The following is a 115,343-nucleotide window of genomic DNA, read 5'->3' as shown; positions in this document are numbered from 1 at the left end:
CCGCACGTGGTGACCACCGGGCGCTCGACGTCGACGCCGTTTTCCGCGAACACCGCGCGCAGGGCCTCCGGATCCTTGAGGCGACCGTCCGTCTGCAGAGCCGAGTAGTGCACGTTGCGCGCGCCGGCCATATGGCCGGGGCGCACGCCCGGCCGTGGCTCGGCCTCCTCGCCGCGAAAGCGCGGGCCGGACCGGGCATCGACCACCTGCGCCAAACCGGTCTCGAGGGCGCGGGCGATGTCGCCCGCATCCGCCACCGCACCATGATCGAGACGGGCGGTGAAATGGCGCTTGGCGCGGGGGCGGCCTTCGCCGTCTTCCACCGGGCCACCGGTCGCCACCCAGGCGGGAAAGCCGCCCTCCAGGATCGCCACGTCGCGCACCCCGAAAGTCATCAGCATCCAGCGCACGCGGGGAGCGGAAAACAGGCCCATGCCGTCATAGACCACGATGTGCATGCCGTCGCCGATGCCCAAAGCCCGCATCCGCGAGGCGAAGACCTCGGGGCGCGGCAGCATGTGAGGCAGGGTGGAGCCTTCGTCGCTCATCGCGTCGATATCGAAGCGGACAGCACCGGGGATGTGGCCGGCGGCATACTCGGCGGCTGCATCGCGCCCCTGCGCGGGCAGATACCAAGAGGCGTCGAGCACGACGAGGTCGGGCGCGTCGAGGCGGGCCTTGAGCCAATCCGTGCTGACGAAGGGCGTCGTCGCCATGGGTTCTTTTTCCGTTCGACGTGAGGGGATACGCCACTCAATCACATCCGGGCCGCCGTTGCACGATGGCTCCGGCCCGTCACGACCGCAGCGCGGTTTCAGACCTCGAAAGGGCGGCCGACGACGTCCGGCGTCCCATGGGTCCGCGCGCGGCGTCTTTACGGGTGCCGGTCGTGGCCGGCTTGGCCTATGTCTATGGCGGAACGCCCCCGATGGAGCCGCCGCAGCCTTGAGCCCGCGTGAAACCTTTCACATCGAAATCCTCGGTCCCGAGGAATCGCTTGGCCCGGATGCCGTACGCCAGCGCGTCTCCGTGCGGACCAGCGGCGTCGAGGCGGCCCGCGAGCGGGCGCTCACGCTGTTCGCCCGCGCCCGTGCCCCACAACGCTCGGGGGAACCGGCGGAACTCGTCCGAGTGATCGACGGGGCGGGCACGGAGGTGTTTCGCTGGAGCCGCTTCGACGGGCCGGGCTGAACCCATGCGCACGCTTCTCGCCTTCGGGGTGCTGTTGCTGTTCGCCGCGACATTCGTCCGCAGCTACACGGTGCCCCCCGCGCCGGATCGGCGCGGCAGCACCGTCGTGTCGCTCGCCTATCCGAACCGCCCGTTCTTCGGCAGCCCACGTGGGGCGTGCCTCACGACACCGGTGGACGAGCCGGCGATCGGCTGCCTCGTCGGCTCGGTCGCCCGCGCCCGGGAGGACGGGATTCCGCTTCTGCATCTCGCGTTCTGCGCCACCTGCTACGGCCTATCGCAACGCATCGCCGCCTTCGGTCAGGACGAATCCACGGTGCAGGTCAAGCTCGATCAGATCAGCCGGTTCGGCTGGTAGTCCGGCCAGCCGACCCTCAGGAATCCGCCTCGGCGGTCTTGCGACGAGCATGGACCCAGGCGCGCACCCAGGTCACGATGTCGGCACGCAAGCGCTCGAGCCGCGCGGCCAAAGCGAACAAACGGTCACCGCCCCGCGTCTCCACAAGGATGTGCGCGAGCGCGCGTCGCTCGGTCCAGAAGGTCTCGGGCAGGGCGAAGTTCGGCGGCGCGCAGGAATCGGCTCTGGTGACGGCGCCATCCGCGATCAGGCTCTGGGTCAGTCGGTAGAACAACTGGGTGCCGGGGGAGTGGCGGGCGACCGATTCGTCGAAGGCGATCTTCAGGGTCCAGATCTCGTCGCGGGTGACGAAGCTCACCACCGAGGCCAGGGTCCGCTCGTTGCGACGCAGCCGGTCGATCCGAACGCAGCCGCGCGCGCCGAGGGAAGCGACAGCGCCGCGCATCAGGGCGGCCTGAGACGGCGCTGCGGCGATGGCGGTGCCGCGCCGGCCCTTCCATCCCTGGGCCTCGACGGCGAGATGGTCGTCGAGGGCGGCCGCGAGTTCGCCCGGGTCGCGGACGGTCTCGAAGGTGACGGGACCGTCCGCCTCCAGGCGCTCGGCGCTTTGACGGAACTTGCGGCGCCGTCGGGCGGAGAGGTGATCGAGATAGGCCGCGCGCTCAGACTGCGCCTTTCCCCTCAGATCGAGAAACGCCCGCTCGTGCGCCCAGAACCGGGCCTGGCGCAGGCGGTGGCGCCCCAGCCAATCCGAAAGCAGGTCGGCGAACGCTCCTCGCGTGGGCGCGAAGGTCAGCATCACGCGCTTTCCCACCAGCAGGCGAACGCCGAAGAACAGGGCATCGAGGGCGCGTGACGCCTCCGCCGCATCGAGAAGCGGCGCACCGAAGACGCCGAAATCGTGCATCCAGCCCATGACAAGCGTCAGCGGAATGCCCCAGCGCAGGCGGGTTCGGCGAATGGGCCAAGCTGCGAGCAGGCGCAGGCCCGGCTCTTCCGGCGCCCGATCGCCCACGAGGGCGACCTGCACCCCGGCTCCGAACGCCCCCGCCGCGGACAAGGCAAAGTCGGGATGGTAAAAGAGGTTGTCGACGAGGGCGCGGTCGCTCAGCCTCCGCCAAGGCTCGATCCAGGGGGCGTGCGGGTCCAGCGGTCGGAGAGCGACGACGAGCCCATCGGGGGTCACGACGCTGGTACGGCGCATCCGCGACTTGAACCAATTCATCACGCGGCTCGGTTCAGTCGCCGGGCAGTGAGGTCGGCGATCCCGAGGATGTTGAAACGCCACGCTGTCGCCATTGCGGCGATCCCCAACAGGGTGATTTCCAAGGCGATCCCGGCCGGTGCGCGGCCCATCGCTGTCAGATCGACGGCGCCGATGACGGCCCGACAGGCGAGGGCGGATGCCGCGATGACGGCGATGTCGCGCCACGGCACCGGCATTCGGATCGGCCCGCGTGTGCCGAGCACGAAAACGAGGCAGGCGGCGCCCTGGCCCAGGGCCACGGCCACGGCCGCCCCCTCGACGCCGTAGCGCGGGATCAGCAGCGCCGACAATCCGCCGATGACCGTAAGCAACGTGACGGATGCGACGGCGTCGAGGCGGCTCGAATCCGCGAAGTAGATGACCTGTCCGAAATAATAGGATCGGAACATCAGCAGGATGCTGCCCGCGACCAGCAGGGGCGCGACCCGCAGCGCGGCATCGCGATAATCCGGCCCGAGCAGGGCCGCTACGAGAAGATCGTCGAAGGCGAGGAAGAACACCGCCCCGAAGGCCGCGATCAGAGTGAGCAGGCGCGCGGCATCCTCCAGCACAGGGCGCGCCGCCGCCATGCCGCCGTCCCGCGCATCGCGCTTGGCGATGGAGACGAGGGCGAGGGCGATACTGTCACCGAACACGACGAAGCTCTGGCGCAGGAAATCGGCGAAGGCGCCGTAGGCCCCGAGTTCGCGCACGCCGACGCTCGATCCGATGATCAGCCGGTCGATGGTCTGAGCGAGCGCCGCGACCCCGAAGGACAGCACCAGAGGCCAACCATAGGTGAGGAGGCGCCGGGCCTCATGCAGGTTGCCGCGCGCGCGCAACAGCGTGGCGATCGACAGGACGGCCGGCACCGCCGCGATCACGTTGGCACCGGCAGTGGCGAGGAGAAGGTCGACGGCATCGCCCGACAGCAGCAGGGCGGCGCTGCCCAGGACCAGGACCAGCACCGCGCGCAGAACGATGGACAACGCGACCGCGCCCACCTCGAGCCGGGTTCTGGCGATCTCCGCCGACCCCTCGAACACCATCATCCCGCACGCCGCTGCGACGATGGCGATGGCGGACCGTGCTTCCACAAAGCCGAGCAGGGTCGCTCCGGCCGCGACCAGACTGGCGAGCCCGATCATCGCACCGAGCAGGCGGACCACCGTACCGACCTGGGCCGCCGCGCGCGTCTCGTCATAGAGCGCGAAGAACGAGAATTTCGGCCATTGGCAGGTCGCCCCGTAGAGTACCAGCGCCCAGGACAGGACGAGCAGATACAGCCCATACACTTCGGTCGGCGCGAGGCGCGTGAAGACAGCGAGCGAGGCCATATTCAGGGCGGCGGCGAGGCCACGCGAGCCGACATAGGTGAGGGTATGGCGCGCGATCATCCGGAATTCGGGTCCACCGGGCCGCCCGGTCTGTGGGAAGTCTTAACACGCAACCCTTGCCGAGGCGTCAATACGCGGGTCGGCGCCTGATCCGCCTCGCCGTCTTCGGACGTCGAAGGTGCAAAAGCGACGACCGCCGGATGGTCCGACGATACGATCCCTCGGCATTGACTTCGCAGACGCGAAGCCGCATATCGCACTTGCAGCGTCAGCGGCCGTCATGGTTCCGCTTGAGAGGGCTGCGTGACGGATCGACGGGTCGCCCAGCGCGAATTCCGACCGACCTGAGCCCCTCTCTTCAACGTGCATGCACCCGGACTGCCCCGGCACGCGGGCGGCTCCAGCTCAACGGACCGATTCTGATCATCGATCGCGGTCGCCGTCTCTCGACGGCCGTCGCCACGGTCCCGCTGCCTGAAAGTTACCCTTTTGACCCAGTTTACCGATTTCGGCCTCGCACAGCCCGTGCTGCGCGCGTTGGAGGAGGCCGGCTACAAGACGCCGACCCCGATCCAGGCCCAGGCCCTCCGCCCCGCCATGGAAGGCCGCGACCTCTGCGGCATCGCCCAGACCGGCACCGGCAAGACCGCCGCCTTCGCGCTGCCGATCCTGCACCGGCTCGCGCAGAACCCGCGCAAGGCGATCCGTCGTGGCTGCCGCGTGCTCGTACTCTCGCCCACGCGCGAGCTCGCCAACCAGATCGCCGAGAGCTTCTCGGATTATGGCCGGCATCTCTCGTTCACCAACACCGTGGTGTTCGGTGGCGTCACCATCTCCCGCCAGGAGAAGGCGCTCGCCAACGGCGTCGACATCCTCGTCGCCACGCCGGGCCGCCTGATGGATCTCATCGAGCGCCGCTCGCTGACCCTCGAGGCCGTCGAGATCCTCGTCCTCGACGAGGCCGACCAGATGCTCGACCTCGGCTTCATCCACGCCCTGAAGCGCATCGTGAAGATGCTGCCCAAGGAGCGCCAGAGCCTGTTCTTTTCGGCCACGATGCCGAAGAACATCGCCGGCCTCGCCGACCAGTATCTGCGCGACCCGGTTCAGGTCGCCGTCACGCCGGTGGCCACCACCGCCGAGCGCGTCACGCAGGAGGTCATCTTCGCCCATACCGGCGCGAAGCAGGCATTGCTGGGCCATATCCTGCGCGATCCCAAGATCGAGCGCGTTCTCGTCTTCACCCGTACCAAGCATGGCGCCGACCGCGTCGTTCGCGGTCTGGAGAAGGTCGGCGTTCCGGCCTCGGCCATCCACGGCAACAAGTCCCAGCCCCAGCGTGAGCGGGCCCTCGCCGCCTTCAAGGATGGCTCCTGCCGGGTGCTCGTGGCCACCGACATCGCCGCACGCGGCATCGATGTCGAAGCGGTGAGCCACGTGATCAACTACGATCTGCCGAACGTGCCGGAGAGCTACGTCCACCGCATCGGCCGTACCGCACGCGCCGGGGCGAACGGGCTCGCGATCTCGTTCTGCAACGACGAAGAGAAGGCCTACCTGCGGGACATCGAGCGCACCACGCGCCAGAAGATCCCCGTCGCCCCCTTCCCGGAGGGCTTCACGCCTCCGTCGCGCCAGGAGGCGATGGACGCCGCCCAGGCCGAGGAGCGTCGTCCCGCTCCGCAGGGTCAGCGTCCCGGCCAGCGCCAGGGTCAGCGCCCCGGCGGTTCTCGTCCCGGTGGTGGCCGTCCCGGCCAGGGCCGCGGCGGAGACGGTGGCCGTGGTGGCCAGGGCGCGCCCGCGCGCTCGGCCCGGCCCGAGGGCGCCGGTCGGTCGCAGGAAGCCCGTGGCGATCGTCGCCAGGGCGCTCCGCAGGAGACCCGCTCGGAGCCGCGCAGCGACAATCGCCAGCGCACCCCGCGTCCGCAGGGCGCGGGTCCCGGCGAAGGCCGTGCCATCGGCTGGCTCGATCGCTCGCCGCGCTCCTGATCGCTGCATACCGTTCTGACATTCGCGCCGTCCCGGTTCTCCGGGGCGGCGTTTTCATGTCGCGTCACCCCCATTGCCGCACCGATCGGACGCTCCATCTCAAGAGCGACACGAGGCGCAGCCAGTGAGGTTTCCATGCGGTTCGAACTCTACAGGGATTCCGCCGGAGAGTGGCGTTGGCGTCTGCGGGTGGCGAACGGCAACGTCGTGGCCGATTCCGCCGAAGGCTACGCCCGGCGCGCCGATTGCGAGCACGGGATCGCATTGGTCAAGGAAAGCGCCGCGGCCTCGATCGTCGACATGACCACCAAGATCGCCTGACCGGCATACCCGCCGGGAATGGTTGGTTGACCGTATTCGCAGACGCGCGAATGGCAAAAGCAACGCTTTGCCTGTTCACGCGTTGCATGCGACCGGATTGAAATCCGGGCCACTTCGTATCGTGGCGTCACTCGACATATCCCAGGGAGTTGTGAACGTGCTGAGGAAACTCGTGCTGGCCGCGCTGCTGGCTCTCGGCTTTGCCGCGGCGGCACCCCAGGGCGCATCGGCCGCCCCGATCGGTCCTGCCCTCGCCCTTCAGAGCGAGGCAGCCCCCGCCGTCGCCCAGACGGTGCAGTATTACGGTTACCGTCGCCGGTTCTATGGCCCGCGCCGCTTCTATGGTCCGCGCCCGTTCTATGGCCGTCGCTACTATGCCCCGCGTCGTTTCTATGGCCCACGGCGGTTCTATGGTCCGCGCCGGTTCTACGGCCCGCGCCGCTTCTACTGATAGCGCTCGGTCCCGCGGGTAGCGGGATCGCTCGCCATCGATCAGCCCGGCGCGCGTGATTCGCCGCCGGGCTTTTTGCGTCTTGCACCAAAATGCCTGTTCGGGTGTGGGTACCGGCAGAATGATGCTGTATGGTTCTTTTCGTGAGACGGTCGACATCAGATCGCGCCGCTCCGGAGGAACGCCCATGACCGAGATCGCCGCGCGCGAGACCCAGACCCACGACCTCTGGCAATCGATCCCCCTCGAACTCGCCGTCTCGGTCGCTGCCGTCATCGTGGCCGGATGCCTGAAATTCATGGGTATGATGCCCTGATCAGGCTCCCCCAAACGTGGCTTATCCGGCGCGGGTCACGATCGAGCATGGCGCCCAGTCGCGTATCCGTTCCGCCGCTGGTAATTCCTTGTTTTTGCTTCGCCGCTTCCTGAAGGTTGCATTCGCCTTCCGGAGTGATGGCACTGGTGGGTGAGCCGAAGGCGACGAGGGGACGAAATGGCGGAGACGGAAGAGGGCGGCGGTCCGCGCGGGGACCTTACGGTCCGAACCAGCGCGATGCCGGCGGACACCAATGCCAACGGCGACATCTTTGGCGGCTGGGTGATGTCGCAGATGGACCAGGCGGGTGGCATCGCGGGGGTCGACCGCACGCAGGGCCGCGTTGTGACGGTGGCGGTGGACGCGATGACCTTCATCCGTCCCGTGCGGGTCGGTGACGTCCTGTGCGTCTACACCCGCATCGGAAAGATCGGCCGAACATCGATGAAGATCGAGGTGGAAGCCTGGGCGCGCCGCTTCCGTACGCAGACGCGCGAAAAGGTCACCGAAGCGACGTTCACCTTCGTCGCCATCGACGACGAGGGCCGGCCCCGGCCGATCGAACCCGCGTAGACTGTCAGGCGTTCGGTGCCGCCACGCGTTGGCGCAGCCCGGTGATCACCGCCTTGAGAATGTCCGAACCGGCCTCCTCGCTGCCCATCGAATGCCCCATGGAGCGAATGGAATCGATGCGCTCGTGGATGAAGGACAGCTTGGCGATCACCGCCGGCGTCAGCTTGAACGGGTACAGGGCCGGCTGCCCCATGCTGCGGCTGAGCGAATTGACCGCGTAGGTCAGCGGCAGCCACGCCTCCACGAGCCGACTGAAATCGGAAATCCGATAGGGATCGTAGTCGATCACCACGGGTTCGCTCGCCCCGTGCCGCAGGCGTGGACGCACGTGCATTTCAAAGGTGCTGGCGGTCTCGACGGTATCGACGATGTGGAGGTACTGCGCCCAGGTCTCGGCGAAATCCTCCCAGGGATGGCTGCTGGCATAGGCGCTGACGTAGGAGTCCTCCCAATCCGCCGGCGCGCCATGGGCGTAATGGCGCTGCAGCGCGCCGCTGTAATTCGCGCGCTCGTCGCCGAAAAGCGACCGGAACGTCCACAGGCTCTGGTCGTAGCGCACCAGAACGTTCCAGAAATAATGTCCGATCTCGTGGCGGAAATGGCCGAGAAGAGTGCGGTAATATTCTCCGAAGAGCATCCGCCGCCGCTCGCGCTCGACATCATCGGCTTCGGCGATGTTGAGGGTAATCAACCCGTTCCGGTGTCCGGTGAGAACCGGCGGTCCGACCCGGTAGCTTTCGGCTGGATCGACGAGGAAGTCGAAGGCGAGGCCGGCGATCGGATTCTCGTCGCGCGTCATCAGCGGCAGGTTGAGGCGCAGGAGCGAGTAGAACAGCCGATGCTTGGCCGCCTCGATCTGGCGCCAGCGGGTGAGGTTCCAGGCGATGGTCAGATCGGGCACGACCCGGTTGTGCCGGCAGGTCGTACAGTAGCGATCGGATGACGCATCCGGCACCAGCCAGTTGCACGCTCCGTATTGGGCATTGGCGCAAAAACGGTACTTGCGCGCCGGGTCGGCATAGGCATGCCAAATTGTGCCCGAGGGCTCGAGCGCCGACATCTCGTGCACGTCGGAGACGTAGCCGAGCTTTCGCCCGCAGCTTTCGCAATCGGTGCTCTCGAAGCTGATCGGCTGATCGCAAGCCTGGCACTGGAAGATCTTCATTGAGTCGGCTCGGTACCCATCCCTGTCCTACACACTCCGTTCCGATCTCCGCGCGCCCCCACTCTTCCCTTGCTCCGCTCCCGGATCTGCAACGCGGACGGCTCCGCCCGGCCGCGGTCCCACGGCAAGCCAACCAAAGCCGGGCAGTGAGGGAAGTTCCAACTCCATACTGGAGAGCGCCCCGGTCCATCATTTTCCGACACGCAATGATGCACGAAACTTGCGTACAAGTCCGGCCCGGCGCAGCTTTCGGCGAAACGCTGGCAGGGATGGCCGCTCACGCCATCCGGCCCGCGATCCACCGGTGCGTGCCAGAAACGACCCATCGCACACGGGTGACCGTTGGCGTATGGAACTGATGACCTTCTTCCGAGGCACCGCAAGGCGGTGCCTCGTTTCTCCGCAGCCGGCGCGAATACGTCCTCGCCCGCCCGGCTCCATGTCCTGGTACTGCGGGAGTCCCCGTGTCGATCAAAGCCGCCCTGCATCACGTCACCCACTACACCTACGACCGGCCGATTGCGCTGGGTCCACAGGTTATCCGCCTGCGGCCCGCACCGCATGCGCGCACGGCCGTGCCGGCCTATTCGCTGAAGGTTCTGCCCGAGAACCACTTCATCAACTGGCAGCAGGACCCCAACGGCAACTGGCTCGCGCGCATCATCTTCCCTGAGAAGACGACCGAGCTGAAGATCGAGGTCGACCTGACCGCCGACATGTCGGTGATCAACCCATTCGACTTCTTCGTGGAGGAGTACGCACAGACCCGCGGCTTCACCTATGCGGACGACCTGACCGCAGAACTGAAGCCCTATCTCGTCCTCGACGACGCCATGGCGCCCGAGGTGGACGCGTTCCTCGAGCACCTGCCGGCCGAGCCGAACACGGTACTATTCCTGGTGGCGTTGAACGCGCAGGTGGCGCAGGAGATCACCTACGGCGTCCGCATGGAGCCGGGCGTGCAGACCGCCGCCGAAACCTTGACGCTGAAGAGCGGTTCGTGCCGCGACTCGGCATGGCTGATGGTGCAGATCCTGCGCCGCATCGGCCTCGCGGCGCGCTTCGTCTCGGGCTACCTGATTCAGCTCGTCCCCGACACCACCGCGGTGGATGGCCCGGTTGGAACCGCCACCGATTTCACCGATCTGCACGCATGGGCGGAGGTCTTCCTGCCCGGCGCGGGATGGATCGGGCTCGATGCCACCTCCGGCCTGCTGTGCGGCGAGGGCCACATCCCGCTGGCCGCGACCCCGCACTACAATTCCGCATCCCCCATCTCAGGGCTCGCCGAGCCGGCGGAAGTGGAGTTCGGCTTCGAGATGACGGTGACGCGCGTGGCCGAGGCCCCACGCATCACTAAGCCGTTCTCGGAAGAGATCTGGGCGGCCATGGACGCGCTGGGCGATCGCATCGACGCCGACCTCGCCGAGCAGGACGTGCGGCTGACCATGGGCGGCGAGCCGACCTTCGTCTCCATCGACGATTTCGAATCGGCGGAATGGAACGCCGCCGCGGTCGGACCGACGAAGCGCGGTCTGGCCGACAAGCTGATCCGTCGCCTGCGCACCCGCTTCGCACCCGGCGGCATGCTGCATTACGGCCAGGGCAAGTGGTATCCGGGCGAGAGCCTGCCGCGCTGGGCCTTCGCCCTGTACTGGCGCCGGGACGGCAAGCCGATCTGGAAGAACGCAGAGCTCATCGCCGCCGAGGACGGCCCGCGCGATGCGGATTCGACCAAGGCCAAGGCGCTGATCGACGCGGTCGCCAAGCGCCTCGGCCTCGGACCCTACGTTTTCCCCGCCTTCGAGGACCCGGTCTACTGGGCTGAGAAGCGCGACGAGCTGCCGGTCAACGTCACGACCTCCGAGCCGCATTTCCCCAACCCAGAGGCCAATGCGCGGATGGCCCGCGTCTTCGAGCGCGGCCTCGGCGAGGCCGCCGGCTATGCGCTGCCGCTCGCGAGCCTGCCCATCGGCAAGGCGAGTCCCAGCGACAAGGATGAGGCGGCAGAGCGCCTCTGGATCTCCGAAGGCTGGGAGTTCCGCCGCGATCACGCCTTCCTCACACCGGGCGACTCGCCGGTGGGCTACCGTCTGCCGCTCTCGTCGCTGCCCTATGTGGCGCCGGAGAACTACCCCTATTACCAGCCGCAGGATCCGCTGGAGGCGCGCGGTGCTCTGCCCGAGGGTCATTCCGGTCCCGAGACCATCAATGGCTCGGGTGTCACGGGCGTCGCCGTCCGCACCGCTTTCGCGGTGGAGCCGCGCGACGGCCTGCTTCACGTCTTCATGCCGCCGCTCGAGCGCGTGGACGAGTATCTCGAGCTGCTCGGCTATCTCGAGGAGGCCGCCGCCGAACTCAAGCAGCCGCTGCATATCGAAGGCTACGAGCCGCCGTTCGACCCGCGCATGAACGTCATCAAGGTCACTCCCGATCCCGGCGTGATCGAGGTCAACGTCCACCCGGCTCCGACCTGGCGCGACGCGGTGACGATCACCACCGACCTGTACGAGGATGCCCGCCAGATCCGCCTCGGTGCGCAGAAGTTCATGACCGATGGACGCCACACCGGCACCGGCGGCGGCAACCACGTGGTGCTGGGCGGCGCGACGCCGGCCGATTCCCCGTTCCTCCGACGGCCCGATCTGCTCAAGAGCCTCGTACTCTACTGGCAGCGCCACCCGGCGATGTCGTACCTGTTCTCGGGTCTGTATATCGGCCCCACGAGCCAGGCCCCGCGCATGGACGAGGCGCGTCATGACGGGCTCTACGAGCTCGAAATCGCCATGGCGCAGGTTCCCAAGCCCGACGAGCCCAATATTCCGCGCTGGCTGGTGGATCGCATCTTCCGCAACATCCTCGTGGATGTGACGGGCAACACCCATCGCTCCGAGATCTGCATCGACAAGCTGTACTCGCCGGACGGGCCGACGGGACGCCTCGGGCTGCTCGAGTTCCGCTCCTTCGAGATGCCGCCGGACCCGCGCATGAGCCTGGCCCAGCAGCTCCTGCTGCGCGCCATCGTCGCCTGGCTGTGGCGCGAGCCGCAAACCGGTGGCTGTGTCCGCTGGGGCACGGGCCTGCACGATCGTTTCATGCTGCCGCACTTCCTGTGGGCCGACTTCGTCGGCGTGCTGGAGGATCTGCGGGCAGCCGGCTACGACTTCGATCCTGCGGCCTTCGTCGCGCAGCGCGAGTTCCGCTTCCCGGTCTTCGGGACGGTGGAGCATGGCGGCGTGAAGCTTGAGCTGCGCCAAGCCCTGGAGCCCTGGCACGTGCTGGGCGAGGAGGGCGCCATCGGAGGCACCGTGCGTTACGTCGACAGCTCCGTGGAGCGGCTTCAGGTGAAGGTCGAGGGCTTTGTCCCCGGCCGGCACGTGATCAGCTGCAACGGACGCCGATTGCCGATGACCAGCACCGGCGTATCCGGAGAGGCCGTTGCGGGCCTGCGGTTCAAGGCGTGGCAGCCGGCATCGTCGATGCACCCGACGATCCCGGCCCACGCACCGTTGACCATCGATATCCTCGATGCCTGGAGTGGCCGATCGCTCGGCGGGTGTCGCTATCACGTCAGCCATCCGGGGGGGCGCAACTACGAGACCTTCCCGGTCAACACCTACGAAGCGGAGGGGCGCCGCCTCGCCCGCTTCCAGGCCCACGGCCACACCCCCGGCAAGGTCGCGATGCCGGTAGAAGAGACGAGCCGCGAGTTCCCGATGACCCTCGACCTGCGGACACCGTCGCCCCAATGACCGACCTGGCCGTGGCGGAGGTCTCCGGGCGAGCGGAACGGCTGGCACGCTGGACCTCCGGCTACCGGCCGCAACCGGGCGTACCCGACGAGTTCATGGACTCCGCCGGTCGCCCCAAGGGCGGGTGGCCACGTCTGCTCGACCGTCTGGGCGCCCTGAGCGAGACGCAGATCGCGGCTCGGTTCACTTCGGCCGAGCGCCACATCCGCGATACCGGCATCTCGTACCGGATCTACGGCGACAGGCGCGAGCATGCCTGGCCGCTCGGCTCGCTTCCCCTCGTCGTCGAGCACGCCGATTGGCAGGCGCTCGGCGCCGGCATCATCCAGCGTGCCTCGCTGATGGAAGCGATCCTCGCCGACGTGTATGGCGCCGGCCGTCTCGTTGAGGAGGGACTGCTGCCGGCGGCCGTCGTTGCGGGAAGTCCCGAATTCATGCGCCCGATGGTGCATGTGGCGCCCCCCGGCGGCCGCTTCCTCAAGTTCTATGCGGCCGATATCACCCGCGGCCGCGACGGACGCTGGCGCGTGCTCGCCGACCGGACACAATCCCCCTCCGGCCCCGGCTACGCGCTGGAGAACCGGATGGTGTTGACCCGCGCCTTCCCGGACATCCACACCGACCTGCACGTCGAGCGCCTCGCCACGTTCTTCCAGGCGTTTCGCGATGGCCTCGCGGTGGGCGCGCAGCGCAGCGACCCGCGCATCTGCCTGCTGACCTCCGGCCCGTTCAGCTCGACCTATGTCGAGCAGGCAGCACTTGCCCGCTATCTCGGCCTGCTGCTGGTCGAAGGCGACGACCTCGTGATGCAGGACGGAGCCCTGCATATCCGCACAGTCTCGGGCCTGAAGCGGGCCGACGTGCTGTGGCGGCGCATCGATTCCGACTACGTCGACCCGCTCGAACTCAACCCGGCCTCGCGCCTGGGCGTGCCCGGCCTCGTCGAAGCCCTGCGCAACGGCAGCCTCGTGGTCGGCAATATGCCGGGATCGGGCTTTCTCGAATCGGGGGCATTGGCCGCCTACCTGCCCGGCATCGCGCAAAAGCTGCTCGGCACCGAACTGGCGCTCACCGGCCCCCGCACCTGGTGGTGCGGCGATCCGGACTCGCTCGCCTATGTCCGCGACAACCTCGACGGCCTGACGTTGCGGCCCGTAGCGACCCCACCCAAAGGCGCGGCGCGCGACGCGATCATGGGTCCGCATGCGCTGGGAGCGGAGCGCGACCGCGTGGTTGCGGCCCTGCGCGACCGTCCGTTCGACTACGTTGCACAGGAGGCCGCACCGCTTTCGACCATGCCGGCCTGGGAGCGCACGCCCGGAGGTCTGCGCCTGACGCCGCGTCCCTTCGTCCTGCGGGTGTTCGCGGCTGCCACGGCGGATGGCGGATGGCGTGTGATGCCCGGCGGGTTCTGCCGCATTTCCGAGCGGCCCGACGTGGAGCCCATCGAGATGCGGGCGGGCATCAAGTCGGCCGACGTCTGGGTCCTGTCGGATACGCCGGTGGAAGCGGTCTCGCTGATGCAGCAGGGCGCGCCGCGGGTCCGCCGCATCGCCGGCCACTTGCCGTCACGGGCCGCCGACAACCTGTTCTGGTTCGGGCGCTACGTCGAGCGCGCAGAGGCGGTGATCCGCCTCGTGGTGGCCCATCTCGGCAGCGTCGGCGGCGCGGTGATCGCCGACATGGCGGGCGATGCCAAGGCGCCGACGGCCCTGCGCATCCGCGCCCTCCTCGACGAGTGGGGAGCGATCGCCGCCCCCGACATGCCCACGGCGGAACTGGCGCAGGAGGCACTCAGCGGACGCGAGGCCTACGGTTCCGCCCTGTCGCACAGCCTGTCGGCGCGGGCCAACGCCGCCTCCCTGCGCGAACGCCTCTCGGGAGAGGCGTGGCGCACATTGGCCGATCTGCGCGACGTCCTCGACCTCGACCCGAAGCGGGACTTGGCAGAAGCTCAGCTCTTGGCATTGGCCGAGCGGGCGCTCGGGCACATCGCCGCCCTGTCGGGACTGGCGCAGGAGAACATGAACCGGACGGCGGGATGGCACTTCGTCGATCTCGGCCGGCGTATCGAGCGGGCGATCAACACCTGTGCCTGCGCCACGCAATTCGCCGGGGACACCGCCACCGCGGAGGATCTCGGGGTGATGCTGTCGCTGTGCGATTCCCACGTCTCCTTCGGCGCGCGCTACATGCAGGGCGTGGCCCTCGAACCGGTGCGCGACATGGTGCTGCTCGATCCGTTCAACCCACGATCGGTGGCATTTCAGGTCGAAGCGATCGAGCGCCACCTCGCCGACCTGCCGGCCCTGCGGGTCGACGGCCTGCCCGAACCGCACCGGCGGATCGCCGCCAAGCTGGGGGCGGAGTTCGCCACCGGGGAGGCGAGTGATTTCGACGGGGCCGCACTCGCCCGCCTGGAGAACGCCTTCGAGGGCCTCGCCGACGCCATCGCCACCCGCTATTTCCCCAATGGGCCACACGCGATGCGCCCGGAAAAGCTCATGGGGCTTGCGTGATCTATACGCTGCGCCACCTCACCACCTACCGCTACGCCCGGCCCGTCCGTTTCGCCCGCTGCGCCCTGCGGCTGCGCCCCAGCGATGGGGAAGGCCAGACGGTGCTCGACAGCAGCCTGACGATCACGCCGGCCCCGCGGACCCGCGTGGTGCGGCGTGACTATTTCGGACTCGACGTGGTGGCGGTCACCATCGACGCGCCGCACACCGAACTGCGCGTCGAATCGCTGTCTCGGGTGATGGTGGAGCGGCCGCCGCTCCCCGCGCCGGAATCGGGGATGCCGTGGGATCAGGTGCGCGACACGAGCCTGGCCGCCCGCTCGCTAGCCCACGACGCGCCGGTCCACTACCTGTTTCCGAGCGCCCGCGTCGCCCTGGCGCCGACGATCACCGACTATGCCCGCGCGAGCTTCCCGCCCGGACGCAGTGCCTATGGTGGCGCCTTCGATCTGATGCGGCGGATCCGGGCCGACTTCAAATTCGACTCCAAGGCCACCGACGTCCGTACGCCGCTCGCCGAAGCCTTCGTCCTGCGCGCCGGCGTGTGTCAGGATTTCGCCCACATCATGATCGCGGGCCTGCGCGGTCTCGGAGTGCCGGCGGCCTATGTCAGCGGCTACCTGCGCACCATCCCGCCAGCCGGGCGCCCGCGCCTGCGCGGCGCCGATGCGAGCCATGCCTGGGTCTCGGTGTGGTGCGGGGACGCCTGGTTCGGTTTCGACCCGACCAACGGGATCGGGATGTGCGACGACCATATCGTGGTGGCGCGCGGGCGCGACTATACCGACGTCTCGCCCATCGACGGCATCGTCTCGTCCTCCGGCCCGCAGAAGCTCAAGGTCGAGGTCGACGTGATCCCAGACGGCGAGGCGATGCCGGAGCATGCGACGGTGGCCGAATCCGAGACCACCTGACACCGGTTCACGCCACCGACCTCTCCTCGACCACGATGGTCTGGACGATGCCGTCCGGCTCGTAGAGCCAGCGCGCCAGGGCGCCCGCAAGGCCAGCCCCGAGCATCGGCGCGAGCCAGAACAGCCACAGCTGCCCGATATATTCGCCCCCGGCGAATAGGGCAGGGCCAGTGCTGCGCGCGGGGTTGACCGATGTGTTGGTCACCGGGATCGAGACGAGATGGATCAGGACCAGGGCGAACCCGATGGGAATGCCGGCAAAGCCGCTTGCCGCGCCTTTCGAGGTTGTGCCGATGATGATGAACAGGAAAAAGAACGTCGCCAGGAACTCCATCATCAGGCACGCACCGAGACTGTACTTGCCCGGGCTGAGGTCGCCATATCCGTTCGAGGCGAAGCCCGCCGGAACCCAACCGGCTTTGCCGGACGCGATGGTGTAGAGCACCGCCGCCCCGACGATCGCGCCGGTCACCTGGGCGAGCACATAAGGCAGGACATGCCGGTCGGCACAGCGCCCCGCCGTCCACAATCCGAACGTCACTGCGGGATTGAAGTGGCCGCCTGAGATATGCCCGACGGCGTAGGCCATGGTCAGGACGGTGAGGCCGAAGGCGAAGGCGACCCCGAGAAATCCGATCCCGAGTTCGGGGAAGGCCGCCGAGATCACGGCGGCTCCACATCCCCCGAAGGTCAGCCAGAAGGTTCCGAAGAATTCGGCCGAGGCCCGACGCATGGTGTCATTGGACATAGGCGACATCCTGTTCAGAGACAGTCGTCCGCACCGAATCTTCAGGCACAAGCGATGTGACGACAGGACATCGCTTGTGACACGAATACAATGTTCGATTTCCGGTAAAATCGCAACAATTGCTTATATCTCAGTTTTTAATAGTTTTTGCGCGCGGTTTCTAGAATTCCTCCAATCCTCACCGATTGTGGTGGGCGTGCTAGCGAGACCGGTGATGCGGGTTGCGGACTCGGCGTTCGGGGAGCGCAGCCGCCTGCCCATCCGATGGACTTTCGAGGGCGAGATGGCTTAAGCGCGGCTCCACGCGCGGACATCAGATGGAGAGCGGGTCTTGGCCGAGACACAGACGATGGAACGGCACGCCGCCGTGAGCGCCGCGATCCTCGCCTTCATCGCCGCGCGCAATCCGGGGATGGATCGCGATGCGGTGACGGGTGCGACGTCGCTCGTCACCAGCGATGCCCTCGATTCCATCGGCGTGCTCGACCTGATGATGGACCTCGGCGAACGCTTCGGGTTCGAGATCGAGGAGGATGCCTTCGACCTCGCGCATTTCGAGAGCGTCGATGCGCTCGCCCGTTACGTCGACGGCAAGCGGCATCAGGCCTGAAGCCCTTACCGATGCGCCAACCCACGCTGCTGCACCATCTGCTCGACGGGGCGGCCTGCACGGCCGACCGCACGGCGCTCGTGGCCGGCAGCGACAGCCTGACCTATGGCGCCTTGCGCGAGGGCGTCGACACCCTGGCCGCGCGCCTGGTTCGGGCCGGGATCGAGCCGGGTGATCGGGTCGCGATCCTGCAGCCGAAATCGCTCGCCGAATGCGTCGCGATCTTCGCGATCGGCCGGGCAGGGGCGGTGTTCGTGCCGATCCACCCAAGCCTGCGCCCGCGTCAGGTGCAGCACATCGTCGAGGATTGCGGCGCGCGTGCGCTGGTGACGAACGCGAGCCTGCTCGCCCAACTCGGCGCGGCGATCGCCTTCCTCAGCCCGGCAGCGATTACGGATAGCGATGCGGGCCTCGACCCGCTCATCGTCCGGCTCGATCCCACAACGACATCGGCCGCACCACAAGACCTCGCCGCGATCCTCTACACCTCCGGCTCCACCGGCCTGCCCAAGGGCGTGATGCTCAGCCATGCCAACCTGATCGCCGGCATCCGCATCGTACGGAGCTATCTCGGGATCACGCCCGACGAGCGCATCCTGTCGGTGCTGCCCTTCGCCTTCGATTACGGGCTGAATCAGCTCCTCACCAGCGTGGAGCAGGGGGCTTGCCTCGTCCTCCTCGAATTCCGGTTCGGCGACGAGGTCGTGCGGGCCATCGAGGAGCAGGGGATCACCGGGCTTGCCGGTGTCCCGACCCTATGGACCCTGCTCACCCGCGCCGCGCCGCGCCTCGCGAGGGCCGACCTCTCACGCCTGCGCTACGTCACCAATTCGGGCGGCGCCGTCCCGCTCGAGACGCTGGCGCGCCTGCGCAAGGCACTTCCGGCCACCGAGATCGTCCTGATGTACGGGCTCACGGAGGCGTTCCGCTCGACGTGGCTGCCACCGCACGAGATCGCAGCGCGACCGGGCTCCATCGGCCGCGCCATCCCCGAGACCGAGATCTTCGCGGTGACCGAGGACGGCCGACGCACGCGGCCCGGCGAGCCCGGCATCCTGATGCATCGCGGACCCACGGTCTCGCTCGGCTACTGGAACCGGCCCGAGGACACCGCCCGGGTGCTGGTGCCCGATCCCCGCGACCCGCACGCCCCGCCGGTCTGCCGCTCCGGCGATATCGTGGTGGAGGACGAGGCAGGCTACTTCAGCTTCGTCGGCCGGGCCGACGCGATGATCAAGACGGCGGGGTTTCGCGTGAGCCCGACCGAGGTGGAGGAGGCGCTGATGGAGACCGGCGCCTTCCGCACCGTCGCCATCATCGGCCTGCCGGATGCGAGCGTCGGGCAGCGCATCCATGCGGTGGCCGTGCTGGCCGAGGACGGAGTACCGCCGGACGCCGCGTTGCAGGCGGTCCGCGACCTGCTGCCCCCGCACATGGTGCCTCGGGCCGTCGAGGCCGTGGCGGCGCTGCCGCTGACGCCCAACGGCAAGGTCGATTACAAGCGCCTCGTCGCGGAGCGCACCATCGATGCCTGAGCCGGACGACCTCGCCAAAGCCCTCGTCGCCGAGCAGTTTTCCCGGAGTGACGGCGTGCTCCACGTGGGCGGTCTCGACGTGCGGACCCTGTCCGACACCCACGGCACGCCGCTCTTCCTCTACGATGCCGACCTGATGCGTCGGGCCTACCGCACCCTGGCGCAAGCGGTCTCGGGCTTTGCGGAGGTCGTCTACTCGGTCAAGGCCAATCCCGACCCGGCGATCATCCGGATCTTCGCGCAGGAAGGGGCGGGGGCCGAAATCGCCTCCGGCGCCGAGTTCGCGGCCGCATGCGCGGCTGGGGTGTCGCCGGATCGGATCCTGTTCGCCGGGCCGGGCAAAAGCGATGCCGACATCGCGCGGGTGGTCGCGGCCGGGATCGGCGAAATCCACTTGGAAAATGCCGAGGAGACGGCGCGTGTTGCTTTGGCCGCCGGACACCAGGGCCGGACGCAACGGGTGGCGATCCGGATCAATCCGGGACCGGACGCGCAGGGCGGCGCCATGCGGATGGGTGGCAAGCCGTCGCCGTTCGGCTTCGACGAGGAGGACCTCGACGCCGTCGTCGATGCGGTGGAGGCCGAGCCGCACCTGCACCTCTCGGGAATCCATCTGTTCGCCGGGACGCAGGGACTGATCGCCGGCACGCTTCTGGCGCAATGGGCCTACGGCTTGCGGCTCGCCGCCCGCGTCGCCGCGCGGATCGGGCGCCGCCTCGATACTGTCGACCTCGGCGGCGGCCTCGGCATCCCGTATTTTTCGGGCGATACCGCCCTCGACCTCGCCGCCCTGCACGCCGGGATTCCGGTGCTGAAGGAGTTGGTGGCCGGAAACCCAAACCTCGCGGGCGCCCGCATCGTCTTGGAGCCCGGACGCTATCTCGCCGGCCCCGCCGGCCTCTACGTGGCGCGGGTCCGGGCTGTGAAGCGCTCGCGCGGCACTCGCTTCGTCATCACCGATGGCGGCATGCATCATCATCTCGCCGCCTCGGGCAATCTCGGCCAGATCGTCAAGCGCGACTATCCGCTGGTCGCGGTGGTCGATCGTCCCGAGACACCGCGCAGTCCCTGCGCCGTGGTCGGCCCACTCTGCACGCCCCTCGATATGCTGGCCCGCGCCGCCACGCTGCCGGATCTCGCGCCGGGCGACCTCGTGGCGGTGCTGCAATCGGGCGCGTACGGGCTCACAGCGAGCCCGACGGGCTTCCTCGGCCATCCGCGTCCGGCAGAAATTCTGGTGGATGGTGGCGTGGCGACGGCGATCGGTCGGCGGGACGCTTAAGCCAGCGTTTCCGAGTAATGCCGCCCTGGCTTCGACACGGCTCTACGAATTCGTTTCCGTGAAACGCCGGAACGCCTCCAGGGTCTCGGCACTCACGTGATGCTCGATCCCTTCCGCATCGCGGCGGGCGGTCTCGGCACTGACGCCGAGGGCGCACAGGAACAGCTCGACGATTCGATGACGCTCCCGGCTCTGCACGGCGAGCGCCTGGCCGGTCTCAGTGAGAAACACCCCGCGATAGGGCCGCTGCTGCACCAGGCCGTCCTCGGCCAGACGCTTGAGCATCTTGGCCACCGTCGGCTGGGCGACGCCGAGTCGGGCGGCGATATCCACCTGACGCGCCTCGCCGCCATCGCCGATGAGATCTGCGATCAGTTCGACGTAATCCTCCACGAGTTCGAGTCGCCGCGCCTCGCGCGCCTGTCGGAAGCTTTCGACATGGACGTCGGCATCGACGAGCGACGCTTCTGGCACGGATCGCGACGTTTCCCGCATGAGGCCGGCTGTCTCCCGATCGCCGAACGCGCCGGATCGGGCGCCCGCGTTCCCGCTGTGTAGCCAAGCCCGCGCCCCGATGGGAGCCCCCGACACGCCCGATCGACGATTCGCGCAAAATCTATGCGCGCAGATGCGCCACGAAATCCTGTGCGAATCCGGGCAGGGCGTCCAGGGACCGGACGCAGATGGTGAGGTCGCGCGCCGCCCAGGGATCGCGCAGCGGCACGATCGCGATGGCCATGGAGCGGGCGACCCGGCGGGCGGTGGTCTCGGGGACGATGCCGAGGCCGACGCCGCATTCCACCAGCCGGCAGACCGCATCGAAGCTGCGCAGTTGCACCCTCAGGCGCATGGGGGGACGCCCGGTACGGGCCGCCTTGTCGGCGAGGAAGCGGGTCAATGCGCTGGTGCGATCGAGGCCGACGAGGTCGTGATCGAGAACCTCGGCGAAGGCCACGCCGTCGCGTCCGGCAAAGGCATGCCGGTCGGAGACCACCACCACGAAGCGATCCTGCCGGAACGGGTAGGTTTCCAGCGTGCCGGTATCGACGGTGCCGGCGACGATACCGAGATCGGCCGCCCCGTCCGCCACCAGTCCGACGATCTCGTCGGAGGTCCGCTCCTCGATATCGACGCTAACGCCGGCCTGATGAGCCAGGAAGGCGCTGAGCACCTCGGGCAGGAATTCGGTCAGGGCGTTGGTGTTCGACAGCACCCGGATCTGGCCCACCGTCCCGCCGGAGAACGGGGCCAGATCCTCCTGCATCCGGTCGATGCGGTCGAGCAGGCCGCGGGCATGGGCGAGCAGGGTGCGGCCCGCCGGGGTCGCGGTGACGCCCTGGCGCCCGCGGATGAGGAGGGCGGCCCCCAGCGTCTCCTCCATGGCGCGGATGCGGACGGAGGCCGCCGCCAGCGCGAGGTTGGCCCGTGCCGCCCCATGGGTGATCGAGCCCGCCTCGACCACGTGGCGGAACAATCCGAGATCGACGAGGTCGAAGCGCATCATCAACGAGACCTACCCGGCCTGAGCCGTGTGGCAAGGCGCAAAGGCCTGGATAAGATTTCCTTAACCCTGCGGCGCGATGGTGCCGCCATGGTCATCCGTCGCCGCGTCCGTTCCGTCCTGATGCCGCTCGGCCTCTACGCCGTGTCGGGCCTCGTCGTCGGCTATTTCGTGCATCAGGCCGAGAGCGGAAACCGCGGCCTCGAAGCCAAGCGCGCGCTCAAGATCCAGGCCTACGGGCTCAACCAGGAGCTCACCGCCGCCAAGGCGGACCGTGCCACCTGGGAGCACCGCGTGGCCCTGCTGCGCAGCGACCAGATCGATCGCGACCTGCTCGAGGAACGCGCCCGCGTCGTTCTCGGCCGGGTGCACGCCAACGACGTGGTCATCATCACCCCCTGAAGGCAGTCCCTGCACGGCCGCAGCACCGACGCTTTACGCACCGATTTCAATCTCCGACGCGCCCTCGTCATCACTGACAACTCGGGCGATCTGTCGACGGGGCGGCCTCGCTTTCCCAAAATGCGTGCCTTAGAAACGGTGGCAGAAGAGACGTTCCGGGAGAGCGCCGATGGATGCCGCCAACGAAGCGGGTCAGGCTAAAGCTGATCAGATCAAGTCCGATCACGCTGACGTCGATCCGACGATTCCCGCGACCGGCAGCGCAGTGGCCCACGAGCCCGCGCCGAAATTCACCCGCGAGGAAGAGCTCCACGCCTACCACGAGATGCTGCTGATCCGCCGCTTCGAGGAGAAGGCGGGGCAGCTCTACGGCATGGGGCTGATCGGTGGCTTCTGCCATCTCTACATCGGCCAGGAAGCCGTCGTCATCGGGATGCAGATGGCGTCCATCGAGGGCGATCAGGTCATCACCGGATATCGCGACCACGGCCACATGCTCGCCTGCGGCATGGACCCGAAGGGCGTGATGGCCGAGCTCACCGGACGTCGCGGCGGCTACAGCCGCGGCAAGGGTGGCTCGATGCACATGTTCAGCCGCGAGAAGCAGTTCTTCGGCGGCCACGGTATCGTCGGTGCACAGGTTTCGCTCGGCACCGGCCTCGGCTTTGCCGATGCCTACAAGAAGAACGGCCACGTCAGCCTGACCTATATGGGCGACGGCGCTGCCAATCAGGGCCAGGTCTACGAGAGCTTCAACATGGCGCAGCTGTGGAAGCTGCCGGTGGTCTACGTCATCGAGAACAACCGCTACGCCATGGGCACGTCCGTGGCCCGCGCCTCGGCGCAGACCGATTTCTCCCGTCGCGGCATCTCCTTCGGTATTCCCGGCGAGCAGGTGGACGGGATGGACGTGCGCACGGTGCGCGAGGCCGCGTCCCGCGCCATCGAACATGCCCGCTCCGGCGAAGGCCCCTACATCCTCGAGATGCAGACCTACCGCTATCGTGGCCACTCGATGTCCGATCCGGCGAAATACCGGACCAAGGACGAAGTCTCGAAGATGCGCGACGAGCACGACCCGATCGAGATGGTGCGCAAGCGCCTGATCGAGGAGCACGGCGTGCCCGAGGCCGACCTGAAGGCCACCGATGCGAAGGTCCGCGAGGCGGTGAGCGACGCGGCCGAATTCGCCACCCACGATCCCGAGCCGGATCCCGCCGAGCTCTGGACCGACATCCTTCTGGAGGCGCGCGGCTGAGCCGCGTTCTCGACCGCGTCGTGGCGTTGGATGGACCCGGCTGACGGGACGATAACGCGCCGACGCTCAAGACAGGCAGCCGATTCCGTTCTCACGGAAACGGCTCCAGGGCCGCCCGCTTCATCCTCGATCGACGACGAGTACCTCATGGCGACCGACATCCTGATGCCCGCCCTCTCTCCGACCATGGAAGAGGGGAAGCTCGCCAAATGGCTCAAGAAAGAGGGCGACCCGGTGAAATCCGGCGACGTCCTCGCCGAGATCGAGACCGACAAGGCGACGATGGAGGTCGAGGCCATCGACGAGGGCGTACTCGCCAAAATCCTCATCGCCGAGGGCACCGAGGGGGTGAAGGTCAACACCCCGATCGCGATCATCGCGGCGGACGGCGAAGACGTCGCCGCGGCGGCGGCAGGTGGTGGCAAGAAGGCCGACGGCGCCGATTCCGTTGGCCAGCCCGCCCCGACCCCGACGATGCAGGCGGAAGGGCATGCCTCGGCGCCGGCCGCGACCGCCAAGACCGGCGACGACAAGGCCAATGCGCCGGCGAGCCCGGCGGTGATCACCAACAAGACGCCGGCCCCGGTGATGGCCGAGTTCCCGGAAGGGACCGAGATGGTCACCACCACCGTGCGCGAGGCGCTTCGCGACGCCATGGCCGAGGAGATGCGCCGCGAGGACTCCGTCTTCGTGATCGGCGAGGAGGTCGCCGAATACCAGGGCGCCTACAAGATCACCCAAGGTCTGCTGCAGGAATTCGGTGCGCGCCGCGTGGTCGATACACCGATCACAGAGCACGGTTTTGCAGGTATCGCAGTGGGTGCCGCCTATACCGGCCTGCGCCCCATCGTCGAGTTCATGACCTTCAACTTCGCCATGCAGGCGATCGACCACATCATCAACTCGGCGGCCAAGACCCTCTACATGTCCGGCGGCCAGCTCGGCTGTCCGATCGTGTTCCGCGGCCCCAACGGTGCGGCGGCCCGCGTCGGCGCCCAGCACAGCCACGATTACTCGTCGTGGTACTCCAGCGTGCCCGGCCTCAAGGTGATCGCGCCCTACACGGCGTCGGACGCCAAGGGCCTGCTCAAGGCGGCGATCCGCGACCCGAACCCGATCATCTTCCTCGAGAACGAAATTCTCTACGGCCAGAGCTTCCCGGTGCCGAAGCTCGACGATTTCGTGCTGCCCATCGGCAAGGCCCGCATCCACCGCCCCGGCACCGATGTGACGATCGTCTCGTTCTCCATCGGCATGACCTATGCGCTGAAGGCCGCGCAGGCGCTTGCCGAGCAGGGCATCGAGGCCGAGGTGATCGACCTGCGCACCCTGCGCCCGATGGACACCGATACGGTCATCGAGTCGGTGAAGAAGACCGGTCGCTGTGTCACCGTGGAGGAAGGCTTCCCGCAATCGGGAATCGGCGCCGAGATCTCGGCCCGCCTGATGGTCGATGCCTTCGACTATCTCGACGCCCCGGTCCTGCGCGTCACCGGCAAGGACGTCCCGATGCCGTATGCCGCCAACCTCGAAAAGCTCGCGCTGCCCAACGTCGCCGAGGTGATCGAGGCGGTCAAAGCCGTCTGCTACCGCTAAAAAACCCAGCGCTCGTCCCGCGTCGTGACGGCGAGGGACGTGGAGCCGAGGATCATGACGGATAAATTCGTAGAACTCTCCGCCCCACCCGATGCCGTCGAGAACGGTGGCATCGAGGTCGTCCGGGCCAGCGTGGTCGACGGCGCGGTGAGCGTCGCGCTGCGGCGCTCGTTCGACGATCCCTTCACCTGGGGCCGGCTTCTGATCGATCTCGCCCGACAGGCGGCCCGCGTCTACGCGCTGGAGACCGAGATGTCGGAGGAGGACGCCTTCGAGCGCATTCGCGCCGGACTCGAATCCGAGAAATTCGATCCGGATGAGTCCTCCGGTGCGAACACCCTGAACTGAACGAACCAGACCAACGCCAGCCCGCTTCCGATCAGGATAACCGCCGATGCCGATCAACGTCCTGATGCCCGCCCTGTCGCCGACGATGGAAAAGGGCAACCTCGCCAAGTGGCTCAAGAAAGAGGGCGACCTGGTTAAATCCGGTGACGTCCTCGCCGAGATCGAGACCGACAAGGCAACGATGGAGGTCGAGGCGATCGACGAGGGCGTACTCGCCAAGATCCTGGTCGCCGAAGGCACGGCGGACGTGCCGGTGAACGACCTGATCGCGATCATCGCCACCGAAGGCGAAGACCCGGCCAGCATCCAGGCCCCCGCTGCCGGCGGTGCTGCGGCGCCTGCTCCCAAAGCCGAGGCCCCGGCGCAGAACTCCACGCCCGGCGGCGGCACCATGGCCTATGCCCGCGTGGATGCGGCCCCGGAAGGTGCCAAACCGGCATCGGCGCCGGCCACCGGCGGTCGCATCGTCGCGTCGCCGCTCGCCCGCCGCATCGCCGGCCAGGAGGGCGTCGACCTCTCGGCGGTGACGGGCTCCGGCCCGCATGGCCGGATCATCGAGCGCGACGTGCGCGCCGCCATGGCCAGCGGCACAACCAAGGCCGCGCCGGCGCCGACCGCAGCCGCGTCCACTCCCGCCGCAGCGCCGCCGAAGGCAGCCGCCCCCGCCGGTGCCAGCGGTCCTGTCGGCCTCACCACCGATCAGGTTCGCGGCTTCTACGCCAAGGGCTCCTACGAGGAGGTGCCGCTCGACGGCATGCGCAAGACCATCGCCAAGCGCCTCACCGAGGCGATGCAGGTGGCGCCGCACTTCTACCTCACTGTGGATTGCGAACTCGACGCGCTGATGGCCCTGCGCGAGCAGCTCAACAAGAGCGCCGGCACGACGAAGGACGGCAAGCCGCTGTTCAAGCTCTCGGTCAACGACTTCGTCATCAAGGCGATGGGCCTCGCTCTGATGCGGGTGCCGGCGGCCAACGCCGTCTGGGCTGAGGATAGAATCCTCCGCTTCAACAACGCCGAGGTCGGCGTCGCCGTCGCGATCGACGGTGGCCTGTTCACCCCGGTGATCCGTAGGGCCGACCAGAAGACCCTCTCCACCATCTCGAACGAGATGAAGGACTTCGCGGCCCGCGCCCGCGCCAAGAAGCTCAAGCCCGACGAATACCAGGGCGGCGTCACCTCCGTGTCGAACCTCGGCATGTTCGGCATCAAGCACTTCACCGCGGTGATCAACCCGCCGCAATCCTCGATCCTAGCGGTGGGTGCGGGCGAGAAGCGCGTCGTGGTCAAGGACGGCGCGCCGGCCGTGGTCCAGGTGATGACCGCCACCATGTCCTGCGATCACCGGGTGCTCGACGGGGCACTGGGCGCCGAGCTGATCTCGGCCTTCAAGGCACTGATCGAGAGCCCGATGGGCATGCTGGTCTGACTTCGGTAACGCCACCCTCGCTAGCCCTCACCCCCGACCCCTCCCCATAAGGGAGGGGATTAGGAGCGCCCCATGGCCGACACCTATGACATCCTCATCATCGGCGCCGGACCCGGCGGCTACGTAGCGGCGATCCGCGCGGCGCAGCTCGGGTTCAAGACTGCGGTGATCGACCGTGAGCATCTCGGTGGCATCTGCCTGAACTGGGGCTGCATCCCGACCAAAGCCCTGCTGCGCTCGGCCGAAATCTACCACTACATGCAGCATGCCGGCGATTACGGCCTCTCGGCGGAGAAGGTCGGCTTTGACACGGCCGCCATCGTCAAGCGCTCACGCGGCGTCTCGGCCCGTCTCAACGGCGGCGTCGGCATGCTGCTGAAGAAGAACAAGGTCGACGTCATCTGGGGCGAAGCGACCATCGAGGCCGGAGCCCAGGGCAACCAGCCCGGCAAGGTCACCGTCAAGGAGACCAGTCGCGCGCCGGCCCCCAAGGGCGCGCTCGCCGCGGGCTCCTACAGCGCAAAGCACATCATCATCGCCACCGGGGCACGGCCCCGCGCCATTCCGGGCATCGAGCCGGACAAGAAGCAGATCTGGACCTACTACGAGGCGATGGTCCCCGAGACCATGCCGAAGTCGCTCCTCGTGATGGGCTCGGGCGCCATCGGTATCGAGTTCGCCTCGTTCTATCGCACCATGGGTGCGGAGGTGACGGTGATCGAGCTCCTGCCGCAGATCCTCCCCGTCGAGGATGCGGAGATCGCCGGGCTCGCGCGCAAGCGCTTCGAGAAGCAGGGCATCAAGATCCTGACCGGCGCGAAGGTCACCAAGGTGGAGAAGTCGGCCGACTCCGTCACCGCCACGATCGAGACGACGGACGGCAAATCGCAGCAATTGAGCGCGGAAAAGCTGATCTCGGCGGTGGGCGTCGTCGGCAACATCGAGAATCTCGGGCTGGAAAAGATCGGCCTCAAGATCGATCGCGGTATCGTCGTCACCGATGGGCTGGGGCGCACCAACGTCCCGGGCGTCTACGCCATCGGCGACGTCGCCGGGCCGCCGATGCTCGCCCACAAGGCCGAGCACGAGGGCGTCCTCTGCGTCGAGACGATCAAGGGCCTGCACACCCACGCCATGGACAAGGCCAAGATCCCCGGCTGTACCTATTGCCAGCCGCAGATCGCCAGCGTCGGGCTCACCGAGGCCAAGGCCAAGGAGCAGGGTTTCGCCGTGAAGGTCGGCCGCTTCCCGTTCGCGGGCAACGGCAAGGCCATCGCGCTCGGGGAGCCGGACGGCATGGTCAAGACGGTGTTCGACGCCAAGACCGGCCAGTTGCTCGGTGCCCACATGGTCGGCGCCGAAGTGACCGAGCTGATCCAGGGCTACGTCGTCGCCATGAACCTCGAGACCACCGAGGAGGACCTGATGCACACGGTCTTCCCGCACCCGACCCTGTCCGAGATGATGCACGAAAGCGTGCTCGATGCGTATGGCAAGGTGATCCATAGCTGATCGTCGGTGACATCAGACGACCTCGGCCGCCTGCGAGCCCAGCGCAGGCGGCCGTCTCAGGCCCACGTGCGAAGCGGCCCTTCCGCCGCCATCGCTCAGGGGGGCTGATCGTTGCTGGTCACGGGCCAAGTCCGTCTTTGGCCGCCGACGCCGTTCGGAGCACCGAGTACAGCGAACAAAGACTCGCGCCCTCCGACCTTCGATCAGTAACCGGAAGCGGTCATTCGAAGAGTGCGGAGAGGTCCGGCAAGCAGAACCTTTTTCGGGCCAGCCAGTCCCGGGCCAATCGACAGGGATCGAGACAAGACGTCCCGGAAAAGTTTTCGTAGCCAAGACACAGCGGAATTGTAAAAACCCGAGGCCTCGGCCGCACTGTTCGACGCCCGGCGGCGGCGATGAGGTTTTCGCTCATGCTCGGCCTGCACACGCTGCAATACCCGTTCCTGTTCAGTGTCCCGCTCGTGAGTCAGGTGATCGGTCTGCGGGGCCTGTTCATTCGGCCGCCACGGAATTGGGATCCGGCCACGCCCATCATGGCGCAGTTCCTCAGTCTCGATCCACCGATCTTCTGCTGCCAGCCACAACCCTGGCCGTTCGGCGCAGCCCATTACCTCGCGGCGCGGTTTCCCGACGAACCGCTGGTCTTCCTGCAACCGATCACCATGAGCCTCGAACGCCGCGCCTTCGCCCTGGCCTTGGCGGCACAGCATCGTCGCTTCCGTAGAGCGCATCCCCGCGCGCGGCTCATCCTCATGGCCAATACCCAGGCCGAGGAGCTGTTGCTGCGAAAGCTCGGGGTCGACGTGCACCTGATCCCGCAGAACATGTTCATCGACGAGACGATGTACCATCCGATTCCGGGACAGGAACGGCGGTGCGACGCGATCTACAATGCCCAGCTCGCGCCCTTCAAGCGGCACGAATTGGCCCGTCTCGTGCCGAGCTGCGCCTATGTGACCAAGATGTTCAAGAGTTGGTCGCCGCACTTGAAACGGGCGCAGCTCGACCGCTTCGTTCGCGCCTTGCCGCATGGCCACACGATCCTCAACGACATCGGCGCCGATGACGTCGTCGCGATGGACCATCTGCGCGTGAACGCGGCGATGGCCTCCGCCCATGTCGGTCTGTGCCTCTCCCGCCTGGAAGGCGCCATGTACGCGAGCAGCGAGTACCTGCTGGCGGGATTGCCGGTGGTCTCCACCCGCAGCCAGGGCGGGCGCGACACCTTCTTCCATCCGGACACGACCCTCATCGTTGCGGACGACCCCCGCGCCGTGCAGGACGGTGTCGCAGCCATGAAGGCGCGGGCCATTCCGCCCGACTACGTGCGTGCCACGACCTTGCGGCTGATGACCATCGAGCGTGAGCGCTTCAACACCTTCATCGACGGTTTGCGGGAAACCGCAGCGCGGCACACAAACCGGGATGCGCGTCGGGATCAGGTCGAGCGGACAGACCCGCGCTGGTCCTTCGATTATTTTCACAAGCTTTCGCGGTTCGGACACCTGTCGGATTTCGAGGCGCAACTGTCCGCCAGCCTCAATCGGTCCCCGACGGCGGCGATGAAGGCGGGAGCGGCCAGCAACGCCTGACGAATGGGATGCCGTGTCGCGCGATCGCAACGCGGTGGGTTTGCAGCTTCGTGTTCGAGGGCTTACGTCAAGGGACCTTGTCCGCCTGTCGCGGGCAGACTCCGCGGTGTGGCATGGCCGTCGTCCTCGACCTTCTCCGAAACGACCAGCGGCCGCGGCATCCCGAGAAGGCGCATCGCCCGGATCAGCCGATCCAGCGCAAGCCCGACTGGATTCGGGTGAAGGCGCCCGGCTCGGCCGGCTGGGCCGAGACCCGTGCCATCGTCAAGGAACACGGTCTCGTCACGGTGTGCGAGGAAGCGGGCTGCCCCAATATCGGCGAGTGCTGGGAGAAGAAGCACGCCACCTTCATGATCATGGGCGACACCTGCACGCGGGCCTGCGCCTTCTGCAACGTGCGCACGGGCCTGCCGCAGGGCCTCGATGCGCGCGAGCCCGACAACGTCGCGGATTCGGTGGCCAAGCTCGGACTGCACCACGTGGTGATCACCTCGGTGGATCGCGACGATCTCGCCGATGGCGGCGCCGAGCATTTCGCCCAGACCATCCGGGCGATCCGCGCCCGCAGCCCCGCCACGACCATCGAGATCCTGACCCCCGATTTCCTGCGCAAGGACGGTGCGCTCGAAGTGGTGGTCGCGGCCCGCCCCGATGTGTTCAACCACAACCTCGAGACGGTACCGGGCAACTACCTCACCGTACGGCCCGGCGCCCGCTACTTCCATTCGGTGCGGCTGCTGCAGCGGGTCAAGGAGCTCGATCCGACGATCTTTACCAAATCCGGCATCATGGTCGGCCTCGGTGAGGAGCGGAACGAGGTGGTCCAGCTCATGGACGACCTGCGTTCGGCAGATGTCGACTTCCTCACGGTCGGACAGTATCTGCAACCGACGAAGAAGCACCACGAGGTGGTGCGTTTCATGCCGCCCGACGAGTTCAAGTCCCTGGAGACGACAGCGTATTCCAAGGGTTTCCTGCTCGTCTCGGCAACGCCGCTGACCCGTTCCTCCCACCATGCCGGCGAGGATTTTTCGCGATTGAAGGCGGCCCGCGTCGCCCGTCTCGCGCATTCCGCCAACGCCTGAGTCTTCATGCCGTCTTTCCGGATCGACCGCGCGGTGCGCCATTCACCGCAGCAGATGTACGACCTCGTCGCCGACGTGGAGCGCTACCCCGAGTTCCTGCCGCTGTGCGAGTCCCTGCGCGTCCTGCGCCGGCAGACCGGTGAGGACGGCGTCGAGGTGCTCGTGGCCGAGATGGGCGTGGGCTACAAGGCGATCCGCGAGCGTTTCACCACCCGGGTCACCCTCGATCGGGCAAACATGAAGATCGTGGCCGAGTACATCGACGGACCGTTCCGGCACCTCGAGAACCGGTGGCTCTTCAAGGAGGGCGCGGACGGCGGCTGCACCATCGATTTCTTCATCACCTACGAGTTCAAGAGCCGGACTCTGGGGCTGCTCATGGGTTCGATGTTCGACCGCGCCTTCCGCAAGTTCACCGACGCCTTTGAGGCGCGCGCCGGGCGGGTTTACGGCGCCGCCTGACAGACGGTCGGCCGCTACCTGAGGTGCGGCGTGACCTTCGCCTCGAGCAACCGGATCAGGTCCGGCTCCATGAAATCGTAGACGTCCGGAATGTCGAGGCAGATCAAGCGGACTTGGTTCAGGGCCGCTCGATGTCGGCGTTGTAGTTTCGCGCGATGTTTGCGCTCCATCACGAAGACGATCTCCGCCCAGGCGAGATGCTCGGTGCTCAGCACCTCGTCGGCGTCGTGATCGATACCGGCAGACGCCACGGCCAGGTCGGCCCGTTTCGAGAAGATCTGTTCGGCGGTCGGGCTGCGCAGGCGGTTGCGGCCGCAGACGAACAGGACGTTTCGCACCCGGCTCAGGGCAGGGCGCTTTCGAGCAGGCCGAGGGCATCCGCCACGGCCCGTCGGCGAATCTCGGCGCGCCCGAGGTCACCGTACCGGGCCTCACGATGGCCTACCGGTCCATTCTTCGTCGCCAAGCCGAAATGCACCAGCCCGACCGGCTTGTCGGCAGTACCGCCGCCGGGGCCGGCGATGCCGGTGATCGCTACGGCGACGTCGGCCCGCGAATGGGCGAGGGCGCCGTCCGCCATGGCGCGCGCCACCGGTTCGCTCACCGCCCCGTGGCGGGCGATGAGGTCGGGCGGCACGCCGATCGCCTCGGCCTTGGCATCGTTCGAATAGGTGACGAAGCCGCGCTCCACCACCGCGGAGGAGCCCGGTACCGCCGTCAGGAGCCCGGCGACGAGGCCGCCGGTGCAGGATTCGGCCGTGGCGATCCGCAACCCCGCCGCCGTGTAGGCGGCGATCACAGCCTCCGCACGCGCGAGCAGGACGGGATCGTCGATCACGCCCGGCGCTCGGTGGTCTCGGCTTCGGCGTTAACCTCGGCACAGATCTCCGGCAGGCGCACCGTGGCGGCGGCCTGGGCGGCGAGGCCCTCGGCGCGGCCGACGAAGCCGAGCTTCTCGGTGGTGGTCGCCTTGATCGAAACCGAGGTCAGCGGCACACCGGCGATCTCGGCGATGCGGGCGCGGATCGCTTCGCGATGGGCGCCGATGCGCGGGGCCTCGGCCAGCACCGTGATGTCGAGATGGTCGATCTTGCCGCCGCGTGCCCGCACCAATTCCACCGCGTGGGCAAGGAAGCGATCGGAGGAGGCGCCGCGCCACTGCTCGTCGCTGGGCGGGAAATGCGTGCCGATATCCCCGTCGGCGATGGCGCCGAGCAGCGCGTCGGTGAGCGCGTGCAACGCCACGTCACCATCCGAATGGGCGAGCACGCCGCGGTCGGCGGGAATCTTCACGCCGCCAAGCCAGACATGGTCGCCATCGGTGAAGGCATGCACGTCGAATCCGGTGCCGAGGCGGGTCACGTAGGTGGTCATGGCGGAGGCTCCAGGCTGTCCGGATGCGGCAGGGTCGGACCCGGAGAAGCTGCGATCGGCCTCGATCAGGTCGGTGGGCTGGGTGATCTTGCGGTTGCGGATATCGCCTTCGAACACGACCACCGAGAGTCCGGCCCATTCGGCCAGCGCTCCATCGTCGGTGAAGCCGTCGAGGCCGGCCCGCATCGCCGCATGATGAGCATCGAGCAGGAGCGGGAAGGCGAAGGCCTGCGGCGTCTGAACGGCGCGCAGGTTTTCGCGGGCGGGCGTCTCGCGCACCCGGCCGATGCCGGGGGCGAGGTCTTCCACCAGCTTGATCGTGTCGGTGACGGCGATGCCCGGAACGGCGGCGCCATGGTCGCGACCGGCGGCGAGAGCCCGGTCGATCAAGCCGGCATCCACGTAGGGGCGGGCGGCATCGTGAACGAGGACCAGCTCGGGCGCACCGGCGGCCGCCAGGGCTTCGAGGCCGGCCCGCACCGAAAGCTGACGGGTAGCACCCCCCTTCACCGGAGCCGCGAGTTTCGCGCGCAGGATGGGGTCGAGATCGTCGAGGCAGGCGTGGTAGAACGCCGCAGCATCGGGCGCGATCACCGGCTGGATTCGGGTGATGCCGTCGTGCACGGCGAGCGCCGCGAGCGTGCGCGTCAGGACGGCCTGACCGCCGACGCGGCGGTACTGCTTGGGGCGGTCGCCGCCGATACGGATGCCGCGACCGGCCGCGACCACCACTGCCGCCGCTGGGAACGCGGTACCGGACATGAACTTCCTCGCGCGCAGGCTTTGGGACGGCCTGTCGTTTAAGCGGGGGAGTCGCGTAAATCAAATCGCGCAAGCCGCTTGCGCCTTCGGACGATTTGTCTATTTGTTGTGCACAATGTGGGCTGATGATTATTTGAGCGTTCTGCGCTCGTCCGAGACGGTTGGGAGCTCTGTCGCGAGACGGGCCACCGGCGGGTCGGCGCCGGTTTTGCTGGCGCCGCTGTCGGGTGTCACCGACGTGCATTTTCGGCGAATCGTGCGCAGGCTCGGCGCAAGTGCAGTGGTCTCCGAGATGGTGGCGGCGGCCGAGTTCGCGCGCGGCGCCACCGAGGCCCGCCTGCGCGCTGAAGGTGGCGGCATCGACCCGCACGTGGTCCAGCTTGCCGGGTGCGCGCCGGAGCCGATGGCCGAGGCCGCGCGCCTGGCCGAAGCCAGCGGCGCCGACGTGATCGACATCAACATGGGCTGTCCGGCCAAGGTCGTTACCGGCGGAGCCTCCGGATCGGCGCTGATGCGCGATATCGAGGGCGCCACGCGCATTCTCGCCGCCGTGCGCGGTGCGGTCGCGATCCCCGTCACGGTCAAGATGCGGCTCGGGTGGGACCATGCCACCCTCAACGCTGCCGATCTCGCCCGCCGCGCCGAAGGGCTCGGCTTCAATGCCGTCACCGTCCATGGCCGCACGCGTCAGCAATTCTACAAGGGCCAGGCCGATTGGGCGGCGATCCGCACCGTGGTCGACGCAGTGACGATTCCGGTGGTCGCCAACGGCGACGTGACCACCCTCGCCGAGGCGCGCGCCTGCCTCGCGCAATCGGGCGCGGCCGGGGTGATGATCGGCCGTGCCGCGATCGGACGCCCCTGGCTCGTGGGGGAGATCGCCGCGGGGCTTTCCGGCACAGCCGCCCCGGTCCTGTCGAACAACGACCGCGCGGCCCTGGCGGTGCAGCATTACGAGGGGCTGCTCATCCTGTACGGCGCGCGCATGGGCGTGCGCCACGCCCGCAAGCATCTGGCAGCCTATGCCGAGGCCGGCGGCGGCCTGAACCCGGAGGATCGCATGCGGCTCCTCACCACCAACGATCCGGCCCTCGCCAGTGCGCTGCTTTCGCAGGCGTTCCTGGGCGAGAGGGCCGTCCTCGACAACGCTCAGCACCAACGGCCATCGATCGAGGAGGCGGCATGAATACGGGAGCCGACGCGACCGGCGCGGGCTTCGCGCTGCCGACCAGCGAGGCGGTGATCAACGCCCTGCCGCTACCGGTGCTCACCATCGGGGCGGACGACCGCATCCTGCACGTGAACCATGCCGGCGAGACCTTCTTCGACCATTCCGCCCGGCTGATGCAGCGGCGGCGCCTGTCCGACATCATCCCCTTCGCCTCGCCGATCAGCGCCCTGGTGTCGGAGGTGCGCCGGCGCCGGGCGAGCGTGAGCGAGTATGGGGTCGAACTGGTCCAGCCGCGCTCCGGCCTGGAGCGCAGCGTCGACGTGTTCGCGACACCGCTGGGCGATGACGAGGAGGTGGTGGTGCTGATGCTTCAGGAGCGCACCATCGCCGACAAGATGAACCGCCAGCTCACTCATCGGGGTGCGGCGCGCTCGATGGTGGCCCTCGGCGCGATGCTCGCCCACGAGATCAAGAACCCGCTCGCCGGCATCCGCGGCGCGGCCCAGCTCCTCGAGCAATCCGCCGATGAGGACGACCGGCTCCTGACCCGGCTGATCTGCGACGAATCCGACCGGATCGTGCGCATCGTCGAGCGCATGGAGCTGTTCGGCGACGAGCGTCCGGTGGAGCGCAGCTCGGTCAACGTCCACGGCGTGCTCGATCAGGTGAAGCGCTCGGCCCAATCCGGCTTCGCGCGCCACATCCGCTTCGTCGAGACCTACGATCCTTCGCTGCCACCGGTGCTCGGCAACCGCGACCAGCTCGTCCAGGTCATCCTCAACCTGGTCAAAAACGCCGCCGAAGCCATCGGCGCCGACACGGTCGACGGCGAGATCACCCTCTCCACCGCCTTTCGCACCGGCTTGCGCCTGCAGGTGCCCGGCTCGCGCGAGCGCGTCAGCCTGCCGATCGAGGTGGCGGTGCGCGACAACGGGCCGGGCGTCACGCCCGACCTTCTGCCCGACCTGTTCGACCCCTTCGTCACCACGAAGACGCAAGGGTCCGGCCTCGGACTTGCATTGGTCGCCAAGATCGTCGGCGATCACGGCGGTATCGTCGAATGCGATCCGGTCCCGCGCCGGACCACCTTTCGCCTTCTTCTCCCCATGTCGAGCGCCCGCGATGGGCGCGAATCGTCCGCGGAGCTGTAGAGTCGCGTCATGCCCAACGGACACATCATCGTCGCGGACGACGACGCCGCCATCCGCACCGTCTTGAATCAGGCGCTGTCGCGGGCCGGCTACGAAGTCCGCTCCACCGGAAACTGCGCGACGCTCTGGCGCTGGGTCGCGCAAGGCGAGGGCGATCTCGTCATCACCGACGTGGTGATGCCCGACGAGAACGTGTTCGACCTGCTGCCGCGGATCAAGCGCGTGCGCCCGGAACTGCCGATCATCGTCATGAGCGCGCAGAACACGTTCATGACCGCGATCCGCGCTTCCGAGCGCGGCGCCTACGAATATCTCCCCAAGCCCTTCGACCTGAAGGAGCTGATCGCCATAGTCGGGCGTGCGCTGTCGCGGCCGCGCGGGACGCCGGCGCCGGGAGCGGATCCCGGCAACGAGGATATCCCGCTGGTCGGCCGCTCGCCGGCCATGCAGGAGATCTACCGGGCGCTCGCCCGCCTGATGCCCACCGATCTCACGGTGATGATCACCGGCGAATCCGGCACCGGCAAGGAATTGGTGGCCCGCGCGCTGCACGATTACGGCCGCCGCCGCACCGGGCCGTTCGTGCCCGTGAACATGGCCGCGATCCCGCGTGACCTCATCGAATCCGAACTGTTCGGCCACGAGAAGGGCGCCTTCACCGGGGCGCTGTCGCGCTCGGCCGGCCGGTTCGAGCAGGCGGAGGGCGGCACCCTGTTTCTCGACGAGATCGGCGACATGCCGATGGAGGCGCAGACCCGCCTGCTGCGCGTGCTGCAGCAGGGCGAGTACACCACCGTCGGCGGCCGGGTTCCGATCAAGACCAACGTCCGCATCATCGCGGCGACCAACAAGGATCTTCGCGTCTCGATCCAGCAGGGCATTTTTCGCGAGGATCTGTTCTTCCGCCTCAACGTGGTCCCGCTGCGGCTTCCGGCCCTGCGCGAGCGGTCGGAGGACGTGCCCGACCTGATCCGCCACTTCTTCGTGATGGTCGAGCGCGAGGGTCTCAGCCGCAAATCCCTCGACGGCGAGGCGATGGAGCGACTCAAGCGCTATCGCTGGCCCGGTAACGTCCGCGAACTCGAGAACCTCGTCCGGCGCCTCGCCGCGCTCTACCCGCAGGAGACGATCACCGGCCCGGTGATCGAGGCCGAACTCGACACCTTGCCCCTGGCCCACAGCCAGCCGAGCAACGGCGCCCCGCGAAAAGGCAGCAACGGCGAGGCCGAAACCCTGTCCGGCGCGGTGGAGCGCCATCTGGCCGAGTATTTCGGCGGTTATCGCGACACGCTACCTCCACCCGGCCTCTACCACCGGATCCTACGCGAGATCGAAGGCCCGCTCATCGGCGCGGCGCTGGCCGCAACCCGCGGCAATCAGATCCGCGCGGCGGAACTGCTCGGCGTCAACCGCAACACCCTGCGCAAGAAGGTCCGCGACCTCGACCTGCAGGTGTTTCGCAATTCACGCTGAGGGTCCGGCAGGTTTGCTGATGGACGAAATCGATCGGCCCTGAAGACAAGAAAACGGCCGCTTCCCTCGGGGAAGCGGCCTTTCCTTTTCGACAAGATTGCGCGCGCTGTGTCCGCACGTGACTTCGGCCCTACAGCCCTTCCGAACCGCCATCCGAGCGCGGGTCGTGCACGGCCTCGACACGTCCGTTGCCGGGATGCCGCACGATCATCCCGGCATGGCCGAGTGAGTCGATGTAGGCACCGCCGAGTTCCTCGACCGCGTGGCCCATGGAGCGCAGGGCGCGGATGCAATCGGGATCGAAGCGGTCCTCGACCTTCACGGTGAGGGATTCCGCACCCCAGGTACGGCCATAGAGCAACCGCGGCGCATCGACGGCCGCCAGCGGGCTCATCCCGTAATCGGCGTAGCGCGTATAGGTCTGCGCCTGGAACTGGGGCTGCCCGTCGCCGCCCATCGAGCCGTACGACATGACCCGGCCATCGTCGAAGCAGGCGAGCGCCGGGATCAGGGTATGGAACGGCCGCCGGCCGGGCTCGAGCGGGTTGACCGCATGCGCGTCGAGGGAGAACGAGGTGCCGCGGTTCTGCCAATGGATGCCGGTCTTCGGCAGCACCATGCCGGAGCCATACTCCCAGTAGATCGACTGGATGTAGGAGACGGCCAGCCCATCCTTGTCGATGGCGCCCATCCACACCGTATCGCCCTCGCCCGGATTGCGCAGGGGAATGCTGGCCGCCCGGCTCATGTCGATCTGTGCCGCCTCGCGGTCGAGGCGTTCGGGCGTCAGGAAGCTTGCCGGGTCGACGTCGAGCCGGTCGAAATCGGTGACGATCCGATCGCGGATCGCGAAGGCGCGCTTCGTCGCCTCGATGAGCCCGTGATAATGCGCCGCCGTCTCCGGGCGCGCGATCTTCAGCCGGTCGAAGATGCCGAGGATCAGGAGCGCAGCGACCCCTTGGGTCGGGGGCGGGAAATTGTACAGCGTCGCATCGCGCCGGCGCAGGGTGAGGGGCGCGCGTTCGCGCGGCGCGTAGGCTTTGAGGTCGGCGCGGGTCACCGGCGAACCGAGACGATCGAGATCGGCGGCGATCTCGCGGCCGAGATCGCCGCGATAGAAGTCGTCGAGCCCGGCATGGGCGAGCTGATCGAGGGTGTCGGCGAGAACCGGCAGTCGGCGGACGATGCCGGCCGCGTAGGGCTTGCCGTCGTCGAGGAACGTCTGCGCAAAATTCGGCTGGTCGTGGAGGGTGTCGATCTCCTTGGGCACGTAGCGCGCTTCGGAGGGCGACACCGCGACGCCGTCGCGGGCGTGGCGGATCGCATCCGCCAACAGGGTCTGCAAAGGCAGCCGGCCACCGAGCGCGCGGGCAAGATCGAGGGCGAGGCTCCAGCCGCCGATGGCACCGGCCACGGTGAGCGCCGCGTCGGGTCCGCGCGAGGGCAGGACCTCGTAGCCCTTCTCGCGGTAGCGCCGGATCGTCGCGAGGCTGCCGGCCGGCCCGCAGGCCTCGATGCCGCGCACCCGGCCACCGCGCTCGCGCACCAGCCAGAAGCCGTCCCCGCCGATGCCGTTCATATGCGGATAGACCACCGCGATGGTCGCCGCCATCGCCGCCATCGCCTCGATGGCATTGCCACCCTGCGCGAGCACCGTCTGCCCGGAGCGCGCGGCGAGGTGATGGGGCGCAGCGACGGCGGCCGACGCGTAGACGGGGGTGTCTGGCATGCTGATCTCTAAAATCGGGAGGTGTTGAGAGTAGTGCATTTTCGGGACGCGTCGATGCGTTCGAAGCCCTGACGGGATTGCGACCGCGCTGGCGACAGCCCTCACTCGGATTGCTCCGTCGAACCGACCGTAAGAAGCGAATCCGGTGCGCCAGAAACCCGATTCGTATTAATTTCGCCACACTGTTGTGGCGATGCATCAGCCATGGCGTGGCTGCAACGTTTCAAGACAAAAGAGACCGCCGACACGGCGTCCGGGCTCATCGAGAAGCCCGGCGAAGGTGCGGACGCGGAGGACGGCGAGGAGGTTTCGGCGTCGCTGAAGCCCGGCCCGCGCGGGCCCGGATGGGTCGGTGCGCTGGTGGTCGGTACGGCGCTGGTCTCGGCGATCGCCACGTTCCTGATCTTGGCCGGCGTGATCCGCGTCATGAAGACGCCCACGGTCGGCCTGACGCTTCTCGGCATCAACGTCTTCTTGGTGCTCAGCCTCGTGGTGATCATCGCCTGGGAGGCGCGGGTCTTCCTGCATGCTCGGCGCACCAACGCGGCGGTGGCGCGGCTCCACACCCGCATCGTCGGCCTGTTCAGCCTCATCGCCGTTCTCCCCACCGTCCTGCTCGCCGTAGTGGCCGCCGTGACCATCGACCGGGGCCTGTCGCTCGGCTTCACCGACCGGGTACGCGACGTGGTGCTGAAATCGGTGGAAGTGGCGGATGCCTACCAAGAGAACCAGTGCCAGAGTCTCGCCCGCGAGATCCGCATCCTCACCGACGACCTCACCCGCGCGCGCCCGAATTTCGACGTGAACCGGCAATGGTTCGAGAGCTTCCTCACCGCGCGCGCGACCGCCCTGGGCCTGCCCGTGGCCGAGATCATGCGCGGGCCCAACGAGGTGGTGGCACGGGCCAAGATCGACACCTTGAAGGAGCGACGCCTGCCTTCGGCCGCCGCCTTCGAGGACGCGGCGAAATCCACCGACCCGATCTGCCTCGTGCCGAGCGAGGGCAGGGTCTTCGCAGCCCTCCTGCGGATGCCGGCCTATGACGGGGCGGTGCTGCTGGTGCAGCGCGAGGTCAGCCAGCTCGCCATCGATTTCCCCGGCGTCTCACGCGCCGCGGCGGCGGAATACCTCATCTACGACTCGCTCAAGCGCTCGATCCAGATCAGCTTCGCGTCGGTCTTCGTGCTGATCGCGCTCATCGCCCTGCTGTCGGCGGTGTGGTTCGGACTCAACTTCGCCAACCGCTTCGTCGCGCCGATCCGCCGCCTCATCAACGCGGCGGATCAGGTGGCGTCCGGCAATTTCTACGCGCAGGTGCCGGCGCGAAAGAGCGACGGCGATCTCGCTCATCTCGGCGAGAGCTTCAACAAGATGACACAGGAGCTGCGCCGCCAGCACGACGGTCTGACGGCGGCGAGCGACCTCATCGATCGCCGCCGCCGCTTCACCGAAGCCGTGCTATCGGGCGTTTCGCCTGGGGTCATCGGCGTCGACGAAAGCGGCCTCGTCACCATCGCCAACCCGTCGGTGGAGCGCACGCTGGGCCTGCGGGCCGACGCGATCGTCGGTCGACCGCTGACACAGGCGATTCCCGAACTGGCCGCGCTGTTCCCGGAGGGCGGGGAAGGGCGCCAGCGCGCACTCCAGCAACAGATCCAGCTCACCCGGGACGGGCGCGAGCGCACCGTCACTGTCCGGGTCACGAGTGAGCAGGCGCAAGGGGGCGCGCGCGGCTTCGTGGTGACGCTCGACGACATCACCGACCTCGTCTCGGCCCAGCGCACCTCGGCCTGGGCCGATGTGGCGCGTCGCATCGCCCACGAGATCAAGAACCCGCTCACCCCGATCCAGCTTTCGGCCGAGCGCATCCGGCGCAAGTATGGAAAGGTCATCGTTGCCGACAAGGACGTGTTCGATCAGTGCACGGCGACGATCATCCGCCAGGTCGACGAGATCAAACGCATGGTCGATGAATTCTCGTCCTTTGCCCGGATGCCCAAGCCCGCCATCGCCCGGAACGACCTGAGCGAGATCACCCGCCAGAACCTGTTCATGATGCGTGTCGCCCATCCCGACATGGACTTCTCGTTCACCGAGGCTGCCGAGGAGCGGGTGCTCGCCGCCTTCGACATCCGCCTGCTGTCGCAGGCGATCACCAACATCCTCAAGAACGCGGTGGAGGCGGTGCAGGCGGTGCCGGAGCCCGATCTCGGCAAGGGCCGCGTCGACGTGCGCCTCCTGCTCGAAGACGGGTTCGCGGTGATCGAGGTCACCGACAACGGCAAGGGATTTCCCGCCGAGGGGCGCCAGCGGCTGCTGGAGCCCTATATGACGACCCGCGAAGGCGGGACCGGCCTCGGACTCGCCATCGTCAGCAAGGTGCTGGAAGAGCATGGCGGCGGGATCGAGCTGAACGACAACCCGGAGGGACGGGGCGGACGCGTGCGGATGCGCGTGCCGTGCGACCCTCAGGGTGAGACGACGCCGGAGGGCAAACCCTCCGTGCAGGAAGAGAAGGGCGCCGCGCGGACGGCCCCCCCAATCGCGGAGATGCAGTCATGAGCGCCGATATCCTGATCGTCGACGACGAGGCCGACATCCGCGACCTCGTCGCCGGCATCCTCGACGACGAAGGCCACCGTACGCGCACCGCCGGCGGGTCGGACGAGGCCCTGGCGGCGATCGAGTCGCGCCGGCCCCACCTCGTCTTTCTCGACATCTGGCTGCAGGGTTCGCGCCTCGACGGATTGCAAGTGCTCGATCAGATCAAGGCCGGCCACCCCGACCTGCCGGTGGTCATGATCTCGGGCCACGGCAACATCGAAACCGCGGTGGCGGCGATCAAGGCAGGCGCCTACGACTTCATCGAGAAGCCGTTCAAGGCCGACCGGTTGATCCTGGTGGCCGAGCGGGCGCTGGAGACCTCGCGCCTGCGCCGCGAGGTGCGCGACCTCAAGACCCGTTCGGGGCAGGCGAGCCGGCTCGTCGGCGCCTCGGTGGTGGTCAACCAGTTGCGCCAGACGGTGGAGCGCGTAGCGCCCACCAACGCCCGGGTGATGATCCTTGGCGCACCGGGCTCCGGCAAGGAGCTCTCGGCCCGCACGCTGCACGCCACCTCGACCCGCGCCAGCGGTCCGTTCGTGGTCATCAACGCGGCGACCATCACCCCAGACACGATGGAGGCCGAACTGTTCGGCGTCGAGGCGGGCGAAGGCCGGGCGCGCCGGGTCGGCGCCCTCGAGGAGGCGCATGGCGGATCGCTCTACATCGACGAAGTCGCCGATATGCCGCGCGAGACCCAGAACCGCATCCTGCGCGTCCTCGTCGACCAGAACTTCCAGCGGGTGGGCGGCACCACGCGCGTCCATGTCGACGTCCGCATCATCTCGTCCTCCTCGCGCGATCTCGCCGAGGAGATCGCTGCGGGCCGTTTCCGCGAGGATCTGTTCCACCGGCTCTCGGTGGTGCCGATCCGGGTGCCGTCCCTGTCCGAACGGCGCGAGGATGTGCCGGAGCTGATCAGCTTCTTCATGGAGCAGATTTCGGGCGCCACCGGCCTGCCGCGCCGGCGCATCGCCGAGGACGCCATGGCGGTACTGCAATCGCACGACTGGCCCGGCAACGTGCGCCAGCTGCGCAACAACGTCGAACGGCTGATGATCCTCACCCACACCGATCCGGAGCAGGAGGTAACCTCCGAGATGCTCCCCACCGAGATCGGTGCACTAGTGCCGACCACCCCCAACGGCTCGGGGGGCGAGAAGCTGATGAGCTTGGCTCTGCGCGAAGCCCGCGAAATCTTCGAGCGCGAGTATCTCGTGGCCCAGATCGCGCGATTCTCCGGCAACATCTCGCGCACCGCGGAGTTCATCGGAATGGAGCGTTCCGCCCTGCACCGCAAGCTGAAGTCCCTGGGCATCGGCCCGTAAGGGGCTGGCGGCGCTCTTGCATCGCGTAGGCGCTGCGCGTGTAATGGTTGAGGTCGATCACCGTTTCGGATCGATCACTTGGGTTTCAAATTGTAAGGGCCGGGCACCCAAATGTCCGACTGATGAGAACCCGTCATTCGCGGCGGGCGGCAGTGTACGCAAGGATAAGAAAAAATGGCGGGCGAACGCGCTCAGAATCTGCAGGACACGTTCCTGAACCATGTTCGCAAGAACAAGATCCCGCTTACGATCTTCCTCGTCAATGGTGTCAAGCTTCAAGGCGTCGTGACTTGGTTCGACAACTTCTGCGTCTTGCTGCGGCGAGATGGGCACTCACAGCTCGTCTACAAGCATGCGATCTCGACGATCATGCCGGGTCATCCGGTACAGTTGTTCGAGCCCGACGAAACAGCTCCCGAGAAGGCCTGAAGTCCCAAAGCGGCGCGAGACGCGGCAGGTCACTTCGCAGGCCGATCGATCGGATAAGTTTGCCGTGCCCTTGTCTGTGGCCGGCAAACGCCCATTGTCCTGAGACCACAGGACAGGGTTCCAGAAGCACCGCATGACCGAAACGATGACGCCGGGTGAAGCCCGGCTCCAAGCGATGGCCGCCCCCGAGGGCGATATCGCGGCAGCGACCCATACCCTCGTGATCGGCCCCTATCTCAGTCGGGCGGCCATGCGCAGCGGCGGGGCGGCCAGCAACGCGGACATCCTACGCTCCAGCGAGGCGCGCCTCGACGAAGCCTCCGGCCTCGCCGCGGCCATCGAACTCGACGTGGTCGAGGCGATCGTGGCACCGGTCCAGCGCATCCGGCCCTCGACCTATCTCGGCAAGGGCCGGGTGGAAGAGCTGACCGGCGTGATCAAGGCGCAGGAGATCGGCCTCGTCGTGATGGATTGCGCGCTCTCCCCGGTGCAACAGCGCAACCTGGAGAAGGCCTTCGGCTGCAAGGTGATCGACCGGACCGGCCTGATCCTCGAGATTTTCGGGCGTCGCGCCTCGACCCGCGAGGGCACGCTGCAGGTCGAGCACGCCCATCTCGCCTACCAGCGGAGCCGGCTCGTGCGGTCCTGGACCCACCTGGAGCGCCAGCGTGGCGGCTTCGGCTTCCTCGGTGGCCCTGGCGAGACCCAGATCGAGGCCGACCGGCGCATGATCCAGGAGCGGATGACGAAGATCGAGCGCGAGCTCGACAGCGTCACCCGCACGCGCGGCCTGCACCGCCAGAGCCGGGCGCGGGTGCCGTATCCCATCGTCGCTCTCGTCGGCTACACCAATGCCGGCAAGTCGACGCTGTTCAACGCGCTGACCAAGGCGCAGGTGATGGCGCAGGACATGCTGTTCGCCACCCTCGACCCCACGGCGCGGGCGACCAAGCTGCCGCACGGCGAGACCGTGATTCTCTCCGACACGGTGGGATTCATCTCCGAGTTGCCGACCTCGCTGATCGCCGCCTTCCGGGCGACCCTGGAGGACGTGATCGAAGCCGACATCCTGCTCCATATCCGCGACGTCTCGCACGGCGACAGCGAAGCGCAGGCCGAGGATGTCGGGTCGGTCCTGCGCGAACTCGGGATCGAGACCAGCGCGACGCGGATCATCGAGGTCTGGAACAAGGCCGACCTCCTCGATGCGGACGAGCGGACGCGGCTGCTGAACCTGAGCGGGCATGAACGCTCGGACCGCGACAGCGCGGCGCCGGTGCTGGTCTCGGCCCTCACCGGCGAAGGCCTCGCCGCCCTGACCAGCCGGATCGAGGCGCGGATCGCGCGCCAGCGCTCGACCTTCGCGGTGGTCCTGCCACCGGAGGACGGCGCCGCCCTGCACTGGCTCTACGAGAACGCCGAGGTGCTCGACCGGCGCGAGGAGGAGGGCGGAACCATGCATCTGGCGATCCGCATCGCCCCCGAGAAGGAGCCGCGCTTCCTCAACCGCTTCTCAGGGGCCCGCCGGCTCAACCGGTCGAGCTGAGCGGCTCACTTCCGGGACAACGCACATTGGGTAAGGGCGCGGGTCGCCTCTGCTCAATCGATCGCCCGGCGTGCCAGGAGCGGTCCGCGACCTTCGACCGACACCGGTAGAGAACGCACGAAAAAGCCCCGGCGCCTGCGCGCCGGGGCTTTCCAGTCTAAGACGGGAACCGATTACGGCTGGAGAACGCCGTTGATCACGTGGATCACGCCGTTCGACTGCATCACGTTGGCGATGGTCACGGTGGCGGTGCTGCCCTTGGCGTCGGTCACGTAGAGCTTCTTACCCTTGGACTGGATCACCAGGGGCTCACCCTCGACGGTCTTGAGCTGGGCTTCGCCGCCGCCATCCTTGACGAGCTTCATCAGATCCCTGCCGGTGTAGACGCCCGGGACCACGTGATAGGTCAGGATCTTGGTGAGCGTCGCCTTGTTCTCGGGCTTCACCAGGGTCTCCACCGTGCCGGCGGGCAGCTTGGCGAAGGCGGCGTTGGTGGGAGCGAACACCGTGAATGGGCCAGGGCTGGCGAGCGTGTCGACGAGGCCGGCGGCCTTCACGGCGGCGACCAGCGTGGTGTGGTCCTTCGAGTTCACCGCGTTCTCGACGATGTTCTTAGAGGCGTACATCGGTGCGCCGCCGACCATCGGATTCTTGGCGAAGGCTGCGGCCGGAACGGCGGCGCCGAGGGCGAAGGCAAGGGCGACGGTGGCGGCGGCACGCACGGCGAGCGGGCGACGGACGGTGGTCTGGGTCATGGCGTCATTTCCTCTTCGATCCCTGCGCAGGAGCAGGGTGTCAGGTCGCCTTACGGAGCGCGGATGCGAAAAGTTTCCGCTGCGGCGTTTTTCGACATGCCAGCGCTCGCGACGTGGCGGAGACCGGACGAAGAGAAGGACACAGAGTCAGAGAGATTGCCTCTGTGCCCACGAAAAAGCCGTCCGACCCAAGGGTCGAACGGCTCATCCTTGGCGGACCGACCACGGAGCCGGAGCTCCGTAGCCGAATTGCCGGGATCAGTACTTGCGGATGATCGGAGCGGCCGAAGCGACGACCGGGGTCGGCGAGTACAGCGGAACGATCAGGCGGAACCAGCCCTCGGTGGTGTCGGAGCGGCGAACCGCCGACGCGACGGTGTGGGCGACGTAGGCCTGAGCCGTGAACATGCCGAAGTCGTAGCCGATGAGGCCGCCGAGCGAGAAGTTGCCGCGGTTGCCGGCAGCCAGGCTGAACTGGCTGATATCGAAGTTGTAGGTACCATAACCGATGGCGCCGATTTCGAACTTACCGAACTTCTTGGTCGCGGTCAGGTCGAGGTTGAGCGAGTCGGAGATGATGAACGGACCACGGAGGCCGAAGGTGTTGTTGCCGCCGAAGGTGGCCGGCGAGTCGTAGATGTTCGCGGTCAGGTTGGCGGTCAGGTTGTAGCCTTCGCCGGTGTAGCTGGCGGCGACGCCCATGCGGTAGGTGTTCGAAGCGAGCTGGCCGAGGACCGGAGCACCGAGGAGCTGGCCGCCGTTGCTGACGAGAACGCCGCGGTCGCCGTTGAGCTCGTTGAGGTAGACACCGCCGAGCAAGCTGACGCCGAAGTTGTTGCCGAGATCGAAGGCCCAGATGCCGCCGACGAAGGTACCGACGTTGATCGAGAGATCACGGGCACCGTTCGGGCCGCTGTTCTTGCCGAAGGCGAACACGGTCGGGGGAGCGACGAGCAGCTCGACGCGGCCACCGAACGGAACGAACGGGGTCGACCACACCAGCACCGGAACGTTGACGCCGACATCAACGCTGCCAGGACCGTTGTTCTGGTTGCTGCGGTACACGAAGGTGTTCAGCGCATAGATGCCCTCGGGCAGCGGAGCGCCGGTGGCCAAGCCGACCTGCTCACCGGGAACCGTGGTCGTCTGAGCGAAAGACGCGGTAGCGGACATGCCGACCGCAAGCGACACCGCTCCGGCGGCGAGCCAGTTCTTCAACATTTTCTATTCCTTCCCAAGGATTTCAGGCGTCCGCCACGCAGCCTTCCGCACCATTCTGCCGGTCCGCCGCTTGATCGCGGCTTGTTTGCACCCGGTGCGGGAGGCCCCCCTTGCGGCCCAAGTTCATGTCTCAACGTCGAGAACTATTCTACATGATGATCCGGAAGGACAGGGGGATGCTTGGAAACGGGGCAGTTCCAACCCAACCGTTGCGCAAAAGCCGCAATTTGGACGCAACGCAGCATAAGGTTTTGTTAACCTTTGAAACCTGGTCCAGCACTTATTCGAAGCTGACGAATACGGCTTTGTGAAAAATAGCGCTGAATGCTCAAGCTGTTGCCGGCCAAGGCCAAGATCGGGACAATCGCGCAATACGGTCTCGACTTTCGCGCAAGGTATCGCCGCGGCCACGCGCCCTTTCGCGCGGCGGCGCACCGGCGATGCGGTGCGAAACCGGTTCGAGCCCGTTCGGCGCCCTCGATCGGGCGAATCAGTCGAAGGCGGCCGCCCCGAAGATTTTCGGTGTTGCTATTCTGCGGCAGCGCGGCCCTTCATCGGCGCCACCAAGGCCGGGCGCCGGGCCAGCACGTCGCGCAGGAAGCGGCCGGTATGGCTCGCCTTCGATTTTGCGATCTGCTCCGGCGTGCCTTCAGCCACGACCATGCCACCGCCATCGCCGCCCTCGGGCCCCATGTCGATCACCCAGTCGGCGGTCTTGATCACCTCGAGGTTGTGCTCGATCACCACGACGGTGTTGCCCTGATCGACGAGTTCGTGGAGCACCTCCATGAGCTTGGCGACGTCGTGGAAGTGCAGACCCGTCGTCGGCTCGTCGAGGATGTAGAGGGTGCGGCCGGTGGCCCGCTTCGAGAGCTCCTTGGAAAGCTTCACCCGCTGCGCCTCGCCGCCGGACAGGGTGGTCGCCTGCTGGCCGACCTTGACGTAGCCGAGGCCGACGCGGGCCAGGGTCTCCATCTTCTCGCGGATGCTCGGGACGGCCTTGAACAGGTCGGCGGCCTCCTCGACGGTCATGTCGAGGACATCGGCGATGGAGCGCTCGCGGTACTTCACTTCCAGAGTCTCGCGGTCGTAGCGGCGGCCCTTGCACACGTCGCAGGTGACGTAGACGTCGGGCAGGAAGTGCATCTCGATCTTGATGACGCCGTCGCCCGAGCAGGCCTCGCAGCGGCCGCCCTTCACGTTGAAGGAGAAGCGCCCGGCCTGATACCCGCGCGCCTTGGCCTCGGGCAGCCCAGCGAACCAGTCGCGGATCGGGGTGAAGGCACCGGTATAGGTCGCCGGGTTGGAGCGCGGGGTGCGCCCGATCGGCGACTGGTCGATATCGATGACCTTGTCGAGGTGCTCCAGCCCGTCGAGGCGATCGAACGGGGCCGGATGTTCCATCGCGCCGTTGAGGGTCTTGGCCACCGACTTGTAGAGCGTGTCGATGATCAGGGTAGACTTGCCGCCCCCCGAGACGCCCGAGACGCAGGTGAACGTGCCGAGTGGGATCTCGACGGTGACGTCCTTCAGATTGTTGCCGCGCGCGCCCACCAGCGTGAGCTTGCCCTTCTTCGGCTTCCTGCGCGCGGTGGGTACCCGCACGCTCATCTCGCCGGTGAGGTACTTGGCGGTGAGCGAGTCCGGGTTCTTCAGGACCTCCGCCGGCGTACCCTGCGCGATGATCCGTCCGCCATGGATGCCGGCGCCCGGGCCGACATCGACCACGTAATCGGCCTGCAGGATCGCGTCCTCGTCGTGCTCGACGACGATCACGGAGTTGCCCAGATCGCGCAGGCGCTTCAGCGTCCCGAGCAGGCGCTCGTTGTCGCGCTGATGCAGGCCGATGGAGGGTTCGTCCAGCACGTAGAGGACGCCGGTGAGGCCCGAGCCGATCTGCGAGGCGAGGCGGATGCGCTGGCTCTCGCCGCCCGACAACGAGCCCGAGCCACGCGCGAGGGTGAGGTAGTCGAGGCCGACATCCACCAGGAAGGTCAGTCGATCGCGAATTTCCTTGAGGATGCGGAAGGCGATCTCGTTCTGCTTCGGGGTCAGCTTGTCCGGCAGATCGCTGAACCAGCGATGGGCATCGCGCACGGAGAGGGCGGTGACCGTGCCGATATCCGCCATGGCGATCTTGACCGACAGCGCTTCGAGCTTGAGCCGCTTGCCGCCACAGGTGGCGCAGGGCGTCTCGCTCATGAACCGCGAGATATCCTCGCGGGACGCGTCGCTCTCGGTCTCCTTGTAGCGCCGCTCCAGGTTCGGGATCACACCCTCGAACGGCTTGTTGACCTCGTAGGCGCGCATGCCGTCGTCATACGAGAAGCGGATCGCCTCCCGGCCGGTGCCTTGGAGGATCACGGTCCGAGCGGTCTCGGGCAACTCGGCCCAGGCCACGGTGGTCTTGAAGCCATAATGCTTGGCGAGCGCGTCGAGCGTCTGCCCGTAATAGGGTGAGGTCGATTTCGCCCAGGGGCCGACGGCACCGCGCTTGAGGCTGAGGCGCACGTCGGAGATCACGAGCTCGGGGTCGATCCGCATCTCGTGGCCGATGCCGCCGCAGGTCTGGCAGGCGCCGAACGGGTTATTGAACGAGAAGAGTCTTGGCTCGATCTCCGCGATGGTGAAGCCGGAGACCGGACAGGCGAAGCGCGAGGAGAAGGTGATCGCCTCGCGGACCTCTTCACCCTCGGGGGTGTCTGCGAACTCGACCAGCGCGATCCCGTCGGCGAGTTCCAGCGCGGTCTCGAACGAATCGGCCAGCCGCGCGGCGATATCGGCCCGCACCACGATGCGGTCCACCACCACGTCGATGTCGTGCTTGAGCTTCTTGTCGAGCTTCGGCGCATCGTCGATGGCGCAATACTCGCCGTCGACGCGCAGACGCTGGAAACCCTTCTTCTGGAACTCGGCGATTTCCTTGCGGTATTCGCCCTTGCGCCCGCGCACCACGGGGGCGAGCAGATAGAGCCGGCTCTTTTCGGGGAGCGCCAGGACCCGGTCCACCATCTGGCTGACGGTCTGGCTCTCGATCGGCAGGCCGGTGGCGGGGGAGTACGGGATGCCGACCCGCGCCCAGAGCAGGCGCATGTAATCGTAGATCTCGGTGACGGTACCCACCGTCGAGCGCGGGTTTTTCGAGGTGGTCTTCTGCTCGATGGAGATCGCCGGCGACAGCCCGTCGATCTGGTCGACATCGGGCTTCGACATCATCTCGAGGAACTGCCGGGCATAAGCCGACAGTGATTCGACGTAGCGGCGCTGACCCTCGGCATAGATGGTGTCGAAGGCCAGGGACGACTTGCCGGATCCCGACAGACCGGTGAACACCACGAGCTTGTCGCGCGGGATGATCAGATCGACGTTCTTGAGATTGTGCTCGCGTGCGCCCCGCACCGAGATGACCCGCGAATCGCGGGCGCCGTCGAATAGCTTCTCGATATCCGCTTCGATCTCGGCCGCATTTCGGGCGGCCGTGGATTGCGTGGATGCCGTCGATTGCTTGGCGGCTTTGGCTTTGGCCATGAAATCTCTTCGCGGTCGTGTCGGTGCGCCCTCGGGCATCGGGCAGGTCGGTCCGCCGACCTGACGGCATGTCGGGCGCACCGGGTCCGCGGGCAAGGGACCACCCCGGCAAGATACGCGCCGGGAACCCTGTCCGTCCGCCTCCGCGACTAGAACAAAAAGCGTACGGCGACAATATCGCGCTGGAATCCGGCACCGTCCGGCACACCGAGATGGATCGCCGCACCCATGAAGCCAATGGTGGAAGATGAGAGCCGGTCGAGCGCATGGATGCGCGGATTGTTCAGTCGCACGCTGTTCGCACCGCACCGGAAGGTTGGCGGCTTCGTCGTTCCGGTGCGCGCGGTCTGACCGGACGCAAAATAGCCTCCGGCCACGAAAGTCGGGGGCTGTCGCACTTGGACAGTGACGGTCTTCAGCGCGCCTCGAACGCCGCGGGCTCCATCTTCCACGGATTGATCACCCGCATCGCCGTCACTTCGGACGGGGTGGGCTCGGTGGTGGCGGGCATCAGCGAGCGGACCCGGGCCATGGCCTTGCGCGCCGCGTCGGCCGGCATCGCGCCCACCGGCATCGTCATGGCGGCGAGCTTCAGGCGGGTCTGGCGATCGACGAAATCGGAGCGTCCGACAGCCTCGAAATCACGCGGCGCATGAGACCCATCGGTCCGCCCAACGAACACCTTTATGCCGTCCTTGAGCACGACGATGTCGCCAGGCCGAAGGGTCTCGTCCTTCAAGAAAGCAGCGGCGGCCCCGGCCTTCATATCGAGGGGCTTCTGACGATCGGCCACCCGCAACTGCAGCGGCTCGGCATTGTGCAGGGCGGCGTAGCGGATGCGCAGATGACGCCGGCTCACCGAAGCTCGTCGAAGCGAGCGCCGGGCATAGCTGCCCCCGTCATCCTGGCCCTGGACGGCGGGTGCCATCTGCTGCACCGGACGCTGTGGCGCAAAGAGGCGCTCGAACAGGCTCATCGGCGCATCTGCCGTTTGCGCAGAGGCAGGCAAGCCGACCAACAGAAGCATGCCGGCCGAGGCGAGGAGAAATGCGGATGCAGACGAGGGGCGAAACATCGGCATCGGACTCTCCGGCGTCGGTCCCCGGCGGTCACCTGGACTTCTCCACAACCTGCACTCAACCTGAACAGTTCCCGACCGAATGGCCGATGATTAAGATTTCTTTAACGAATTCTCCGAAACACTTTGCAAGCCCGTTTCGCGATGCCGCCGCGCGCGGATTCGCGCCATCCGGAAATGCCAAGTGGTGACGCAAACCGGCCTGCTCGTCCCACGCCCACATCAGGTGGAGGCGACCCGCGCCATCCTAGCCGCCCGTGCCGCCGGCCGGCCCGGTTTCCTGCTTGGCGACATGACCGGGCTGGGCAAGACGCTCTCGGTCTGGGCCGCCGTGGCGGCGATGCCCGAGCGCGAGGTGCTGATCCTGTGTCCGAAGGGGGCGATGCCGCAATGGCGCCGCACCATCGCTCTGGCCGGCCTCGACGCGAAAGCGGTGACGCTGACGAACTACGAGCGCACCAAGGCCCTGATGGCGCCGCCGCCGGCCGGCAACCGTCGTTCGACGCGGGCGAAGAACAACGCGCTGGCGCGGCACGGCAGCCCGAAACGCATCTGGCCGATCGTGGTGTTCGACGAGAGCCATCGCATCCGCAACCCTTACGCCCAGCAGAGCCTCGTCTGCCGGCAAATGGCCGATGCGGCGGCCTTCACGGTGTATCTCAGCGCCACGGCGGGGCAGGCTCCCCACGAGCTGTCCTATCTCGGTCGCCTGCTCGGCCACGCGGCGGACGCCCCCACCGAGACGCTCGCCGATTTTCGCGACTTGATGAAACGCCTCGGGATCGGCCGGGCCAAGGGGCGCTGGACCAACTGGTCGTGGGAGGCCAATCCGCGCGACTGCGCGGTGATGGCCGACCTGCTGTTCAAGGGCGCCCGCGCCATTGGCCTGCGCCGGCGCCCCGGCGACATCGCCGGCTGGCCCGAGGTGCAGCGCGAGCTGGCCCCGGTGGCGCTGAGCCCGGAAGCGCGCCGTCTGTACGACGCCACATGGCGTGAATTTCGGCGAGAATGGGGGCTGCTCGGCGGAAGTACCCGCAAGCCCTCCGGCTGGGCGGCGGACCTGCGCTTTCGCCAGAAGGCGAGCCTGTTGCGGGTGGCCGGCACGGCGGCCTTCGCGGACCTTCTGCTGGACGAAGGCCACCAGATCGCGATCTCGGTGGCCTTCCTCGAAACCGGCGCGGCCCTCGTCGAGGCGCTGACCACCGCCGGCTGGCAAAGCGGGACGATCACCGGCGAGCGCTCCGGCGAAGCCAACGAGGCCACCCGGCTCGCCTTCCAGACCGGGGCGCTCGACGTGGTGGTGTTCACCGTCACGGAATCGATCTCGCTTCACGCCGGCGAGATGCCGGGCGGAGACCGCGCCCGAGCGCTGATCGTCCACGACCTGCGCCACAGCGCGATCCAGCTCGCCCAGATCGAAGGTCGGTGCCACCGCGACGGCCAGAAGGCGACGATCTACTACGCGCTCGCCGAAGAGACCGTGGAGGAGACCATCGCAGCAACGGTGGTGGGCCGCATGGCCTCGATGGAGGCGATGGCCGGAGAGGACACGACGCTCCTCGATGCCATCGCGGCCGCCATCGGGCGGGAGGACGGCGACGGCGTCCAGACGTCCGCGCTGGGGGCAACGGCCTAAAGCGTCATGCCGCCCGGGAACACGGCCGGTAGAACCCGGTTGCCGCACTTAGAGTGATCACTGCCCGACCGCCGAGGATTCCATGCGCCAACCTCCTGCCCCCGGCCTGCGGACGCTCCTGGCCGACGGGCTCCGCCATGGCGGCGATCTGTTCAGCCAGGAGATGACGCTCCTGCGGCAGGAGACCGACGGCAACATCCGGGCGATCCTCGGCCTGACCGCACGCTTCGGCACCGTGGCCATGCTGGTGCTCGCCGCCCTGGTGTCGCTCCTCGTCGCTCTGGTGAAGACAGTCGCCGCACTGACCGGGTCCGACATCATCGCATCGCTGATCGTCGGGACTCCGTTCGCTGGCGCCGCCGTCGCGCTGATGGTGCTGGGCCTACGCCGGATGTCGCGCAAAAACCTCTACCCGCGTCGCTTCGAACGGCAGGTCGAGAAGGATGTCGAGATGGTCGCGCGGAGCTGAGCGCCGACCCATCAACGCTTCTTGCCGAGCTCCGACGCGATGTCCTTGACCATGCGGCCGACCTTGCGATGGGCGGAGGTCAACTGGTCCTGGGTCACGCCCCAGCGCTTCATCCAGTGCTCGACCGCCTTGCGCTCAGAGAGGTCGAGGCGGTCCTTGTCGATGAACCCGCGTTTGTCTTTCAGGCCTGCCATGCTCGTTCCTCTCCGGACGCCGTGCTGTCGGCGCCCGGGCCGGGCAGGTCAAGCGGCCCGGCCGCAAGCCCCGCCTTCGGGCGCTACGGCGCCTTCTGAAGCTGACCGCGAATCTCGCCCTTCGGATTCGCCGCCGTGTGCACGTTGAAATAGACCTTGCCGGCCAGGAGATCGGCCGCCTTCGCATCGTCGAGGGTCGCCGAACCGGAGAACGGGCTGGTCATCGCCGGTGCCGGCACGAGTACGCCGGCATTGTCCCCAGCACCGGCCGGGCCATGGAAATGCGCCGCCGTCGCAGGTCCGGTGAGGCCGGTGTAGGTGCCGGTCCAGGACAGCATCTTGCCCGCGGGATCGTAGGTCGCGGTGACGGTGCCTGTGCCCTTGCTGGAGGTCGCCGGAGCCTCGCTGGCGCCGTCGAGGGCTGCCTTGAAGGTCATGGTTTCGCCAGCCGCGTAGGCCGGAAGGAAAGAAACGGACAGGGCGAGAGCGGCCAAACCGCACCGATATGCGTGGATCATGGGATCCTCCTATTGGCCGGGCGGAAACGACCCGGCCTCGAAGACATAGGCGGATCGCTTTTCCCGACCATACCGAACTCTTACGCGGGGACGCACGATGTCTCGACCGGCCGCAGGGCAGCGGCGCGGCGCAGGCCCGGGGAAGCTGGCCTTGGGTGGCGCACCGCACCGACACGCGCCGACGCGCGGCCTCGCATCACTCGGCAACATTGGATCGTACTGCAGAAACATCGGCCGCTTAAGGCTCCGGCATCCCATCGGGCCCAAGGAGAGCCATGATCATGAAACGCCTCGCCGCCGCCGGCCTCGTCACCGTTCTGACCACCGCGATCTGCGTTGCCGAACCCGGACCGGGTGGACCGCAGAACCCGCCGCCGCAAACCCCCGGCATGGCCGATGGCGGACGCCCCGACGGGCCGCGCCGGGGATCGCCCGATGGCGAGCGAGAGGGCGGCTGGCGTCATCATCCGCCGATGATCGGTATGAAGGGCGCCCACCTCCGCTTCCGGCGCGGCGAGGCGGCCATCGATTTCAAGTGTGCGGCGGACGACACCACCAAGGCCTGCGTCGACGCCCTGATGCCCCTGGTGGACAAGCTGCTTCAGGTGCGCTGAGCCGGCGGAGCAAGGGGCAGGGCGACTTGCGGATCAGGACCGACTCCGGGGCGATCCGGAGGCTGTCCTATCGGCACCACCATCGCGGGCAGGTGACGTTGGCCGAGGCTAGCGAACGCAAAAACACCCTACGGCGGTGGCCGATACGCTCGGGCGGGCAATTCCTTAGCCAGGATGTCGTCCATCTCCGTACGGTTCGGTGCCGGCTTCGGAACCGACATCATCGGATTGGACAGGCCGGGGCTCGCATCGGTGATGTAGCGCGGCGCCTGTCCGGAGACGGCGGGTGCGGGCGCCGGGACGATCGGCGACGGCTGCGACGAGGTGGGGGGCGGAAGGACGTAGCGCTGGGCCTCGACCGCGCGCTCCGGCGCGGCGCGCCGGGCCGAGACAGCCTTGGGCGCCTCGGTTCCCGGCCGGTCCATGGCGCCCGGCGCGCTCGCTCCGAGCATCCTGCCGTCGGGGACACCCGGCCCGGGTGCATCGGTGGCGGCAGCCTCGGGGTTCGGTGCGGGAGGCCGGGCCGGCGCGCTGGCGCGCCGCACCCGACGCGGCGCACGCTCCTGCGCAACGCGGGCAGTCTCCGGATCGGTCGAGAGTGTCATGCGCTCCACGGACGCGGCGAGGTCCGCGACGGTGGCGGTTCCGGTCCGACACAGCTTGATCCGCACCGAGGCCGCAGTTTCCGTGCTGTCACCGAAAAACGCATTCGGTCGGCGCCGGGCGCCAGCCCGACCGGCCGACATGTCGATCCATTGCCACGCGAAGAGACAGTCGCTGCCGAGGGCCAATCCGACCGGTCCGTAGGCGTTGCTGTGTGCCGTCGTGACGACGCGCATGACCTCGCCGGGAAAGCGCGCGCGGAGTTCCGCCGCGATTCCGCTTCGGCTCGGCTTCGTCATGCTGACGGCGGACCCGAAACTCGAGCCGTTGCCGCCGTTGCGAATGGTGACCTCGGCGACGCCGCGCTGGCCGCCCGCGAAGGTGATGCGCTGTGCGAACCCGTCGCGAAACCCGGTCTGCGCCACGTCGGCGACGGGGCCGGCCCCGGGAAGGTTGAGGGCGGCGCCACTGGATCCCGCCGTGGCGGGCGTGACGAGGAGGGCGGCGAAGAGGGTGGCCAGACCGAAGCGAAGGTCACGCATCATGGCTGCTGCCCGGTTCCAGCTTCGGCGGAGGCACGGTTGGCCGATCGCGCTCCGGGAACCGAAAACCGCTCGGTCTCGGGCATCGAGCGGTCGCCGTCGTTGCGGCTGCGCGCGGCCTGCTGGTCCTGCCACACGGTCCCTGCCGGAGGATCGGCCAACGTGGTCGCCTGAGTCCCACCGCTATAGCTCGGCAGCAGCGCGAAGCCGTAGCGCTCGTACGGCATCGTTCCGGCACCGGGGACGCGACGGGCCACGAGAGAGGGCGTACCGACCACCGGCTCGGCCAAAGCGGTCCCCGACACACGCTCGGCCAGGGCGCGGGAAGCGGAAGCGGGGGCATAGCGAAGCGGATTGTCGTAGGCGACGGCGAGGGGAAACTCGCTGCGCTGGACCGGCAGCGGCCTGACCTGGCCGCCTGCCGAGAGATCGGGCTTGGGCACGCGCCCATAGGCGGCGCCGACACGGGCAGGCGCCGGCATGGCGGCGGTGGGCGCAGCGGCCGCCTGGCGTGGGTTGCCCGGCGGCGTGGCCGCCACGCTGCAGGACATCGGCGGCCCGTCCGGCGCTTCACGGAAGAGAAGGTCCACCACCTTCGGGAACAGCCCATCGTAGCGGTTGACTGTCTCAAGATAGTCGCGCGTCCGCTTCAGGCGCTGAAGCGACAAGGCATAGCCGAAGACCGTGGATTCGCTGGGAAACCACGCGACCCCGTGCTGAAACCATTCGAGCGCCGACTCGAACTGGCACGAATTGTAGGCGTACCAGCCGAGCGCCTGCGCGCCCTCGCCGGAGGCCGAGGCGAGCGTGACCTTGGCGTAGCGGCTGATCCGGTCGAGGTCGATGAAGGGCGGGTTGGCTTGGGTGAGCTTGCGCTCCATCAGGTCGATGAAGAGGATGTTGTTGCCGACGTACTTGTCCCGCCAAGCGAAGGCGACTTCCTCGGCCTCGCGCAGCATGCCGAGCTCGCGCAGGGTATGGGCGAGCCCGTGCGCGATCATGGCGTCGCCACCGCGCGCGATAGCGAGCTTGAACCAGTCCAGCGCCTCCCGGAATTGGTGGCGCTTGTAGGCGTACCAGCCGAGAAGCCCGGTCTGGGTCGGATCGCCGGACTTGCGGGCCTGGACCTGCAGGGCGACGAGGTCGGCGGGCAAGGGCTCCTGGGCCGGCTCGTCGTGCAGGAACGCGACGATGCGCGCCCGGGTGATGTCGATGGCGATACGCCGGAATTCGGAACCGCCATCCGAATCCATGCGCCCGAGCGCGATCAGTTGCTCGGCCCGGGCCATGGGCAGGTTGCTCATGGCCTTCTGGATGGTGGCGAGGCGTGCGCCCGTATCGTTGCTGGTATCGAGGACGGACTTGTAGAGCGCGTAGGCCTCGGACGTGACCTCCTCGGCGGCGAGCGCATCGGCGGCGGTCCAGATGCTCTCAACGTCGCCGGGATCGAGGGCGGTCGGATCGGCCCGGTAGAGCGCGATGATGTCGGGGTTGCGTTGCGCCAGCGCCAGGGCCTTGAGCCGGCTGCGGAAGCCCGCGCGACGGAGCTTGCGCGCAAGCTCGTCCGAGGGTTGCCAGCTCGGGTCGATGGCGCGCCGCGCCGTGATCGCGGCGTTCAGGTCGTCGAAGCGGCCCGCCGTGAACAGGTCCCACAGCGGGGCCTCTTCGGGCGGACTCGGCTGAAGGGTGTCGAGGTCGGTGGGCTCGGTCCAGCCCGGATAGAGCTGCTTCAGCCGGGCGGCCTCGGCCTTCATCCGCGCCGTCTGCTTCTGCGAGGCGTAGTAGCGCAGCGCGCTCTCGTCGACCATGCCGGCGGCGGCAGAGCCGCTCGGATCCGCGATGATCGCGGGCGCGCGAGTCGTATCGTCGACGGTCTCCCGTCGTAGACCGGCCTGCGTCTCCGGCCGGCCTTGGGCGTTCGCGGGCGCGATTCCGCTCGCGCAGCACAGGAGCGCGACACCGCACAGGAGCCGGCGGCGGACAGCGCGGCGTCCGTGAGAGGGGATCCGCATCGGTGGGCGGCCTATCGCTTCTGACATGACGGCTCCCTCATCTGCAGCGCGGCCATGGCCAGGAGATGCAGCGTCGTCGGATAGTAGTTCTCGTTGTCCCGGACCTGGCCGAAGCTCGCGGGCAGGGCCGTGTCCTTCACGGCGCACAGCAACATGGCTGACAGGGCCGCGTAGCCGTTCTCGCCGAGCCACTCGACGGTGCGTCCGTCAGCGGTATCGACGATGGGCAGGCGCTCCCGATCGGGTCCCGACCACAGGGCGACGAACGGCTCGTAATCGTCCCGGCGGCCCACGGCCGCCCAGACCATGTACAGGGGAATCCGGATCGCGTTGTAGGAGAACAGCGGCGGAAAGCCGTCGGCGGGCCGCGGCTGCTCGCCCTTCAGGGAGATCCACTCCGTCGGGAGATTGGCCGAACCGAACCGGGCGCGCCGCAGGAGCTGGAGCCCGCTGCGGGTCAGCGCCGCCCAATCGTATTCCGGCGCCACGATCGGCAACCGGGCGAAGGCCGGAAACACCCAATAGGACAGGTTGATCAAGGGTCCATCGGCGCGCTCGGACGCGGAGAACCCCTGGACTGCCGGCAGCAGCAACGCCCCGTTGCGGTCCTTGAACAGGATGGTCCGGCGCCCGACCTCGACGGCGATGCGCCGGGCCGCCACGCGGTAGGAGGCGTCGTCCCACGCCTCGGCCGCCTCCGTGAGCGCCCAGGCGACGAGGATGTCCCCGTCGGAAGCGTCGTTGAGGTCGGCCACGGCCGGCCGCTTGCCGGGCTCCCAGCGCCAAGCCAGCAGCGCGTCGGGACGCACCATGAGGTTGCCGCGGGTCCAGCCCCAGATCCGCTCGAAGGTGGCCCGGTCGTTGGCCGCCACCGCCAGGAGCATGCCGTAGCCCTGGCCCTCGCTATGGCTGATCATGCCGTTGGCGGTATCGACCACCCGGCCGGCCTCGGTGACGAAGCGGCTCCGATAGAGGCGCCAGGCCTCGACGTCCTTGAGGGCGCCGACGAGTGCCGGAGCGTTGGCGGAGGACGGCATCGCTGGCCCAGTGACCGTCGGCGCCGACGGGATCGCGGTGGCGGGCGGGACGGAGGAGGGGAGGTCCGGTGTCATCTGGGCGCGCGGCGACAGTCCCTGAGCAGGAAGATCTTGTGCCATGGCACCGGCGATCCCGAGCGACAGCACGATCGCGCATGTCCCGCTCATGAGGCTGGCGCGCGTGCTGGCCTTGAGACGCGTCGCGGCGGCGTGGAGGCGTCTCATCGGTTCCTCCGGCCGACATTGCGGACCATTACTGTGGTGCTCAGGCCGAGGCAGAGCGCCAATCCGAGCGCGAGCGCGACGTAGAAGATCGGATTCATCGAGAGCCATCCGGCCGCGACGAGGCGCAGGTTGGAGACGGAGCGGTCCTGCGTCGCGATGAGCCGGACGCTGTCGGGTTCGATCGTGTCGAGACGCCCATCGGCGGCATTGAGGAAGGCGAAGCGCCCCCCGACCTTCGACCACACCTCCGGGTCGATGAGACAGGCCACCGACGCCTTCAGCAGGATCGCGTTGGGGGCCGTGACCAGCGTCGTGGTGTCGTCGAAGCTGTCGTTCGCGCCCTGCGTGGAGAGGAAGCCCTGCGCCAGGACGAGCGAAGCGCTCGGGGGCACGTTGAGCGATTTGACCGGCTCACCGGAATCGAGCCATCCGCGGGACTCGCCGAGGAGATCGCGAAAGGTCGAGGAGGCCCGCTCGACCATGTCTCCGGCCGCTTCCACCAGCGGATGGCGGGTGCGGAGGGTTTCATCCCACTTCGTGGCGAGGTCGCCGTCAAAGGTCGCGCGGGTGACGGCGGGGCGTCCGTCCGCCGGCGAAGAGGAGGACGCGGCGCGCGGCGGCACCGGGCCGGCGACCCGCAGTGTCAGGTCCGGTAGACTGCAACGCGGCGGCACGTTGCGGCGCATCCGGTCGAGGGTCGGTGCCGGTACCGAGCCGGACTGTCCCGACGCACGGCTGGTCTCGGCCCGCGCCTCCCAGATCCGCCGGACCTGATCCGGATCGAGTCCGAGGCCGGAGAGGGAGGCCGGTGCGAGGGATCGCACCGGTGCGACGATGAGGGTGGCGCCGGTGCCGCTCTGCGTCTCGTTGGCGAGTTCGAAATCGATCATTCGCCCGGCGGCGCTCGCGAGGCGCGCCGCCATCATCGCACCCGCCGCGACGGTGTCGCGATCGAGGGTCGGCAGGACGATGCGCGGGCGCCGCCGACCTTCGACGAACGGGACCGCGCCGCTGGTGGTGGCGGCGAGGTCCGGGACCTTGGCGGTCCGCGCCAGGTTGGGGATGCTCAGGCTGGTCCGGTCGAGGAACAGGAAGCGCTCGCGCTTGAGATCTGGGCCGCCGAGCCCGCAGGTTGCATCGGCGGGAACCGGCACCTGCGCCGCGATGTCGACCCGGTTCAGGCCGGGCCGCCACAGACTCAGGGGGAGGGGGATGGTGTTGTTCTCGAACACCTCGCCACGGGTCTGCGGCAGCGGCACGCTGGCCGCGTTGCGCCCGTTAAGATCGACGAGGATGCGCGCCTCGGGAGCCAGGCCGGAGGCGTAGGCGCCGGCGAGGTTGAGCATCACCTTCCCGTAATCGGCGGGCAGGAAGTCCGCCGGGAGATGGACGTCGAAGCTGGTGCGCAGGAGACGGCCGGAGAATTCCCGCGTCGAGACCCCGAGGCTCTGGAGCGGCACCCGGTCTCCGCTCGTCACCGCGACGCCGCGCAGGAGCGCAGCGGCCTTGAGACCACGCGAGGTTCCGTAAGGCTCGGTGCCGCGCGCCAGGATCGCGATGGCCGCCTCGACCTCGTCGTAGCTCGTGCCGCTGACCACGAGGGTCGGCGCACGGTCCTCCCGCGGCGGCAGCATCGCGAGCTTGGGGCCGGTGACCGGACCGATCGACTCCAGGTCGGGCGAGCCGCGCAATTCGCTCGCGGTTCCGACGAGCAGGTTGATACCGGCCCGGCCGGGCATCAGCGGACCGAACTCCACGATCGGCCGGGCGATGCGCCCGACGAGCCCGATCGCCTCCACCGCGTGGAATATCCGCTCGAGGCGCGGCAGGCTCGGCTTGTCGTTGACCACCACCCGGACCGGAAGGGCCCCGCTGTCGTCGGGCTCGAGAGCCGCCAGGTCCTTCAGTTCGATGCCGCCGGCGGCGACGGGCGGTACCACGAGGCCGGAGCGCGACGGATCGATCTGGGTCCAGAGTTCGTAGGTGGCATCAAGGGAGCAATCGACACGGTGGCGCTGGCTCGCCGACAGGTCGATGGCGTTGTAGCCGAGCTTGAGGCTGCCTTCGGGCAGCTCGAACTCCACCACCTTCACCGCGCCCGGCGCCTGGATGCGGGTGCGCCCGACGACGATGCCGTTGACGCTGGCGACGAGCTCGGAGGCTTCGGGCGCCACCGAGATCGCGGACAGATAAGACACCCTGAGGCGCGGACGCCCCCGGCTCTGCGCTTCCGTCACGTAGACGGGGAAGCGCAGGGCATCCTCCTCACCCTCCAGGCGGAAACCGCCGGTGGTGGCGGGCAGGCGCCGGGCCGGAGCGCTGGTGGTGAGAACCGGCTGGCGCAGGGGATCGGCGGGGATCGCGGCACGCGGGCCGGATTCCGGAGCGGCCGCGCGGCGCAAGGCATTGCCCGAGGGCGGCACGGTGAGGCGCTCGGTGGGACCGCCTGCGCCGACGAAGCTCTGCGCGCCGGCGCTGGGCGCCTGTGCCAGAACCCCGAGCGCGACGAGGCGAAGTGTGATGGTCGCAACGCGCATGCTGGCCTCCCTCATGCCCGGACGCGGCCGTCGGACGAAGCGGGGCCACCCCCGGCCCCTCCGTCGAGCAGGCGCTCATTCTCGAATTCGAGCATCAGGCGAACCCAATCCGTGGTCGGCTCGCCGTCCGGACTCCGCACCGGGTTCGGCCGGATCGCCAACGGACCTTCCGCAGGCCGCCGGCGGTCCACCCCGCCGGGTGCACCCGCGATCGCGCGACCACCACCCGGGAGGAGCGGGGCCTTGGGACCGGAGCGCGGCAGGGCGGTGTCGGCTTTCGGGACAGCGGGCGCCGCCACCGGGCGGGGTTTGAAGGCGTAGCGGATGGCGCGCAGCGGCTCCACCAGCCCCCACCAGACCAGCTGGAGCGTGCCGGCGACGATGTTCTTGTGGCGGCGCCGGCTCTGCTGGAACCGCAGCAGCGCATCGGCATCGCCGTACATGAGACCGGCAAGGGCAGAGTAGCCCTGGGCGTCGAGAGTCTGGAAAAGCAGCGTCACCACGGCGTCGTCGCCGGTCTGCGTGATCGTGCCGACCTCGAAGGGCAGCGGCCCACCGGCCGGGGCACCGTCCATCGGAACGACCGTGAGCTTGCCGAAACGGTGGCTGCTGCCGGTGCCGGGCGGCAGGCCCTCGGCACCGAACCGCACGGTGCACCCCTCGGCCGAGGCGCGCTCGACCACCACGTCGAGGGCACGCCCGCCCAACATCAGCCGGCCCTCGCGATCGATGGCGAGGGAGGGGGTGGACTCGGTGGTACGACGCTCGGCCACGACCCCGAGGGCAGCACCCGCGGTGAGGAGGTTGAAGAAGTTCCACAGGCCGACCACGAGCATCAGGTTGGTGACGCCGGGCTCGAACAGGTAGCGGTACATCGCGGTGCCGCAGCCCACGAGCAGCAGGCCGTAGACTGCGAAGAACGGCCAAGCCAGAGCCGAGAGGTGGTCGTGGTCGAGGGAGGTTCCCTTGGCGGTGACGTTGAAGGTCGGTCGCCGCGGCGAGATGATCACCGACGCGATGGCGCGGAAAAGGAACAAGCCCTGGACGTATTCGTAGAGCTCCGACACGAACGGCCACCGGAACTTCCCATAGACGTAGTTCTGCATCATCAGGTTGATGACGATGTAGGTCGCCGTATAGGCGATCGATTCGTCGACGCTGGCGACGAAGATCTTCAGGTCGAAGAAGATGTGCAGCAGCGGCGCGAACATGAAGATCAATCGCGGCACTGGGAAGAACCAGAATGTCATGCTCGACAGGTAGGCAAGCTTCTGGATCGGATGGAGGCCACGCTTGAACAGCGGGTTCTTGAGCATCAGGATCTGGAACATGCCCTGGCACCAGCGCGAACGCTGGCCGATGAACGCCTCGAGCGTCTCGGGCTGCAGGCCGGCGATCAGGGGCTTGTCGACGTAGACGCTGTTCCAGCCGCGGGAATGCAGCTCGAAGGCGGTCTCGCAATCCTCCGTGATGGTCACGCCGGAGAACCCGCCGGCCTCGTCGAGGGCACGGCGGCGCAGCAAGGCGGCCGAGCCACAGAAGAACGAGCCGTTCCACTTGTCGAGGCCGCGTTGCGTCACCGAATAGAACATCTCGTTCTCGGAGGGCATGCGGTCGAAGGTGCGCAGGTTGCGCTCGATCGGGTCGGGATTGAGGAACGCGTGCGGCGTCTGCACCAGGAACAGACGCGGATCCTGCGCGAAGTAGCCGATGGTGTCGCGCAGGAAGGATCGGAACGGCACGTGATCGGCATCGAACACCACGATGATCTCGCCGTGCGAATGCTTGAGGCCGTTGTTGAGGTTGCCGGCCTTGGCGTGCTGGTTGCGGGACCGGGTCAGGTACGCGACGCCGAGGGAGGCACAGAGGGCCTGCAGGTCACTGCGGCGGCGCATGGCCTCCAGGGCCTTGGCCGGGTCGGGATCGGCGCATTTCTGATCGGTTCCGCCGTCATCGAGCAGCCAGACGTTGAGTTTTTCGGCCGGGTAATCGATCAGGCGCGCCGCCGCGAGGGTGACGGACAGAATGCGTGCATCTTCGTTGTAGCTCGGCACGAAGATGTCGACGGTTGGAAAGGCGGCATAGGCATGCGCGTCGGGCGCGGAGGCGTCACGGACCGCCTGGGGCGGCGGCGCGCGCCGAAGCGGATCGGCATTGATGATCAGGCTGATGAAGAGAATGAAGACGCAGTAGATCTCGCCGAGAAGCAGGACGAAACCGAAGCCGAAACTCACCGGATCGCTCAGGGACGGCAGCGTGTTGGTCACGCGCCAGAACATGTAGCGCAGCACCACGAGGCTTCCGAGCGCCAGGAAGACGAACCGCGCCGGCTGGCTGTCGAAGAACACCCACAGCACCACCATCGCCACCATGGCGCAGAGGCTCATGGCGAGCTGGTCCTGCGTGCTGACCGGCTGACTCAGCAGGATCAGAACGGCCGCCGCGGACACGATCCAGGCCAACCAACGAAAAGTAGTTCCCACCGACCTGCCCTTCCCGAAACCGGATCGCGACCGACCCCTTCTGCCATCCCAGCCGGCAACTCCGATCTGCGGAGCGAACACCGGCGGGGACCGTCGCGGGGCCCTGCGGGAACCCAGGCCGTCGGCACCACCGCGTCATCGACGTCGGCGGTACCGGAGAGGCCCGGGATCACGCAGGAACCGTCACGTTGCCGGAACCACGCTTGACCTGAAAAATACGCTAGCGATTTTCCTGCCAAGGTAAGGCAGGCCCGTTCCGCCGGTAATCGACCAAATCCGGCCAGTTCAGGCAGCTTCAGGAAACGCGACTGGCCAGAAACGGAGCGATGAGAACGAGTCCCGTTTCATTTTTGGACTGCGTTCCAAGTTGAACTAAAATGCAGTCCTGGCTTCGACAGTTGAGTAATAACCGCTGCCCTGGATCCGGTCCTTCACGTAACCGACACCGACGGCCATTTTGATTGGACCGAAGCTGAACCCGGTCACGTGACCACCGATCCGATACTGGTTGAAGAAGTTGTCGCCCAGAAAGAGCGCCTCAGGACCGACATAGACGCCATCGGCGACCATGTAGCCAAGGCGGACCCTGGCGTAATAAGCGTTGAACTGGGTCGAGTATGATCCGTAGGCGGAGAACATGGTGTTCTCGGTGGGCCGCGCGTAGAAGTTCGCCGCGACCTTGGCGCCGACGCCGGTGCCGACCACGGGGTTGCCCGGATCGACGATGGAGAGTTGGTTGCTGCGCACGTTGAAGCCGATGAAGCCGGCGAGCGCCGCGTCCCTCCAGATCCACTCGTAGCCACCGGACAGGGCGCCTTCCTGCTGGTAGCCGGTGACCCGCTTGCCGACGTCCCGGCCCGGGTAGCTGTAGGTGCCCGCAACGCCTTCGACGCGGATGCGCGGACCGCTCTCCAGCAACGTTCCTTCCGTGGCCATGGTCCCTGTGACCGAGCCGAAGGCGGAGCTGTTGGACGTGACGGCGACGGATGCGTCGACAGCGGTGGTCCAATTCTCTTCCAGGACCACCGGCTCCGCGCCCGTGTACCAATCGGCGGCCGAGGCGGTGTCGGCGATCCCGACCGACAGGACGGCCACGGACATCAGAAAGGCATCGCGCATCGTCATTCCGTAAGCCTGTCGCCCCAGTGCACTTTCGGCGGCCTTCGTCCGATTTCGCATCCAGAGGGTTATGGATTTCGGGCGGTTAATCAGATCTTAACGCGAAGGATAAAATCCCAAACGTGGGTTGTGATGTGGTGCCATTGCAACACTCGCACGACGCCAAGCGCGGCAACGATTGTATCGGCGGCTCTGCCCGAGTCGATGCGTCATCATTCGACGCGATCGACTGGCAGATCCCATATTCGCGTGGCCGTGACGATAATCCGGACCTTTCCTGACAGACTTCGAATGCCGGACCGATCGGCGAAATCATTCGAAGTCAGCAAAGAAGCGTCTTCATCTCGTCGCACCGAGTAATCTGCGGATCGAACAGTCGGAAGCTCAAGAGCGGGCACTGAAGAACGCGGGAGGGCACCCGAGCGCAGTGGCATGACCGGGCTCGGACCCGATGCCGGGAACCAGGCCGGTGAGGCGCACCGTCCAGGCGCGGACAGTCCCGAGCGAGGATCCTCGCCAAGCGACGAGAGCGGCTCGCTTCAGACGCGCCGGATCCCCGATCGCCCGCTCGAGCATGATGCGGACAAGCGGCATCCGGTTACCCAATACGATCGAGCCCGGCGCGGTTCGCCTGAAAGCGTAGCCGGTTCTAACGGCAACGGCGTCGGACCGGGTTTGTCCCCGCTCCGACGCCGTTGATTTCGGCTTTCACTTCGGCCTTTGTGGGATAGCGGCGGCCGGTCCCGATCGGACGCCTCAGGCGGCTTTCGCCGCGCGCTCGCCGGCAGCCTCGCGCATGACCGAGGCGAGGTCGGTGTAGCGGAAGGGCTTGTCGATCCGCAGGAACGCCCGCGCGCTCGCCGGCAATTGTCCTTGCGGGCTCACGAGGACGATGCGAAGCGCGGGATGGCGCTGGACCACCGTCGCGGCGAGTTGCAACCCACTCATCACCGGCATCTTCTGATCGGCGATCATGACGTCGTAGCCGGCGGGATCGTCGAGCAGGATGAGGGCATGTTCGGCCGAGCCGGCCTGGATCACAGTATGACCGAGGTCCGCCAGCGCCTCGGCGAAGCTCTCGCGCACGAGGGTGTCGCTGTCCACCAGCAGGACGCGGAGCGTCCTTTGAACGCTGGCCGCCTCCGATTCCTGGCTCGCCGCTCTGGCGTCGCCCGCGGGAATCCAGAGTTCGGCCAGGAAGGCCGAGTCGCCGCGGCCATCGGCGATGAGGCGGAAGCCGCCGCCGATCCGGGTCAGAAGGTTGGCGACCGCCTCTGTCGAGCGTCCCTCGCCGGGAGGCGCCGTAGCGGTGGCAACACGGGCCGGCGTGCCGCTGGCGAGCACGATCCGGATGTAGCGCCCCTCGGGCAGAGCGATGCCATCCTCCGCCGACAGCATCCGTTCGTCGGCGCCGATGGCAAAGCCTTCCGAGCCGATATCGCGGACGTGGAAGGCGAGGTTCAGCAGCACGGCTTCGAGCATCGCCTCGCTGCAGAGCGCCTTGGCCAGGCCCGGCCGGACGCGGGTCTCGATCGAGGTCTGGCGCAGGATGTTCGCCCCGAGGAACGGGACGAAGGCGGCCAGGGCGACCTCGATATCGGTCTCCAGCAAGGTCGACTCGTCACGCCGCACGAACCCGACGAGGCGGCGGGTGAGGCTGGAGCCGCGCTGCGCACCCGCGAGTGCGGCATCCACCAGCCGGCTCTGCTGCGGGCTCAGGCGATGCCGGCGCTTCAGGGTCGCGAGGTTCGCGCTGACCACGGTGAGCAGGCTGTTGAAATCGTCGACGACGCCATCGACCGCCTGCCGCAGGATCGTGCCGTTGCGCCGTTCGGCCGGCTCGTCGGTGGCCGCGTCGGTGCCGCCCTGGGCCGAATGGTCGGTCACCGCCTGTCCGACCAGTTCGCGGCTCAGCGCATGCAACTTGGTGGCGCTGCCGCCCTGGCCGTCTTCGTCGCTGCGGATGAAGCGGACCAGGAGACGACGCTCGCCCTGCTGGGCCTGAGAATCGGCCATGCGCAGGACGACGTCGTGCGGACCCTGGCCGTCGAGGGCCGACTGCATCGTGAACTGCATCAGGTCGCGATCCTTGGGATCAATTCCGTCGGTGAGGTCGGTGAGAGCCACCGCCCTGTCGGCGCCGGACGCGTCCGGACGCCCGGACGAATCGGCCCAGGTCACGTTGCCGGCCCCCGTATCGATCTCCCAATAGGTCCAACCCGACATCGCCTCGAAGGTGCGCAGGCGCTCGCGGATGCGGGCCAGGGCGGTCCGGGACTCGTGCAGGGCGCGACCACGGCTTCGCTCGCGCGCCACGAGGCGGCTCGCATGGTCCGTCAACTCGGCGATGCGGGATGGCGCGGCGTCCGGGGCTCCCTCCTCGGAGATCCGACGAAGGCGCCGCGTGAGCCGGCCGGTGAGGAGGTAGGCGCCCGCCGCCGCCGCGAGGGCGAGGGCAAGGGCGAGGGTGCCGAGCCGCCAACCAGGCAGGACGACCCAGCCGGAGCGCTGATCCGGCGCCCGCGCCACCGCGAGCCAGCCGGAGGCGGCGAGGTCGCGATAACCGGCGCTCGGAGTCGCGCGCGCAAGGCCGCGCTCACTGGCCTCCGGTGCGAGTTCACGCGCGCCCTCCACGGACGACAGCGCCCGCCCATCCGGCCCGAGAACCGAGAAGACGAGCGCAGCCTCCGAAGCCGGGCGCGCACGCAGCAATCGGTCCTGAATCTCGCGCAGCCAGCCTTCGCTCAGGCGCGCGACCAGTACGTCCTCGCGCCCGGTCTGCCGTCCCTGTCCGGAGGAAAGTGGAATCGCCACGTCGAACGGCACCGGATCGCCAAGCGTCGCGGAGGCGGTGACGATTGCGGATTGGGCGCCCCTGGCCCGTGCGAACCAGGGTCGGCCCGAGACATCGGCGCCGAGCGCGCCCTCCTGAGACCCGTCCTGGGCGGCCGCCTTGATGCGTCCGTTCGCACCCACCAGGAGCAGATCGGCGTAATCGGGCCGCAGGTCGTTCCAGGCGCGCAACGTCGATTGAGGATCGCCGCCGCCGAGGCCCGATTGGGCGTCCCGCAGGCTGAGTGCCACCGTCCGCAGATCCTGGGTCACGTCGTAGAGGCCCCGATCGAGGGCGGCTGCGAAAGCCTGCGAAGCCTGGGTGACGTCGCGTGAACCCGGCCCGGCCCCACGCGCGTGGCCGCTCCAAACCACGCTGCCCCAAACCAGTGCGGAGCCGAGGATCACGGCAGCGCCGGTCTGTCCCGCGATCAGCAGCTTGAGCGAGATTCGACCCATTCCGAGAATTCTCCCGATCGCCCCGCGACTGCCCTTTGCTGCCCTGTTACGCAAAGCTGCCCGAGGCTGATCTAGTCCGGATAAAGGTCGTCAGGACGGTTAAGGAATCGTTAACGCGTCGCGCAATCACGCCCGGATACGGGTTTCGGCGATCCTTCACCGCCGCGGATCAAATCTCGTCTCGGCAGCGCCAGTGATCGTGATGCACGACGATGATCAGTCGTTTTCGACAAGCGCGCGGATACGCCGCTGACAGAATAAATCTAAAAATAAATCCTGAACTTTTGCGATAAAATCTACGGGTTTGCGTCAACCGAAAGCCCATTTTTCTGTTGGAGCCGGTTACCTGGCCAATAACACAGCCCGGCGGTACAGCTATTTTCTGAAGGTGTACTGGCCTCTCTGGCGCATCTATCCGAATCGAAATTCGAATACCTCGGTCATTAAAATTTCGGGATAAAGATCGGACTTGCTGAGCGACCCGGTGGCGGCTCGTTGAACGCCCGTGTCCGCTTCAGTGGAACCCGGACCAGACCCGGCGGATGTGCTGACGTCGGCGACCGATGAGACACGACAAGTGATCTCCATTATTTCCCAATTCAGAAAATCGAGCTATACTATTGCGTGGTCACATCGTCTTCATAAGACCGGGTAGCCACGTTCCTCGAACACGCTCCGGCAGGTGAGACATGGACGGGATGCGGGTTCTGGCTCTGACCGGCGGCGTGGCGGCCTTCGCCGGCGCGGTCGCTGCCGGCGCCCTGATCATCATCACGCTCCTGCCGGGCGAGCGGCTCGGCCCATCGGGGGAGAATGCCCTGCTGATGGAGCGCGCCACGGCTTTGAAACCCTTCACTTCGCCGGAGGCGCCAGCCCCCGGACCGGTGGAGCAGCGCCAGCCTGCGGTCCTCTCCGAGCGGCCGGCCCCGATGCCATCCGCGACCCGATCGGACGAGGCGTCGCGCCTCGGAGAGGGCGGGACCTACGCCGCCGTTCCAGCCCTGACTGCGCCGCCTCCGCCAAAGCAGGCCGCGCCGGTGCAGACCGCGTCCCGGGAGGTTCCGCACGGAAAGGCCGTCACAGCGTCGCCACCGGTCGCGATGCCGCCCGTCGCGGCCGCGCCTCCGCAATTGCCGAGGCTCAGACGGCCGCAGGAGACGCGCGCCGATACCGTGCTCACCGCGGCCGAGATCCGTCGGATCAAGCTGTCCCTTCGGCTGACCCGCGATCAAGAACCCTACTGGTTCCCGGTCGAGCAGATGCTGCTGGAGATCGGAACGCAGCAGGTCGCCCTGGTCCGCGCCGGACAAGCCCCCAGCGATGCCTTCGGCATCGGCGCCGCGATGCGGATGAGTTCTGTGGCCCGCCCACTCCTCGACGTCCTGCGCGAGGACCAGAAAGCGCAGGTGCGCGAGCGCGCTCGGGCCATGGGCTTCGGCTCGGTCGCGTCGTCGCTTTGACGGGCGTGCGCCCCGTCCAGTAGTACCGCGAGGCGGTCAGGATGCGGCGATCGCAAGACCATCCTGCGGGAGGCCTCAGCGGTTCTCCACCGCCGGCACGATGCGCGGCTCCGGGGTGTTCGGCACGGTCACGCCTTTGACGGTGCGATAGCGATCGAGTCGGAGCGAAATCATCGTTTCGAACTTGCCGCGAACCTCGGCGACCGAGAGACTCTTCGCGCCGGCGCCGTAGAAGATCGGCTTGTTGGCCGCTGCGGGACGGGGCAGCAGATCGGCAGCGACCGTGTCGGGCTTGTGGGTCACCTCGTCGATCATGCGTTCGGCCCCGTCCGGCCCGAGGAAGTGGACGAGGTAGACCTCGCCGCCGGTGAGGTTGCGGCCGATCCGGCGGGCGATACGCAGGCTGTCGCGCTTGAGCATTTCGGCGGCGAGCACCGCGGAGAGGTAGGGGTCCCGGCGCAGGTCGAGAATGCGGGTCCTTTGCGCCCCGCCGGCATCGCCGGCGGCGAGCAGGGCGGCTTCCTTCTCCAGCCCGTAGCGCGGTCCGAATTCGCGCACGACCCCGAGCCAGGTCTTCTCGATGAATTGGTAAAGCCCGGACGCCGAGGAGGTCTGGGCCTGGACCTCGGTCTTGAAACTCGATTCCTTGTCAGCGATTGCCATCAGCAGCACCGGATCGACGCTGGTGACGCGCGAGGCTTGGACGATCTTCTCCACCAGATAGCGGCGGATCTTCATCGGTCCGAAGATCAGGAGTTCGTCCGGGTTGCGCGGTCCCTTGGCATCGAGTTCGCTCGCCAGCGCAGTGTATGCGGCGAGTTCGGGGCGGCCCGCCGCGCTCTCGCGCACCGCGCCGGTATTGCCCTCGACCAGCGACTTGCCGACGCCCGCCGAGAGCTTCACGGCAGGCGGCGCGACGGGCGCCGCGCCCGACTGGGCGGAGGCCGCCCCCTTGCGATCGAGCGTCGGAGCGATGCGGATCGACGAGGCTAGGGGCGAGGATGGATCGGCATCGACATCGGTGACGTCGTAGAGCTGGGCTGCGACGTCCGCGCTCACCAGGATGACGGGCTTGTCCTCGCCGAGCGTCAGGATCGCGGTCGCCTGAGCGAGTTCCGCGTCGGGTTCGGGCGCTTGCGGAACCAGCAGCCAACCAATGCCGGCCCCGCCCAGCATGAACAGGCCGATCGCGACGAGCCCCGCCATCGGCCGACCTTCGAGCTGCGGCAGGGTCAGCGTCGCGCGCAGGGTCTCCCAGAGGGTCTCCCGATCCGGCGCTGCAGCCGAAATCCGTCCGGACACGGTCTCCCGGCGCGCGGCGACGAAGGCCGCGATCTCCGAATACCAGGAGGCGGGTGTCGCGGGGTCGGCGCCCGCCTTCAGGCGCGCGATGCCGGTGGCGAGATCGGCCGCGCAGCGGCGATCCGTGCCGAGTCGCCGCCGGATCGCGCGGATGCTGGTGTCACCTTGCGCGGCGAGGTCGATCGCCATGAACCATTCGGCGAGTGTCGGCCGTGCCTTCGCGAAGGGGGTGCCCTGACAGGGAAACACCTTCATCCCGCAGGCCCGGCAGGAAAACGCTCGGTTGCGGCTCTCGCGAACGTGGCCGCCCAGCGCACCGCAGGCCCGGCACGGCGCATCGGCGAAGCGCAGCCGCATCACTACGTCGAGGCACTCCTCCTCGGGCAACGGCACGATGGGAGTGCGGGCGCCCATCGCTCAACCGCCGACCTTGAGGTAGCGCACCGCGAGCCCGAGACCCGAGCCGGCCTGTTCCGCCTCCTGCGCGATCGCCCGAAAGACGCTGTCGCTGCGCGCGCCCTCGCCGAGGGCTGCGGCCGGCGACGGGCTCGCGATCGCCACGAGAAGCTGTGCCCGGCCGCGCTTGGGCTCGGGCGTCTCCAACCGCACCGCGAAACTCGCCTGCCGGCCGTTGCGCTTCAGGTAGGGGGCGAGGTCGTGCACGAGCCCGTCGCCGTCGACGAGCAGCAGCCGCAAGGCTCGGTCGTCGGGTAGGTCGACCCGGCCGCGCAATTCCTCACCGCTGGGGATGCGGTCGCGGTCGAGGAGGAGGTGGGGCACGTTCGAGGGCTTCGCCTGGGCTTGGCGCACCATCAGCTCGACCACGGGACATTGGGCAGCCTCGATCTGCCGCAACTGGATCCGGGCCTCGAAGCCCAATGTCTTCGTGAAGGCCGCATCGAACTCCGCGAACGGGCGCGGCGCCGTGCCATAGGCCTCGACCGCGGCGTCGCGCGGGCTCACGGAGCCCGGATTCAGGAAGAAGCACGGCCCGCCCTGGTAACTGCGGATATAGGCGGCGACCTGCTCCATGGTCGGCGAACCGGGACCTGCCGGGGCGAGGGCAGGAGGGAGCGCAGGAGCGAAGCTCGGCGGATCGAGGGCCGCGGCCGGACCAGGCGTCGCCACTGGCCGTGGGGCCGTTTCCGCGCGCGGTGGCGGAGGCGGTTCGGCGTCCGGTGGAGGCCGGACCGACGACACCGCGGCAGCCGTGTCCCGGGGCGGCGGCTCGGCCGCCGGCGCCCGCTCGGCCGGGACCGCCGCCGGAGGGGCGAGCGGCTGCGTGCGTTCGGCGAGCGGCGTGCTCGCCTCCGATGGCGTCGCATCGTCGGATGGTCCGCGCAGAACGACCAGCGCGATCCCCGCCGCGGCGACCAGCCCCAGGCCGCCGGCGGCAATCGCGAGGCGCCGCCGCGATCGCGGGACCGTCGCGGCGGGCGCGGTCCGGATCGCGACCGGCGCCGGCTCCCAGGCCGCAACGTCGGCCATACTCTCCGGCCGCATCCGCGGATCGGGCCGCAGCATCGCCTCCAGCAGCGGGACGAGACGGGCATCGACCCCGGTGAGATCGGGGATCGTGGTGCGCCGGGCGACGAAGTCGGCCGGATTGGCACCCATGTCGACGGGCCGGCCACGGCTCGCCTCCGCCAGCACGAGGCCGAGGCTGTAGATGTCGGATTGGGCGGTGACGTTGCCGCCCTGGAGGCCGAACTGCTCCGGCGAGACGTAGCTGTATTTTCCCGCGAACCCGTCGCCGATCACCGTCTGCCCGCCCAGGGGCGTACGCGCGATCCCGAAATCGATGATTTTGGCCCGGCCGAGATCGCCGGCCGGGAGAATCACGTTGTCGGGCGAAACATCCCGATGGACGATGCCCGCTTCGTGCGCGGCCTGGAAGCCGGCGGCGAGGCGGCGGCGCAGCAGATCGACGCTCTCGAACGAGAGCGGACCGTGCTTCATCGCGTCGGCCAGCGATTCGCCGGTGACGTATTCCATCGCCAGGTAGGGCAGGTTGAGGCCGCGATCGACCGAGAACACGAAGTAGCGCACCACCGCCCCGTGATTGACGTTGTGCAGGGCCGCGGCTTCCTTGCGGAACAGCGTCAGGGCGTTCGCGTTCTCGGCGAAATCGGGCCGGATGGTCTTGATCGCGACCACATCTCCCGTCTCGATCACGTGTCCACGATAGATCTCGCCCATGCCGCCGACGGCAATCAACGCGTCGATCTCGTAGAGGTCGTTCAGCCGGGTCCCGGGCCCAGCCCGGATCCGCGCCTTGGTCTCGACGACGGTTCTCTCGTCCATCACAGGCTCCTGCGCGGCGCGCCCGTGCCGGGGATCGCCACCGTCGTCGCCGCGATCGGGGGCGCGGCAGCCTCCACCGGCTGTCCGCAGCGGACGATGACGATGGTCACGTTGTCCGTCGCCCCGCGTGCCAGGGTGAGTTCCAGCAGGGCGTCGCAGGCCCATTGCGGAGCGGAGGTGCCGGCCGCGAGCAGGATGTCGGCATCGGTCACATGCCCGGTGAGGCCGTCCGAGCAGATCACGAACACGTCGCCGGCCCGCAGGGCGCCCTGCTCCAGGTCCATCTCGGGTCGATCGCGCACGCCGACCGCCTTGGTGATCACGTGCCGGCGCGGCCAGGCGGCCATTTCGGCGGCACTGAGCACGCCGCGTTCGAACAGGTCGCGGCCCTCGGTATGGTCTCGGGTCAGCTGCACGATCGCACGGTCGCGGATGCGGTAGACCCGGCTGTCGCCCGACCACAGGCAGGCGAAGTCGTTCCCGAACAGCAGCAGTACGGCCGCCGTCGAGCCGACCACGCCGCCCTGCGCCTGCCCGAGGGACCAGAGCGCCGCGTTGGCGCGCAGGATGCGGTCCTCCAACCGGGCCATCAGGTCGGAGGGCGAGACCGCCGACCCGATCGACGAGAGGGCTTCGACGACGGTCGCGCTCGCCAGAGCGCCATCCGAATGGCCACCCATCCCGTCGGCGACGGCAAAGACCCCGAGATCGGGCGCCACGAGGCAGTCGTCCTCGTTCTCAGCGCGCACCTTGCCGGGATGCGTGACGAAGCCGGCCTCGATCCGGAGGCCGGACGTGGCGGCGACGGCGGGACCGTAAGCGCCCGGCATGTCAGACGGCCTGCGCATCGAACCGTCCCGTCAGCAGCGCCGCGAAGGCGTGGGGGTCCGGCATCCGCCGACACGCGGCCGCCAGCGCCGGAAATCCTTCGCCGCCCGCGCTCCACCAGTAGCTCATCCCCGCGTGAAGGCTGGCGTGGTCGAGTACGGTCAAGGCCGCGAGCGCGCTGGCGAACGCGCCATCCGCGGCGGGGCCGATCAGCGCGCCGCCGCGTAGGCGCACGACCTCTCCGGCCTGCGGCGGCGGATGCGCGGGCGCGGGGTCGGGCAGCGCACCGATGCCGGCCGTGATCGCCTCGAACGCGATCGCATCCGAAAGCGTCGCGAGCAGAAAGGTCTCGGCGACCGCGAACCACGCATCGAAGGTGTCGAGATGCGGCGGCGGCAGGGCCGCTCCGCCGCTGGCGCGGCCGATCAGCGTCAGGGGGAAGTAGCGGCCGATCCCGTCCACCGACGGCATGAACGCCCCCAGCACCGCCTCCCCGGCGATGTCCGCCCCGAGCCAGAACCGCCAGATCGGCGCATGGAGATAGGCCTGAGCCCAGCCCTCCCCGAGGTCGGCACGGCTGGCGGAAAGGCCGCCCTGGATCCACGGCTCCCAGGCGGACAGGAAAGCGCGCGGGGTTCCGAGCGCGATGAAATCACGCTTGGCCGGAAGCTTGCCGTAGAGTCCGCACGGCATCTCAGATCCCCGTCGGGCAGCGAAATTCGCGCAACGCCGGCAGCACCAACGGGTTCTGGACGGTGGTCGCGCTGAAACGGTACGTGAGTTGGCGCGTGCCGGCCGTGATCGTCGCCACCACGGCATCGCCCTGCTTGAGCACGGAGCCGGCATCGAGCAGGCGGAACAGCGACCACGTCCCGGTCTTCTCGATCAGGACCGTGGCGGCACCCGCCCCGCCGAAGAAGCTCGGCGTGCCCTCGATCTGCAGGATCGTCCGGCCCGGACTCGCCGGCCCCGGCCACTGGACGGTGGCGGGCACGTTCACCCCGGCCTGCATGAGCACCACGCTGCCGTTCACGTCGAGTTTGGCCACGGAGGCATCGCCGGTGAGCGAGAGCGGAGTCACCGCGAAGGCGATCGACGGCATCGTCCCGCCGGTGGCGAAGAAGGCGTCGCGGATCTCGGCGGCGCGCTGAAACTCCCGTAGGGTCGCGGCGGAAAGCCCACGGGCGACCTGATCGTCCACGCGCCAGACCCATTGCGGGCGCGAGCGGTCGGTGCGGCTCGCGAGGTTCTGGCTGAAGAAGCGGTCGAACACGCCGTTGGGGGCGAAAAGCTTGGCGAAGTCGGCCAGAGGTACCTCCCGGTCGCTCGTCCGCATGAACGGGTAGCGGTTGACCGCGATCTGCTGGCACTCGCGGATCACCTCGTCGGCCAGGGCCTTGGCGATCTGGCTGACGGCCGCGCCGGTGGCGCTGCCCTCGAACTCGTTGGCGATCTGGCGGACCATCGCCTCGAAGGGGGCGGGGAAACGCGCGGCGAGGGCGCGCAGCGCCGTCGTCTGCGTCACCAGGGCGTTGTTGGCGCCGGCCGCCTGATTGGGATTGACGGCTTCCAAGGCCGCATTCTTGATCTCATTGAGATTGGCGACGAGCAGATCGGTGGCCCGGCGCCCGGCCTCGCCCTCCGACAGGGCGTGGAACGGCCGGAAGGCGGCCTCGACATTGGCCCCGGGCGCGTCGTTGGCCGCCGCCGCGAAGCGGTCGGGTGCGGGTGTGCCGCCCTCCGTCGCGATCCGGCCGAGCGACGTCGCGACGGTGGCGACACCCGAGGGCAGCACGGCGCCCGCGCGCTGCTCCGCCTCACGCCCGGCGGCGGCGGCCAGCACCGACTTGACCTTCACCGTGCGGGCATCGGCCGGACCGGCGGTCGCCCCGGCTCGTCCCGGCCGTTCGCGGGTCAGGCGGGTCTCGTCGCGGATCGATTCGAGGATCAACTTGAGGGGCGAGGTCGGCGCGGCGATCGCCTGGAGGGCGAGGTAGCGCGGCTTGTCCGCGCTGAGCGAGCGGATTTTCAGCTTGCGCAGGGTCTGGCCCCAGCTCTGCTGGAACTCTCGGGCGTAGATCTTGAGCAGATCGGCGAAGAGGGAGCCGTATTGCGCCCGGTAGGCCTCCTGCTCGCCGGCCGGCCCGACCACCCAGCGGTCCCGCTCGACGATGTCGGCGGCGTCGCCGAACCGGTCGATGAACGCTTCGAAGAACCCGTCATAGGTGAAGAAGAACGGGACCCGGACGCTGTCAAGATCGGCCCCGCCCACGGCCTCGAAGACGAGCCCCGCATCCTGGCCGGCGGCCCGCGGCACGGTCCAGTCGCGGCCGGTGGCGGGACGCGCCTCCGATTTCAGGATCTCGTAGGCGCGCTCGGCGACGCTGAGCCGGGCGAGGGTGCGCTGGCTGTCCTCGACCAGGGCCTGGTTGATCGAGACGAGGGCCGGGCTGCCGTCGTCGAGGTCGAGCATGGCCTGGAGGTGGTCCTCCAGCAATTGCCGGCCGCGGGCGAAGCCGGCACCGGGATAGAGGTTCTCGGCCCAGTCGCGCCGGAACCACGCCACCACGAGGCCGCGGTCGAGGGGCGCCTCGGCGCGCCCGCCCAGCATCAGGTAGACCTTCAGGGCCTCGTAGATGAAGCCCGGACTGGTGCGGTTGGCCTCGATCTGCTCCTCCAGGCGGAAGATGAGGCGCGGGCGGAACAGGCGCTCCATGCCGGCGCGATAGCTCGTCTCGGCGGCCGAGCGCAGGCGCGGGCGCTGGCTCAGGCCGAAGGTCGCCAGGATCGGCGTGGAGTCGTCGCGGCCGGCATAGCCGGTGGGGAGATACCGCAGCGCGTTGAGCAGCGGCAGCACCTTCGAGAAGTTCCGGTCGGCGACCAACGGCTCGCGCAGGATTTCGGTGGCATCCGCCCGATACTTTCCGGTCAGGCCGTTGGTGAGCGTCACCAGCTGCTCGTTGCGCAGGAAGCTCGTCCACCACAGCCCGACGAGCACCGCCGAGGCCAGCGCAAGGCCGCCGTAGCAGGCCAGCCGCAGGATGTTGGACCGCCGCATCGCCGCCCGGTTGGTCGAGACCCAGCCGGCCTCGCCGATCACCACCTTGCGCAGAAGGTCGGTGAGGAAAAAACTCTTGCCCCGACCGGAATAGGCCGCCGCGCCGACATTCTCCGAGCCGAAGCTGCGCGACAGGGCGCCGATGAGTTGGTCGATGGGCGTCCCCTCCTGTGTGCCGGAGGTGAAGTAGAAGCCGCGCAAGGTCGCGTTGACGTGGAAGCGGCTCGGCTCGAACACCCGGCCGAGGAAATCCACCACCCGGCCGCGCACCGCCGCGACCTGGCTCGGAAACCCGAACAGCACGACGCGGCTCGTCGGCGCGACCTCGTCCTGGAGGCGGTCGGGCATCCATTCGTTCAGGCGCTCGACCAGGGCGTCGAATTCCGATGGCACCTCGCCGATCATGTTCCGGGTCTTCTCGGCGGTCTGGAAGGTGTGGCCCCAGACCATCTGCCGGTCGGTCTCCGAGAGCTGGCCGAAGAATTCCCAGAAGCCAGCGATGAGATCGGCCTTGGTAAAGACCGCATAGACCGGGAAATCGACCTTGAGCCGGTCGTGCAGCTCGACGAGGCGCTTGCGCACCGCGCCGGCATGCGCCTCCAGTCCCTCCTCTCCACCCGTGAGGAGATCCTCGAGGCTGATCGCGATGATCACCCCGTTGATCGGTTGCTTGGGCCGGGTCCGGTGCAGCAGGTCGAGAAACGCGAGCCAGCTCGCCCGATCGCCCTTCGGATCGGTGTCCTGAGTGGTGTAGCGCCCGGCCGTATCGATCAGCACCGCGTCCTCGGTGAACCACCAATCGCAGTAGCGGGTGCCCCCGAGCCCGGCGACCGCCTCCGGCGTGCGCCCCTTGGCCAGGGGGAACTTGAGGCCGGAGCGGATCAGCGCGGTGGTCTTGCCGGCGCCGGGCGGCCCGATGACGATGTACCAGGGCAGATCGTAGAGGTGGCTGCCCTTGCCGCCGCGGGCCTTCTTCAGGGTCGCGAGCGCGTCCGCCATGCGCTCCTTCAGGGCCTCGCCGTCGCCCGTCTCGGCTTCGGCACCCGCCATCTCTGCCTGGAGGGCGGCGATGACCCGGCGGCGGCGCCACAGATCCCAGCCGATCTTCGCCCCAACCGCGCCGAGAATCAGCACGCAGACCAGCGCGCGGATCCAGGCGGCATCCAGCGGGCGCACGTCGCTCACCGCGATGAGCGGCCCGGCCCACCAGACCAGGCAGGCGAGCGCCAGTCCGCCGAGGACAAGCGCGGCGAGGCGCAGCCAGGCTCCGGGCGTCATCGGCGGTGTCCCCTCGGATCGCGCATCGGATCGCGCATCGCTTCCCCCCTCACCGGTCGCGCGGGACGACGATGTCGACGCGGCGGTTTCGGGCGCGCCCCTCCGGCGTCTTGTTGGAGGCCAGCGGCACGTCGGCGCCCTTGCCCTCCACCTCGACGCGCTCCGGCTTCGAGACGCCGGCCTTGATGATCTCGGCCACCGCCTTGGCGCGCTCCTGCGACAGCACGAAATTCGAGGGGAAGCGCACCGTCTTGATCGGGATCACGTCGGTATGGCCCACCACCTTGATCGGGCCTGCCCCCTTCTCCAGCAGCCCCGCGAGGCGTTGGATCAGGGCTTTGAAGGCCGGTTTGACCTGGGCATCGGCCGGGGCGAACAGCGCCGCAGCGACACGGATCACGATCTGGTTGCCGTTCTCGATCACCGAAATCGACGTATCGGCGATCTCGGTGCGCAAGGCCTCCTGGTACTGGCCGGCCTGGCTCGCGGGCGGCGGAGGGGGAGGGGGCGGCGGCGGCTTGTAGATCTGGCGCTGGATCGCGATCTCACCGCCGGGATGGAGCGTGACGAGGCCATCCGCGGCGGCCTCGGCGTTCCCGGTCAGCAGTGTGCGCAGCAGGAGGAAGAAGCCCAGCAGCAGCGCGGCGATCACCGCCGCCATGGCCCAGACCGGAATCTGGTACCGAAACGCCTCCGGCACGATCGCCTGCCCCTGCCAGCGCGGCGAAACCTCGCGGTCGACCGGCCGCGTCCGCCGCAGCAACTCGTAGAGATTGCGCTGGATCTGCTGCAGGTTCGCGGCTCCGCCCCCGGAGGTCCGGTGCACGCCCTGAAAGCCGATGCCGAGGCAGGCATGGATGAGTTCCAGCAGATGATAATTGCCGCTCGGGTCGACCTTGGCCTTGTCCAGTTCCTCGAAGAACCGGACACCGCCGACCCGCTCGCCGAAGAACCGGCTCAGCATGCTGTACTGCGCCCAGACGTGGCGCTCGTCGGTGGGAATGTTCTGGACGATGTCGTCGGCGGTGGCGCAGACGACATACTTGGCCGCCCTGACCTGCTCCGCCGAGACGCCGGCGCTGCGCGTCTGCGTCTCGAACTCGTCGATGCTGGCCGCGACCTGCTCCATCAGGTTGGAGAACGAGGCCTGCGAGAGCTGAACCCTCAGCCGTCCCAGCAGCAGCAGCAGGGGGCCCGCCGCCCGCAGGAACGGGTTGGCATTGGGCGCCACCACCACGTCCCGCTTCATCACGAGGGCGCGCTGGCGCTCGCCGGGTGCCGGGGCGACGGGAGCCGGCTGCGCCCGGGCGGCGAGGTCGGAATTCGCCCAATCGTCCTGGTCCGGCACCGGCGCGGCGCGCTGTGGCACCGGCGAGGGCGGCTGATAGGGCGGCGGCTCCGCGAGCTTTCGCCGCCCGCCGGGATCCGGCAGGATGATGGTGCGGTCGCTGCGGCCGAACGGATCGCTCATGCGGTTGGATCACCCAGGCCGCGGGAAGGCCCGCAGCAGAGGCGAGCCGGATCGGCGGTCACCCCCGCATCGCGCAAGGCGGACCGGAGCGTCATCGCCGCCCCTCGAGCACGGCCCACAGCTCGAGCTCCAGTTGCGGCCAGTCGCCGGAGAAGTGCATTCCGATCGACGAGGCGATGGAGAAGTCCGGCCAGAGCGGCGATTGCCGGTCGAGCAGGAAATAGACGTGGTCGGTGATCGCCCGGATCTGCGGGGGCGGCGTCGGCAGGTGGACCAGCGCCACGCCCGGCAGGTGGGCGTGGACGATCTCGTTCATCTTGGTGTTGGGGCCGATCTTGAAGAGCTGCGGGAACTGGGACTGGATCTCGGTCAGCGGTCGGCGTGCGGCGACCTCGAGGACGAGGCTGGCGTTGCGGAACAGGTTGCGGTCGCGGATCATCGAGACGAAGGCGTTGGGCGCCCGCTCGATGATCTCCAGGCGAATGGCACGGCGCCCGAGCTGGGCCGAGAGGAAGTCCTGGATGTCGCGCACCACGGGCGCGAAGGTGCTCTCGAGGTCGTCGTGGTCGTAGGGCGGGTAGCTGCGCGCCCGGCGTTCGGCGGTGGTGAAGGTCGCCAGTTCCCCGGCGATGCGCAGGAATTCCTCGTAGAGCCGCTCGGGGTGGACATAGCGGGAGCGTTCGAAGTGCTGCAACACCGGGATATGCCGGTTGAGCAGTTGCAGGATGAAGTAGTCGGCGCTCTGAAGGCCGCCCCCGGCGGTGGGGTCGGCGGCGTATCGGGCAAGTTCCTCGAGCTTGTTCTCGATCCAACCGATCACCCGCTCGATCCAGCCATGCACCACCGCATGGCTCGAACAGGCCAGCACCGGCGGGGCGAAGGTTTCGTCGAAGACGATGGTCCGGTCGCGCACCTCGACGATGCGTCCCACCGGGAGGCCGACATAGCCGGGCTTGGCGGTCTTGCGCAGCTCGTAGGCGAGGCGCGGCTGGGCGACGTCGATCTCCTCCTCGACCCGCAGGGCCGACGTCGTGTCGATGAGGCGTACGCTCGCCGGCACGAAGCGGCTGGCGCTCTCGGCCTCGGCCGGCTCGACCTCGCGCGTGTTGGGCGCACCGATCGGCATCGACAGCCAGACCACCTGCTTGGCCGCGCCGTCCGGTATGTCGATGGGGGGAGGCAGCGGGCTGTCGCCGGGGATATCGAACGGCGTGCCGTCCGGCATGATGCCGATCGCGCGCCGCACGGAAAATCGGCTTTGCTGGGCGAGATCGCGGTCGATCTCCAGGGTCGAGAACCCCCACGGATAGGGCGTGACGTGACGGGTCCGACTCTCGATCAGCCCTTCGACGTAGCGGTCGTTCTGCTGGAGATGATGCGGCCGCAGGAACAACCCCTCCGACCAGACTACCTTACTCTTCCAAGACATCGCCGCGCGTTCTCCCGGCCGAGATGGACGTCGTCCCTCCGCTCGCCCTGCGCCCGCATGCGGCCGGCTGAAACGCAGAGGCGGGCCGTGACCGCACGGAGCGCGCCGAAATCATACTGGCTTTTTTTGGTATGACCAGCACTTCACCCAGCGCTGCCGCCGGTTTCGACAGCGGAAATTCCGACCGCTAGCGTTTGTTGTCGTAGCAATCGGAGAAGAAGAGCATGAAGGCATCGACCAATCCGTCTTCGTGCGGAGAGGCCAGGGCATCCCAGCGCGTGGTGTAGATGTCCCACAGGCGCGCCTTGCGCGAGCCGAGCAGGCCTCCGAGGCCGCGATCCTTCTCGTCGGAGGCCTCGACGCCCTCCGGTCCCAGATCCTCGATCAGCAGCCGCAGGGCGTTCTGCATCGCCGCATAGGTCTTGACCTGATGGGTCTTCAGGTCGCGGAAGCTGGCGTCGAGCGCCCGCTCGGCGGTGAGATAGCCGCTCGACGGGCGCCCCATCATGATCCGCAGGGCATCGTCCACCGTGGGCGCGAATTTCAGCGGGTTGTTGTCGAGCGCCTGGATCATGGTCTGGCTGGTGGCGCGGGCCGCACGCTTGGATTCGGCGCGCGCGGCGAGGAGTTGTTTGAGGTTCTCCGCGCAGAAGCGCAGCAGCGCCCCCGCCTCCTGGGCCAGGTCCCCCGGATCCTGCCAGGCGAGCACGTCGGGCGAAATCCCGAGACCCGCCGCGAACCGCTGCACGAAGACGTCGTCCCGAATCGGGTCTGGCGGCCGTGGCACCTCCCGCCGCTCGCGCGGCTCGGTTTGGCTCGTTCTTGGTCCGGCCTCGGAGGCCGCGATGCGCGGGGCCGGCGCCCCCCATGGGCTGTCGCCGGGGGACGGATCCGGTTCGCGAAAAGCCTCGGGCTCGCGACGGCCTTCGGGGTGGGGCGGATCGGCCTCCCGGGGCGGTGGGAACGCAGCAGCCGGATCGTGCGGGCGCCGCGGCGTCGGCATGGGTGGCGGCAGCGGGGCGGCCGGCGGCGGGGTCGCGCGTGCCCAGTCCATGGCATCCTCGGGCTGCGCCTCCCGGCGCGGCGCGGGTTCGGCCCCCTGCCACCCCGGCAGGTCGACCGCCCAGTCGATGAAGTCGGGCTTGACCGGACGCAGCGCCGCCGGCGGTCTCAGGTCGCGGCTGGGGATCGGCGGGGGCACGGCCCCTTGCGGGTCCCAATACTCCCCTGGCGTGACGCCGAGGGCCGGAGCCGGCGGCACGGCCGCGGCCGCCTCGCCGTCGATCCGGACGAGGATGACGTAACGGCCGATCTGGATCCGATCGCCGTCCTTGAGGCGATGCGCCTCCTGGAGCCGCTGCGGATTGCGATTGAGGAAGGTGCCGTTGCGGGAGACGTCCTGCAGCCAGTAGCCGCCATCGCGGTGGCGCAACTCGGCATGCTTGCCCGAGATCGCCCGATCGGGGTCCGGCAAGGTCCAGTCGAGATACTGGTCGCGCCCGATATCGAGGCCGCGCCGGCCTGCGAGGCTGACGCTCAGGGGGCCGCCATCCGGCAGCGCGGCGACGTTTTCGATGGTGAGGGTCAGGCTCATCGTCTCGCTCGCCGCATCATCCCATAACCCTTCCGATCCGGGCGTGCCGACCGGTGCCCCGGTGCGAGGCCGGCGCGACGGAGAGCGGGCGGGGCATTCACCCTTCACCGCCGCGCGGGCGCATCAGCGGCACACCGATGTCGATGGAGGCCTGGAGCCGGTCGGAGCGCTCGCGGGCGTTGACGGTGGCCAAAGCCACGAGGATCGCGGTGCGCACGGCCTTCGGCGTCATCTCGGGGGTCGCCGGGACGATCGCGTGGACGCTGGGACCGACATTGCCGCCCGACCAGCCTGCCGCCAGAGCCACCCACGACGTGGCGAGTCGCCGGTTGCCCAACATGCCGAGCCGGAGCGCATCGCGGCGCAGGAGGTCGTCGGGATCGCGGACCCAGGCCTCGGCGGCCCGCAAGGGCGCATCCTCCTGGCCGTTGGCGATCCGCATCAGAAGGCGAACACTCTGGGCGGACCACCAGACCGCCTCGCGTCGGTCGAGGCTGTAGGCGAGGAGGCTGACCGCATCCTCCGGGGTGCCGCCGCGCCGCAGGCTTTCGAGAAAGACCAGGGGCGGTTCATCGGTCGGCGCGGCGCTGATGTCGCGCTCCGTGCTCGGAAAGGCCTCGAAGACTTCTCGGGCGGTACTGAAACGGGAGCCGGCCACGAACGCCTCGTCAGTTCAGCGTGATCATGGGGGCTTTTTCCTCGATCAGCGCGGTGCCCTGCACGGTGATCGTCCCGGCTTCGATGGTGATCGAGGCCGGGTCCATGGTGATCTTGCTCGCCCCGACCTCGAGCACGATCTTCGTGCCCGCCTTGATGTGGACTTCCTGGGCGACGTCGGATTTCCAGTTGCCGCTCTCGACCTTGAGGGTCTCGTCGCCGTTCTTCAGCGTCGTCGCACGGGAGGGCTTGCCGCAAGGCGTCGCGAACGCGACTCCGATCTCGCGGGTCTCGGTGTTGCGCACCACCGATTCGAGGTCTTTTTCCGCGCGCAACGTGATCGTCTCGGACGACTTCTTGTCGTCGAAGGTGAGCACGTTGGAGCCGCCGTGGCCCTTGGTCGAATCGGACTTCATGCCCGAGACGGTCTTCTCGTCCGGCAGCTTGTAGGGATACGGATAATCCTTGTTGTAGACGGCGCCGACGACGAGCGGCTGGTCCGGATCGCCCTCGAGGAACTGCACCACCACCTCCTGGCCGACGCGCGGGATCACCTGGAACCCCCAGGACTTTCCGGCCCACATCTGCGCCACGCGCACGGGACGCGAGATCCGGTCCTTGTCCCGGTTCCAATGGAACTGGATGAAGATGCGGCCCTCCTCGTCGACGTCGATCTCTTCGCTCTCCTTGCCCTTGCGCGTCACCACCATCGCGGTCTGCGGGCCGTGGACGCGTGGCCGCGGCGTCAGCAGCGGTGCGCGGAAAGGGCGGTCGACGGGGAGCAATTCGTAGACGCCGGAATAGACCTCGCCGGCTGCGGCGCCGTCCCCGCTCCGGTAGGTCTCCGGCGCGATGACGTGGCGTGCGGAGACGACGAGATACTGCCCATCGTCGGTGGGATGCTGGCGGATCGTGACGAGGCCGCCCGGATACAGGCTCGCGGCATCCCCCGACGCCGAACGGCGATGGTCCAAAGCCTGATCGGCTTCGAGCCGGACCTTGGTCCGCTTTCGGCCGAGATCGCGCTCGCTGTAGCGACCCGGGTAATCGTAGGATTCGAGACTGCTCTTGTCGTAGCGCTCCGAACCGCGCGCATCCGCCTTCAGATCGGCGGTGGGCTTCATGTAATCGAAGTCGTTGGTCGAGAATCGGCCGGTGCGGAAGCTGCGATCCGCCCGCCACGTCGAGACGTGCTCGCGCTCGCGCCGGTCCTGGCCGCCGAGCTGGATGAAGGGGATCGTCCCGCCACCGCCCTTCACCGGCTTGTGGCATGAGCGCGAATCGGCGAGCACCAGTTGATGCTTGCTCGCGCTGTGCTCGTGGAATGTATAGATCCCCCATTCCTCCAGCAGGCGCGAGACGAAGGCCAGATCGCTCTCGCGGTACTGGACGCAGTATTCGATCTTCTCGTAATCGCCGCGGCTGGCTTTGACCTCGAAATCGGTGAAGCCTGCAGCCTTGAACACCTCTTCGACGATGTCGACGACGCTCTTGTCCTTGAAGATGCGGCAGTTGGCCGTGCGCCCGAGCAGCCAGAACCAGGGCCGCAAGGTGAAACGATAGGCGTAGGACGCCTGCCGGACACCGGTCCAAACCGCATCCACGACCACGCCGTTGAAGCATCGCTCCACGCCGTCGTAGGAGCGGAACATCACGTGGGCATTCTTACCGAGGAGTTTGTCGAAGTCGAAGGCGCGCTCGTCACAGAGGGCGTCGACCGTGTATGCGAACAAGGTGCTCAGGCCTTCTTCGGCCTCGAAATGCGTCAAGGCAAACTTATCGCGACCAATCGAAGTCACCAACTCGGCAACGCGGCCGGAGTGAGAAAATTGGCTGGAGTGTTCCAAGCTCATATCTTGTTCCGAGCTAGATTTTTATTGTGTCTCGCATTGCTTGCGGCGTTCTTCAAGATTAGCATCCGCCTTATGTCCAGACATACGACTCGGGTGCGCGATATGATCAATGCGGGTTGGTGCTCTCTAGCCTTGCCGAGCCTCGTGTTCATTGCCCTTGGGGCGACCGCTTCGGCCGACCCGTCCTACAAGGCCTCCGATGTCGTCGCCCACTTTTCCGCCGGAAAGAAGCTCGGCGAACCGCGCGCCCTCTGTATCGGAACCGAGACCGAGTGCTCCAAACAGATACCAGAGCGGTCCAAGCCTGTCGACGGCTTCGATCTGCGCGTCAACTTCGATTACAATTCCGACCATCTCACCCAGCCGGCCCGCGCCAATCTGGACGAGTTCGTCCGGGCGCTGAAGGACCCGCAGCTGGCCGCCGCGCTCTTCGTGGTGGAGGGTCACACCGACGGGACGGGCAGCGACGCCTTCAACCTCGACCTGTCGATGCGGCGGGCGAACTCGGTGGTGGACTATCTGAAGGCCCGCGGCGTCGGCGGCGGCCGCCTCGAGGCCAAGGGCTATGGCAAGCAGAAGCCTTTGGTGCCCGATCCGAACGCCAGCGAGAATCGACGCGTCGAAACCCGGCTGAGGTTGGAATAGAGCCGGGAGCCGGCCGTTGCCGCTCCTCCTCGATCCATCGGCGTTGACCGAGCCACTCTCGGCGGAATCGCCCTGCGGCCCCGACCTCGAGGACGGCGGCGATCTCGACTTCCTCAACGGCCTCTCCCATGCCGAGGGGCTGCTGCCCACCGCCTTCTTCAGCCGCGATGACGAAGGCCGTCCGCAGCCCTTCGATCGGTCCGGCATCGATTTCGGGCGAGAGTACAAAGCGCTTCTGGCCCTGTTGGCGCGCACCCGGGATATCCGCATTCTCGTGCTGCTGGCGCGCCTCGCCATGCTGGACCGGGACCTGCCCGGTTTCGCGGGGGCGCTCGGAATCATCGCCAGCCTGCTGGAGAGCCGCTGGGGCGAGGTCCATCCCGCAGGCGAGAGCGGCGGGTTCGATCTGCGCAACGCCATCCTGCACGCCCTGGAGGACGTGCCGACGGTGATCATGCCGCTGCAGCACGTCGTCCTCGCCCAGAGCCGCCGCTACGGCCCGATCACCTTCCGCAGCGTGATGGTCGCCGACGGCGAAGTGCCGGCCCGCGAGGGCGAGCCCGTCCTGGACCGCCCCGGCATCGAGCGGGCGGTGGAGGAGACCGAGCCGGAGGCGCTGGCGGCCCGGCGGGATGCGCTCGCGGCGGTGACGGCGTCAGTGCGCCGGATCGGCGCCGTGACCCTCGCCGAGGGCGGCTATGCCGGCGCCGTCGGCCTCGACCGGCTCGGTGGTCTGGCCGGCCGCATCCACGATCTCCTCGCGGGCGCCGCCAAGCCCGTCGTCGAGGCTGCGGAGCCGGAGCAGGACGGTGTGTCGGCACCGCTCATCGCGCTGCGGCAGACCGGCCCGCTCGCCACGGTCGCGCAAGCCTCCGCGGCGCTGGCGGCGGCGGGGCTCTATCTGCGGAGCCGGGAGCCGTCGAGCCCGGCCGAAGTGCTGGTGCGCCAGGCGCAGATGCTCGTCGGCAAGTCCTTTCTGGAGGTGATGAACATCCTCGTGCCGGCCAACGCCGCCGACGCCAGCATCGCCATCGGGGCGAATCGAGCCTTGCGCCTCACCTTCGATCAACTCGCCGCGGTTCCGGACGACGCCTCGGGCGGCGCGGATCAGGAATCCGAGGAGGCGGACGCCGCGTCTCCCCCGCCGGTTCCGGCCACGACGCGCGCCGAGGCGATGACGCTGATCCGGGACGCCGGAGCCTTCTTCCGCCTGCACGAGCCCTCGAGCCCGATCCCGCTCCTCCTCGACAAGGCCATCGGCATGGCGGACCGGGATTTCCTGGCGATCCTCCGGGACGTGCTGCCGGACATCGGGTCCGCGTAGCGCATCGACGCGCGAGATTGGACTGACCACGACAATCTTCTTGCATGGCCGCCACGAATCTGTTGGACTGCTTTTGGTAATACCGACGGTGACACGCAGGCTCGGTTTCCGGGCCCTCCGGTGCGTCGAACGGTGTGGCCCTGAGGGCCACCGTGTAGTGTGGGGAAGTCTCCGGCGATGTCTGATTCGAGCCACAAGTTCATCAAGCGCAACCGGCCGCCGCGGGTGCACATCACCTACGAAGATCCCTACGACGCCGAGCGGAAAGTCGAGTTGCCCTTCGTGATGGGCGTGCTCTCGGATCTCTCCGGCAATGCCTCCACCGTGGAGAAGCCGGATGTGGCCGAACGCAAGTTCACCGACTTCGACATGGACAATTTCGATCAGCGCATGGCGGCGATCGATCCGGGCGTGAAATTCCACGTCAAGGACCGTCTATCCGATAGCGATGCGAAGTTGTCCGTCGAACTCCACTTCAAGAAGATGGACGATTTCGGCCCGGCGGCGATCGCCCGCCAGGTGCCACCGCTGGCCAAGCTTCTGGAGGCGCGCGAACAGCTCTCCAATCTGCTGCGCTACATGGACGGCAAGGTCGCCGCGAGCGACCAGATCAAGGCGCTCCTGAAGGATCCTGCCCTCATGGCAGCGCTGAAAGAACAGCTCGCCGCGCCGGCCGACGCCGCAGGCGAACAGCCGGCCGGCTAGAGCAAGATGCGGAAAAGTGGAATCCGGTTTTCCGAGACCATCATGCCAAAGCAATGAAAGAGAGCCCATCGCGGTTTCTGTGAAAACGCGATGGGCTCTCGGACGGCCTGCTGCCGACGCTTTCGTTTCTCTACCTTTACCCCGACCTTTGCTTTGAGAGTCACAACGATGGCCGCAGAGAGCACCGAGATTGCCAGGGACACCGTCGCCGCCGGCGGGGAGGCGGTGGAGGCCAACGAATTCGCTGCCCTGCTGAAGCAAAGCTTCAAACCGCGCACCGAACGCGCGGCCACGGAGGTGGAGAATGCCGTCAGCACCCTGATCCGCGAGGCGCTGTCGGACTCGACGTTGATCAAGGATGACGTCCTCGACACCATCGAGGAGATGATCGCGCGCATCGACAGCAAGCTGACGGCGCAGGTCAACGAGATCCTGCACACGCCCGATTTCCAGAAGATCGAGAGTGCATGGCGTGGGCTGAACTATCTCGTGTTCAATTCCGAGACCGATACGACCTTGAAGATCAAGGTCATCAATGTCTCGAAGCAGGAGATGGCCAAGAACCTCCGGCTTTATCCCGGCGCGCGCTGGGATCAGAGCCCACTGTTCAAGAAGGTCTACGAGGCGGAGTTCGGCCAGCTCGGTGGCGAGCCCTACGGGTGCCTGATCGCCGACTATTCCTTCAGCCACCTGTCCCAGGACGTGCAGCTCCTGCGCGAACTCGGCAAGGTCGCGAGCGCGGCCCACGCGCCCCTGTTCGCGGCGGCGGATCCGACGCTCCTCGGGATGGATGCGTTCACGGAGCTGGCCAACCCCCGCGACCTCTCCAAGATCTTCGACACGCCCGACTACGTCCAATGGAAGGGCCTGCGCGACTCACCCGATTCCCGCTACGTCGGGCTCTGCATGCCCCGCGTTCTGGCGCGCGTTCCCTACGGCGCCAAGACCGAGCCGGTCGACGAGTTCGCCTTCGAGGAGGAGACCGACGGGCATGCGGGCGACAAGTACGCCTGGATGAGTGCGGCCTACGCCATGGCCGTCAACATCAACCGCGCCTACAAGGATTGCGGTTGGACGGTGCGCATTCGCGGCGTCCAATCGGGCGGCGAAGTCGTCAACCTGCCGAGCCACACCTTCCCCACCGATGACGGCGGCATCGACCTCAAATGCCCCACCGAGATCGCGATCAGCGATCGGCGCGAGGCGGAGCTGGCCAAATCCGGCCTGATCCCCCTGATCCACCGCAAGAACACCGACAAGGCCGCCTTCATCGGCGCGCAATCGGTCTACAAGCCGAAGCAGTTCTACGGCGAGAAGGGCGTCGAGGCCACCGCCTCGGACAATCTCTCGTCCAGACTTCCCTACATGTTCGCCGTGTCGCGCTTCGCCCATTACTTGAAGTGCATGGTGCGCGACAAGATCGGCTCGACCAAGGAGCGTGATCAGCTGACCCGCTGGCTGCAGGAATGGATCAACGAATACGTCGACGGCGATCCGACGAATTCCAGCGAGCACACCAAGGCGCGCAAGCCGCTCGCCGCCGCACGGGTCGACATCTTCGAGGACGAAGAGAATCCAGGCTATTACTCGGCGAAGTTCTATCTCCGGCCGCATTACCAGCTTGAGGGAATGGATATCGGCATGAGCCTCGTCTCGCGGCTTCCGGCGCCGAAACAGTAGCGCGCCTCGAAAAACGCAACGCTATCTCTCTCCTCTCGAACGGCGCCCGGGGCCACCCAGCGGTCGACGACCGCCTTTCCCGGCGCCGGCGAGCGCGCGCTTCGCTGAATCGGAAGCCGGTTCGGCGTAAAAACCTGCAGCGGAACAAGCACTTGGAGACGTGATCCGAGCCGATGGCATCGGGAGCGGCTCCCGGTTTTCAAAGACGATACCGGTCAAGGAAGGAACATCACATGGCGGTCGACATCTTCTTCAAGCTCGATGGCATCAAGGGCGAGGCTCAGGACGACAAGTACAAGGACGAGATCGACGTCTTGGCCTGGTCCTGGGGTGCCTCGCAATCGGGCACGACGCATGGCGGCTCCGGCTCGGGCGCGGGCAAGGTCACGGTTCAGGATCTGAGCGTGACCAAGTATATCGACAAGTCGAGTGCGGCGTTGTTTCAGCATTGCTGCAATGGCAAGCATATCAAGAAGGGCAAGCTCATCGTGCGGAAGGCCGGCGACAAGCCGCTGGAATACCTCACCATCGAGCTCGAAGAGGTCATGATCACCCATATCTCCATGGGCGGCTCAGGCAGCGAAGATCGACTCACCGAAAACGTGACCTTCAACTTCGGCCAGTTCCATGTGAAGTATGCCCAGCAGAACAAAGATGGTTCGAAGGGCGCCGAAGTGGAGCATAAGTTCCACATCGCGCAAAACAAGCAACTCTAACCCAATCCGGAATCCCGTCTCGTTCGGGACGGGATTCCAGGGACGGCGCCCGCGGAAGGGAACATCGGCGGCCCGGTCCCGGCTCGCCCTAGGTGTCGAGGTGACGAAGTGGGTTCGAGAGCCGAGGTCAAGCGCGTCCGCATCCCGCTGATGGAGGCGTTCCGTGCGGCCCATGCCGACAAGGATGCCCGGACCCATCTCGAAATTCGGGAGGAGGGCGGAGAACGGGTGATCGCCGGCCGTCGGACCAGCGCGCGGGCGGCCGTGAGCACGTCCGACCTCCAGCGCAGCGTGGCGCGGGATCTGGAGCGGCTGATGAACGCCGTGAACTTCGCGGCCGGCACCGATCTCAGTGCCTTCCCCCATGTGGGGCGCTCCGTGCTGAACCACGGTTTCGTCGACATCGCCCGGATGTCGATCGAGGACAGCGCCGTCGACGAGATCGCCGGTGAGATCGAGACGGTGCTGCGTATCTTCGAACCGCGGCTCGCGGCGGGCTCGGTATCCGCGCGGCGCGACACGTCCGTCGACCCGGCCGACCTGAAACTGCGGTTCGTGGTGCGCGCCGAGATCGCCGCCGACCCCCTCAACGTCCCGGTCGAGTTCGTGGCGGACCTCGAGCGCGACACCGGGCGGATCAAGGTGCTCCAGCGATGACCCGGCCGGCGGCCTTCGTCGCGCGACCGCTCGGGCGGCCGTCGTGAACCGCGAATTCCTCGACCTGTACAACCGGGAGCTCGGGTTCCTGCGTGAGCATGCGCGCGAGTTCGCGGACGAGTATCCCGGCATCGCCGAACGGCTCGGCGGCCTCGTCGAAGGCCACACCGACCCGATGATCGCGGGCCTGCTGGAGGGGGCCGCCTTCCTGGCCGCGCGGGTGCAGGTGAAGCTCAAGCATGAATTCCCGGAATTCACCCAGAACCTGCTGGAGCAGCTGGTCCCGAACTACCTCGCACCGACGCCCTCGGTGATGCTGGCCCGTGTACAGCCGGCCTTCGGCGACGCCGCCCTGCGCGATGGCCCGCGCATTCCCCGCGGTGCCAGCCTCGACGCGAGCTATCGTGAGCGCGAGCGCCAGATCGCCTGCCGCTTCCGGACGACCGCCGACCTCAGGATCTGGCCCTTCGACATCACGGGGGCCGAGTATCTGAGCCATGCGGGGCCTCTCCAGGCGCTCGGCGTCGGCGGCCCCGAGGCGGTGGCGGGCCTGCGCCTGACGCTGACCCACCGGACCGCCGCGCGCATCGAGGACGAAGCCGGCGAGAAGGCCTCGGCCGCCGACCCGCAGACCTGGTTTTCCGGCTGCCCCCTCGACGACCTGCCGATCCATCTCGTCGGCCCGGAGGCCGACGCGGTGGCGGTCTACGAGCAGCTCTTCGCCGATTGCAACGGGATCTTCTTGCGCCACCTCGATGCGTTCGGCGATCCCGTCATCCGGGCGCTGCCCCGTGACAGCCTGATGCCGGTCGGCTTCGAGCCGGGCGACGCCTTGATCCCGAAGGACGATCGCCTCTTCGACGGCTTCGATCTGCTGCGCGAGTACTTCACCTTTCCGCGCAAGTTCCTCGGTTTCCGGCTGGTGGGCCTGGCCCCCCTGTTGGCGGCCGTGCGCACGCGGAAGCTCGAAATCGTCTTCACTTTCGACGAGGCCAATGTCCGCCTCGGTTCGGCGGTGCGCCCGGACGCGTTTGCGCTCTATGCCGTCCCCGCAATCAACCTGTTCGAGATGACCCTCGACCGGGTGCAGGTCGATGCGCGGCAGCACGAGTACCATCTCGTGGCCGACCGCAGCCGAAACCTCGATTTCGAGCCGCACCGGATCCTGCAGGTCTTCGCCCACCTGCCCGGGCGACCGGACAAGGTGCCGGTCCGGCCGCTCTACGCCCCGTCAACCGCGGCGGATGGCGGCGCGCTGTCCTACACGGTGCGGCGGCTGCCCCGGCGACGGTCCGGCAAGGAGCGCGCCTACGGTTCGGTGTCGGACTATACCGGGACGGAGATGTTCCTCTCGCTCATCGAGCCGGCGCGCCTCGATGCGGAGAGCGGGGTGGCCGAGCTCAGCGTGCGGGCCCTCTGCTCGAACCGGCACCTGCCGGAGCTGCTGCCGGTGGGCCAGGCCGGCGTGGATTTCCGCTTTTCCGACGACGGCGCCCTCGCGGTCGTCTGCGCCGCCGGACCGACGCGGCCGCGCGAGCCGGTGGTGGCGCAGTTGCGCGGGCGCTCCGAGACCCTGTTCACCGGCGCCGTCTCCTGGCGCCTGATCAGCCTGCTCAGCCTCAACCCGCTGGGCCTCGTCCAGCGCGGCGCCGGGCGTGGCGGTGAGGCGCTGCGCGAAGCCCTGATGCTGTTCGCCGACCTCGCCGACAGTGCCGTGGAACGGCGCATCCGGGGCGTGCGCAGCGTCGACAGCCGACCCGTGGTGCGACGCCTGCGCCAGCGGATCGGAACCGGCACCGCCCGGGGCACCGAGGTGACGGTGTTGTTCGAAGACAAGGCCTTCGAGGGCACCGGCGCCTACCTGCTCGGCGCGATCCTCGAACGCTTCTTTGCGGAATACGCCTCGCTCAACCACTTCACGCAGACCGTGATTCGCACGGTCGAGCGCGGCGAAATCATGCGTTGGCCGCCCCGCATCGGCGGCAGGAGGCTGCTGTGAGCTTCGCCGATTCGCTCCAGGCCGCGCCCTGGGCCCACGATTTCCTGGCGACTTTGCGCCGGATCGAGCGCAGCTTTCCCGACAAGCCCCGCATCGGCGACAGCGCCGCGCGGAGCGAGGACGCCGTGACCCTCGGCCAGGACCCCTACCTGCAGTTTCCCGCAGCCAACATCGCCGCCGCGACCCTCGACCAGTCCGGCCGGCTGCGCTTGATCGTCAAGTTCCTCGGCCTTTTCGGGCCGCAGGGTGCCCTGCCGCTGGCCACCACCGACGAGGCCTATACGTGGCTCCTGGAGCGCGACGACGCGTTGCCGCGCTTCCTCGACGTGATCAACAACCGCTTCCTGCAGCTCTTCTACCGGGCCTGGGCGGATGCGCGCCCCATCGCCCAGGCCGAACATCCGGCGGCCGACCGCTTCGAGACCTATGTCGGCGCGATGATCGGGCTCGGCTCTCCGATCTTCCGCGACCTCGACGCGGTGCCGGATGCCGGCAAGATCGCCTTTGCCGGATTGATGGCGCCCGCCGCCCGCTCCGCATCGCGCCTGCGCAACGCGGTCTCGGGCCTGCTCGGGGTCACGGTCGAGGTGGAGCAGCTGGTCGGCGCCTTCCTCGAATTCGAGCCGGCGGACCGCTCCCGCCTCGGCGGCGTCAACGCGACGCTCGGGCGAGACCTGCTGCTCGGGAGCAGCGTGTTTTCCATCGAGGACCGGATCAGGCTGTGCATCTTCGCCGCCGACCTGTCCGACTACGAACGCCTGCTGCCGGGGGGGGCCAAGTGCCGTCCCCTGGCCGACCTGGTGTTCTTCTATCTCGGCGACGAACTCGATTGGGACGTGGAACTGGCGCTGCCCGTGGATGCGGTCGCGCCCGTCTGCCTCGGGCGGGCGGGACGTCTCGGCTACACCGCATGGATGGGCCGCGGCGCGGGACCGGCCGGCGGCGATCACCGGCGCGACGCCCGCTTCCACCCAGCCGAGCGTGCCGGCCGTGTCGACCAACGCAGTGGGAGCCGGGCGTGAGCGACATCAGCCTCGAGACCGTCACGGGTAAGCTCAACCGGGTCGGCTATGACGCCTTCATCCAGGCTTTGCGGCAGGCGCGGGGCGCCGGCAACCGCAACGTCGAGCTCGCGCATTGGCTCGCGCGCCTGCACGCGCAAGACGGCTCTGACCTCGCGCTGACCGCCGACCGCTACAAGCTCGATCGCGGGCAGCTTTCGGCGGACCTCGCCAAGGCGGTCGACGCGCTCAAGCGCAACGAGACCGAGATGCCGGGCATCGCCAACGGCCTCGTCGACCTGCTCGACCGGGGCTGGCACTACGCGACGCTGCTGTTCGGCGAGACCCAGATCCGTTCCGGCCACCTCCTGGTGGGCGCCCTCAAGTCCAACGAGCTGCGCCGCGCCTTGCTGGCCCTGTCGCCGGAATTCGGCAGGATCCCGATCGATGCCCTGATGGGCGAATACCGCAGCGTCTGGGCGACGTCCGACGAGGAAAACCTGCGGCCGATGGACGGGGCCGGACCGGTGGCCGCCGGCTCACCTGGTGCGACCGCCGGCGCCAAGGGGCAGACCGCCCTCGACCGCTATTCCCAGGACCTCACGGCGAAGGCCCGGTCCGGCGAGATGGACCCGATCCGCGGCCGCGACGAGGAGATCCGCCAGCTCGTCGACGTGCTGATGCGTCGTCGCCAGAACAACCCGATCCTCACCGGGGAGGCCGGCGTCGGCAAGACCGCGGTGGTGGAGGGCTTCGCCCAGGCGATCGCCGCCGGCACGGTACCGCCCGCCCTCAAGGGTGTGCGGCTCTGCGCCCTCGATATCGGCCTGATGCAGGCCGGTGCCTCGATGAAGGGCGAGTTCGAGCAGCGCCTGCGCTCGGTCATCGACGAGGTGCAGTCCTCCCCGATCCCGATCATCCTGTTCATCGACGAGGCCCACACGCTGATCGGCGCCGGAGGCCAGGCCGGCACCGGGGATGCGGCCAACCTCCTCAAACCGGCCTTGGCGCGCGGCACCCTCAAGACCATCGCCGCCACCACCTGGTCGGAGTACCGCCAGTACATCGAGAAAGACCCGGCCCTGACCCGCCGCTTCCAGCCGATCCAGGTCGGCGAGCCGGGCGTGGCACAATGCTGCGACATGCTGCGCGGTCTGCTCGGGCCGATGGAGACGCACCACGCCGTGCGGATCTCCGACGCCGCGATCGTGGCCGCGGTGAACCTCTCCCACCGCTACATCCCAGCCCGGCAACTGCCCGACAAGGCGGTGAGCCTGCTCGATACGGCGAGCGCGCGGGTGTCGATCAGCCAGACCGCGGTCCCGGCGGCGATCGAGGATGCACGGGTGGCGATCCGCGCCCAGGACAGCGCGCGGGCCGGCCTCGTCGGCGACCAGGAACTCGGCCACGACGAAGCGATCCGGATCGCCGAGATCGACGCGCAGATTCTGGTGCTTCAGGACGCGGTGGCATCACTGGAGGCCGCCTGGGCCGAGGAGACGGCCCTCGTCACCGAAATCCGGGCGCTGCGCGCCGCACTGTCGGAGCCGGACGCGGCCAAGGCGCCGGACACCGCCCCGGAGCCTGTCGGGGCGAGCCTGGAGCATGGTGACGTCGCCGATGTGAACCTTCCGACGCAGCCGGCCGACCAGCGCGCCCGCCTCACGGAGCTGACCGCGCGCCTCGACGCGATCGATCCCGAGCGGCGCATGATCTACGCCCATGTCGACGAACAGGCGGTGGCCTCCGTCGTCTCCGACTGGACCGGCATCCCCGTGGGGCGGATGGTCCGCGACGAGATCGAGACCGTGCTGCGCCTGCCCGAAATCCTGAACCGGCGGGTGGTCGGCCAGTCGCACGGGCTGGCGATGATCGCCAAGCGCATCGAGACCAATCGGGCCAAGCTCGACAACCCGGAAAAGCCGATCGGCGTGTTCATGCTGTGCGGGCCCTCCGGCGTCGGCAAGACCGAGACCGCGCTGGCCCTCGCCGAAGCCCTCTACGGCGGCGAGCAGAACATGATCACCATCAACATGAGCGAGTTCCAGGAGGCGCATTCCGTCTCCTCGCTCAAGGGCGCCCCGCCCGGCTATGTCGGCTACGGCGAGGGCGGCCGCCTGACCGAGGCGGTGCGGCGCAAGCCCTACAGTGTCATCCTCCTCGACGAGGTCGAGAAGGCCCATCCCGATGTGCACGAGATCTTCTTCCAGGTCTTCGACAAGGGCGTGATGGAGGACGGCAACGGCCGCCGGATCGACTTCAAGAACACGCTGATCATTCTGACCTCGAATGTCGGCACCGACCTGATCATGCAGCTTTCGCGCGATCCCACTTACGCCTCGAATACCGATGCGCTGGCCCAGGCATTGCGGCCCTCGCTCCTGAAGGTCTTTCCCGCAGCCCTCCTCGGGCGGATCGTGACGATCCCGTATTTCCCGCTGTCGCCCGACATGCTCGGCAGCATTGTACGACTGCAACTCGACCGCATCGGCCGGCGCATCCGCGAGAACCACGGCACGGTGTTCTCCTACGACGCCGCGGTGGTGGAGCACATCGTTTCGCGCTGCAACGATCCAGATTCGGGCGGCCGGATGATCGACAATATCATCACGAATACGATGCTGCCTGAGCTTTCACGGGACATCTTGAATGCGAGTCTGGTCGGAAAACCAGTCGATAAAGTCCAGGTCAGCGCGTGTGAAGACGGTTTCCTCTTCCATTGGGACTGACGGTGTCGACTGGCCCGCATTTGGGCTTGCAAGGATCGAAGCCTCCTCCGAAGGCCGTGATCGGCAACGGAGCGTATCGGTTTTCTGAAAGAGGACAGAGCTATGAGCACCCCCGTCCTGAACAGCGCGCTCTTCAAGGACGATGAGCGCCTTCAGAAAGCAGCGATCGATCACAAATATCACGTCAAGAACGGCGATCAGGGTCTCTATGTTCGTCGTATTCAGTACTTCTTCTATGGAATGGACGTTTTTCATAAGATGTATGAAATCGTCAACAATGCTGTCGGTCCGCTGTCGGTAGCGGAACCTTGGAGTGATATGACAAAATATCTGGCGAACGCATATTACGGAAACGCCACGTCATACGGCGTCTGGATCTACAAGGACCATTATCGGATCATCGGCAAAGGCGATCAGACGACGGTTGATGACATCTTCGAAGTATTGACCGTCCGACATATGGACGCGACAGCAAAGACCGACTTCAAAGTCCATCCGATAACCTTACGGGAGCAGATGACAGCCGGTGCCCCCAACGTCTTGAAGCCCGCGGTCGCTGCGGGGATGGGCGTCGGCGGCGCGATGCTGTCACGCGCGCGGTGAGGTCGTGGACCAGATCGATACGTCTTTCATGATGGCAACCGCGAAGACTGATCCAACCGGACAGCAACCTTGCCCCGAGCTGCACGTCCCGAAAGCCGGCAGCCGAATCGCATGCGGGCGCCCCGAAGAGCAGAGACAATTCGATTTCCTAAAACACACGCCTGACACGGACGAAACGACGACACCGCGCGCAGCATTGAGGGACGGACACTTCGGCTCCCCCTGCGGACGGTCAACGCAGGGAAGAGGGCCGTGCTCCTCGCCTTGGAGGCGAGTGCCACCTCCTACGCCACGATAGCGGAGTCGACACCATGTCCAACGGTCCATCCTTCGACGACGTCTACGACTCGAACAGCTACGGTCTATTCACACTCTCCTGGGATGGCGAAGCCTTCACCTTCAAGCTGAAGGTGAAGGCTCACGAGACTATTTCGGTCTGGGCAAAGCGCGACGGAAAGAAATTCGTCATCAATTTCGGCGCCGGCGACGAGGAATACGACGAATCCGACCTGCCAAACCCGATCAAGAAGCTGATCGACAGCAAGGGCGGCGGACCGGGCGGAAACGCCGTCAAACTTCCCCCGCGCAAAGTTTTCCTCACCAGCAGCAAAAAGCCGAGGAGCTACGGAGAATACGCGTCGAACTGGAAACGTCGCTGGGAAGCCGGCGACAAGACATTGGAAAAACCCTTGCCGCGCGCTTTGTTCGAGCAGATCGCAGCCTTTTACGCTGGTATCTAAATAACTATTCGAGATATAGTCCACTACTCAAATCTGTAATCCCACATCATCGTCGAATCTAAAGCGCCGCAAAGCGCTCTTTTTGGAGAACGCTCCATGGCTGCGGATGTCCAGGAAATCTCGGGAACGAAGGCAACCATTGCGGCGCGTCTCTGCAACTTTCCCACGGGTCAGTCGAAGCCCATCGGCGCACACAGGCAATGGCTCGAGGCAAAGGTGAAGCCGATCATTGCGAGCAACCCGGCGGCGTGGGTCGACCTGATCGGACATGCGTCGCGGCAATGGTCGAAGGCGCAAGGCACTAATGCCCATACGCTCAACAAGAACCTCTCCTACGAGCGCTGCCAGGCTGTCAAAGGTTACGTCAAGACCTTCTCCAGCGCGGCGAAATTCAACGTCGAGATCTCTGCGGGCGACAACGAATCCGTCGGCCCGAAGGAGAACGATGGCTACGACCGCGCCGTCGAGATTCTGGTCTACTCCGCGGGCAAGCCCTCCCGGCCCGATCCGCCCAAACCTGTCGCCACGCGCGAGTTCGAGATCCGCGTGGTGGGAGGCGGCTCGGCCTCCATCATCGCGCAGACAGACGACTATTTCTTCCAGATTGTCGACCTGAGGCGGCGGATGACGGCGTTCTTCTTCTACACCGGCGGCGGGATCGGCATTTCGATCCCGAAAATTCCCGGCCCCGGCTCGGCGACGAAGGCGGGCCCTCCGACGCTCTTCCATACGACGCGCGACGCGCAACTCTACATGTTCAACTCCCAGGCCGCCATGTACCAGGACCCGGGTGCCACGATCGGTCCCTGGAGCGCCGGTGGGACGATCCGACTTTCGATCGACGAAATCGTCGACGGCGCCGGCATGATCTTCACGGTTCCCGGCCTCATCCCGATTAAGGGCGGCTGGGGCATCCAGATGCCGGGTCTCGGCTCCGTCACCAAGGGCGTCCTCGCCAAGGTCACGCCGGACTGGCCCTTCACGGGCTACTGACGGTGGCGGGGATCGATCGGATGCGCGTGGGTGCGAGAGAAATGCATCGCGTGATGACGCATTCCACCACGACGCGGCGCTTCGAACAGCCCGACGAAACCATGACGGTCCCCCTGACGCGCGACGGGCGAGGGGCCGCTGACGGATTACACGTCTGGGGAGAAGCGGCTGAAAGGCGCGACCCGCTCGGCGGTCCGGCTCGGAAACTCGATGATAGTCGCCCTCTTCGTCCCTGCACCCGCCGGCCGAAGGGCCAATTCGGCACGCTTCCCCGGATGATCGGAGACCAGACATGGCTCACTTCGTTGCAGTGATGGGGCAGGGCGTACCCGACCCTGATAAAGATGCACTCGACTGCCTCTACTTCGGGACCGGCAGTACCACGACGGTCGGGCTATGGGAGTTCCACGATATCGGGAACGACCGCGCCTGCACCGTTTCAGTCGCGTCCGGCCCCGGCAAAGCCAAGGCGGCCGGCAAGCTCGGCCCACGGGTCCTCACTCTCTCACTGACCGGGCTCAACGAGTCGAGTGTCCTGCAGGGTCTTTCGGGCAGTGCACCGTTTACGGGTCGGCCCTCCTGCAAACGCGGCCTGGGGGGGCGGTAAGACGGCCGCAGCTGCGCTCGTCGGGGAGAACAAGCGTCGCCTCCACAGCGGCGACCCGACAGAGCTTGCCTCACTTGGTTCGACAAATCTTATTGTATTAGGTAAATGTCTGTAAATGGAGTCGATACTATGGCAAGCAAAATCCTAATAAGCACGCTCTTCCGTGACGATAACCGGCTGCAAATGGCGGCCGTCAGCCACAAATACCATGTCACGATCGGAGATCAGGGACTCTACGTCAGACGTATTCAATATTTTCTTCTTGGTGTCGGTGCTTTACAGGCGATGTACGCAGAAGATCAGGCAAACGGTGAGGACGCAGAGGCAAAAATAGCGCTTTTCAATGCCGAAGTCGACAGCATCTCCTATGGTGACGCGACCGCCCAAGCCGTCTTGATCTATAAGAAAACAAATAAAATCATAGGCTCAGGATATCAGACGGCGGCCGACAACATCGTCGGTGTCATGACCATACGCCACATGGATAAGGTCGCGACCACCGGAAAATCCAGTTCGGTGGAGCAACGCAAGACCATTGCCGCCTCGGCTGCGAACACGTTGAAGCCGGCGATCATGGCGGGAATGACGGTCGGGAGCCGGGTGATCGCTCGCCACTGAGATCCGAGACACTTCTCGACCACGCATATTCCGACAAAGCCGCATTTCGACCACCGGGGATCGACGCATCATGCCCAAAGGCCCCGCCGCCCGCATCCTCGATCCCGTCGCGCACCCGCTGCCGCCGATCCTGCAGCCCGGACCCGGCAGCTTCAACGTGATGATCGGCGGCCTGCCGGCCTGGCGCGGCGTCTCGGCCGCGGCGGCCGCCGCGATCCAGGCGGCGAAAACCATCTCCGATACGACGATCCAGGTGGCGGAGGCGGCGACGCTCGCGGCGGCCGGCACCCCCGGGGCTCCCGTGGCACTCGCCGCCGAGCAGGCGGTCAAATCGGCGGCCGCCGCCACCATGGGTTCGATGATCACCGGCGCGGCCGGGGGCGCCGACATCCACATCTGCGCCACGCCCCTGCCGATCCCGCCGCACGGACCGGGCGTCGTGGTCAATGGTTCGCAGACGGTGCTGATCAACACACTCGCCGCGTGCCGGGCGGGCGACACCATCGTCGAGGCGCTCGGACCGCCCAACGTCATCGTCATGGGATTGCCGACGGTGATCATCGGCGGCTGAGCGGCCCCTGCCGCAACCACGCCCGTCCGGATACTCCCCGTGGCGACGCGCGGTCAGTCGGAGGAATCCTCGACCTCCGCCGCCGCCAGGGGCTGCGGGGCGATCTGCTGCGCCGGCGCCGGCCGGCCGAGCAGTACCTGCCCGACGGCGAGGAAACGGGCCGGATCGAGGGCGTTGCCGGAGAGCCGGGTCTCGTAATGGAGGTGCGGGCCGGTGGAACGCCCGGTCGAGCCGACGAGCCCGACGATCGTGCCGGCTGTCACAGCCTGATCGAGGACCACCTGAATCGCCGAGAGATGGCCGTAGCGGGTGATGAGGCCGTGCCCGTGATCGACCTCGACGAGGTTGCCGTAACCGCCGCTCTGGCCGACCGAGACGACGCGTCCCTCCGCGGCGGATCGGACGGGCGTGCCGACGCCCGAGCGGAAATCCATGCCGGCGTGCATGCGCTGGGCTCCCGTGAACGGATCCTTGCGCAGGCCGAAATTGCTGGAGAGCCCCGCATCGCCCTCGATCGGCGAGCGCAACGGCACGCTCTCGGCGAGGCTGCGCCAGCGCCCCGCCTCGGCGAACGCGGTCTCGGCGGCCGCGAGTCGAGCCGTGAAGGCATCCTGCGGGACGGTGCCGGTGGCGGGCGAACGCGGCGGCACCACGGCCGGGGCGATCGGCAGGCGGAGTTCGGCCAGGGCCGCGCGCATTCGCTCAGTGCTGGTGACCGCGCCGGCGGCCAGGGTCGCGACCGTGCGGCCCTGGCCGGTCTCAACCCGATCGAGCGAAGCCTCGATCCGCGCGAATTGCTCGCGCAACGGAAGCCGGGCGATCGCGGTCGGCGCCTCCCGCGCGAGATCGCCCTGTCGCATCTTGCCGATGGGCTCCGGAGACAAAGCCGCCCGCTCCGCGGCGGCGGCCAGTGCCGCCTCCCGTGCTTCCAGTTCCACCTGACGCGTCACGATGTCGGCGAGACGATCGGCAAGGCCCTCCTGCTCGAGCATCTGATGGCTCGCGACGCCGACGAGTCGCCGGGTCAGCGCCCGCACGCGCTCCTCGTGCAGGAGCCGCCGGAGCTCGGCCTCGTCGTTCAGCCGGCCGATTTCCCGCGCGTCGCGCACGGCCAGGATCGTCGCGGCGATGGCCCAGATCGCGCAGAGGCCGAGTGCGACCCGGATCGCGAACCTGCGCGGCGGCGGAGGCATACGGGCCGGCACCCGCGCCGAGGCCCGTTTTCGGCGTGTCAGCGTCACCGATTGTCCCCTTCGAACGTCGGATCCTGGCTGCGCAGAGCCGGGGGACCGCGCTTGCGACAGCGTGCGCGGACCCTCGAGATATGGACTGCTTTTGGTCTTGGCGAAAGGTCGGCGGCCCGCGCTATGACCTGTGCGGTAGGCGGCGGTCGCACGGGAATCGGGTCGACCGATTGGCTTCAGGCCCGCAGCTTGAGGCGGTAACTGTAGATGTCGCCGCGAACCAGGCCCTCGACGTAGTCGCTCATCGTGGCATCCCGCGTGAAGCCGTGACGCGCGATCAGGAGGCAGGGCTGTGGTTCGGCAAACCCGAAGATCCGGCCTTCCTCGAGCTACTGATACAGCGGCATCGCCGTATCGTTCCGCAGCTGCGGACGCGACATCAGCGAAGGCCGATCGAAAGGGCTCGGGCGCGCGTCCAGCCCGGTTCCGGCGATCGGGCTCGCGGTGCGCCTGTCGATCGCAGTGTTCTCGGACACGCGTGGGATACTTACCGGGATGCGCCGCGTGCAGGTCGTCGTGGTCGCCTGGTGCCCGACGACAACACGGCATCCCCGCACCGGTGAGTCCCGTAATGCCGCGGCCCTCCCGACGGAACCGGGCGGGGTCCGATCGAAGCCAGCATTCCTGCTCACTGCATCGGGACGAGCAGAGACGCGGCCTTCGCGGTCGATGCCCGTCCGCGCGAATCGCGACGCTGCGTCGGCGATCCCTGGTCCAGTCCAGAGAGAACCAAAAATCGTGAGCGAGCGATCCGCAAGACGGCCTGGGCTGCCAGTTCCCGGCTACGAAATCGTTCGAATGACCGGTATCCGCGCTTTTATTAACGAAAAATAGACTTTCTCTTTCAACAACGCCGCTGCGCGCAGACCCACGCGAACTGTTTTTGTCGCCAAAATCATACACCCGGGGCGAAAACGCCGAATCCAGCCGTCTTGGACGATCAAGATCAATTGACCTGCCTGGAGGGACACGACACGGTCCGAAACAGAACCAGAAGATCGTGCCAACCTGACACATGATCGAGCCTCTCTCCCCACGCCTCGCCCCCGTGCGAACCCGCTCTGCCGGCCGATCCGTGATGGCGGTCGCGCTCGGACTGACGCTGTCGGGAGCCGCCGCCGATGCGCTGGCGCAGACGGCGAGTCAGGTCACGCCGCCGAGCTTCGCCCCCGCCACCGCACGCGGTGCCGGCACGCTCGTCTTCTCCGGGCAGCCCGGACTCGCGGCACCGCCCGGATCGGATCGGCTGTCGATCCGAATCGCGGGCGTTACCGTCGAGAACGCACCGCCGGGCTTTGCCGCTGAGATTGCCAGGCTCGAGGCCCAACTCGTCGGGCAACGCGTGCCGGCGAGCCAGATCTTCTCGGCGGCCCGCGATCTCGAAGCGGCCCTGATCCGCTCCGGCTCGATCCTGGTTCGGGTGGTGCTGCCGCCGCAGGCGTTGAACGACGGGGGCCGGCTGCGCCTCGTCGTCGTCAACGGTTTCGTCGCGCATATCGAGTTGCGCGACGTGCCCGAGCCGGCGCGCACCCGGATCGCAGCGGTCCTGGAACCGCTGAGCGGACGGCGCGACCTGCAGATCGGCGAGATCGAACGCCGGTTGCTGCTCGCGGGCGACACTCCCGGCATCGCATTGCGCTCCACGCTGGTGCCGAGCGACGCGCAAGGGGGCGCAAACCTCGTGATTGAGGGCCGGTATCGGCCGATCAGCGGATTCGTCGGGGGCGACAACACGGTCGGCACAGCGCTCGGCGGCTACACGATCGGCACCGGGCTCGATATCAACACGGCCTTCGGCCAGGGCGAGACGCTTTATGTGCGGGCGCTCGGCCATCCGACCGGGAACGATACCTTACGCACCGGCAGTCCCTTCGGCGACGATCCGCGGCTACGCACCCTCGCGGGCGGCTTCGTTGTTCCCCTCGGCATCGACGGGCTGACATTCAATCTCGAATACACCAACAGCCGGACGGCGCCGAAGCTCGCCGGCCTGATCCAGACCACGAGCGACTACGACAGGCTCTCGTTCCGCCTGCGCTATCCGTGGCTGCGCAGCCGCGCCGCCAATCTCTACAGCGACGTCAGCTTCGACACGACCGAGGAGCGGCTCGCGCTGGTGCTGCCGGGCGCGGCGGTTCCGTTGAGCCTCGACCGGCTGCGCATCCTCCGCCTCGGCGGCGACGGCAACGTGCAGTTCGACGGCGGCGCCGTCCTGGCCGGACGCGGCACGCTCTCCCTCGGGATCGACGGTCTCGGCGCCCGCAATGCGGCCGACGCCACGCCGATCCTGCCGCTCTCCCGCCTCGGGGCCAATGCCGAGTTCCAGAAATTCGATGCGGCCATCACCGTCACGCAGCCGCTACCGCAGGATTTCGTCCTCGGGTTCTACGCCCGCGGCCAGACCTCCTTCGGGCAGGCGCTCGCCCGAAGCGAGCAGATCGGCACGGCCTCGTTCCAGGAATTGTCGACCTTCGACGCGGGCAGCCTCAGCGGCGACAGCGGATGGGCGGTACGCAGCGAGCTCTCGCACCCCTTCAGCGTCCCGGTGGACGGACGCCCCGGCACGGTGACGCCCTACATCTTCGGCGCCACCGGCGCGCTCTATCTCGCACGGCCGACCGTGCTCGAAACCGCGAGCCTGCGGGTGTCCTCCCTCGGCCTCGGCCTGCGGCTCGCCGCGTTGATCGATCCCGTCACGGCGACGGAGGCGAGCCTCATCGTCGAATTCGGCCGCCGCTTCCGAAGCGACGCGCTGCCGGACACCAACCGGTGGACCGTCCTCGGCTCGGTCCGGTTCTGAGCCATGCCCCAGCACGCCGATCGCAGACATGGTCAAGCCGCGCCGCAGAGGACGTCCATGACGCGCCAGATCAACCGGCTCATCACGCTGCTGCTCGCGGGTACGGCCCTCACCAGCCCGTCCAGCCTGTACGCCCTCGAGCTCCCCACCGGCGGCAGCGTCGCGCACGGCACGGTCGGCATCGGGCAGCCCTCCGCGACCCAACTCACGATCCAGCAATCCTCGCAAACCGCGATCGTCAACTGGCAGGGCTTCTCGATCGGCCAGGGCGGCCGCGTCGACATCAGCCAGCCGTCGAGTTCGGCCACGCTCCTCAACCGGGTCACCGGCGCCACGCCCTCGACGATCGCGGGGCAGCTCAACGCGAACGGGCAGGTCTACCTGATCAACCCGAACGGGATCGCGATCACGCCCACCGGCATCGTCAGGGCCGGCGCCTTCGTCGGGTCGTCCCTCGACATTGCCGACGCGGATTTCAAGGCCGGGCAGCGGGTGTTCCGCGGCAATGGACACTCGGCGACCGTGTCGAATGCCGGCACCATCGACATCGGCCAGGGCGGCTACGCGGCCCTGCTCGGGGGTCGGGTCGAGAATAGCGGCACGATCAGCGTTCCGCTGGGCCGGGTCGGCCTCGGTGCCGGCGAGCAGGCCACGCTCGATCTGTCCGGCGACGGTTTTCTGCAGGTCGCGGTGCCCTCGCGGGCGGACGGTTCGACCGCCGCCCTGATCCAGCATTCCGGCCGGATCAGCGCCGCGGGCGGCCGCGTGATCATCCAGGCGGCCACCGCGCGCGATGCGGCGCGCAACGCCATCAACCTCTCGGGGATCGTCGAGGCCCGCAGCGTCAGCGGACGATCGGGGGCGATCGTCCTCGGTGGCGGCGAGGGTGGCACCGTCACGGTGTCCGGCCGCCTCGACGCCTCCGCGCGCCACAGCGCGAATGCCCGCGCCGTGCGGCCGGCGCGCGGCGGCGACATCACCGTCACCGGTCACGCGATCGCCCTGTCCGGCGCGACGCTCTCCGCCAACGGCACGGCTGGCGGCGGCCGCATCCGGATCGGCGGGGACTATCAGGGCGGCGGGACGCTGCAGCGCGCCGCGACCACCCGCGTCGATGCGGCGACCCGGATCAGTGCGGATGCCGGGACCGCCGGCAATGGCGGCAGTGTCGTCGTCTGGTCCGACCGGATGACGGATTTCGCCGGGCGCATCAGCGCCCGCGGCGGCGCGACCGGCGGCAACGGCGGTGACGCGGAGGTCTCCGGCAAGGCGCTGCTGGCCTATACCGGGATGGCCGATCTCGGCGCAGCGCGCGGTCTCATCGGCACCCTGCTTCTCGATCCCTACAACGTCGTGATCTCGGACGGAGCGAACGCCAACCAGACCGGGTTTGCCGCCACCGGCAACGATTCGGTGATCAACGCGGCGACGCTCTCGGCGGCGCTGGGCACCGCCAACGTCACCGTCACCACGGGCGGGGCGGGCAGCTCGGGGGTGCAGGCCGGCGACATCACGGTCCTGTCCCCGCTGGCGTGGAGCGCTCCCACCACGCTGACGCTTCAGGCGTTCCGCTCGATCGCGGTGAACGCCGATCTGTCGGTGAACGGCGCCGGCGGGTTGGTGCTGACGACGAACAACGGCGGCACCGGCGGGAGCCTGAGCTTCGGCAACGGCGCGCGCGCGACCTATGCCACGGCCGGCGGCGCCGGCATCCCCGGGCAGTCTCTGACGATCGACGGGCAGGCCTACCAGTTGCTCTACTCGGTGGCGGACCTGCAGAACATGGCCGGCAACCTCGCCGGCAATTACGGGCTCGCCCGGAGCATCGATGCGGGTGGCACCGCCTTCACCCCGGTGGGCAGCACCGCGAACGCCTTCACCGGACGCTTCAACGGGTTGGGCCAGACCATCGCCAACCTCACGGTCAACACCCCGGCGGGGGATGGCAGCGGCCTGTTCGGTGCCGCGACGCAGGCCAGCCTCGCGAACGTCAACCTCACGGCGCTGAACCTCACCGGCGGCGACAACACCGGCGGCCTCGTCGGCTTCGCCACGACGACGGCCGTCTCCGGCGTGACGGTGGCGGGACGCGTCGCGGGCGCCGACACGACCGGCGGGCTGCTCGGCGGTCAAGTCGGCGGCAGCGTCGCCAATGCGGCGAGCACCGCGACCGTCACCGGCACCGACAACACCGGCGGCCTCGTCGGGTCGATGGATGGCGGCGTGATCACCCGCTCCTTCGCGACCGGTCAGGTCAGCGGCGGATTGCAGGTCGGTGGCCTGGTCGGCATCGCCCAGAGCGCCGGTATCACCCAATCCTACGCGACCGGGGGGGTCACCGGTACGGACTTCGTCGGAGGCCTCGTCGGAGCCCTCGGCGGCGAGGGCACCTCGCAGACGGCCGGAACGGTGACGTCGTCCTTCGCCAACGGGGCGGTGACGAGCCAGGGCCGGGGCGGCGGCCTCGTCGGTCTGATCAGCAATGGCGGCGCGATCCAGGATGCCTACGCCACCGGCCTGACCAGCGGCGGCACCGCCTCCGGCGGCCTCGTCGGTGAGATCAACAGCGTGCCCGCCGGAGGCGGCGGCAGCACCGCCAACGCCACGGTGGCGACGAGTTACGCCACCGGTCTCGTCACCGGCGCCGGCACAAGCGGCGGCCTGATCGGCAACATCGTCGGCGTGCTCCAGACGATCACGAATTCATACTGGGACACGCAGACCACGGGCGTCGCGACGAGCGCCGGGACCGGTGCCACCGGCCTGACGACGGCCCAACTCCAGAACACCTTGCCGGGCGGATTCACGCCGGGCACCTGGGGTACGCAGGCCGACGCCTATCCGTACCTGACATGGCGCTATCCCACGGGCGTGCTGGCGGTCTCCGGCTTCACCCGCGGCGCGGCCGATCCCGGAACGCCGCTCGCCGGGGAAGCCGTGCGGGTCGCCACCGGCGGAACCGCCTCCTATCAGGCCAATTCCGGCGCCAACGGCTACTATTACGTCGCCCGCGATCCGCTGACCGGCACCGCACCGCAGGGCGCGAGCGCGTTTCTCGACGGGGCGAATCGCGGCGCCTCCGTCACCGATGCGCCGATCGGCGCGGGCGCGATCACCAACCTCGAACCGCGTGTCGGCCGCGTATTCGTGACCACGACACAACCGACCGCATCGGCCCTCGCGACAGAACTGGCCAATGCCGGCGACAGCGCGCTCTCGGCCAATATCCCCTACACGGTGATTGCAACCGGCGGCGTGCCGACCTTCGGCTCCGGACTGCCGACGACGATCGCGGCGATCGGGGGCAGCTTCACAGTGGATCGCTCGATCGTGTCGGCGGGCGCCCTCCAGATCGCCGGTGCCGTCACGCCGGCCGGCCAGGCCTCCGCCGGACCGCTGACGATCGGGGTCGGGCAATCCGTCAGCAGCCTCAACGGCGATGTCGTCCTCGCCACCGCGCAGTTCGTGAACAACGCCGGTGCCGCCGCGGTGCAGGCCGGCGGACGCGTCCTGATCTACAGCCAGGATTATGCCGCCGATCAGCGCGGCGGCCTCGTCGCCGGCAATCTCTACAACCGCAGCTTTGCCGCAAACCCGCCGACGACGGTCACGCAGGCCGGCAGTCAATTCATCTACGCCCGTCAGCCGATCCTGACGGTCTCCGCCGCCGACGCGACCCGGGAATACGGGCCGACCGCTCTGGGCTTCACCCGCACCGTCGCCGGCCTCGTCAACGGCGACACCACGGCACAGGCCTTCACCGGGGTCTCGGCGGTCGCCGACGCGACGCTCGCCACCACCGGCGTCGGCACCTATGCCGGAGCGGCGCAGGTCACCCGGGGTACGCTCGCCTCCTCGATCGGCTACGCCTTCGCCTTCGCCAACGCGCCGGTCACCATCACGCCGGCCCCCCTCACGATCCGCGCCAACGACGCGACGAAGATCTACGGCACGACGCTCGCCTTCTCCGGAACCGAGTTCACTACGACCGGCCTGCGCAACGCCGATCAGGTCGCCAGCGCGACGCTCGCCAGCGCCGGTGCACCGGCCACCGCTCAGGTCGCCGGGAGCCCCTATGCGATCACCGCCAGCAACGCGCAGGGCGCAGGCCTACTCAGCCCAGGCGGAGCGTCGAACTACGCCATCACCTATGCTCCCGGCGCGTTGACGGTTACGCCGGCGCCCCTGACGATCCGCGCCAACGACACGGCAAAGGTCTACGGGACCGCGCTCGCCTTTACCGGCACCGAATTCACTGCGACCGGCCTGCGCAACGCCGACCAGGTCACCAGCGCGACGCTCGCCAGCGCCGGTGCACCGGCGACCGCCCAGGTCGCCGGGAGCCCCTACGCGATCACCGCGAGCAACGCGCAGGGTGCCGGCCTACTCAGCCCAGGCGGAGCGTCGAACTACGCCATCACCTTTGCGCCCGGCGCGTTGACGGTCACGCCGGCGCCCCTGACCATCCGCGCCAACGACGCAACGAAGGTTTTCGGTACGATTCTGGCCTTCGCGGGTACCGAATTCACCGCGACCGGCCTGCAAAACGCCGATCAGGTCACCGCCGCGACGCTGGCCAGCGCCGGTGCGCCGGCAGACGCCTCCGTCGCCGGGAGCCCCTACGCCATCACCGCGAGCACCGCGCAGGGGACCGGGTTGTCGAACTACGCCGTGGCCTATCGTCCCGGCGCGCTGACGGTGTCGGACGCGCCCGTCATTCCCGTCGTCCGTGTCTCCGCGCTCACCATCGCCCTGACGACGCCGACCCTGGATCGCCAGTTCCCCACCACGTTCGTCCCTGTCTCGGACCCGCCCGACATCATCGTCGCCGGCGGTCCGATTCAAACCGATCTCGGCAGCCCGCTCGGCGTCGTCGGGCCGGGCAGCGGGATCACCAGCAGCGGCGGCCCGACGCTCGGCGGTTCCCGCGGCGTCGCCATCGCCGCAGCGGCCACGGCCGGCGACGCGACCCTCGATGACCTCGAAGCCGTCGGTCGGGACCTCGACGCGTCCGTCGCCTCCTGCGAGCAGCGCGACAGCCGACGCGTGAAAATCTACAACGACTGCGTTGCCACCGCCTTGGAGGCCTACGCGGACAAGCTCGACGCTCGGATCGCGCAATTGCCGCCGGCCCTGCGCAACCTCCCCGCGGCGGTGCGCATCCCCGCGGTGCTCACCCGCGGGAGGGCCGGCACCGCGCCGTTGCGCAGCGTGCCGGACGTGATTCGTGCGGCGGCTCGCCAGGTCCGGGCCTCCAGAACGGTCGCCCAGGCGCGCACGATCGTCCGCGCCGCCGTCACGGTGATCCGCAAGGCGATCAGCCTGATCCGTGCGGACGAGCCGGTGGTGGCTGCACGTCAGGTGAGGCACGGCAATGCGATCGCGAGCGCGATGGAATCCTGCGATGCGCGGCTTGCGCGCGCCGTCGGTCTCTGAGGGGGGAGGCGGCACACCGGTGCGCCGGCTCCGGCTGGTCTGCGTTCTGTGTCTCCTGGTCTTCGCCACGGGAGCGGAGGCCATCGAGACGCGGGTCGCGCTCGTCATCGGCAATGCGGGCTATCGCGGCCTGAAACCGCTCCTCAACCCCGCCAACGACGCCCGCGACGTGGCCGCGGCGCTGCGGGCGCGCAACTTCACCGTCATCGAGGGGACCGACCTCGACCGAGAGGGCATGACGCGGGCGGTCGCGGACTTCACGGCGAAAGCCCGCGAATCCGACGTGTCGCTGTTCTACTATGCCGGCCACGGCTTCCAGGTCGACGGACGCAACTACCTCGTCCCCGTCGATGCGGAGATCCGCAGCCGTGACGACATCGAGCGTCAGACCGTCGAACTCAAGCGCGTCACCGACAGCCTCGAAGGCTCCCGCGGCAACCACCTCGTCTTCCTCGACGCCTGTCGCAACAATCCGCTGCGGGGAGGCTCGGTCGCCGCCACGCTCACGGACGAGGCCCTGCGCAACGGGCTGGCCAAAGTCGGGAGCGCAGCCGGATTCCTGTTCTCCTACGCGACGCAGCCCGACAACGTCGCCTTCGACGGGGGAGGGCGCAACAGCCCGTTCGCGACGGCCTTCCTCGGCCATATCGGCACCCGCGGGCAGGATGTCGGCGCGATGATGATCGCTGTGCGCAAGGACGTGATCGCGGCGACGGGCGGGTTCCAGGTGCCGTGGGAGAACTCGTCGCTGACGAGCCAGGTCTATTTCGTCCCCGGACGCCCGGAGGCTGCCTCTCCCGAGACCCAGCTCTGGCAGCTCGCCGCATCGAGCCGCGATCCGGCGCTCCTGCGCATCTACCTCGCGCGCTATACCGACGGTGCCCATGCCGGCGAGGTTCAGACCTTGCTGAAGGTCGCCTCGACCGAGCCCTCCGCCGGCATTCCGCGCAGCATCCCCGACGACAGGCTCGGCGACGACCGCCTGTGGGACTACGCCCTGCGCTCGCGACTGCGCCCGCTGGTCGAGTTCTACCTCGATCGGCGACCCGACGGTCGCCACACCGACGAGGCGCGGACCCTTCTCCAGAACCTGCCGACCACAGAGGATGCCGAGATCCGGCCCGAGATCGTCTGCGAACGCGCGACGACGCATCCGCGCGACGCCACCGCGAACATGCCGGGCGTGCCCCTGTCCGCCCTCGCGGCCAATCCGGAACCGGCCATCGCCGCGTGCCGGCAGGCCCGCGAGGCCCATCCGGATATGCCGCATTACACCGCGCTTCTCGCGCGCGCGCTCGCCGCCGCCGGCCGGCGCAGCGAGGCCTTGACCTACTACCGGGAAGCAGCGGCCAGCGGGAACCTGCGGGCGCAGGTCAGCCTCGGGCTGATCCTTGAGACCGGCGACGGCGTGCCGCGCGACCCGAAGGCGGGGATCGCGCTCTACGAGACGGCGGCGGAGGCCGGGAGCGCGGACGGGGCGATCAACCTCGCCGTGGCGCTGATGCAGGGCGCGGGCGTCGCCACGGATCCCAAGCGCGCCGTTGAACTTCTGAAGCGAGCCTCGGAGGCGGGATCGGCGATCGCCACCTACAATCTCGGCGTGCTCGCCCAGGACGGGACGATCCCGGAACAGGACCAGGCGCTGACCTATTTCGAAAAGGCGACCGAACTCGGCGAACCCCGTGGCTTCGTCCCGGCGGCGATCCTGCTGGATGAGGGACGCGGAATCCGAAAGGACGCGAACGCCGCCGCCGAGATGCTGCTGCGGGGCATCGCCGCCGACACGGGCGACGCGATGAACCAGATCGTCCACCATGCCGAGTCGTGGTCGCCGGAGACGATCCGCTCCGTCCAGGCGCGCCTCAAGCGGGCGGGCTATTACGACGGCGTCGTCGATGGACGCGGCGGTCCCAAGATGTCCGCTTCGCTCCAGCAATGGCGCCGCATCGGCAGCCTCGACCTGCGTTGACGGTTCGATCCACCCGGTGCTTGGCGCCATCACCCCCGAAGCGGCCGAGCGGAACGCATGGCGCCCCCCGTATCCGCCTCAGCGCGGGAGGATCACGTTGGCAATTCCTCGGTCGCCCGTCCGATCGCTCAATACGTCAACGTCGCCCGCAGCCCGACCACCGTCGCGTTCTTGATCCGCTGGCCGGCCGGGTCGCGCGGGTCGGCGCTGTTGCCACCGGGATGGAAGACGTATTGCAGATTCGGCTGCACCGTGACGCCGGGCGCGATCACGGCCTGATAAGTAGCCTCCACCAAAGCCTCGAAGCTCCGCCGGGGCATCGCGGTCCCGGTCGCCAGGATCGTGTCGCGGTCGAACCCGCGCGCCGAGGGCGAGACCCGGGCGTAGGACACGCCGAGGCCGACGGTGTCGTTGGAGCGGGTCGGCAGGAGGCCGCGATAGCCGATACCGGCGTCGAGGTAGAGGTCGATCAGGTTGCGGTCTCCGGGCGAACCGACGACGCGGACGAAGACGCTCGCGCCTTCGTCGTTCTTGCCGGGCTCGCGAAACACGGTCTGGTCGATCATCGCATAGAGGCCGTCATTGCCGCGGAACCGCCTGGCGACGCCGCTGGACGCCAAATCCGCGAGGGGGTGGCCGGCGCCGTCGATCCGCAGCGAGTCGAACCGACCGAAATGGTGCCACCCGCCGACCGTGACCGTTCCGGGCTCGTCCAGGAGATACCCCGACCGGTCGCGCTCCTTGAAATTGTAGGCGTAGGCCGCCTCGGCGATCAGGAGCGGTGGGTCGCTCAAGCGGAAGTTGGTCCCGGTGCGGTCACGCCGCTGCGGGTCCGGATCGTTCCAGGCCCGCGCCGGCCCGGCCGGGTCGCCGTCGAACAAACCGACCTGGAACGAGAGGTTCGGGTTCGGCAGGTACTTCGCCCGAACCGCCGGTGACCCGAACGGGTAGGCCGGCCCTCCGCTCGGGAGGTTCGTTGCGGCGATCGTCGGCCAGCCGAAGGTCGAGTTGATGAACAGGGTCGCGGTCTGGCTGACGAGGAACTCCGTGTCGGCGGCCACCTGTCCGACCTTGATCGCCAGCTTGCCGTCGAAGAGCTGCTGCTCGACCCAGAGCTCGTAGAGCCGGGTCGACGGAAGCGCCTCGAGTTCGCTCACCACGGCAAGATCGTTGACGGCCGCCCGGGAGAGCCCCGCACCGTTGATCTGGAAGGCCTCGACCCTGAACGCCGCGCCGCTCCATCCGGCAAACCGGTCGAGGTCGACGTCGAGCTGCATGTCGATCCGGTTGGTGACGGTGGCGGTCCGACGCGTGCCGCCATTCGTATCGCCCAGGATGTCGGCGATGGCATTGAAGCTAGAGACGACGCCCCGGCTCGCCAGGAAACGCCGCAGGCCGGTCGGATCACCGGCCGCCCCGAGCGACCCTTCGATGGACGTCGTGGCGACCGCGGACGGCTTGCCCGACACTTCCGGCTGAGCGACCGAGGTGCGCGGATCGCCGCCGGCGCCGACGTTCACCCCTTGGGCGCGCGCATGCGACGGGATCAGGACACACGCGATCGCGGCCAGAGCCCAACGACCCGTCCGATGCGTCACGCGCCGTGTCAAACCGATGTCTCGCGTCCTAACCATGCGTCGTCACGGGCCACCCTCGGTTCGCGCATCGACAGTACCACACCGTAATGGACCGCGACGGAGGCAGCGAAACGCAAGGCATGCGTCTTCGGCCCCGATCGATCGCGCTGTCCCGCTTCGGGCAGGCTCTCCTGACGGCTCGTGCGCTCGGCACGGTTCGGGCTCCTGGCTGAGGCGCGGGGTCGATCGGTCTTCAACCGCTCCCATCGAGGGGCTTGCGCAGGGTCGGGGAGGGCGATTGTGCGAAGGCGGGATCAGTCCGAGCGAGCGCATCGCAGGGAGCGCCCGACAACGTTGCCCATCGGAGAGGCGGATGGGTGAACCACGCGGTCCGGCAAGCCGTCCTCCACAACCACGCATCCTGCGAGGCGTCGGTGTGGGATCGGTTGAAGGCGCGGGATGAAGTACTTGATCGTGCTGGCGCGCCATTTGCGTACAAAACTGCGAACACCTGCTGGCGCTGTCGACCCGCCGACCATGATGGCGTGTTCGAGGCTGCTTTTATCGCCGATGATCC

The 115,343-nt window shown here is 68.0% G+C and carries 88 protein-coding genes and 1 pseudogene (1 of these 89 running past the window's edge); 52 read left to right on the top strand and 37 right to left on the bottom strand.

What is annotated here, in order from left to right; all coding sequences use genetic code 11:
* Window positions 1–716, bottom strand: partial view of a 3-mercaptopyruvate sulfurtransferase gene (gene sseA / locus G3T14_RS07340; protein WP_163641572.1) — the 5' portion only. It extends 133 nt beyond the left edge of the window; the window shows 716 of its 849 coding nt (coding positions 1–716); its start codon is at window positions 714–716; the stop codon falls past the left edge of the window.
* Window positions 717–945: 229 nt separating this feature from the next.
* Between sseA and G3T14_RS07335 the strand changes: the two genes are divergently transcribed.
* Window positions 946–1,191, top strand: a complete 246-nt coding sequence (locus tag G3T14_RS07335) for a hypothetical protein (protein WP_163641570.1) — start codon at window positions 946–948, stop codon at window positions 1,189–1,191.
* A gap of 4 nt (window positions 1,192–1,195) precedes the next feature.
* Window positions 1,196–1,549: a hypothetical protein gene (locus G3T14_RS07330; RefSeq protein WP_163641568.1), complete on the top strand. Its 354-nt coding sequence runs from the start codon at window positions 1,196–1,198 to the stop codon at window positions 1,547–1,549.
* A gap of 16 nt (window positions 1,550–1,565) precedes the next feature.
* Here G3T14_RS07330 and G3T14_RS07325 read toward each other — a convergent pair whose 3' ends face one another.
* Window positions 1,566–2,774, bottom strand: a complete 1,209-nt coding sequence (locus G3T14_RS07325) for a GNAT family N-acetyltransferase (RefSeq protein WP_246733029.1) — start codon at window positions 2,772–2,774, stop codon at window positions 1,566–1,568.
* Window positions 2,774–4,192, bottom strand: coding sequence for an oligosaccharide flippase family protein (locus G3T14_RS07320; RefSeq protein ID WP_163641566.1), 1,419 nt, complete (start codon window positions 4,190–4,192; stop codon window positions 2,774–2,776). The genes G3T14_RS07325 and G3T14_RS07320 overlap by 1 nt, the downstream gene beginning before the upstream one ends.
* A gap of 429 nt (window positions 4,193–4,621) precedes the next feature.
* Here G3T14_RS07320 and G3T14_RS07315 point away from each other — a divergent pair, with 429 nt between their 5' ends.
* From G3T14_RS07315 to G3T14_RS07300, 5 genes are all read left to right on the top strand, one after another.
* A complete protein-coding gene (locus G3T14_RS07315; RefSeq protein WP_163641564.1) occupies window positions 4,622–6,121 on the top strand; it encodes a DEAD/DEAH box helicase in 1,500 nt (499 codons plus the stop codon).
* Between the two features lie 135 nt (window positions 6,122–6,256).
* Entirely contained in the window at window positions 6,257–6,442 is a 186-nt protein-coding gene (locus tag G3T14_RS07310; RefSeq protein WP_163641562.1) for a DUF1508 domain-containing protein, read from the top strand.
* 157 nt (window positions 6,443–6,599) lie between these two features.
* Window positions 6,600–6,893, top strand: coding sequence for a hypothetical protein (locus G3T14_RS07305; protein ID WP_163641560.1), 294 nt, complete (start codon window positions 6,600–6,602; stop codon window positions 6,891–6,893).
* Window positions 6,894–7,080: 187 nt separating this feature from the next.
* Window positions 7,081–7,209, top strand: coding sequence for a hypothetical protein (locus tag G3T14_RS25390; protein WP_281409796.1), 129 nt, complete (start codon window positions 7,081–7,083; stop codon window positions 7,207–7,209).
* A gap of 177 nt (window positions 7,210–7,386) precedes the next feature.
* Window positions 7,387–7,782, top strand: a complete 396-nt coding sequence (locus G3T14_RS07300) for an acyl-CoA thioesterase (protein ID WP_163641558.1) — start codon at window positions 7,387–7,389, stop codon at window positions 7,780–7,782.
* Window positions 7,783–7,786: 4 nt separating this feature from the next.
* Here G3T14_RS07300 and G3T14_RS07295 read toward each other — a convergent pair whose 3' ends face one another.
* The gene (locus tag G3T14_RS07295; RefSeq protein WP_163641556.1) at window positions 7,787–8,947 is read right to left on the bottom strand and encodes a putative zinc-binding peptidase; all 1,161 of its coding nucleotides are present in this window, start codon (window positions 8,945–8,947) and stop codon (window positions 7,787–7,789) included.
* A 464-nt stretch (window positions 8,948–9,411) separates the two neighbouring features.
* Between G3T14_RS07295 and G3T14_RS07290 the strand changes: the two genes are divergently transcribed.
* The 3 genes from G3T14_RS07290 to G3T14_RS07280 are packed head-to-tail and all read left to right on the top strand — an operon-like array spanning window position 9,412 to window position 16,132.
* Window positions 9,412–12,699: a transglutaminase family protein gene (locus tag G3T14_RS07290; RefSeq protein WP_163641554.1), complete on the top strand. Its 3,288-nt coding sequence runs from the start codon at window positions 9,412–9,414 to the stop codon at window positions 12,697–12,699.
* Complete coding sequence (locus G3T14_RS07285) at window positions 12,696–15,218, top strand: circularly permuted type 2 ATP-grasp protein (RefSeq protein WP_163641552.1); 2,523 nt, start codon at window positions 12,696–12,698, stop codon at window positions 15,216–15,218. The genes G3T14_RS07290 and G3T14_RS07285 overlap by 4 nt, the downstream gene beginning before the upstream one ends.
* Window positions 15,215–16,132 (top strand): transglutaminase family protein, encoded by a 918-nt coding sequence (locus tag G3T14_RS07280; protein WP_163641550.1) that lies wholly within the window; start codon window positions 15,215–15,217, stop codon window positions 16,130–16,132. Before G3T14_RS07285 ends, G3T14_RS07280 begins: the two co-directional genes overlap by 4 nt.
* A 7-nt stretch (window positions 16,133–16,139) precedes the next feature.
* Here G3T14_RS07280 and aqpZ read toward each other — a convergent pair whose 3' ends face one another.
* On the bottom strand, window positions 16,140–16,880 hold the full coding sequence (gene aqpZ / locus G3T14_RS07275) for an aquaporin Z (RefSeq protein ID WP_163641548.1): 741 nt from the start codon (window positions 16,878–16,880) through the stop codon (window positions 16,140–16,142).
* A gap of 331 nt (window positions 16,881–17,211) precedes the next feature.
* Here aqpZ and G3T14_RS07270 point away from each other — a divergent pair, with 331 nt between their 5' ends.
* The 3 genes from G3T14_RS07270 to G3T14_RS07260 are packed head-to-tail and all read left to right on the top strand — an operon-like array spanning window position 17,212 to window position 20,307.
* Window positions 17,212–17,490 carry an acyl carrier protein gene (locus G3T14_RS07270; RefSeq protein WP_246733025.1) on the top strand — a complete coding sequence of 93 codons (279 nt, stop codon included), beginning with the start codon at window positions 17,212–17,214 and terminating at the stop codon, window positions 17,488–17,490.
* 11 nt (window positions 17,491–17,501) lie between these two features.
* The gene (locus tag G3T14_RS07265; RefSeq protein WP_163641546.1) at window positions 17,502–19,025 is read left to right on the top strand and encodes an AMP-binding protein; all 1,524 of its coding nucleotides are present in this window, start codon (window positions 17,502–17,504) and stop codon (window positions 19,023–19,025) included.
* Window positions 19,018–20,307 (top strand): type III PLP-dependent enzyme, encoded by a 1,290-nt coding sequence (locus G3T14_RS07260; RefSeq protein ID WP_163641544.1) that lies wholly within the window; start codon window positions 19,018–19,020, stop codon window positions 20,305–20,307. The genes G3T14_RS07265 and G3T14_RS07260 overlap by 8 nt, the downstream gene beginning before the upstream one ends.
* 42 nt (window positions 20,308–20,349) lie before the next feature.
* On the opposite strand, the gene mntR is transcribed toward G3T14_RS07260, so the two are convergent.
* A complete protein-coding gene (mntR, locus tag G3T14_RS07255) occupies window positions 20,350–20,802 on the bottom strand; it encodes a manganese-binding transcriptional regulator MntR (protein WP_163641542.1) in 453 nt (150 codons plus the stop codon).
* A 121-nt stretch (window positions 20,803–20,923) separates the two neighbouring features.
* A complete protein-coding gene (locus G3T14_RS07250) occupies window positions 20,924–21,808 on the bottom strand; it encodes a LysR substrate-binding domain-containing protein (protein WP_163641656.1) in 885 nt (294 codons plus the stop codon).
* Between the two features lie 90 nt (window positions 21,809–21,898).
* Between G3T14_RS07250 and G3T14_RS07245 the strand changes: the two genes are divergently transcribed.
* The 9 genes from G3T14_RS07245 (at window position 21,899) to G3T14_RS07205 (ending at window position 31,492) form a co-directional block, all read left to right on the top strand.
* Window positions 21,899–22,210, top strand: coding sequence for a septum formation initiator family protein (locus tag G3T14_RS07245; protein ID WP_163641540.1), 312 nt, complete (start codon window positions 21,899–21,901; stop codon window positions 22,208–22,210).
* Between the two features lie 169 nt (window positions 22,211–22,379).
* Complete coding sequence (pdhA, locus tag G3T14_RS07240) at window positions 22,380–23,468, top strand: pyruvate dehydrogenase (acetyl-transferring) E1 component subunit alpha (RefSeq protein ID WP_163641538.1); 1,089 nt, start codon at window positions 22,380–22,382, stop codon at window positions 23,466–23,468.
* 147 nt (window positions 23,469–23,615) lie between these two features.
* Window positions 23,616–25,064, top strand: a complete 1,449-nt coding sequence (locus G3T14_RS07235) for a pyruvate dehydrogenase complex E1 component subunit beta (RefSeq protein WP_163641537.1) — start codon at window positions 23,616–23,618, stop codon at window positions 25,062–25,064.
* Window positions 25,065–25,118: 54 nt separating this feature from the next.
* Window positions 25,119–25,412: a DUF5076 domain-containing protein gene (locus tag G3T14_RS07230; protein ID WP_163641535.1), complete on the top strand. Its 294-nt coding sequence runs from the start codon at window positions 25,119–25,121 to the stop codon at window positions 25,410–25,412.
* Window positions 25,413–25,458: 46 nt separating this feature from the next.
* Window positions 25,459–26,841 carry a pyruvate dehydrogenase complex dihydrolipoamide acetyltransferase gene (locus G3T14_RS07225; RefSeq protein ID WP_163641533.1) on the top strand — a complete coding sequence of 461 codons (1,383 nt, stop codon included), beginning with the start codon at window positions 25,459–25,461 and terminating at the stop codon, window positions 26,839–26,841.
* Between the two features lie 72 nt (window positions 26,842–26,913).
* Window positions 26,914–28,353, top strand: a complete 1,440-nt coding sequence (gene lpdA / locus G3T14_RS07220) for a dihydrolipoyl dehydrogenase (RefSeq protein WP_163641531.1) — start codon at window positions 26,914–26,916, stop codon at window positions 28,351–28,353.
* Between the two features lie 395 nt (window positions 28,354–28,748).
* A complete protein-coding gene (locus G3T14_RS07215; RefSeq protein WP_163641529.1) occupies window positions 28,749–29,945 on the top strand; it encodes a glycosyltransferase in 1,197 nt (398 codons plus the stop codon).
* Window positions 29,946–30,058: 113 nt separating this feature from the next.
* Entirely contained in the window at window positions 30,059–31,030 is a 972-nt protein-coding gene (lipA, locus tag G3T14_RS07210; protein WP_163641527.1) for a lipoyl synthase, read from the top strand.
* Window positions 31,031–31,036: 6 nt separating this feature from the next.
* A complete protein-coding gene (locus G3T14_RS07205; protein WP_163641525.1) occupies window positions 31,037–31,492 on the top strand; it encodes a type II toxin-antitoxin system RatA family toxin in 456 nt (151 codons plus the stop codon).
* A 14-nt stretch (window positions 31,493–31,506) separates the two neighbouring features.
* Here G3T14_RS07205 and G3T14_RS07200 read toward each other — a convergent pair whose 3' ends face one another.
* Genes G3T14_RS07200 through G3T14_RS07190 form a run of 3 tightly spaced genes read right to left on the bottom strand, consistent with a single transcriptional unit; the run spans window position 31,507 to window position 33,628 of the window.
* Window positions 31,507–31,830 (bottom strand): protein tyrosine phosphatase, encoded by a 324-nt coding sequence (locus G3T14_RS07200; RefSeq protein WP_163641523.1) that lies wholly within the window; start codon window positions 31,828–31,830, stop codon window positions 31,507–31,509.
* 5 nt (window positions 31,831–31,835) lie between these two features.
* The gene (locus G3T14_RS07195; protein WP_163641521.1) at window positions 31,836–32,330 is read right to left on the bottom strand and encodes a CinA family protein; all 495 of its coding nucleotides are present in this window, start codon (window positions 32,328–32,330) and stop codon (window positions 31,836–31,838) included.
* The gene (locus G3T14_RS07190) at window positions 32,327–33,628 is read right to left on the bottom strand and encodes a bifunctional 2-C-methyl-D-erythritol 4-phosphate cytidylyltransferase/2-C-methyl-D-erythritol 2,4-cyclodiphosphate synthase (RefSeq protein WP_163641520.1); all 1,302 of its coding nucleotides are present in this window, start codon (window positions 33,626–33,628) and stop codon (window positions 32,327–32,329) included. Before G3T14_RS07190 ends, G3T14_RS07195 begins: the two co-directional genes overlap by 4 nt.
* A gap of 115 nt (window positions 33,629–33,743) precedes the next feature.
* Between G3T14_RS07190 and dusB the strand changes: the two genes are divergently transcribed.
* From dusB to ntrC, 3 genes are read left to right on the top strand one after another with little or no spacing between them, the layout of a single operon-like run.
* Complete coding sequence (gene dusB / locus G3T14_RS07185; protein WP_163641519.1) at window positions 33,744–34,814, top strand: tRNA dihydrouridine synthase DusB; 1,071 nt, start codon at window positions 33,744–33,746, stop codon at window positions 34,812–34,814.
* Window positions 34,811–35,950 (top strand): ATP-binding protein, encoded by a 1,140-nt coding sequence (locus G3T14_RS07180; RefSeq protein ID WP_163641518.1) that lies wholly within the window; start codon window positions 34,811–34,813, stop codon window positions 35,948–35,950. The genes dusB and G3T14_RS07180 overlap by 4 nt, the downstream gene beginning before the upstream one ends.
* Before the next feature lie 9 nt (window positions 35,951–35,959).
* Window positions 35,960–37,423, top strand: a complete 1,464-nt coding sequence (gene ntrC / locus G3T14_RS07175; protein ID WP_163641517.1) for a nitrogen regulation protein NR(I) — start codon at window positions 35,960–35,962, stop codon at window positions 37,421–37,423.
* Between the two features lie 130 nt (window positions 37,424–37,553).
* Here ntrC and G3T14_RS07170 read toward each other — a convergent pair whose 3' ends face one another.
* Entirely contained in the window at window positions 37,554–39,152 is a 1,599-nt protein-coding gene (locus tag G3T14_RS07170) for a gamma-glutamyltransferase family protein (protein ID WP_163641516.1), read from the bottom strand.
* Window positions 39,153–39,356: 204 nt separating this feature from the next.
* Here G3T14_RS07170 and G3T14_RS07165 point away from each other — a divergent pair, with 204 nt between their 5' ends.
* The 4 genes from G3T14_RS07165 (at window position 39,357) to hflX (ending at window position 45,056) form a co-directional block, all read left to right on the top strand.
* Window positions 39,357–41,714, top strand: a complete 2,358-nt coding sequence (locus G3T14_RS07165; RefSeq protein WP_163641515.1) for a PAS domain-containing sensor histidine kinase — start codon at window positions 39,357–39,359, stop codon at window positions 41,712–41,714.
* Window positions 41,711–43,081, top strand: a complete 1,371-nt coding sequence (locus G3T14_RS07160; protein ID WP_163641514.1) for a sigma-54 dependent transcriptional regulator — start codon at window positions 41,711–41,713, stop codon at window positions 43,079–43,081. Before G3T14_RS07165 ends, G3T14_RS07160 begins: the two co-directional genes overlap by 4 nt.
* A 174-nt stretch (window positions 43,082–43,255) precedes the next feature.
* Window positions 43,256–43,510 carry an RNA chaperone Hfq gene (gene hfq / locus G3T14_RS07155; RefSeq protein WP_003600267.1) on the top strand — a complete coding sequence of 85 codons (255 nt, stop codon included), beginning with the start codon at window positions 43,256–43,258 and terminating at the stop codon, window positions 43,508–43,510.
* Between the two features lie 133 nt (window positions 43,511–43,643).
* A complete protein-coding gene (gene hflX, locus G3T14_RS07150) occupies window positions 43,644–45,056 on the top strand; it encodes a GTPase HflX (protein ID WP_163641512.1) in 1,413 nt (470 codons plus the stop codon).
* Between the two features lie 173 nt (window positions 45,057–45,229).
* Here the strand turns inward: hflX and G3T14_RS07145 are convergent, their stop codons facing one another.
* The 5 genes from G3T14_RS07145 to G3T14_RS07125 all read right to left on the bottom strand — a co-directional run bounded on the left by G3T14_RS07145 (window position 45,230) and on the right by G3T14_RS07125 (window position 51,536).
* Window positions 45,230–45,811 (bottom strand): fasciclin domain-containing protein, encoded by a 582-nt coding sequence (locus G3T14_RS07145; protein ID WP_163641510.1) that lies wholly within the window; start codon window positions 45,809–45,811, stop codon window positions 45,230–45,232.
* Window positions 45,812–46,069: 258 nt separating this feature from the next.
* Window positions 46,070–47,032 carry a transporter gene (locus tag G3T14_RS07140; RefSeq protein ID WP_163641508.1) on the bottom strand — a complete coding sequence of 321 codons (963 nt, stop codon included), beginning with the start codon at window positions 47,030–47,032 and terminating at the stop codon, window positions 46,070–46,072.
* 528 nt (window positions 47,033–47,560) lie between these two features.
* On the bottom strand, window positions 47,561–50,560 hold the full coding sequence (gene uvrA, locus G3T14_RS07135; protein ID WP_163641506.1) for an excinuclease ABC subunit UvrA: 3,000 nt from the start codon (window positions 50,558–50,560) through the stop codon (window positions 47,561–47,563).
* Window positions 50,561–50,709: 149 nt separating this feature from the next.
* A complete protein-coding gene (locus G3T14_RS07130; RefSeq protein WP_163641496.1) occupies window positions 50,710–50,937 on the bottom strand; it encodes a hypothetical protein in 228 nt (75 codons plus the stop codon).
* A 38-nt stretch (window positions 50,938–50,975) separates the two neighbouring features.
* Window positions 50,976–51,536 carry a hypothetical protein gene (locus G3T14_RS07125; protein ID WP_246733022.1) on the bottom strand — a complete coding sequence of 187 codons (561 nt, stop codon included), beginning with the start codon at window positions 51,534–51,536 and terminating at the stop codon, window positions 50,976–50,978.
* Window positions 51,537–51,822: 286 nt separating this feature from the next.
* On the opposite strand from G3T14_RS07125, the gene G3T14_RS07120 reads away from it, so the two are divergent.
* Window positions 51,823–53,274 carry a DEAD/DEAH box helicase family protein gene (locus tag G3T14_RS07120; protein WP_163641494.1) on the top strand — a complete coding sequence of 484 codons (1,452 nt, stop codon included), beginning with the start codon at window positions 51,823–51,825 and terminating at the stop codon, window positions 53,272–53,274.
* Between the two features lie 82 nt (window positions 53,275–53,356).
* A complete protein-coding gene (locus tag G3T14_RS07115; protein WP_163641491.1) occupies window positions 53,357–53,743 on the top strand; it encodes a phage holin family protein in 387 nt (128 codons plus the stop codon).
* A gap of 11 nt (window positions 53,744–53,754) precedes the next feature.
* Here G3T14_RS07115 and G3T14_RS07110 read toward each other — a convergent pair whose 3' ends face one another.
* Together G3T14_RS07110 and G3T14_RS07105 are read right to left on the bottom strand one after the other, a co-directional pair.
* A complete protein-coding gene (locus G3T14_RS07110) occupies window positions 53,755–53,937 on the bottom strand; it encodes a DUF3606 domain-containing protein (protein WP_163641489.1) in 183 nt (60 codons plus the stop codon).
* Window positions 53,938–54,020: 83 nt separating this feature from the next.
* The gene (locus G3T14_RS07105) at window positions 54,021–54,455 is read right to left on the bottom strand and encodes a CHRD domain-containing protein (protein WP_204262695.1); all 435 of its coding nucleotides are present in this window, start codon (window positions 54,453–54,455) and stop codon (window positions 54,021–54,023) included.
* A 281-nt stretch (window positions 54,456–54,736) separates the two neighbouring features.
* On the opposite strand from G3T14_RS07105, the gene G3T14_RS07100 reads away from it, so the two are divergent.
* Window positions 54,737–55,069 carry a hypothetical protein gene (locus G3T14_RS07100; protein WP_163641487.1) on the top strand — a complete coding sequence of 111 codons (333 nt, stop codon included), beginning with the start codon at window positions 54,737–54,739 and terminating at the stop codon, window positions 55,067–55,069.
* A 128-nt stretch (window positions 55,070–55,197) separates the two neighbouring features.
* On the opposite strand, the gene bcsN is transcribed toward G3T14_RS07100, so the two are convergent.
* From bcsN to G3T14_RS07065, 7 genes are all read right to left on the bottom strand, one after another.
* On the bottom strand, window positions 55,198–56,217 hold the full coding sequence (gene bcsN, locus G3T14_RS07095) for a cellulose biosynthesis protein BcsN (RefSeq protein ID WP_163641485.1): 1,020 nt from the start codon (window positions 56,215–56,217) through the stop codon (window positions 55,198–55,200).
* Window positions 56,214–58,253, bottom strand: a complete 2,040-nt coding sequence (locus G3T14_RS07090; RefSeq protein WP_246733019.1) for a hypothetical protein — start codon at window positions 58,251–58,253, stop codon at window positions 56,214–56,216. Before G3T14_RS07090 ends, bcsN begins: the two co-directional genes overlap by 4 nt.
* The gene (locus tag G3T14_RS07085; protein WP_246733017.1) at window positions 58,238–59,488 is read right to left on the bottom strand and encodes a glycosyl hydrolase family 8; all 1,251 of its coding nucleotides are present in this window, start codon (window positions 59,486–59,488) and stop codon (window positions 58,238–58,240) included. The genes G3T14_RS07090 and G3T14_RS07085 overlap by 16 nt, the downstream gene beginning before the upstream one ends.
* Window positions 59,485–62,025 carry a cellulose biosynthesis cyclic di-GMP-binding regulatory protein BcsB gene (locus G3T14_RS07080; RefSeq protein ID WP_246733014.1) on the bottom strand — a complete coding sequence of 847 codons (2,541 nt, stop codon included), beginning with the start codon at window positions 62,023–62,025 and terminating at the stop codon, window positions 59,485–59,487. Before G3T14_RS07080 ends, G3T14_RS07085 begins: the two co-directional genes overlap by 4 nt.
* 11 nt (window positions 62,026–62,036) lie before the next feature.
* Window positions 62,037–64,508: a UDP-forming cellulose synthase catalytic subunit gene (gene bcsA / locus G3T14_RS07075; RefSeq protein WP_163641482.1), complete on the bottom strand. Its 2,472-nt coding sequence runs from the start codon at window positions 64,506–64,508 to the stop codon at window positions 62,037–62,039.
* A 372-nt stretch (window positions 64,509–64,880) separates the two neighbouring features.
* The gene (gene bcsS, locus G3T14_RS07070; RefSeq protein ID WP_246733037.1) at window positions 64,881–65,609 is read right to left on the bottom strand and encodes a cellulose biosynthesis protein BcsS; all 729 of its coding nucleotides are present in this window, start codon (window positions 65,607–65,609) and stop codon (window positions 64,881–64,883) included.
* Between the two features lie 774 nt (window positions 65,610–66,383).
* Entirely contained in the window at window positions 66,384–68,918 is a 2,535-nt protein-coding gene (locus G3T14_RS07065; RefSeq protein WP_163641480.1) for a response regulator, read from the bottom strand.
* 689 nt (window positions 68,919–69,607) lie between these two features.
* Between G3T14_RS07065 and G3T14_RS07060 the strand changes: the two genes are divergently transcribed.
* Window positions 69,608–70,378: a hypothetical protein gene (locus tag G3T14_RS07060; RefSeq protein WP_163641479.1), complete on the top strand. Its 771-nt coding sequence runs from the start codon at window positions 69,608–69,610 to the stop codon at window positions 70,376–70,378.
* 75 nt (window positions 70,379–70,453) lie between these two features.
* On the opposite strand, the pseudogene G3T14_RS24980 reads toward G3T14_RS07060, so the two are convergent.
* From G3T14_RS24980 to tssI, 10 genes and pseudogenes are all read right to left on the bottom strand, one after another.
* A pseudogene (locus G3T14_RS24980) lies at window positions 70,454–71,146 on the bottom strand (transglycosylase SLT domain-containing protein); the annotation flags it as partial.
* Window positions 71,147–72,097: 951 nt separating this feature from the next.
* A complete protein-coding gene (locus G3T14_RS07050) occupies window positions 72,098–73,984 on the bottom strand; it encodes a serine/threonine-protein kinase (RefSeq protein WP_163641478.1) in 1,887 nt (628 codons plus the stop codon).
* A complete protein-coding gene (locus G3T14_RS07045) occupies window positions 73,984–74,832 on the bottom strand; it encodes a PP2C family serine/threonine-protein phosphatase (RefSeq protein ID WP_163641477.1) in 849 nt (282 codons plus the stop codon). The genes G3T14_RS07050 and G3T14_RS07045 overlap by 1 nt, the downstream gene beginning before the upstream one ends.
* On the bottom strand, window positions 74,816–75,505 hold the full coding sequence (gene tagF, locus G3T14_RS07040; protein ID WP_163641476.1) for a type VI secretion system-associated protein TagF: 690 nt from the start codon (window positions 75,503–75,505) through the stop codon (window positions 74,816–74,818). Before tagF ends, G3T14_RS07045 begins: the two co-directional genes overlap by 17 nt.
* A 1-nt stretch (window position 75,506) precedes the next feature.
* A complete protein-coding gene (tssM, locus tag G3T14_RS07035) occupies window positions 75,507–79,148 on the bottom strand; it encodes a type VI secretion system membrane subunit TssM (RefSeq protein ID WP_163641475.1) in 3,642 nt (1,213 codons plus the stop codon).
* A 49-nt stretch (window positions 79,149–79,197) separates the two neighbouring features.
* Window positions 79,198–80,619 (bottom strand): type IVB secretion system protein IcmH/DotU, encoded by a 1,422-nt coding sequence (gene icmH / locus G3T14_RS07030; protein ID WP_163641473.1) that lies wholly within the window; start codon window positions 80,617–80,619, stop codon window positions 79,198–79,200.
* A gap of 91 nt (window positions 80,620–80,710) precedes the next feature.
* Window positions 80,711–82,048 carry a type VI secretion system baseplate subunit TssK gene (tssK, locus tag G3T14_RS07025; protein ID WP_163641471.1) on the bottom strand — a complete coding sequence of 446 codons (1,338 nt, stop codon included), beginning with the start codon at window positions 82,046–82,048 and terminating at the stop codon, window positions 80,711–80,713.
* 187 nt (window positions 82,049–82,235) lie between these two features.
* Complete coding sequence (gene tagH / locus G3T14_RS07020; RefSeq protein WP_163641462.1) at window positions 82,236–83,642, bottom strand: type VI secretion system-associated FHA domain protein TagH; 1,407 nt, start codon at window positions 83,640–83,642, stop codon at window positions 82,236–82,238.
* A gap of 97 nt (window positions 83,643–83,739) precedes the next feature.
* The gene (locus G3T14_RS07015) at window positions 83,740–84,300 is read right to left on the bottom strand and encodes a hypothetical protein (protein ID WP_163641453.1); all 561 of its coding nucleotides are present in this window, start codon (window positions 84,298–84,300) and stop codon (window positions 83,740–83,742) included.
* Between the two features lie 10 nt (window positions 84,301–84,310).
* Window positions 84,311–86,068, bottom strand: coding sequence for a type VI secretion system tip protein TssI/VgrG (gene tssI, locus G3T14_RS07010; RefSeq protein WP_348645228.1), 1,758 nt, complete (start codon window positions 86,066–86,068; stop codon window positions 84,311–84,313).
* On the opposite strand from tssI, the gene G3T14_RS25535 reads away from it, so the two are divergent.
* The 15 genes from G3T14_RS25535 to G3T14_RS24650 all read left to right on the top strand — a co-directional run bounded on the left by G3T14_RS25535 (window position 85,955) and on the right by G3T14_RS24650 (window position 101,740).
* Window positions 85,955–86,797, top strand: a complete 843-nt coding sequence (locus tag G3T14_RS25535) for an OmpA family protein (RefSeq protein ID WP_348645227.1) — start codon at window positions 85,955–85,957, stop codon at window positions 86,795–86,797. The two genes, tssI and G3T14_RS25535, sit on opposite strands and share 114 nt — an antisense overlap.
* A gap of 16 nt (window positions 86,798–86,813) precedes the next feature.
* Window positions 86,814–88,121: a type VI secretion system ImpA family N-terminal domain-containing protein gene (locus G3T14_RS07000; RefSeq protein ID WP_163641440.1), complete on the top strand. Its 1,308-nt coding sequence runs from the start codon at window positions 86,814–86,816 to the stop codon at window positions 88,119–88,121.
* 177 nt (window positions 88,122–88,298) lie between these two features.
* On the top strand, window positions 88,299–88,826 hold the full coding sequence (gene tssB, locus G3T14_RS06995; protein WP_163641438.1) for a type VI secretion system contractile sheath small subunit: 528 nt from the start codon (window positions 88,299–88,301) through the stop codon (window positions 88,824–88,826).
* A 168-nt stretch (window positions 88,827–88,994) separates the two neighbouring features.
* Complete coding sequence (gene tssC, locus G3T14_RS06990) at window positions 88,995–90,506, top strand: type VI secretion system contractile sheath large subunit (protein ID WP_163641430.1); 1,512 nt, start codon at window positions 88,995–88,997, stop codon at window positions 90,504–90,506.
* A gap of 233 nt (window positions 90,507–90,739) precedes the next feature.
* A complete protein-coding gene (locus G3T14_RS06985; protein ID WP_163641421.1) occupies window positions 90,740–91,222 on the top strand; it encodes a type VI secretion system tube protein Hcp in 483 nt (160 codons plus the stop codon).
* A 108-nt stretch (window positions 91,223–91,330) separates the two neighbouring features.
* On the top strand, window positions 91,331–91,879 hold the full coding sequence (tssE, locus tag G3T14_RS06980; RefSeq protein ID WP_348645226.1) for a type VI secretion system baseplate subunit TssE: 549 nt from the start codon (window positions 91,331–91,333) through the stop codon (window positions 91,877–91,879).
* A gap of 43 nt (window positions 91,880–91,922) precedes the next feature.
* Window positions 91,923–93,878: a type VI secretion system baseplate subunit TssF gene (gene tssF / locus G3T14_RS06975; protein WP_163641412.1), complete on the top strand. Its 1,956-nt coding sequence runs from the start codon at window positions 91,923–91,925 to the stop codon at window positions 93,876–93,878.
* Window positions 93,875–94,900, top strand: coding sequence for a type VI secretion system baseplate subunit TssG (gene tssG / locus G3T14_RS06970; protein WP_348645225.1), 1,026 nt, complete (start codon window positions 93,875–93,877; stop codon window positions 94,898–94,900). The genes tssF and tssG overlap by 4 nt, the downstream gene beginning before the upstream one ends.
* Window positions 94,897–97,608, top strand: coding sequence for a type VI secretion system ATPase TssH (gene tssH, locus G3T14_RS06965; protein ID WP_163641396.1), 2,712 nt, complete (start codon window positions 94,897–94,899; stop codon window positions 97,606–97,608). Before tssG ends, tssH begins: the two co-directional genes overlap by 4 nt.
* A gap of 102 nt (window positions 97,609–97,710) precedes the next feature.
* Window positions 97,711–98,211, top strand: coding sequence for a hypothetical protein (locus G3T14_RS06960; RefSeq protein ID WP_163641389.1), 501 nt, complete (start codon window positions 97,711–97,713; stop codon window positions 98,209–98,211).
* 311 nt (window positions 98,212–98,522) lie between these two features.
* Window positions 98,523–98,951, top strand: a complete 429-nt coding sequence (locus G3T14_RS06955; protein WP_163641388.1) for a hypothetical protein — start codon at window positions 98,523–98,525, stop codon at window positions 98,949–98,951.
* Window positions 98,952–99,047: 96 nt separating this feature from the next.
* Window positions 99,048–99,944: a hypothetical protein gene (locus G3T14_RS06950; protein WP_163641387.1), complete on the top strand. Its 897-nt coding sequence runs from the start codon at window positions 99,048–99,050 to the stop codon at window positions 99,942–99,944.
* A gap of 292 nt (window positions 99,945–100,236) precedes the next feature.
* Window positions 100,237–100,551 (top strand): hypothetical protein, encoded by a 315-nt coding sequence (locus G3T14_RS24655; protein WP_204262691.1) that lies wholly within the window; start codon window positions 100,237–100,239, stop codon window positions 100,549–100,551.
* Window positions 100,552–100,680: 129 nt separating this feature from the next.
* On the top strand, window positions 100,681–101,169 hold the full coding sequence (locus G3T14_RS06945) for a hypothetical protein (RefSeq protein ID WP_163641386.1): 489 nt from the start codon (window positions 100,681–100,683) through the stop codon (window positions 101,167–101,169).
* Between the two features lie 70 nt (window positions 101,170–101,239).
* On the top strand, window positions 101,240–101,740 hold the full coding sequence (locus tag G3T14_RS24650; RefSeq protein ID WP_204262690.1) for a PAAR domain-containing protein: 501 nt from the start codon (window positions 101,240–101,242) through the stop codon (window positions 101,738–101,740).
* Window positions 101,741–101,793: 53 nt separating this feature from the next.
* On the opposite strand, the gene G3T14_RS06935 is transcribed toward G3T14_RS24650, so the two are convergent.
* Window positions 101,794–102,981 (bottom strand): M23 family metallopeptidase, encoded by a 1,188-nt coding sequence (locus G3T14_RS06935; protein ID WP_163641385.1) that lies wholly within the window; start codon window positions 102,979–102,981, stop codon window positions 101,794–101,796.
* 1,081 nt (window positions 102,982–104,062) lie between these two features.
* Here G3T14_RS06935 and G3T14_RS06930 point away from each other — a divergent pair.
* The 3 genes from G3T14_RS06930 to G3T14_RS06920 are packed head-to-tail and all read left to right on the top strand — an operon-like array spanning window position 104,063 to window position 113,189.
* Window positions 104,063–105,784, top strand: a complete 1,722-nt coding sequence (locus G3T14_RS06930; RefSeq protein WP_204262689.1) for a ShlB/FhaC/HecB family hemolysin secretion/activation protein — start codon at window positions 104,063–104,065, stop codon at window positions 105,782–105,784.
* Between the two features lie 57 nt (window positions 105,785–105,841).
* Window positions 105,842–111,220 carry an MBG domain-containing protein gene (locus G3T14_RS06925; protein WP_163641383.1) on the top strand — a complete coding sequence of 1,793 codons (5,379 nt, stop codon included), beginning with the start codon at window positions 105,842–105,844 and terminating at the stop codon, window positions 111,218–111,220.
* A complete protein-coding gene (locus G3T14_RS06920) occupies window positions 111,189–113,189 on the top strand; it encodes a caspase family protein (protein ID WP_163641382.1) in 2,001 nt (666 codons plus the stop codon). Before G3T14_RS06925 ends, G3T14_RS06920 begins: the two co-directional genes overlap by 32 nt.
* 128 nt (window positions 113,190–113,317) lie before the next feature.
* Here G3T14_RS06920 and G3T14_RS06915 read toward each other — a convergent pair whose 3' ends face one another.
* Entirely contained in the window at window positions 113,318–114,787 is a 1,470-nt protein-coding gene (locus G3T14_RS06915) for a carbohydrate porin (protein WP_348645224.1), read from the bottom strand.
* A gap of 356 nt (window positions 114,788–115,143) precedes the next feature.
* Between G3T14_RS06915 and G3T14_RS24645 the strand changes: the two genes are divergently transcribed.
* On the top strand, window positions 115,144–115,343 hold a 200-nt coding region (locus G3T14_RS24645; protein WP_204262688.1), incomplete at its 3' end, for a hypothetical protein.

Origin of the sequence: Methylobacterium sp. BTF04, from assembly GCF_010692745.1 — a bacterium.
Lineage (GTDB): Bacteria > Pseudomonadota > Alphaproteobacteria > Rhizobiales > Beijerinckiaceae > Methylobacterium.
The sequence above is the reverse complement of the archived record's forward strand: the minus strand, read 5'-3'. Positions and strand labels throughout refer to the sequence as shown.

Excerpts from the sequence above, each read along its gene's own strand:
- G3T14_RS07330 (WP_163641568.1), top strand. The coding sequence starts at position 1,196 with ATGCGCACGCTTCTCGCCTTCGGGGTGCTGTTGCTGTTCGCCGCGACA.
- G3T14_RS07325 (WP_246733029.1), bottom strand. The coding sequence starts at position 2,774 with ATGAATTGGTTCAAGTCGCGGATGCGCCGTACCAGCGTCGTGACCCCC.
- G3T14_RS07320 (WP_163641566.1), bottom strand. The coding sequence starts at position 4,192 with ATGATCGCGCGCCATACCCTCACCTATGTCGGCTCGCGTGGCCTCGCC.
- G3T14_RS07310 (WP_163641562.1), top strand. The coding sequence starts at position 6,257 with ATGCGGTTCGAACTCTACAGGGATTCCGCCGGAGAGTGGCGTTGGCGT.
- G3T14_RS25390 (WP_281409796.1), top strand. The coding sequence starts at position 7,081 with ATGACCGAGATCGCCGCGCGCGAGACCCAGACCCACGACCTCTGGCAA.
- G3T14_RS07300 (WP_163641558.1), top strand. The coding sequence starts at position 7,387 with ATGGCGGAGACGGAAGAGGGCGGCGGTCCGCGCGGGGACCTTACGGTC.
- G3T14_RS07295 (WP_163641556.1), bottom strand. The coding sequence starts at position 8,947 with ATGAAGATCTTCCAGTGCCAGGCTTGCGATCAGCCGATCAGCTTCGAG.
- G3T14_RS07285 (WP_163641552.1), top strand. The coding sequence starts at position 12,696 with ATGACCGACCTGGCCGTGGCGGAGGTCTCCGGGCGAGCGGAACGGCTG.
- aqpZ (WP_163641548.1), bottom strand. The coding sequence starts at position 16,880 with ATGTCCAATGACACCATGCGTCGGGCCTCGGCCGAATTCTTCGGAACC.
- G3T14_RS07265 (WP_163641546.1), top strand. The coding sequence starts at position 17,502 with ATGCGCCAACCCACGCTGCTGCACCATCTGCTCGACGGGGCGGCCTGC.
- G3T14_RS07260 (WP_163641544.1), top strand. The coding sequence starts at position 19,018 with ATGCCTGAGCCGGACGACCTCGCCAAAGCCCTCGTCGCCGAGCAGTTT.
- mntR (WP_163641542.1), bottom strand. The coding sequence starts at position 20,802 with ATGCGGGAAACGTCGCGATCCGTGCCAGAAGCGTCGCTCGTCGATGCC.
- G3T14_RS07250 (WP_163641656.1), bottom strand. The coding sequence starts at position 21,808 with ATGCGCTTCGACCTCGTCGATCTCGGATTGTTCCGCCACGTGGTCGAG.
- G3T14_RS07245 (WP_163641540.1), top strand. The coding sequence starts at position 21,899 with ATGGTCATCCGTCGCCGCGTCCGTTCCGTCCTGATGCCGCTCGGCCTC.
- pdhA (WP_163641538.1), top strand. The coding sequence starts at position 22,380 with ATGGATGCCGCCAACGAAGCGGGTCAGGCTAAAGCTGATCAGATCAAG.
- G3T14_RS07235 (WP_163641537.1), top strand. The coding sequence starts at position 23,616 with ATGGCGACCGACATCCTGATGCCCGCCCTCTCTCCGACCATGGAAGAG.
- G3T14_RS07230 (WP_163641535.1), top strand. The coding sequence starts at position 25,119 with ATGACGGATAAATTCGTAGAACTCTCCGCCCCACCCGATGCCGTCGAG.
- G3T14_RS07225 (WP_163641533.1), top strand. The coding sequence starts at position 25,459 with ATGCCGATCAACGTCCTGATGCCCGCCCTGTCGCCGACGATGGAAAAG.
- lpdA (WP_163641531.1), top strand. The coding sequence starts at position 26,914 with ATGGCCGACACCTATGACATCCTCATCATCGGCGCCGGACCCGGCGGC.
- G3T14_RS07215 (WP_163641529.1), top strand. The coding sequence starts at position 28,749 with ATGAGGTTTTCGCTCATGCTCGGCCTGCACACGCTGCAATACCCGTTC.
- lipA (WP_163641527.1), top strand. The coding sequence starts at position 30,059 with ATGGCCGTCGTCCTCGACCTTCTCCGAAACGACCAGCGGCCGCGGCAT.
- G3T14_RS07205 (WP_163641525.1), top strand. The coding sequence starts at position 31,037 with ATGCCGTCTTTCCGGATCGACCGCGCGGTGCGCCATTCACCGCAGCAG.
- G3T14_RS07190 (WP_163641520.1), bottom strand. The coding sequence starts at position 33,628 with ATGTCCGGTACCGCGTTCCCAGCGGCGGCAGTGGTGGTCGCGGCCGGT.
- dusB (WP_163641519.1), top strand. The coding sequence starts at position 33,744 with ATGTGGGCTGATGATTATTTGAGCGTTCTGCGCTCGTCCGAGACGGTT.
- G3T14_RS07180 (WP_163641518.1), top strand. The coding sequence starts at position 34,811 with ATGAATACGGGAGCCGACGCGACCGGCGCGGGCTTCGCGCTGCCGACC.
- ntrC (WP_163641517.1), top strand. The coding sequence starts at position 35,960 with ATGCCCAACGGACACATCATCGTCGCGGACGACGACGCCGCCATCCGC.
- G3T14_RS07170 (WP_163641516.1), bottom strand. The coding sequence starts at position 39,152 with ATGCCAGACACCCCCGTCTACGCGTCGGCCGCCGTCGCTGCGCCCCAT.
- G3T14_RS07165 (WP_163641515.1), top strand. The coding sequence starts at position 39,357 with ATGGCGTGGCTGCAACGTTTCAAGACAAAAGAGACCGCCGACACGGCG.
- G3T14_RS07160 (WP_163641514.1), top strand. The coding sequence starts at position 41,711 with ATGAGCGCCGATATCCTGATCGTCGACGACGAGGCCGACATCCGCGAC.
- hfq (WP_003600267.1), top strand. The coding sequence starts at position 43,256 with ATGGCGGGCGAACGCGCTCAGAATCTGCAGGACACGTTCCTGAACCAT.
- hflX (WP_163641512.1), top strand. The coding sequence starts at position 43,644 with ATGACCGAAACGATGACGCCGGGTGAAGCCCGGCTCCAAGCGATGGCC.
- G3T14_RS07145 (WP_163641510.1), bottom strand. The coding sequence starts at position 45,811 with ATGACCCAGACCACCGTCCGTCGCCCGCTCGCCGTGCGTGCCGCCGCC.
- G3T14_RS07140 (WP_163641508.1), bottom strand. The coding sequence starts at position 47,032 with ATGTTGAAGAACTGGCTCGCCGCCGGAGCGGTGTCGCTTGCGGTCGGC.
- uvrA (WP_163641506.1), bottom strand. The coding sequence starts at position 50,560 with ATGGCCAAAGCCAAAGCCGCCAAGCAATCGACGGCATCCACGCAATCC.
- G3T14_RS07125 (WP_246733022.1), bottom strand. The coding sequence starts at position 51,536 with ATGAGCCTGTTCGAGCGCCTCTTTGCGCCACAGCGTCCGGTGCAGCAG.
- G3T14_RS07115 (WP_163641491.1), top strand. The coding sequence starts at position 53,357 with ATGCGCCAACCTCCTGCCCCCGGCCTGCGGACGCTCCTGGCCGACGGG.
- G3T14_RS07110 (WP_163641489.1), bottom strand. The coding sequence starts at position 53,937 with ATGGCAGGCCTGAAAGACAAACGCGGGTTCATCGACAAGGACCGCCTC.
- G3T14_RS07105 (WP_204262695.1), bottom strand. The coding sequence starts at position 54,455 with ATGATCCACGCATATCGGTGCGGTTTGGCCGCTCTCGCCCTGTCCGTT.
- G3T14_RS07100 (WP_163641487.1), top strand. The coding sequence starts at position 54,737 with ATGAAACGCCTCGCCGCCGCCGGCCTCGTCACCGTTCTGACCACCGCG.
- bcsN (WP_163641485.1), bottom strand. The coding sequence starts at position 56,217 with ATGATGCGTGACCTTCGCTTCGGTCTGGCCACCCTCTTCGCCGCCCTC.
- G3T14_RS07090 (WP_246733019.1), bottom strand. The coding sequence starts at position 58,253 with ATGTCAGAAGCGATAGGCCGCCCACCGATGCGGATCCCCTCTCACGGA.
- G3T14_RS07085 (WP_246733017.1), bottom strand. The coding sequence starts at position 59,488 with ATGAGACGCCTCCACGCCGCCGCGACGCGTCTCAAGGCCAGCACGCGC.
- G3T14_RS07080 (WP_246733014.1), bottom strand. The coding sequence starts at position 62,025 with ATGCGCGTTGCGACCATCACACTTCGCCTCGTCGCGCTCGGGGTTCTG.
- bcsS (WP_246733037.1), bottom strand. The coding sequence starts at position 65,609 with ATGTCCGTGGCCGTCCTGTCGGTCGGGATCGCCGACACCGCCTCGGCC.
- G3T14_RS07065 (WP_163641480.1), bottom strand. The coding sequence starts at position 68,918 with ATGGGTCGAATCTCGCTCAAGCTGCTGATCGCGGGACAGACCGGCGCT.
- G3T14_RS07060 (WP_163641479.1), top strand. The coding sequence starts at position 69,608 with ATGGACGGGATGCGGGTTCTGGCTCTGACCGGCGGCGTGGCGGCCTTC.
- G3T14_RS07050 (WP_163641478.1), bottom strand. The coding sequence starts at position 73,984 with ATGGACGAGAGAACCGTCGTCGAGACCAAGGCGCGGATCCGGGCTGGG.
- G3T14_RS07045 (WP_163641477.1), bottom strand. The coding sequence starts at position 74,832 with ATGCGCAGGCCGTCTGACATGCCGGGCGCTTACGGTCCCGCCGTCGCC.
- tagF (WP_163641476.1), bottom strand. The coding sequence starts at position 75,505 with ATGCCGTGCGGACTCTACGGCAAGCTTCCGGCCAAGCGTGATTTCATC.
- tssM (WP_163641475.1), bottom strand. The coding sequence starts at position 79,148 with ATGACGCCCGGAGCCTGGCTGCGCCTCGCCGCGCTTGTCCTCGGCGGA.
- icmH (WP_163641473.1), bottom strand. The coding sequence starts at position 80,619 with ATGAGCGATCCGTTCGGCCGCAGCGACCGCACCATCATCCTGCCGGAT.
- tssK (WP_163641471.1), bottom strand. The coding sequence starts at position 82,048 with ATGTCTTGGAAGAGTAAGGTAGTCTGGTCGGAGGGGTTGTTCCTGCGG.
- tagH (WP_163641462.1), bottom strand. The coding sequence starts at position 83,642 with ATGAGCCTGACCCTCACCATCGAAAACGTCGCCGCGCTGCCGGATGGC.
- tssB (WP_163641438.1), top strand. The coding sequence starts at position 88,299 with ATGTCTGATTCGAGCCACAAGTTCATCAAGCGCAACCGGCCGCCGCGG.
- tssC (WP_163641430.1), top strand. The coding sequence starts at position 88,995 with ATGGCCGCAGAGAGCACCGAGATTGCCAGGGACACCGTCGCCGCCGGC.
- G3T14_RS06985 (WP_163641421.1), top strand. The coding sequence starts at position 90,740 with ATGGCGGTCGACATCTTCTTCAAGCTCGATGGCATCAAGGGCGAGGCT.
- G3T14_RS06960 (WP_163641389.1), top strand. The coding sequence starts at position 97,711 with ATGAGCACCCCCGTCCTGAACAGCGCGCTCTTCAAGGACGATGAGCGC.
- G3T14_RS06955 (WP_163641388.1), top strand. The coding sequence starts at position 98,523 with ATGTCCAACGGTCCATCCTTCGACGACGTCTACGACTCGAACAGCTAC.
- G3T14_RS06950 (WP_163641387.1), top strand. The coding sequence starts at position 99,048 with ATGGCTGCGGATGTCCAGGAAATCTCGGGAACGAAGGCAACCATTGCG.
- G3T14_RS24655 (WP_204262691.1), top strand. The coding sequence starts at position 100,237 with ATGGCTCACTTCGTTGCAGTGATGGGGCAGGGCGTACCCGACCCTGAT.
- G3T14_RS06945 (WP_163641386.1), top strand. The coding sequence starts at position 100,681 with ATGGCAAGCAAAATCCTAATAAGCACGCTCTTCCGTGACGATAACCGG.
- G3T14_RS24650 (WP_204262690.1), top strand. The coding sequence starts at position 101,240 with ATGCCCAAAGGCCCCGCCGCCCGCATCCTCGATCCCGTCGCGCACCCG.
- G3T14_RS06930 (WP_204262689.1), top strand. The coding sequence starts at position 104,063 with ATGGCGGTCGCGCTCGGACTGACGCTGTCGGGAGCCGCCGCCGATGCG.
- G3T14_RS06925 (WP_163641383.1), top strand. The coding sequence starts at position 105,842 with ATGACGCGCCAGATCAACCGGCTCATCACGCTGCTGCTCGCGGGTACG.
- G3T14_RS06920 (WP_163641382.1), top strand. The coding sequence starts at position 111,189 with ATGCGCGGCTTGCGCGCGCCGTCGGTCTCTGAGGGGGGAGGCGGCACA.